At 51.0% G+C, this 115,343-nt stretch carries 103 protein-coding genes, 2 tRNA genes and 2 riboswitches (1 of these 107 running past the window's edge); of the genes, 64 read left to right on the plus strand and 41 right to left on the minus strand.

Annotated features, from left to right (window positions below):
- The 3 genes from L9G74_RS12965 (at position 1) to L9G74_RS12975 (ending at position 958) form a co-directional block, all read left to right on the plus strand.
- A tRNA-Asp gene (locus L9G74_RS12965) sits at positions 1-77 on the plus strand.
- Positions 78-244: 167 nt separating this feature from the next.
- The gene (locus tag L9G74_RS12970; protein WP_238896839.1) at positions 245-499 is read left to right on the plus strand and encodes a YkgJ family cysteine cluster protein; all 255 of its coding nucleotides are present in this window, start codon (positions 245-247) and stop codon (positions 497-499) included.
- A gap of 9 nt (positions 500-508) precedes the next feature.
- Positions 509-958: an Rrf2 family transcriptional regulator gene (locus L9G74_RS12975; protein WP_238896840.1), complete on the plus strand. Its 450-nt coding sequence runs from the start codon at positions 509-511 to the stop codon at positions 956-958.
- On the opposite strand, the gene L9G74_RS12980 is transcribed toward L9G74_RS12975, so the two are convergent.
- From L9G74_RS12980 to gpmM, 3 genes are all read right to left on the minus strand, one after another.
- On the minus strand, positions 955-1,716 hold the full coding sequence (locus L9G74_RS12980) for a divergent polysaccharide deacetylase family protein (protein WP_238896841.1): 762 nt from the start codon (positions 1,714-1,716) through the stop codon (positions 955-957). The genes L9G74_RS12975 and L9G74_RS12980 overlap by 4 nt on opposite strands.
- A gap of 129 nt (positions 1,717-1,845) precedes the next feature.
- A complete protein-coding gene (locus L9G74_RS12985; RefSeq protein ID WP_238896959.1) occupies positions 1,846-2,964 on the minus strand; it encodes a murein hydrolase activator EnvC family protein in 1,119 nt (372 codons plus the stop codon).
- Positions 2,965-2,992: 28 nt separating this feature from the next.
- Positions 2,993-4,525 carry a 2,3-bisphosphoglycerate-independent phosphoglycerate mutase gene (gene gpmM, locus L9G74_RS12990; RefSeq protein WP_238896842.1) on the minus strand — a complete coding sequence of 511 codons (1,533 nt, stop codon included), beginning with the start codon at positions 4,523-4,525 and terminating at the stop codon, positions 2,993-2,995.
- A gap of 223 nt (positions 4,526-4,748) precedes the next feature.
- Between gpmM and L9G74_RS12995 the strand changes: the two genes are divergently transcribed.
- The 3 genes from L9G74_RS12995 (at position 4,749) to gpsA (ending at position 6,800) form a co-directional block, all read left to right on the plus strand.
- The gene (locus L9G74_RS12995; protein ID WP_238896843.1) at positions 4,749-5,177 is read left to right on the plus strand and encodes a rhodanese-like domain-containing protein; all 429 of its coding nucleotides are present in this window, start codon (positions 4,749-4,751) and stop codon (positions 5,175-5,177) included.
- Between the two features lie 114 nt (positions 5,178-5,291).
- A complete protein-coding gene (gene secB / locus L9G74_RS13000; protein WP_238896844.1) occupies positions 5,292-5,774 on the plus strand; it encodes a protein-export chaperone SecB in 483 nt (160 codons plus the stop codon).
- A gap of 6 nt (positions 5,775-5,780) precedes the next feature.
- Positions 5,781-6,800 carry an NAD(P)H-dependent glycerol-3-phosphate dehydrogenase gene (gene gpsA, locus L9G74_RS13005; protein WP_238896845.1) on the plus strand — a complete coding sequence of 340 codons (1,020 nt, stop codon included), beginning with the start codon at positions 5,781-5,783 and terminating at the stop codon, positions 6,798-6,800.
- Positions 6,801-6,863: 63 nt separating this feature from the next.
- On the opposite strand, the gene L9G74_RS13010 is transcribed toward gpsA, so the two are convergent.
- From L9G74_RS13010 to L9G74_RS13025, 4 genes are all read right to left on the minus strand, one after another.
- A complete protein-coding gene (locus L9G74_RS13010; RefSeq protein WP_238896846.1) occupies positions 6,864-10,004 on the minus strand; it encodes an efflux RND transporter permease subunit in 3,141 nt (1,046 codons plus the stop codon).
- Positions 9,985-11,685 carry an efflux RND transporter periplasmic adaptor subunit gene (locus tag L9G74_RS13015; RefSeq protein WP_238896847.1) on the minus strand — a complete coding sequence of 567 codons (1,701 nt, stop codon included), beginning with the start codon at positions 11,683-11,685 and terminating at the stop codon, positions 9,985-9,987. Before L9G74_RS13015 ends, L9G74_RS13010 begins: the two co-directional genes overlap by 20 nt.
- A gap of 40 nt (positions 11,686-11,725) precedes the next feature.
- A complete protein-coding gene (locus tag L9G74_RS13020) occupies positions 11,726-12,112 on the minus strand; it encodes a heavy metal-binding domain-containing protein (RefSeq protein ID WP_238896848.1) in 387 nt (128 codons plus the stop codon).
- 114 nt (positions 12,113-12,226) lie between these two features.
- The gene (locus L9G74_RS13025; protein WP_238896849.1) at positions 12,227-12,649 is read right to left on the minus strand and encodes a hypothetical protein; all 423 of its coding nucleotides are present in this window, start codon (positions 12,647-12,649) and stop codon (positions 12,227-12,229) included.
- A gap of 488 nt (positions 12,650-13,137) precedes the next feature.
- Between L9G74_RS13025 and L9G74_RS13030 the strand changes: the two genes are divergently transcribed.
- On the plus strand, positions 13,138-13,701 hold the full coding sequence (locus L9G74_RS13030) for a NapC/NirT family cytochrome c (RefSeq protein ID WP_238896850.1): 564 nt from the start codon (positions 13,138-13,140) through the stop codon (positions 13,699-13,701).
- A 238-nt stretch (positions 13,702-13,939) separates the two neighbouring features.
- Here L9G74_RS13030 and L9G74_RS13035 read toward each other — a convergent pair whose 3' ends face one another.
- Entirely contained in the window at positions 13,940-16,090 is a 2,151-nt protein-coding gene (locus tag L9G74_RS13035; protein WP_238896851.1) for a TonB-dependent receptor, read from the minus strand.
- 291 nt (positions 16,091-16,381) lie between these two features.
- Here L9G74_RS13035 and L9G74_RS13040 point away from each other — a divergent pair, with 291 nt between their 5' ends.
- Positions 16,382-18,730, plus strand: a complete 2,349-nt coding sequence (locus tag L9G74_RS13040; RefSeq protein ID WP_238896852.1) for a Tex family protein — start codon at positions 16,382-16,384, stop codon at positions 18,728-18,730.
- Positions 18,731-18,830: 100 nt separating this feature from the next.
- On the opposite strand, the gene L9G74_RS13045 is transcribed toward L9G74_RS13040, so the two are convergent.
- Both L9G74_RS13045 and bioH read right to left on the minus strand, forming a co-directional pair.
- Entirely contained in the window at positions 18,831-19,346 is a 516-nt protein-coding gene (locus L9G74_RS13045; RefSeq protein ID WP_238896853.1) for a hypothetical protein, read from the minus strand.
- A 44-nt stretch (positions 19,347-19,390) separates the two neighbouring features.
- Complete coding sequence (gene bioH, locus L9G74_RS13050; RefSeq protein ID WP_238896854.1) at positions 19,391-20,164, minus strand: pimeloyl-ACP methyl ester esterase BioH; 774 nt, start codon at positions 20,162-20,164, stop codon at positions 19,391-19,393.
- A gap of 21 nt (positions 20,165-20,185) precedes the next feature.
- Between bioH and L9G74_RS13055 the strand changes: the two genes are divergently transcribed.
- Positions 20,186-20,920: a ComF family protein gene (locus L9G74_RS13055; RefSeq protein ID WP_238896855.1), complete on the plus strand. Its 735-nt coding sequence runs from the start codon at positions 20,186-20,188 to the stop codon at positions 20,918-20,920.
- Positions 20,921-21,050: 130 nt separating this feature from the next.
- Positions 21,051-21,629, plus strand: a complete 579-nt coding sequence (gene nfuA / locus L9G74_RS13060) for a Fe-S biogenesis protein NfuA (RefSeq protein ID WP_238896856.1) — start codon at positions 21,051-21,053, stop codon at positions 21,627-21,629.
- Positions 21,630-21,682: 53 nt separating this feature from the next.
- On the opposite strand, the gene L9G74_RS13065 is transcribed toward nfuA, so the two are convergent.
- Complete coding sequence (locus L9G74_RS13065; RefSeq protein WP_238896857.1) at positions 21,683-23,023, minus strand: MATE family efflux transporter; 1,341 nt, start codon at positions 23,021-23,023, stop codon at positions 21,683-21,685.
- 24 nt (positions 23,024-23,047) lie between these two features.
- Here L9G74_RS13065 and L9G74_RS13070 point away from each other — a divergent pair, with 24 nt between their 5' ends.
- The 4 genes from L9G74_RS13070 to L9G74_RS13085 all read left to right on the plus strand — a co-directional run bounded on the left by L9G74_RS13070 (position 23,048) and on the right by L9G74_RS13085 (position 27,423).
- Positions 23,048-24,097, plus strand: a complete 1,050-nt coding sequence (locus tag L9G74_RS13070) for a polysaccharide deacetylase family protein (RefSeq protein ID WP_238896960.1) — start codon at positions 23,048-23,050, stop codon at positions 24,095-24,097.
- 194 nt (positions 24,098-24,291) lie between these two features.
- Positions 24,292-25,029, plus strand: a complete 738-nt coding sequence (locus L9G74_RS13075) for a glycosyltransferase family 2 protein (RefSeq protein ID WP_238896858.1) — start codon at positions 24,292-24,294, stop codon at positions 25,027-25,029.
- A complete protein-coding gene (locus tag L9G74_RS13080; protein ID WP_238896859.1) occupies positions 25,001-25,705 on the plus strand; it encodes a TVP38/TMEM64 family protein in 705 nt (234 codons plus the stop codon). Before L9G74_RS13075 ends, L9G74_RS13080 begins: the two co-directional genes overlap by 29 nt.
- Positions 25,702-27,423 carry an ArnT family glycosyltransferase gene (locus tag L9G74_RS13085; RefSeq protein ID WP_238896860.1) on the plus strand — a complete coding sequence of 574 codons (1,722 nt, stop codon included), beginning with the start codon at positions 25,702-25,704 and terminating at the stop codon, positions 27,421-27,423. The genes L9G74_RS13080 and L9G74_RS13085 overlap by 4 nt, the downstream gene beginning before the upstream one ends.
- A 77-nt stretch (positions 27,424-27,500) precedes the next feature.
- On the opposite strand, the gene L9G74_RS13090 is transcribed toward L9G74_RS13085, so the two are convergent.
- Both L9G74_RS13090 and lexA read right to left on the minus strand, forming a co-directional pair.
- Positions 27,501-27,968, minus strand: a complete 468-nt coding sequence (locus tag L9G74_RS13090; RefSeq protein WP_238896861.1) for a cell division inhibitor SulA — start codon at positions 27,966-27,968, stop codon at positions 27,501-27,503.
- Complete coding sequence (lexA, locus tag L9G74_RS13095; protein WP_238896862.1) at positions 27,965-28,585, minus strand: transcriptional repressor LexA; 621 nt, start codon at positions 28,583-28,585, stop codon at positions 27,965-27,967. Before lexA ends, L9G74_RS13090 begins: the two co-directional genes overlap by 4 nt.
- 148 nt (positions 28,586-28,733) lie before the next feature.
- On the opposite strand from lexA, the gene plsB reads away from it, so the two are divergent.
- From plsB to L9G74_RS13110, 3 genes are all read left to right on the plus strand, one after another.
- Positions 28,734-31,160 carry a glycerol-3-phosphate 1-O-acyltransferase PlsB gene (plsB, locus tag L9G74_RS13100; protein WP_238896863.1) on the plus strand — a complete coding sequence of 809 codons (2,427 nt, stop codon included), beginning with the start codon at positions 28,734-28,736 and terminating at the stop codon, positions 31,158-31,160.
- Positions 31,160-32,407, plus strand: a complete 1,248-nt coding sequence (mtr, locus tag L9G74_RS13105) for a tryptophan permease (protein WP_238896864.1) — start codon at positions 31,160-31,162, stop codon at positions 32,405-32,407. The genes plsB and mtr overlap by 1 nt, the downstream gene beginning before the upstream one ends.
- A gap of 115 nt (positions 32,408-32,522) precedes the next feature.
- Positions 32,523-32,596 (plus strand) — tRNA-Gly (locus L9G74_RS13110).
- A 108-nt stretch (positions 32,597-32,704) separates the two neighbouring features.
- On the opposite strand, the gene L9G74_RS13115 is transcribed toward L9G74_RS13110, so the two are convergent.
- Positions 32,705-33,403 (minus strand): TorF family putative porin, encoded by a 699-nt coding sequence (locus L9G74_RS13115; protein WP_238896865.1) that lies wholly within the window; start codon positions 33,401-33,403, stop codon positions 32,705-32,707.
- A gap of 449 nt (positions 33,404-33,852) precedes the next feature.
- On the opposite strand from L9G74_RS13115, the gene L9G74_RS13120 reads away from it, so the two are divergent.
- The 4 genes from L9G74_RS13120 (at position 33,853) to L9G74_RS13135 (ending at position 39,943) form a co-directional block, all read left to right on the plus strand.
- A complete protein-coding gene (locus L9G74_RS13120; RefSeq protein WP_238896866.1) occupies positions 33,853-36,507 on the plus strand; it encodes a hypothetical protein in 2,655 nt (884 codons plus the stop codon).
- 182 nt (positions 36,508-36,689) lie between these two features.
- Positions 36,690-37,172: a transcription elongation factor GreB gene (gene greB, locus L9G74_RS13125; RefSeq protein WP_238896867.1), complete on the plus strand. Its 483-nt coding sequence runs from the start codon at positions 36,690-36,692 to the stop codon at positions 37,170-37,172.
- Between the two features lie 259 nt (positions 37,173-37,431).
- On the plus strand, positions 37,432-38,097 hold the full coding sequence (locus L9G74_RS13130) for a YqiJ family protein (RefSeq protein ID WP_275297424.1): 666 nt from the start codon (positions 37,432-37,434) through the stop codon (positions 38,095-38,097).
- Positions 38,098-38,107: 10 nt separating this feature from the next.
- On the plus strand, positions 38,108-39,943 hold the full coding sequence (locus tag L9G74_RS13135; protein ID WP_238896869.1) for a flotillin family protein: 1,836 nt from the start codon (positions 38,108-38,110) through the stop codon (positions 39,941-39,943).
- 62 nt (positions 39,944-40,005) lie between these two features.
- On the opposite strand, the gene L9G74_RS13140 is transcribed toward L9G74_RS13135, so the two are convergent.
- A complete protein-coding gene (locus L9G74_RS13140; protein ID WP_238896870.1) occupies positions 40,006-40,788 on the minus strand; it encodes a TOBE domain-containing protein in 783 nt (260 codons plus the stop codon).
- A gap of 155 nt (positions 40,789-40,943) precedes the next feature.
- Here L9G74_RS13140 and modA (L9G74_RS13145) point away from each other — a divergent pair, with 155 nt between their 5' ends.
- From modA (L9G74_RS13145) to envZ, 5 genes are all read left to right on the plus strand, one after another.
- Positions 40,944-41,711: a molybdate ABC transporter substrate-binding protein gene (modA, locus tag L9G74_RS13145; RefSeq protein WP_238896871.1), complete on the plus strand. Its 768-nt coding sequence runs from the start codon at positions 40,944-40,946 to the stop codon at positions 41,709-41,711.
- A 3-nt stretch (positions 41,712-41,714) separates the two neighbouring features.
- On the plus strand, positions 41,715-42,413 hold the full coding sequence (modB, locus tag L9G74_RS13150; RefSeq protein ID WP_238896872.1) for a molybdate ABC transporter permease subunit: 699 nt from the start codon (positions 41,715-41,717) through the stop codon (positions 42,411-42,413).
- On the plus strand, positions 42,407-43,492 hold the full coding sequence (gene modC, locus L9G74_RS13155) for a molybdenum ABC transporter ATP-binding protein ModC (RefSeq protein WP_238896873.1): 1,086 nt from the start codon (positions 42,407-42,409) through the stop codon (positions 43,490-43,492). Before modB (L9G74_RS13150) ends, modC begins: the two co-directional genes overlap by 7 nt.
- Positions 43,493-43,664: 172 nt before the next feature.
- Positions 43,665-44,390: an osmolarity response regulator transcription factor OmpR gene (gene ompR / locus L9G74_RS13160; RefSeq protein ID WP_238896874.1), complete on the plus strand. Its 726-nt coding sequence runs from the start codon at positions 43,665-43,667 to the stop codon at positions 44,388-44,390.
- Positions 44,387-45,706: a two-component system sensor histidine kinase EnvZ gene (envZ, locus tag L9G74_RS13165; RefSeq protein ID WP_238896875.1), complete on the plus strand. Its 1,320-nt coding sequence runs from the start codon at positions 44,387-44,389 to the stop codon at positions 45,704-45,706. Before ompR ends, envZ begins: the two co-directional genes overlap by 4 nt.
- 5 nt (positions 45,707-45,711) lie before the next feature.
- On the opposite strand, the gene L9G74_RS13170 is transcribed toward envZ, so the two are convergent.
- Both L9G74_RS13170 and L9G74_RS13175 read right to left on the minus strand, forming a co-directional pair.
- A complete protein-coding gene (locus L9G74_RS13170) occupies positions 45,712-46,185 on the minus strand; it encodes a peroxiredoxin (protein ID WP_238896876.1) in 474 nt (157 codons plus the stop codon).
- Positions 46,186-46,211: 26 nt separating this feature from the next.
- A complete protein-coding gene (locus tag L9G74_RS13175) occupies positions 46,212-46,745 on the minus strand; it encodes a DUF2937 family protein (RefSeq protein WP_238896877.1) in 534 nt (177 codons plus the stop codon).
- Between the two features lie 270 nt (positions 46,746-47,015).
- Between L9G74_RS13175 and L9G74_RS13180 the strand changes: the two genes are divergently transcribed.
- Positions 47,016-48,368, plus strand: a complete 1,353-nt coding sequence (locus L9G74_RS13180; protein ID WP_238896878.1) for an MATE family efflux transporter — start codon at positions 47,016-47,018, stop codon at positions 48,366-48,368.
- A gap of 103 nt (positions 48,369-48,471) precedes the next feature.
- Here the strand turns inward: L9G74_RS13180 and L9G74_RS13185 are convergent, their stop codons facing one another.
- Positions 48,472-48,873: a hypothetical protein gene (locus L9G74_RS13185; protein WP_238896879.1), complete on the minus strand. Its 402-nt coding sequence runs from the start codon at positions 48,871-48,873 to the stop codon at positions 48,472-48,474.
- Between the two features lie 802 nt (positions 48,874-49,675).
- Here L9G74_RS13185 and katG point away from each other — a divergent pair.
- A complete protein-coding gene (gene katG, locus L9G74_RS13190) occupies positions 49,676-51,850 on the plus strand; it encodes a catalase/peroxidase HPI (protein ID WP_238896880.1) in 2,175 nt (724 codons plus the stop codon).
- A gap of 88 nt (positions 51,851-51,938) precedes the next feature.
- On the opposite strand, the gene L9G74_RS13195 is transcribed toward katG, so the two are convergent.
- The gene (locus L9G74_RS13195) at positions 51,939-52,337 is read right to left on the minus strand and encodes a HipA domain-containing protein (protein WP_238896881.1); all 399 of its coding nucleotides are present in this window, start codon (positions 52,335-52,337) and stop codon (positions 51,939-51,941) included.
- Between the two features lie 20 nt (positions 52,338-52,357).
- On the minus strand, positions 52,358-53,263 hold the full coding sequence (locus tag L9G74_RS13200) for a LysR family transcriptional regulator (RefSeq protein WP_238896882.1): 906 nt from the start codon (positions 53,261-53,263) through the stop codon (positions 52,358-52,360).
- 133 nt (positions 53,264-53,396) lie between these two features.
- On the opposite strand from L9G74_RS13200, the gene L9G74_RS13205 reads away from it, so the two are divergent.
- The 8 genes from L9G74_RS13205 to L9G74_RS13240 all read left to right on the plus strand — a co-directional run bounded on the left by L9G74_RS13205 (position 53,397) and on the right by L9G74_RS13240 (position 63,685).
- Positions 53,397-53,987, plus strand: a complete 591-nt coding sequence (locus L9G74_RS13205) for an NAD(P)H-binding protein (protein WP_238896883.1) — start codon at positions 53,397-53,399, stop codon at positions 53,985-53,987.
- Positions 53,988-54,084: 97 nt separating this feature from the next.
- Positions 54,085-55,293, plus strand: a complete 1,209-nt coding sequence (locus L9G74_RS13210; protein WP_238896884.1) for an efflux RND transporter periplasmic adaptor subunit — start codon at positions 54,085-54,087, stop codon at positions 55,291-55,293.
- Positions 55,294-55,296: 3 nt separating this feature from the next.
- Positions 55,297-58,464 (plus strand): efflux RND transporter permease subunit, encoded by a 3,168-nt coding sequence (locus L9G74_RS13215; RefSeq protein WP_238896961.1) that lies wholly within the window; start codon positions 55,297-55,299, stop codon positions 58,462-58,464.
- Between the two features lie 450 nt (positions 58,465-58,914).
- The gene (locus L9G74_RS13220; protein WP_238896885.1) at positions 58,915-60,807 is read left to right on the plus strand and encodes a methyl-accepting chemotaxis protein; all 1,893 of its coding nucleotides are present in this window, start codon (positions 58,915-58,917) and stop codon (positions 60,805-60,807) included.
- A gap of 119 nt (positions 60,808-60,926) precedes the next feature.
- Entirely contained in the window at positions 60,927-61,766 is an 840-nt protein-coding gene (locus tag L9G74_RS13225) for an alpha/beta hydrolase (RefSeq protein ID WP_238896886.1), read from the plus strand.
- 57 nt (positions 61,767-61,823) lie between these two features.
- Positions 61,824-62,081: a hypothetical protein gene (locus tag L9G74_RS13230; protein WP_238896887.1), complete on the plus strand. Its 258-nt coding sequence runs from the start codon at positions 61,824-61,826 to the stop codon at positions 62,079-62,081.
- Between the two features lie 662 nt (positions 62,082-62,743).
- Positions 62,744-63,235 carry a hypothetical protein gene (locus L9G74_RS13235; RefSeq protein WP_238896888.1) on the plus strand — a complete coding sequence of 164 codons (492 nt, stop codon included), beginning with the start codon at positions 62,744-62,746 and terminating at the stop codon, positions 63,233-63,235.
- Positions 63,236-63,334: 99 nt separating this feature from the next.
- Positions 63,335-63,685, plus strand: a complete 351-nt coding sequence (locus tag L9G74_RS13240; RefSeq protein WP_238896889.1) for a hypothetical protein — start codon at positions 63,335-63,337, stop codon at positions 63,683-63,685.
- Positions 63,686-63,865: 180 nt separating this feature from the next.
- Here L9G74_RS13240 and L9G74_RS13245 read toward each other — a convergent pair whose 3' ends face one another.
- Positions 63,866-64,087, minus strand: a complete 222-nt coding sequence (locus L9G74_RS13245) for a hypothetical protein (RefSeq protein WP_238896890.1) — start codon at positions 64,085-64,087, stop codon at positions 63,866-63,868.
- 116 nt (positions 64,088-64,203) lie between these two features.
- Positions 64,204-64,968, minus strand: a complete 765-nt coding sequence (locus tag L9G74_RS13250) for a class I SAM-dependent methyltransferase (protein ID WP_438944569.1) — start codon at positions 64,966-64,968, stop codon at positions 64,204-64,206.
- A 127-nt stretch (positions 64,969-65,095) separates the two neighbouring features.
- On the opposite strand from L9G74_RS13250, the gene L9G74_RS13255 reads away from it, so the two are divergent.
- Complete coding sequence (locus L9G74_RS13255; RefSeq protein ID WP_238896891.1) at positions 65,096-65,938, plus strand: 23S rRNA (adenine(2030)-N(6))-methyltransferase RlmJ; 843 nt, start codon at positions 65,096-65,098, stop codon at positions 65,936-65,938.
- A gap of 16 nt (positions 65,939-65,954) precedes the next feature.
- Here the strand turns inward: L9G74_RS13255 and L9G74_RS13260 are convergent, their stop codons facing one another.
- The 3 genes from L9G74_RS13260 to L9G74_RS13270 form a co-directional block, all read right to left on the minus strand.
- Positions 65,955-66,566: a transglycosylase SLT domain-containing protein gene (locus tag L9G74_RS13260; RefSeq protein ID WP_438944573.1), complete on the minus strand. Its 612-nt coding sequence runs from the start codon at positions 66,564-66,566 to the stop codon at positions 65,955-65,957.
- Positions 66,567-67,079: 513 nt separating this feature from the next.
- Positions 67,080-70,202 carry an efflux RND transporter permease subunit gene (locus L9G74_RS13265; RefSeq protein ID WP_238896892.1) on the minus strand — a complete coding sequence of 1,041 codons (3,123 nt, stop codon included), beginning with the start codon at positions 70,200-70,202 and terminating at the stop codon, positions 67,080-67,082.
- Positions 70,203-70,219: 17 nt separating this feature from the next.
- Positions 70,220-71,359 (minus strand): efflux RND transporter periplasmic adaptor subunit, encoded by a 1,140-nt coding sequence (locus L9G74_RS13270; RefSeq protein WP_238896893.1) that lies wholly within the window; start codon positions 71,357-71,359, stop codon positions 70,220-70,222.
- A 366-nt stretch (positions 71,360-71,725) separates the two neighbouring features.
- Between L9G74_RS13270 and L9G74_RS13275 the strand changes: the two genes are divergently transcribed.
- Positions 71,726-72,739, plus strand: a complete 1,014-nt coding sequence (locus L9G74_RS13275; protein WP_238896894.1) for a LysR family transcriptional regulator — start codon at positions 71,726-71,728, stop codon at positions 72,737-72,739.
- Positions 72,740-72,879: 140 nt separating this feature from the next.
- Here L9G74_RS13275 and L9G74_RS13280 read toward each other — a convergent pair whose 3' ends face one another.
- The 3 genes from L9G74_RS13280 to L9G74_RS13290 all read right to left on the minus strand — a co-directional run bounded on the left by L9G74_RS13280 (position 72,880) and on the right by L9G74_RS13290 (position 75,548).
- On the minus strand, positions 72,880-73,353 hold the full coding sequence (locus L9G74_RS13280; RefSeq protein ID WP_238896895.1) for a GNAT family N-acetyltransferase: 474 nt from the start codon (positions 73,351-73,353) through the stop codon (positions 72,880-72,882).
- A gap of 74 nt (positions 73,354-73,427) precedes the next feature.
- Complete coding sequence (locus tag L9G74_RS13285) at positions 73,428-74,087, minus strand: 7-cyano-7-deazaguanine/7-aminomethyl-7-deazaguanine transporter (protein ID WP_238896896.1); 660 nt, start codon at positions 74,085-74,087, stop codon at positions 73,428-73,430.
- Between the two features lie 102 nt (positions 74,088-74,189).
- Positions 74,190-75,548, minus strand: a complete 1,359-nt coding sequence (locus tag L9G74_RS13290; protein ID WP_238896897.1) for an isochorismate synthase — start codon at positions 75,546-75,548, stop codon at positions 74,190-74,192.
- A 361-nt stretch (positions 75,549-75,909) separates the two neighbouring features.
- On the opposite strand from L9G74_RS13290, the gene L9G74_RS13295 reads away from it, so the two are divergent.
- The 9 genes from L9G74_RS13295 (at position 75,910) to L9G74_RS13335 (ending at position 83,931) form a co-directional block, all read left to right on the plus strand.
- Entirely contained in the window at positions 75,910-78,054 is a 2,145-nt protein-coding gene (locus tag L9G74_RS13295; RefSeq protein WP_238896898.1) for a TonB-dependent receptor, read from the plus strand.
- A gap of 2 nt (positions 78,055-78,056) precedes the next feature.
- Positions 78,057-79,403, plus strand: coding sequence for an ATP-binding cassette domain-containing protein (locus L9G74_RS13300; RefSeq protein WP_238896899.1), 1,347 nt, complete (start codon positions 78,057-78,059; stop codon positions 79,401-79,403).
- Positions 79,393-80,070: an energy-coupling factor transporter transmembrane component T gene (locus L9G74_RS13305; RefSeq protein ID WP_238896900.1), complete on the plus strand. Its 678-nt coding sequence runs from the start codon at positions 79,393-79,395 to the stop codon at positions 80,068-80,070. The genes L9G74_RS13300 and L9G74_RS13305 overlap by 11 nt, the downstream gene beginning before the upstream one ends.
- Positions 80,060-80,623: a core component of ECF transporter gene (locus L9G74_RS13310; protein WP_238896901.1), complete on the plus strand. Its 564-nt coding sequence runs from the start codon at positions 80,060-80,062 to the stop codon at positions 80,621-80,623. Before L9G74_RS13305 ends, L9G74_RS13310 begins: the two co-directional genes overlap by 11 nt.
- The gene (locus tag L9G74_RS13315; RefSeq protein ID WP_238896902.1) at positions 80,623-81,363 is read left to right on the plus strand and encodes a DNA-binding protein; all 741 of its coding nucleotides are present in this window, start codon (positions 80,623-80,625) and stop codon (positions 81,361-81,363) included. The genes L9G74_RS13310 and L9G74_RS13315 overlap by 1 nt, the downstream gene beginning before the upstream one ends.
- Positions 81,363-81,578: a hypothetical protein gene (locus tag L9G74_RS13320; RefSeq protein ID WP_238896903.1), complete on the plus strand. Its 216-nt coding sequence runs from the start codon at positions 81,363-81,365 to the stop codon at positions 81,576-81,578. The genes L9G74_RS13315 and L9G74_RS13320 overlap by 1 nt, the downstream gene beginning before the upstream one ends.
- Before the next feature lie 160 nt (positions 81,579-81,738).
- On the plus strand, positions 81,739-82,950 hold the full coding sequence (locus tag L9G74_RS13325; protein WP_238896904.1) for a cyclic di-GMP phosphodiesterase: 1,212 nt from the start codon (positions 81,739-81,741) through the stop codon (positions 82,948-82,950).
- Between the two features lie 63 nt (positions 82,951-83,013).
- Positions 83,014-83,646, plus strand: coding sequence for a paraquat-inducible protein A (locus tag L9G74_RS13330; protein ID WP_238896905.1), 633 nt, complete (start codon positions 83,014-83,016; stop codon positions 83,644-83,646).
- 141 nt (positions 83,647-83,787) lie between these two features.
- Positions 83,788-83,931 (plus strand): hypothetical protein, encoded by a 144-nt coding sequence (locus L9G74_RS13335; RefSeq protein ID WP_238896906.1) that lies wholly within the window; start codon positions 83,788-83,790, stop codon positions 83,929-83,931.
- Between the two features lie 19 nt (positions 83,932-83,950).
- Here the strand turns inward: L9G74_RS13335 and L9G74_RS13340 are convergent, their stop codons facing one another.
- Together L9G74_RS13340 and L9G74_RS13345 are read right to left on the minus strand one after the other, a co-directional pair.
- A complete protein-coding gene (locus L9G74_RS13340) occupies positions 83,951-84,895 on the minus strand; it encodes a YeiH family protein (RefSeq protein ID WP_238896907.1) in 945 nt (314 codons plus the stop codon).
- A gap of 150 nt (positions 84,896-85,045) precedes the next feature.
- Positions 85,046-85,561 carry an aldolase/citrate lyase/malate synthase family protein gene (locus L9G74_RS13345; protein ID WP_238896908.1) on the minus strand — a complete coding sequence of 172 codons (516 nt, stop codon included), beginning with the start codon at positions 85,559-85,561 and terminating at the stop codon, positions 85,046-85,048.
- 118 nt (positions 85,562-85,679) lie between these two features.
- On the opposite strand from L9G74_RS13345, the gene L9G74_RS13350 reads away from it, so the two are divergent.
- Positions 85,680-87,191, plus strand: coding sequence for a DUF3612 domain-containing protein (locus L9G74_RS13350; protein ID WP_238896909.1), 1,512 nt, complete (start codon positions 85,680-85,682; stop codon positions 87,189-87,191).
- 5 nt (positions 87,192-87,196) lie between these two features.
- Here the strand turns inward: L9G74_RS13350 and L9G74_RS13355 are convergent, their stop codons facing one another.
- On the minus strand, positions 87,197-89,113 hold the full coding sequence (locus L9G74_RS13355) for a methyl-accepting chemotaxis protein (protein WP_238896910.1): 1,917 nt from the start codon (positions 89,111-89,113) through the stop codon (positions 87,197-87,199).
- Between the two features lie 114 nt (positions 89,114-89,227).
- Positions 89,228-90,874 carry an electron transfer flavoprotein-ubiquinone oxidoreductase gene (locus L9G74_RS13360; protein ID WP_238896911.1) on the minus strand — a complete coding sequence of 549 codons (1,647 nt, stop codon included), beginning with the start codon at positions 90,872-90,874 and terminating at the stop codon, positions 89,228-89,230.
- 217 nt (positions 90,875-91,091) lie between these two features.
- Positions 91,092-91,227, plus strand: a riboswitch (molybdenum cofactor riboswitch).
- Between L9G74_RS13360 and moaA the strand changes: the two genes are divergently transcribed.
- From moaA to L9G74_RS13415, 11 genes are all read left to right on the plus strand, one after another.
- Positions 91,215-92,195, plus strand: coding sequence for a GTP 3',8-cyclase MoaA (moaA, locus tag L9G74_RS13365; RefSeq protein WP_238896912.1), 981 nt, complete (start codon positions 91,215-91,217; stop codon positions 92,193-92,195). It overlaps the preceding riboswitch by 13 nt.
- Positions 92,196-92,271: 76 nt before the next feature.
- Positions 92,272-92,748 carry a cyclic pyranopterin monophosphate synthase MoaC gene (gene moaC / locus L9G74_RS13370; RefSeq protein WP_238896913.1) on the plus strand — a complete coding sequence of 159 codons (477 nt, stop codon included), beginning with the start codon at positions 92,272-92,274 and terminating at the stop codon, positions 92,746-92,748.
- A 4-nt stretch (positions 92,749-92,752) separates the two neighbouring features.
- Entirely contained in the window at positions 92,753-93,001 is a 249-nt protein-coding gene (moaD, locus tag L9G74_RS13375; protein ID WP_238896914.1) for a molybdopterin synthase sulfur carrier subunit, read from the plus strand.
- Between the two features lie 2 nt (positions 93,002-93,003).
- The gene (gene moaE, locus L9G74_RS13380) at positions 93,004-93,471 is read left to right on the plus strand and encodes a molybdopterin synthase catalytic subunit MoaE (RefSeq protein ID WP_238896915.1); all 468 of its coding nucleotides are present in this window, start codon (positions 93,004-93,006) and stop codon (positions 93,469-93,471) included.
- Entirely contained in the window at positions 93,471-94,232 is a 762-nt protein-coding gene (gene modA / locus L9G74_RS13385; protein WP_238896916.1) for a molybdate ABC transporter substrate-binding protein, read from the plus strand. The genes moaE and modA (L9G74_RS13385) overlap by 1 nt, the downstream gene beginning before the upstream one ends.
- Positions 94,232-94,894, plus strand: a complete 663-nt coding sequence (modB, locus tag L9G74_RS13390; RefSeq protein WP_238896917.1) for a molybdate ABC transporter permease subunit — start codon at positions 94,232-94,234, stop codon at positions 94,892-94,894. Before modA (L9G74_RS13385) ends, modB (L9G74_RS13390) begins: the two co-directional genes overlap by 1 nt.
- Positions 94,891-96,012, plus strand: coding sequence for an ABC transporter ATP-binding protein (locus L9G74_RS13395; protein WP_238896918.1), 1,122 nt, complete (start codon positions 94,891-94,893; stop codon positions 96,010-96,012). The genes modB (L9G74_RS13390) and L9G74_RS13395 overlap by 4 nt, the downstream gene beginning before the upstream one ends.
- Positions 96,013-96,191: 179 nt before the next feature.
- Positions 96,192-96,710, plus strand: a complete 519-nt coding sequence (locus L9G74_RS13400) for a hypothetical protein (protein ID WP_238896919.1) — start codon at positions 96,192-96,194, stop codon at positions 96,708-96,710.
- 3 nt (positions 96,711-96,713) lie between these two features.
- Complete coding sequence (locus L9G74_RS13405) at positions 96,714-97,391, plus strand: response regulator transcription factor (protein ID WP_238896920.1); 678 nt, start codon at positions 96,714-96,716, stop codon at positions 97,389-97,391.
- A 49-nt stretch (positions 97,392-97,440) separates the two neighbouring features.
- Complete coding sequence (locus L9G74_RS13410; protein ID WP_238896963.1) at positions 97,441-98,703, plus strand: sensor histidine kinase; 1,263 nt, start codon at positions 97,441-97,443, stop codon at positions 98,701-98,703.
- Entirely contained in the window at positions 98,700-99,389 is a 690-nt protein-coding gene (locus L9G74_RS13415; protein ID WP_238896921.1) for a TIGR01621 family pseudouridine synthase, read from the plus strand. The genes L9G74_RS13410 and L9G74_RS13415 overlap by 4 nt, the downstream gene beginning before the upstream one ends.
- 90 nt (positions 99,390-99,479) lie before the next feature.
- Here the strand turns inward: L9G74_RS13415 and L9G74_RS13420 are convergent, their stop codons facing one another.
- Positions 99,480-100,397: an AraC family transcriptional regulator gene (locus L9G74_RS13420; protein WP_238896922.1), complete on the minus strand. Its 918-nt coding sequence runs from the start codon at positions 100,395-100,397 to the stop codon at positions 99,480-99,482.
- A 445-nt stretch (positions 100,398-100,842) separates the two neighbouring features.
- Between L9G74_RS13420 and L9G74_RS13425 the strand changes: the two genes are divergently transcribed.
- Both L9G74_RS13425 and L9G74_RS13430 read left to right on the plus strand, forming a co-directional pair.
- A complete protein-coding gene (locus L9G74_RS13425; RefSeq protein ID WP_238896923.1) occupies positions 100,843-101,484 on the plus strand; it encodes a carboxymuconolactone decarboxylase family protein in 642 nt (213 codons plus the stop codon).
- Positions 101,485-101,724: 240 nt separating this feature from the next.
- The gene (locus L9G74_RS13430) at positions 101,725-103,116 is read left to right on the plus strand and encodes an NAD-dependent succinate-semialdehyde dehydrogenase (protein WP_238896924.1); all 1,392 of its coding nucleotides are present in this window, start codon (positions 101,725-101,727) and stop codon (positions 103,114-103,116) included.
- 57 nt (positions 103,117-103,173) lie between these two features.
- On the opposite strand, the gene L9G74_RS13435 is transcribed toward L9G74_RS13430, so the two are convergent.
- From L9G74_RS13435 to ribB, 4 genes are all read right to left on the minus strand, one after another.
- Entirely contained in the window at positions 103,174-103,833 is a 660-nt protein-coding gene (locus tag L9G74_RS13435) for a Bax inhibitor-1 family protein (RefSeq protein WP_238896925.1), read from the minus strand.
- 167 nt (positions 103,834-104,000) lie between these two features.
- On the minus strand, positions 104,001-104,756 hold the full coding sequence (moeB, locus tag L9G74_RS13440; RefSeq protein ID WP_438944570.1) for a molybdopterin-synthase adenylyltransferase MoeB: 756 nt from the start codon (positions 104,754-104,756) through the stop codon (positions 104,001-104,003).
- A gap of 19 nt (positions 104,757-104,775) precedes the next feature.
- Entirely contained in the window at positions 104,776-106,020 is a 1,245-nt protein-coding gene (gene moeA / locus L9G74_RS13445) for a molybdopterin molybdotransferase MoeA (protein WP_238896926.1), read from the minus strand.
- A gap of 197 nt (positions 106,021-106,217) precedes the next feature.
- Positions 106,218-106,871: a 3,4-dihydroxy-2-butanone-4-phosphate synthase gene (gene ribB / locus L9G74_RS13450; protein ID WP_238896927.1), complete on the minus strand. Its 654-nt coding sequence runs from the start codon at positions 106,869-106,871 to the stop codon at positions 106,218-106,220.
- 114 nt (positions 106,872-106,985) lie between these two features.
- A riboswitch (FMN riboswitch) is annotated at positions 106,986-107,172 on the minus strand.
- 220 nt (positions 107,173-107,392) lie between these two features.
- On the opposite strand from ribB, the gene L9G74_RS13455 reads away from it, so the two are divergent.
- A complete protein-coding gene (locus L9G74_RS13455) occupies positions 107,393-109,543 on the plus strand; it encodes a S9 family peptidase (protein ID WP_438944571.1) in 2,151 nt (716 codons plus the stop codon).
- On the plus strand, positions 109,536-109,814 hold the full coding sequence (locus L9G74_RS13460) for a GIY-YIG nuclease family protein (protein ID WP_238896929.1): 279 nt from the start codon (positions 109,536-109,538) through the stop codon (positions 109,812-109,814). The genes L9G74_RS13455 and L9G74_RS13460 overlap by 8 nt, the downstream gene beginning before the upstream one ends.
- 297 nt (positions 109,815-110,111) lie before the next feature.
- Here the strand turns inward: L9G74_RS13460 and L9G74_RS23780 are convergent, their stop codons facing one another.
- From L9G74_RS23780 to L9G74_RS13475, 4 genes are all read right to left on the minus strand, one after another.
- Positions 110,112-110,855, minus strand: coding sequence for a tannase/feruloyl esterase family alpha/beta hydrolase (locus L9G74_RS23780; RefSeq protein WP_275297430.1), 744 nt, complete (start codon positions 110,853-110,855; stop codon positions 110,112-110,114).
- Positions 110,852-111,862: a tannase/feruloyl esterase family alpha/beta hydrolase gene (locus tag L9G74_RS23785; protein WP_275297431.1), complete on the minus strand. Its 1,011-nt coding sequence runs from the start codon at positions 111,860-111,862 to the stop codon at positions 110,852-110,854. Before L9G74_RS23785 ends, L9G74_RS23780 begins: the two co-directional genes overlap by 4 nt.
- Positions 111,863-111,968: 106 nt before the next feature.
- A complete protein-coding gene (locus tag L9G74_RS13470; RefSeq protein WP_238896930.1) occupies positions 111,969-113,210 on the minus strand; it encodes an OprD family outer membrane porin in 1,242 nt (413 codons plus the stop codon).
- 157 nt (positions 113,211-113,367) lie between these two features.
- Positions 113,368-114,867 carry an FAD-dependent oxidoreductase gene (locus tag L9G74_RS13475; protein ID WP_238896931.1) on the minus strand — a complete coding sequence of 500 codons (1,500 nt, stop codon included), beginning with the start codon at positions 114,865-114,867 and terminating at the stop codon, positions 113,368-113,370.
- A gap of 467 nt (positions 114,868-115,334) precedes the next feature.
- Between L9G74_RS13475 and L9G74_RS13480 the strand changes: the two genes are divergently transcribed.
- Positions 115,335-115,343, plus strand: partial view of a FadR/GntR family transcriptional regulator gene (locus L9G74_RS13480; RefSeq protein WP_238896932.1) — the start only. It continues 714 nt past the right edge of the window; only the first 9 of its 723 coding nucleotides appear in the window; its start codon is at positions 115,335-115,337; its stop codon lies beyond the right edge, outside the window.

Here is a 115,343-nt window from a genome sequence, read left to right on the forward strand (position 1 = left end):
GGAGCGGTAGTTCAGTTGGTTAGAATACCGGCCTGTCACGCCGGGGGTCGCGGGTTCGAGTCCCGTCCGCTCCGCCAACACATCAAGGCCTCGTCTTACGACGAGGCCTTTTTGTTTTTACGCTATTTATGCCGTTCTTCGGGTCACAACCACTTTCGCGCTAAGGTGTTATTATCGGTCTGTGATTTGAATATCAATCTATGCTGTTATATTCGTTATAATCTCCTATCTGAGGTAACTATTATTGAACTGCCGTGTTGGATGTGGCGCCTGTTGTGTTGCGCCGTCAATTACCAGTGCGATCCCTGGGATGCCCAACGGTAAGCCTGCTGGGGTGCGTTGTGTGCAGTTAGATGACAACAACCTCTGCCAACTATTTGGGCGACCTGATCGCCCTGACGTATGTCTGCAGTTTTCAGCAACCGAAGATGTGTGTGGACGTAGCAATGATGAAGCCTATCAACTCATTACGCTACTGGAGCAGCAAACATCGCTATAGGACAGGCAAATGCAACTGACACGGTACACAGATTTTGGTATTCGGACGCTGATGTATTTGGCGCTCGATCCTGCCCGTGAACGACTATTCCGTATCGCAGAGATCACGGAAGTATTCGATTTATCCCCCAACCATGTGTCTAAGATCGTGCATCACCTAGGTAAAACGGGGTATTTGAAGACGATCCGTGGTAAAGCTGGCGGGTTTCGTTTAGCGAAGGAGCCTGCAGCAATCAATATGGGGCGATTAGTCCGCGATCTAGAACACTCGTTAGAACCAGTTGATTGCAATAAGCCTTATTGCCGACTGGTGCCTGCTTGTCGTCTTAAAGAGGTGCTTGCTGATGCGGTATACGCCTATCTGCATGTGTTAGACAAATACACCTTAGCGGATGTCGTGGCTAACGGTAGTGACCTGCATGCATTGTTGCCAAGTCATGAGAGCGTTTGCTTGAGTTAGAGTTGCTCTTTGTCACTAAGGCTATTGGAACGCTCTTTGGCAAACTGTAGTGTGAGCAGTTCCGAGGCTTTCACTAATTCAACCCCTTGTCTTTGTAGTTCGGGTTTGAGACTGTGTTTGAGAAATTCGATGGTTTCAGGATAGGGATGGGCAATCAATACGGCTTGTCCCTGCTGTTTGGCGAGCGCCAACGCTGTGGCTAGCTGTTTACTCAATGCCCGTTGATCCACTCTGTTATCTAAAAATACTTGGCGTTTTAGCAACGGGACGTTGAAGCTGTTGGCTTCGCTACTGGCCTTAGAGAAACGCGTGGTGACGCTATCGACAAAGTAGAAGTTCTCACCCCTTAACACTTCCATTAACCATTGCATCGGCTGGTCGAGTTGTGTCAGCAAACTGCCCATATGGTTATTGCTGCCTTTGGCATAAGGCACGCTTTTAATGGCATCGGCTACGGCTTGCTTAAAGTGCGCTTCATCCATTTGATTATTGAGTCCACCTGGCCCCAAAGCTTTGCCATTCAGGGCTTGCATGGGTAAATGCACCATAATTTCATGGCCTTTAGCGTGCGCTTGTTCGGCCAGTTTACGGCCCAGTGGTGTATGGGGAAGTACAGACAAAGTAATGCCAGCAGGGAGGGACAGAGTATCCTCGTCGGTATGACGATAGCCGATATCATCGATGATAATAGCCAGTTGGCCAGCACTGCAATGCAAGCTGACGAGGGCTAATACAAACCCTAGTAAAAGTCGGCGCACTATTTTATAGATTAGGTCTTATTTAATATTGTTTTGGTAACCGCTATCGTTACGGCTTTATGTTGGCGGCGATCCTTCGCATTCATTTATACCAGTAAGCGCCCTAGTGCTGTCAAGCTGAGCCTGCTATTAACGACAGTATTTGGCGGGATTTTCAGCTTCACCTTTGTGGCGAATTTCAAAGTACAGCCCGGCTTGGTTCTGTCCGCCAGAGCGACCGACGAGGGCGATATCTTCCCCTGTTTTAACTGTGTCGCCCACTTCTTTAAGCAAGGCTTGTGAGTAGCCATATAAGCTCATAAAACCCTGACCGTGGTCGATAACCATCAGTAAACCAAAGCCCTTAAGCCAGTCGGCATAGATGACTTTACCCGAGGCGGGTGCCTTGACGGCTTGGCCTTCGGCGGCATCAATCACCACGCCTTTCCAGCGCACATTGCCAGAACGAGCGCTGCCAAAGCTGTTACGAATACTGCCCTTGGTGGGCCAATTGAGTTTGCCGCTGCTCTTGGCGAGGCCATCCATGGTCGGGTTCTCGGCAGCAGCTTTGAGCGCTTGTTCAATGACACGTTTGAGCGATGCTTCTTCAATCTGCAACTGTTCCAAACCGGAGGCTTTTTTATCAATAACTTGTTGTAGCTGCGCTAAGGTGTTTTGCCGTTGATTCTGTTCGGCTGAAAGCTGTTTGGATTGGGCCCGTTGGTCGATTGCCAGCGCATTCAAGCGCTCGTTTTCCTGTTTGGCTTGTTGCTGTACTTTGACCAGCTCGTCGTGGGTTTGCTTGAGCGTGTCGATGGCGCTAATACGCGCCTTGTTCAGATATTGATAATACGTCAGTAGCCGTTCGACGGTAGCGGGATCTTGCTGATTCAACAGCATTTTACTGTAATCGTGATTCCCCGCGAGGTAGGCGCTTTTGAGCTGTTTAGCCAACACTTGTTGTTGCGCCGCTTGTTGTTTGGTGAGGTCGGCTTCTTGGCTGTTGAGTTTCTTCATGGTGGCTTGCGAATCACTCAACTGGTTTTCAGTTTGGTTGAGTTTCTTCGCCGCGTCACCAATGGCGCGTTCATCACGTTTAAGTAGCTGCAGTAACTTATCGCGTTGTTGGCTGCTGCTGTGCAGATCTTGCTGTTCAGAGGCGATTTGTTGCCGAATAGCCTGTAACTCCGACTGACGTTTGTTCAGATCAGAGGCCTGAGCCAGCGGACTGGATAAAATAAGAAAGCCAGCAATGATGCTGGCTTTCATGTTAGCGTTAATAATCACGGATGCGTGGTTACTCTTTAACGTGAATGATAGCCTTGCCGGTCATTTCTGCCGGTACTTCCTGTCCTAACAAGGTCAGCATTGACGGGGCGATATCACTCAAGCGACCACCGTTATCGATATCGGCATTGCGGCCAACATAGATGAATGGCACCAGTTCGCTGGTGTGAGCGGTATGTGGCTGGCCTGTGGTTTCATCCACCATTTTTTCGGCGTTGCCATGGTCAGCGGTAATGATGCATTCGCCACCGACTTTATCCAATGCTGCAACCACACGGCCTAAGCAATGGTCAACCGCTTCGCAGGCTTTCACTGCGGCTTCAAAGCTGCCAGTGTGGCCTACCATATCCCCGTTAGGATAGTTACAGATGATGACATCATATTGAGATGATTCAATGGCTTCAACTAACTTATCAGTCAGTTCTGTTGAACTCATCTCAGGTTGCAAGTCATAAGTGGCCACTTTAGGCGAGTTGATCAGGATACGGTCCTCGCCTTCAAATGGGGTTTCAACACCGCCGTTGAAGAAGAAGGTCACGTGGGCGTATTTCTCAGTTTCAGAAATACGCAGCTGACGCATGCCCAATTTCTGCAGTGTTTCACCGAAGGTGTTCACTAACTCCTCTTTCGGGAAAGCGACTGGCGCTGCAATATCGGCGGCGTATTCGGTCAAGGTAACAAAGTTTACTTTTGCTGTTTTGTTACGAACAAAACCGTCAAAGTCAGCATTGATGAAAGCGCGAGTAATTTGGCGCGCACGGTCCGCACGGAAGTTCATGAAAATCAGTGAGTCACCATCGTGCAACTCTACTTGGTCACCAATGGTGGTCGCGGCGACAAACTCATCGTTTTCATCACGTGCATAAGCGGCTTCCAAGGCGGCTACAGCCGACGCAGCTTGGTATTTGCCTTTTCCTTCAGCGATCACTTCGTATGCTTGACTGACACGATCCCAACGGTTATCGCGGTCCATCGCATAGTAACGGCCTACCACGGAGGCAATTTTGCCAACGCCAAGGTCAGCAAACAGTTGGTCGAACTGCTCCAAGCTGCTTTTTGCACTGCGTGGCGGTGTGTCACGGCCATCCAGGAATGCATGCAGATAGATAGCTTTCGCGCCACGTTTAGCGGCCATTTGGCACATGGCGGCAATGTGGCTTTCATGGCTGTGTACGCCGCCGGCCGATAACAAGCCCATAATGTGCACGGCGCGATCATTCGCCACGGCGGTATCTACCGCGTTGACTAAGGCGGGATTATCAAAAAATTCGCCGTCATCAATCGCCTTGCCGATACGAGTCAGTTCTTGGTAAACGATGCGACCGGAACCGATATTGATATGGCCCACTTCAGAGTTACCCATCTGCCCGTCAGGCAAACCGACATCGAGCCCAGAGCCCGAAATTAAGTTATGAGCATATTTTTGCGTCAGACTATCGAGCACCGGAGTTTTCGCATGGAACACAGCGTTACTGCTGGTTTCTGTACGTGAACCCCATCCGTCGAGAATCAATAGTGCCAGAGGACCTTTAATTGTCTTCATAGTTGATACCTAGAGGTAATTGAAAAATTCTTAACTGATTGAATATTACTACAGCTTCACTGGCCGAAAAAAGCGGCAGCAAACCGATTGTGCTGATGGAATTCATCGTAATTTGCGGTTTGATCCCCTTTCAAAAGCCGCGCTTTAACTGCTGCAATCTGCTTGGGGGATGGGTATACTCAGCGCTTATCATTCTGGGGCAAGCTCAATACAGGCTGTAATAATGCAGGAATATATCGATTTTTTTCACGCTCACACCATGCTTTGCGTCGCGTGGGCTGCGTTACTCGTAGCGTTGATTGTTACGCTGTTTAAAATGGCGTTTTCAAAAGTAAAAACCATTAACACTCAAGAAGCTACCATGCTGATTAACAAACAAGAAGCAGTAGTGATCGACGTGCGTGGTAAAGATGAATTCCGTAAAGGTCATATTGTAAATGCGGTCAATATGCCGATGGCGGACATCAAAAATAGCCGCGCAAACCTTGAAAAGCACAAATCTAAACCCATCATACTGGTATGCAATGCAGGGATGACTTCATCGCAAGCGGCGCAGATTTTAGTAAAAGATGGCTTTGAACAGGTATACAGCCTTAAAGGCGGTATGGGGGAATGGCAGGCGGCCAATATGCCTGTTAGTCGCAGAAAGTAATTGCGACCATATGACTGTTCAGTTTAATTAGGGATGATGACCGGGACTCCGCGTAACAGATACCCTCAACAAAAATAGCCCTGCTGGGCATCAAACAAGAATAGGTAAAGCATTATGGCTGAAGCTACAAACAACGAACCTCAAGGCCCACAATTCAACATTCAACGCGTTTATGTCAAAGACGTGTCGTTTGAAACGCCAAACAGCCCTGCCATTTTTCAAAAGGAATGGACGCCAGAAGTTAAATTAGATCTCGACACTCGTAGCTCAAAACTGGGCGACGACGTTTACGAAGTGATCCTGTCGCTGACAGCTACTGCAACGCTGGGCGAAGAAACTGCGTTCCTGTGTGAAGTACAACAAGCAGGTATCTTCACTATCTCTGGTTTGACTGAGCCACAAATGGCCCACTCAATCGGTGCATATTGCCCGAACGTGCTGTTCCCATATGCACGTGAAACCATTGCTAGCTTGGTATCTCGTGGCACATTCCCACAACTGAACTTGGCACCAGTGAACTTTGATGCACTGTTTGCGCAATATGTTCAGTCTCGCCAAGCGGAAGCCGCGGCTGCCACTGAAAACGCAGAAGCTTAATTCGCAATGACCACAGAAGCCGAAATTACCGTACTAGGAGCTGGCTCCTACGGCACTGCGCTGGCCATTTCGTTGGCTAGCAATGGCCATCGCACTGTGCTTTGGGGACATCAGGCAGCACATGTTGCCAAGTTAGCCGCAGCGCGTTGCAATGAAGAGTTTTTACCGGGAATCGCATTCCCTGACGAACTCATTCTGGAAGCCGACTTAACTAAAGCGGTAGCGGCTTCTCGCAACTTGTTGATTGTGGTGCCTAGCCATGTGTTTGCTGATGTGCTGGCACAAGCTAAACCTTTGTTGCGTCCGGATGCTCGCATCGTGTGGGCCACCAAAGGGTTGGAACCACACACGGGGCGTTTGCTAAAAGACGTGGCGTGTGAGGTGATTGGCGATCAATACCCACTGGCAGTGTTGTCCGGTCCAACGTTTGCGAAAGAGTTAGCGGCAGGCTTGCCCACGGCAATTTCGGTAGCGGGCACTGACGAGGCTTTTACTGCCGATATCGCTGAGTTGTTGCATAGCCCGAAACGGTTGCGCGTATACGCCAACGATGATTTCATCGGTTTGCAACTGGGCGGTGCGGTGAAAAACGTTATCGCCATTGGCGCTGGCATGTCTGACGGCATCGGTTTTGGTGCTAATGCGCGTACGGCGCTGATCACTCGTGGCTTGGTCGAGTTGACCCGCTTAGGTGTGGCGCTGGGTGCTAAAGACGCTACCTTTATGGGCATGGCCGGTTTAGGTGACTTAGTGCTGACCTGTACCGATAACCAATCTCGCAATCGCCGTTTTGGTATGGCGTTGGGGCAAGGGCTTGATGTGGAAACGGCACAAACCCAGATTGGTCAAGTGGTTGAAGGTTACCGTAACACCAAAGAGGTGTTTACTTTGGCGAGTCGCTTAGGCGTGGAAATGCCGATTACTGAGCAGATCTACCAAGTGTTGTACCAAGGCAAATCTCCGTTAGATGCAGCAAAAGAGCTGCTGGCGCGTGAGAAAAAGTCAGAAACGGGCCGCAACGACTAAGCAGCCCCTATACGTCATAAAAAAGGATTCCCGCGGGAATCCTTTTTGCTTTATGCCTTATTTCTAATCCTCATGCGATTTTAGCTGACGACCATACAACAGTAGGTAGATCGCTGGCAGTACGAACAACGATAGGATAGGTGCGGTGATCATGCCGCCGACCATTGGTGCGGCAATCTTTTGCATCACCTCATTGCCTGAGCCTGCGCCCCACATGATCGGTAACAAACCGAAGAAGATGGTGGCTACGGTCATCGCTTTCGGACGAATACGCATTACTGCGCCTTCTATGAGCGCGGCTTTCAGGTCGCTCACCGCGTGGTACTGATCATTGTCTTGTCGATGTTTGATGGCATTGTTGAGATATACCAGCATCACTACGCCGAACTCCGCCGCTACCCCGGCGAGCGCAATCATCCCCACGGCGACGGCAGCGGAGAAGTTATAACCCAAGCCATACAGCACCCACGTACTGCCCACCAAGGCAAATGGTAGTGACAGCATAATAATGGCCGCTTGCTTGGCGGAGCCAAAGGTCATCATCAGCAGGATAAAGATAACCGCGAGCGCCATGGGTACCACTTGCTCCAACTTGGCGGTGACGCGCTGCATGTACTCGTATTGACCGGCAAAGCTGTAGCTATAGCGCGGCGGCAACTTCACATTAGCAGCCAAAATCGGCTTCACGGTATTGATGTATTCCCCGATAGAGGTGCCTTTGATATCCACAAACACCCAAGAGATTAACCGGCCGTTTTCGCTTTTCAGCATCGGCGCACCATCAGTGATGTCAATATCGGCCAGATTGCGCAGCGGCAGATAGTGACCAGACTTGGTAATCACGGGCAGATCTCGCAGCTTCTCGATGTTGTCTCGCAGCTCGCGTGGATAGCGTAGGTTGATAGGGTAACGCTCAGCACCTTGTACGGATTCGCCCACATCCATCCCACCGATGGCATAGCGCACCACATCTTGAATATCGCTCAGCGTCATGCCGTAGCGTGACGCCACATCTAACTTGGGCGTGATATCAATATAGCGGCCGCCGCCAACGCGTTCGGCATAAGCGGAGCGAGTATGCGGTTGCTGCATCAGCAGTGCTTCAATCTGTGCACCGATGCTTTGTAGCTCGTTGATATCTGAGCCAGTGATTTTGATGCCGACTGGGGTTTTAATGCCGGTCGATAACATGTCGATGCGGGTCTTGATCGGTTGCACCCAGGCGTTGGTCAAACCGGGGATTTTCACCGTTTGCTGCAGTTGGTCGATGATGTCATCCAGCTTGACCCCTTCGCGCCATTCCTCTTTAGGTTTGAGCATGATGGTGGTTTCCAGCATGGTCAGCGGTGCTGGGTCGGTGGCCGTATCGGCGCGGCCGACTTTACCAAACACGCGTTTTACCTCGGGCACGGTTTTAATCAATCGGTCGGTTTGCTGCAATAGCTGTGATGCCTTACCAGCACTGATGCCGGGCAGAGTGGTAGGCATGTACAGCAAGTCGCCTTCCTCCAAGTCGGGCATAAATTCACTGCCCATGCGAGTGGCTGGGTACCAAGCACTGATCAGCGTCACTATGGCTAATACTATGGTTAACTTTGGAAAACGCAGCACTAATGATAGCAGCGGCTTATAGCCCGCAATCAGCACACGACTCAACGGGTTACTGGTTTCTGATGGGATTTTGCCGCGAATAAACATGCCCATCAAAATCGGTACTAAGGTCACCGAGAGAATCGCCGCAGCGCCCATGGCAAAGGTTTTGGTGTAAGCCAGCGGCGTAAACAAGCGGCCTTCTTGATCTTCCAGCGCAAACACTGGCACAAAGCTGAGGGTGATGATCAACAGCGAGAAGAACAGCGCCGGGCCAACCTCTTTGGAAGACTCCGCCACAATCGCCCAGTGCTCGGTGGTGTTTGGTCGGCGCTGATGTTCATGCTGAAAATGCTCCAGATGTTTGTGCATGTTCTCGATCATCACAATGGCGCCATCCACCACTGCGCCAATGGCAATGGCGATACCGCCTAGACTCATGATATTGGCGTTAACCCCCATGTGATTCATCACGATAAACGCCATCATGATCGACATCGGCAGAGTGATTACCGCCACCAAGGTGGAGCGGGCGTGCATCAGAAACAGCAGGCAGACAATGCTGACAACCACCATCTCTTCAATCACTTTATGGACTAAGTTCTCGACCGAGTTTTCAATCAGCGTTGAGCGATCATAGGTTGGCACGACCTCTACGCCATCAGGCAAACCGACTTGTAGCTCTTGCAGTTTGGCTTTAACCGCTTCGATGGTGGCTAAGGCGTTTTCACCGTAACGCATCACGATAATGCCGCCAACGGTTTCACCTTCGCCGTTTAGCTCGGCGATACCACGGCGCGCCGCTGGGCCTTTGCGTACATCGGCAATGTCTTTGAGCAACAACGGCGTACCGGCAGGGCTGGCAACGCCCAATGGGATTTGTTGAAAATCCTCCAGTGTTTGGCGATAGCCTTTGGCGCGCACCATATATTCGGCTTCCGCCATTTCAACCACTGAGCCGCCAGCTTCGTTGTTGGCTTTGTTGATGGCGTTTCGAATCGTGGCAATATCTAGCTTGTAGAGCGCCATTTTGTCGGGATCGAGAATGATCTGGTAGGTTTGCTCCATACCGCCAACGGTGGCCACTTCCGATACGCCCGCAACGCTTTGCAGTTCCAGCTTCAGATACCAGTCTTGCAAGCTTTTCAGCTGCGACAGGTCGAGCTTGCCACTGTGGTCGACTAAGGAATATTCGTATACCCAGCCCACACCAGAAGCGTCAGGCCCGAGTGACGGTTGTACACCATCAGGCAGACGGCTGCCCACTTGGCTTAAATATTCCAATACCCGTGAACGTGCCCAGTAGATGTCGGTGCCATCTTCAAAAATCACATACACGTAAGAATCACCAAACATGGAAAATCCACGCACAGTTTTGGCGCCCGGTACAGCCAGCATGGCGGTCGATAGCGGATAGGTGATCTGCTCCTCTACCAATTTAGGTGCTTGGCCCGGATAGGCGGTTTTGATGATGACCTGTACATCCGATAGATCGGGTAGTGCATCCAGCGGCGTTTGTTTCAGTGCGTGAATACCGACAGCCATCACTATCACTGCCAGCACTAACACCATGACGCGCTGACGAATGGATGCCTCAATGATGGTCTTCAGCATTGTTGGCCTCCTGCGGTTGTTGGGCGGAAAGTCTTAACAAACTGCCCTTAAGGCTGGCTTCTGAATCCAGCAGGAATTGACCAGAGATCACCACGTCATCCCCTTCAGCAATCCCTGAAAGAATTTGCACTTGGCCACGACTCATCAGCCCCGTCGTCACCTTTTTGGCAACAAAACCTTGGTCACTGGTTTTGACGATTACGCGGTTTTCTTTGCCGGTTTGGATCAACGCTTCCTGCGGCACCACTAACGCATTTTTATTGGCGCCGCCGTAGATGGACACTTTGGCGAGCGTATTGGGGCGCAATCTGACACTTGGGTTATCTAGCACCACGCGTACGCGTAAACTGCGTGTGACCGGATCGAGTTCGGGGTAGATATAATCAATCTTGCCTTCAAGGCCTTTAATGCCCATGGCGGGAATATTAACCTCGGCTGTTTGGCCAACGTCTAGCCAGCTTTGCTCATTCTCAAACACATCGGCAATCACCCACACCTTGTGTAAGTCCACCATCGACAACACCTCGGTGGCCGGTTGCAGATACATGCCGTCGCGAATGTTTAACTCGGTCACATAGCCATCAGTTTCCGCATAAAATGGCATTCTAAACAGCGTTTTGCCGGTTTTTTCCAACCGTTGGATCTGTTCGCGGTTGATGCCTAATAACTCCAAGCGTGTTTGTGCTTTACGCAGCAACTCACTATTACGGTTGTTGTTGCCGTGTTGCTTTAAGCTCTCGGCGGCCAGCAGGTAGTCATCCTGCGCGTTCACCAACTCCGGCGAATACAGCTCGTATAGCAACTGGCCCTTTTTGATTTGGTCGCCGGCCGAAGTAACCGTAAGTTTTTCCACCCAGCCGCTCACCCGCGAGTGGATATGGGTGATTTGGCTCTCGTCATAATCGACTTCGCCAACGGTATCAACAAAGCGCCACATGGTTTGGTGTGTCGCTTTGGCGACTCTCAACGCTAACGCTTGTTGCATGCCCCCAGAGACATTGACCTGCACCTGATTCTGTTGGCCGCCCATTTCGACCTTTTCCAAAGTCATACCACAAATCGGGCAGGTGCCGGGCGCATCCATCACAATCTGCGGATGCATCGGGCAAACATATTTGATGGTGCCGCCAGCGTTAGTATCCGCTTTGGGAACTAATTTGGGGCTCGATTGCGCGTTGTTAGTGGCTACCGCAGCGTTGTTTGCCTGAGCGCTGGTATCAGTTGCCTGCTGCTGGCCCGCATGTTGCTGCTGCACTTGGCTAGCACCATCGTCTTTCTCTACCAAGAACATGCCGCAGATTGGGCAGCGTCCCGGTTCATGGGTGATGACCTCGGGATGCATCGGGCAGGTATAGGTTTTACCTTCATCCTGCGCCTTATTGGCGGACGCTTTATCCGCGGTTGACCCCGCCGCGACGGCAGCGCTTTGTTGCGGCGCAGCACTGTCATCATCTTTGACTAAAAACATACCGCAAATTGGGCAGCGACCGGGTTTGTCGCTGCGTTCTTGCGGATGCATGGGGCAATAGTATTCGCCGTGTACGTGGGACTTAACGGCATCGGCTACCGCGCTAGTCTGGTTTGGTGTGGCAGCCAATAACGGCGCTGCGGGTGGCAGCGCTACAGTTAATGCCATGGCAAATAGACATGTAATTTTATGCGTGTGTTGTTTACGACTCATGACCTCATTCCTTCTACTTCATTGTCACCAAAGTGCCTGATTACTGTTGGTGCATATGTGTCATATCGCCATGTTGCATCTGCTTCATGTCGTGAGCGTGGCCTTGCATATCACTGTGATCCATCTCTTTAGCAGGTACTAAGTTCATACCGCATTTCGGGCAGGTATCACCTTTGTGCCCCGTGACTTCTGGGTGCATTGGGCAGTGGTAAACCGCGGCGTCGGCTTTGACTAAATTCATGCCGCATTTAGGGCAGGTGTCACCTTTTTTGCCGGTCACCTCCGGGTGCATTGGGCAGTGATATACCTCAGTTGCATCGGCGTGTTGGTGTTGATGCTCAGCAGCTTGTTGCTCCGCAGCAGTTGTATTGAAAGCAAAAGCCATAGCGAGCAGCGCGGCCAACGCCAGTGATAGATAAGATTTCATGAATGTTCTCCAACGGGAATTGCTTTCAGCGCGTGAAATAAGCGCAGCAATACCCAAAAAGCTAAAAATAGAATTGAGTTACAGCAAATTTTGGGCACACGTGTGCCGTGGAGATCAGGCTATTGGTGGTTTGAAAGCTGGATTGGCAGCGATAGAAGAGAAATGAGGTGCAGGAGTCGCGACGATCCCTTCTGGCAATGGTTGACCAGCAGGGCTTTGTGCAGACATGAGGTAACCCGCAACCGAAACGACCAAGCACTGACAATGCCCTTTACACATCCCTTTGCTATTGCAGCAATGATGAGAAGGCGCGTCGGGAAGCACACTATTGGCCTGCTCGCCATCACAGCAAGCGGACATGTCGACTTCGTCACAGTGGGTAGCGGCGCTCATTGATTGATGATGTTGCATCATCATTGGGTCCATAGGTTGTGCATCGGCAGTGGCAATCATCAATTGGCCGTTCGATAGCAGCCCTTGCCCGACAAATGCGAGCAATAGCAATACGATCTTGAGGCGACGATTCATGCTAAACATATCAATGAACAATTCCTAATGGGTGTCTGCGTACTTACTTGGATGGGTCTGTAGCAAACCGCTGCCAAGCAAGCTTTTTATACATTAAATGAAATGGCGAGCAGATAGCAATCACTTAAAAATGATCGTATTCACAAAACGTATTAAACATGCAAACAACAGAATATGCGCATATATGTGATAGCGATGTTGAATATTTGTACTACGATTGCACAGAAGAAAATCACTTAAAATCAGTTATTACTTGTTCACGATCAATGAATGAAACCTAAAATTGTAGTCCATTAGCGGCAGTTAATTGTAGAAAAAAACTAATCTCGGCCGTCTGTTAGCGAGAATTGGTCTATTTTATAGCAGAGTTAGAGATAGGTCTCATTTTCGATTTTTAAGGCCCGATTCATGAACAAAAGTTGGTTTATAATCGAAACCCTTAAAAAGGGGTCCCTATTTCAGATAGTGATAATTAAAAAAGATTTTGGAGAAGAGTGATGAATTGGCGTGCACTATTCAAACCTAGCGCGAAGTTTTCTATCCTGTCTCTGCTGGTCATCGGTATTGTGATCGGCGTGATTGGTTATTTCGCAACCCAACAAACCTTGCATGCGACCAGCCAAGACGCGTTTTGTATGAGCTGTCACAGCAACCATTCTTTACAGAAAGAGTTGATGGAATCTGCTCACGGTAACAACCCACAAGGTATCACCGTTAGCTGTCAAGATTGTCACTTGCCACACAACCCAATCAAATATCTGATGAAGAAAATCATCGTGTCTAAAGATCTGTACGGTTACCTGACTATCGATGGCTTCAACACCCAAGAATGGTTGGATGAAAACCGTAAAGAACAAGCTGATAAAGCATTGGCCGAATTCCGCGCTAATGATTCTGAAAACTGTCAGCATTGCCATACTCGCATTTTCGAAAATCAGCCAGAAGGCATGAAGAAAATTGCTAAACGTATGCATGAAATGAACTTCAAAAAGCCTGAAGATCAACGTAAGACTTGTGTGGATTGCCACAAAGGTGTTGCGCACTTCTATCCAAAAGGCTAATCACATCGTTTGATGTAAAAAAACCGGTGCATTTGCGCCGGTTTTTTATTGCCCGTCACTCCGCCAGTGTCAGGTCGAATCCATCCACACCGATGTACCGCGGGGCGATGAATAAGGCCGCGATACCGCAGCCTTATTTAGGTGCTGTTCGTGGAGAATAACTACACGACACATCACCCGCCTTGCCTAAATCACGCTCTGCCCGCGGTAAAAAAACGCAGAGATAAACCACCTTTACTTAAAAGGGCAGGCTGAACCCTACGCTGAACGTGCGGCCCATGCCTTTAAAATAGCGGTTGTCGTTGGGTACGGTTTGCGCGTAGTAACCAAAGTAATCTCTATTCAACAGGTTCTGTATTCCCAGCGTTAAGTTACCTTGATATAGCGGCATGTTGAATGACGCATCAACCGTCACATAGCCATCAAATTCAGCATATTGGTCACCGCTTGCCGTCTCAAAATCACGACTCATAAAATAGTTGGCTTGAATGCGGCTGCTGATGTCAGTGCTGTATCTGTGCTCCCAAAACAGATTGAGGCGATTGGGCGCAATATTGGCACCGTCAAGGTCGGTATCGATATGACCATCCTCGTTTGAATCGTACTCACCTTGTTGTAATGCGAGGGTCATCCCGAGATCATCACTGTCGGTGAGATAGCCGGTCACGCTGGCCTCAATGCCTTCGATAACGCTTTTTTCGCGTTTAACGTTGTAGAAACCGTCAGCATTCATTGCCAGACGCGCACCGAGTTTCGCTTCGGAGCGATACAGCGCTATTTTGGCGCTGAGCAGCGTATGTTGATAATCCAAACCGAGTTCGTAATTGTCAGTGACAACTGGTTCCAGTGTCAGCGATGTTTCGATACTGGCCCCCGTATCAGGAAAACTAGCACCATCGCGCAGGATTCGCCCAATGTCAGCCATACCAAAGCCTTGGTTGTAACTGGTATAGAGCCGCAAAGATGGGGTGAAGTTATAACTCAGGCCAATATTGAACAGTGATTGTTTAAAGTCGGGTTTACCACCGGCGATCTGCTTATCACCTGAAGCCCATAACGTTTGGTAATCATCCACAATCAGCTTGGCATATTCGTAGCGCAGACCGCCCGAAATAGTCAGTTGTGTTAATGGTGAGAAACTCAACTGCGCGTACGGGGCGATATTGTCGTAGCGGGTTTCTGGTACCCAAGAGCGACCTGTTTGCACTAAATCTTGTTCAGTGGTGTCTCGGAATAGGTCGATACCGTAGGCGAGATCAACACCTGAGTCAGCGATATTATTGGCGATTAACGACGCTTTAAGGCCCCACTTGTTGGACTTATTTCGCGACTGATCATAGAAATAGTTTTCACCGTTGCTGCCGGTGTCGCAGGTGGTTACGCCCGCGGTGCTGTCAAACGCTGGGTCGTAAAAACTGGCAAAACACCCGCCACCATAAACGCCTTGGAAATTCTGATTAAACAGTTGCAGTTCCAGTTGTTGACCAGCGAGATTGTGGTGTTTGTAACTTAAACTGCTGGTGGTGACTTCATTGTTCGCCGCTTGCCATGGCTGTCGCTGTTTTACGGCCGACGTGGCGATATTGTTGGCAAAACTGCCTTTTACCGGCATCCAGTCGCCGTTATTGTCCATATTAAAATGATTCACCATTAACTCTAAGCGCGACTCGCCGAAGTTGTAACCAAACTTGAGGAAGAAGTCTTTACTCTGGCTGTCCATCGATTCGCCCTGAGTGGTGTCAACGCCGATAACATCATCATTAGCATCATAGTAGACACCGTTACTGTGATAACTGGCCGAGCCCAACATATCCACAGCGCCAATGGCGCCTGAAAACGCGTAGCTTGCACCAAAACTCAGGCTATCAGCGGCAAAGCTGGTGGGGGCCGAAACATCAAAACTGACGCGATTTTCGTTGTTACCGCCAGGCTGTTTAGTGATGTAGTTGATGATCCCGCCCTGTGCGCCTAAGCCGTGCATCGCGTTGGCGCCATGAATAATCTCAATCCGCTCAATCATCATCGGGTCAATGGTTTGGCCCGCACGTCCGCCGTTACGGAGGGGGTTTGACTGCGGTACACCATCGATCATGATCAGGGGCTGACGACCACGCAGTGTTTCACCCGTATTGGTCATCTTCTGTCGGCTGGGCGAGAAACTTGGTGCCAAATTGCCAATAATCGTCGACAGATCGCGGGTCGCGGCTAACTGTTGTTGCAGTTGTGCTTGATCAATGACAGTTACCGTATTGGGGATAGCACTTAGCGGCTTTTCCATGCGGCTTGATGTAATCACTAACGTTTCCATCTCTGCATCTTTGGCGATAGAAACTTGGCTAGAAAGACCAGACAGTACCGATAAAGCAACGAGCGAAGGGGCGAATTTCATTATCATTCCTATGGTTGACCATGGTGGTATTAAGACAATAATTGTTACGCTACTGGGTGTTACAAGTTATATGAAAATGCAAATTGTTTTCATTTGTACGGTTGGCGGCGAGTATAAGAATGGCGCGAAAAACTGTCCAGTGCTGATGTACATTTTTGTAAAACAGTATAGGAAGGTGTGTAATGAACGCGGACCTTGCGGTGTAATTCTGGCGTAGCCGTAAAACTTTTAACTTGCCTGTGGTATTGTTGGCGCAATTTTCGTTAATTCAAAAATCAGACGATTCGCACTATGCACAATATTGCTGAGATTATTGCTCAAGAGCTGCAAGTTCGTGAGCAGCAGGTGGCTGCCACCATCACCCTATTAGATGAAGGCGCAACCGTGCCTTTTATCGCTCGTTATCGTAAAGAAGTTACCGGCGGTCTAGATGACACGCAACTGCGTAACTTGTTCAGCCGTTTAGGTTATCTGCGTGAGTTGAATGAACGCCGTCAGGTGATCATCACCTCGATTGATGCGCAAGGTAAACTCACGCCGGAGTTGCAACGCGCTTTGAATGAGGCCGATACCAAGACCCGTCTTGAAGATCTGTACCTGCCTTACAAACCTAAACGCCGCACCAAAGGCCAAATCGCCATTGAAGCGGGCATTGAACCGCTGGCAGACAAACTGTTTGCTGCTGCGGGCGATGCCTCAGTTGAGCCAGAACTGGAAGCGAACGCATTTATCAATGCCGAAGCGGGTTTTAACGATGCCAAGGCCGTGCTGGATGGCGCACGTTATATCCTGATGGAACGCTTTGCTGAAGATGCAGAACTGCTTGCCAAAGTGCGCCGTTACATTGCCGACAATGCCGTACTTGAAAGCAAAATGGTGGCGGGCAAAGAGCAAGAAGGTGCTAAGTTCCGCGATTACTTTGAACATAGCGAGCCATTGGCCACCGTGCCATCTCATCGCGCTTTAGCCATGTTGCGTGGCCGCAATGAGGGCGTGTTGTCTCTCACCATCAATGCTGATCCAAACAGTGAAGGCACCGGCAGTTACTGCGAGCAGATCATTGCCAATCACCAAGGGCTGAATTTTGGGGGTAATGCGGTAGATAGCTGGTTGAGCACCGTAGTGACCGCGACTTGGCGTATCAAGATTGCCTTGCAGATGGAAACCGAATTTATCAGCCAGATGCGTGAGCTGGCCGAAGGCGAAGCGATCAAAGTATTCGCTCGCAATTTAGGTGATCTGTTGATGGCCGCGCCAGCAGGTGCGAAAGCGACCATGGGGCTTGACCCAGGCTTGCGTACTGGCGTGAAAGTCGCATTAGTGAACGACACCGGTAAGCTGGTGGCGCACACCACTATTTTCCCTCATGCGCCGCAAAATCAATGGGATAAATCAGTCCGTACTTTGGCGAACTTAGTCAAAATGCACAGCATTGAACTGATCGCCATTGGTAACGGCACCGCCTCGCGTGAAACTGACCGCTTGGCGGCAGACGTGATTGCCGAAGTCAAAGCCGACATGCCAAACGTCACCAAAGTGGTGGTGAGTGAAGCCGGGGCATCGGTTTACTCAGCTTCAGAGTTGGCCGCAAACGAGTTTCCTGATCTGGATGTATCGCTGCGTGGTGCGGTGTCTATCGCCCGTCGTCTGCAAGATCCGCTAGCTGAACTGGTAAAAATTGAGCCGAAATCGATTGGCGTGGGCCAATATCAGCACGATGTGAGCCAAAGCCAACTGTCGGCTTCGCTGGAAGCCGTGGTGGAAGATTGCGTGAACAGCGTTGGCGTGGATGTGAACATGGCGTCAGCGCCGTTGCTGAGCCAAGTGGCTGGCCTCAATCGCACCTTGGCGCAGAACATTGTTGATTTTCGTGACGAAAATGGCCGCTTCAACAGTCGTAAAGAGTTGCTGAAAGTGCCGCGCCTTGGACCGAAAGCGTTTGAACAATCAGCGGGCTTCTTGCGCATTCGCGATGGTAACAACGCGCTGGATGCCTCAGCGGTGCACCCGGAAGCCTACGCGCTGGTGGAACACATCGCTGCCGCCAAAGGCAGCCCAGTTGATGCCTTGATTGGTAACTCCACCGTGCTTAATGCCATTAACCCAAGCGAATTTACCACCGCAGAATTTGGCGTGCCGACCATTACCGACATCCTCAAAGAGCTGGATAAACCGGGCCGCGACCCACGTGGTGAATTTAAAACCGCCACCTTCAAAGAAGGCGTGGAAGAGATTAAAGATCTGCGCCCTGAGATGATTCTCGAAGGCGTGGTCACCAACGTGACTAACTTTGGTGCCTTCGTCGATATCGGCGTACATCAAGACGGCTTAGTGCATATCTCTTCACTGACCGATAAATTCGTCAGCGATCCCCACACTGTGGTGAAAGCCGGTGATGTGGTGAAAGTGAAGGTGATGGAGGTGGATGTTGAGCGCCGTCGTATCGGTCTTTCCATGCGCTTAGATGAAAAGCCAGCCGAGAAAGCGCCAAGTCGTAACGAGCGTCCAGCGGCCAAAACATCCGGCAAACCAGCGCATAAGCCTAACAATGGTAAGCCAGCAAAACGCCCTGACAACAAACAAGTGAATGCCGCTATGGGCAATGCCTTTGCCGAAGCGTTTGCGAAGTTGAAAAAATAAGTGTGATGAACTGAAGAAGCCGACCAAGTGTCGGCTTTTTTAATGGCATTAAATGTCTGACGAGCAACGAGCAAGCGGAATGTAAAATCAAGTCGGCCGGCTAGGCTGAGGCGTTAACTTCCGCATCGGCCAATGGCTGAGTTTGCGCTTGATAAAAATCGCCAATCCGCTGTGCAAACTCGCGATAAAAATGCTCGGGCTGCTGCGCTGCCTGCAAGGTTTTATCATGGTTGCTAGATTGTGGCTGATGAATAGAACTTGGCTCTTGGCTGACGCGATTGCGAATATCGCGTCGATCCAGCGCTGGCTTTGTTAATGCAAAACGCTGTAGCTGCGGGGCTTTTTGTTGCTGCTGACGCTGATCTTGCGCCCCTTGCTCTTGTTGCTGTTGGTTGGACTGCTGCCGCTCATGCACCGTATCGGCTAGGCGCGCTTGCTGCTGCGCCAATACGTTAGCGCGCTCGTTCTGTGAGTTAAGCGCGCGCTCTTCATGGTTCTGAGTAGGTTGTTGCGGTGGGATCACCGGCGGGCGTTGTAGGTTTTCTGCACGCGCCACATCGGTCGCGGGATTGCTCGTCGCGATCGGTACTTGTGGATAGTTAGAGATAACTTGCATGCAGAAATCCTCAGCTGTTGACTAAATTCTAGCCAATAACTAAGTTAAATCAATCCCCGTGCCGCGCTCCAGCGCTGTATTTCTGCAACAACGTCCTGTGGATGAGAAATAAACGGCGCATGAGACGCTTTGGCGAACACGCAGTCGGTGACATTGTCAGCGGTGGGCAGTTGCGCGATGACTCGCTGTGGCACTAAGCCATCGAGTTTGCCCCACAGTCGCAGCCACGGCTGTTGCAGTGCTGGTAAATGATCTCTAAGGTCGACATCACGCAGCATTGCCAGTCCGGCTGATAACGCGGTGGCGTCGGGTAACGGTTTTGCCAGCACTAATTCGCGCACTTGGCGAATATCATCACGGGCGCTGTCGCTGCCCATGGCTTGCAATGCCAGAAAACGCTCGATAGTTTTAGCTAAATCTTGCTGCAGTTGCTGCTCAAACTGTTGCAGCACTTTAGGCGGGATACCCGGCCACTCGGCATTTGCCAGAAAGCAGGGCGATGAGGCGACGGTGATTAATGCCGCCACGTTGCTGGGAAAGCGCTGCGCCAAGCTGGTGGCCAGCAATCCGCCCAGCGACCAACCGAGCACTATCGCTTGCTGTGGCAGCTGTTGCGCCAGTTGCTCAACCCAAGCATCAAAGCCGCCTGCCACCGGGGCGCTATCGCCAAAACCGGGCAGATCGACTTGGAAGCATTGAAACTGTGGCAGTTGCGCCACCAATGGGGTGAAAATACTGCTGTTCATACCCCAGCCATGCAACAACACCAAAGGTTGCCCGTGACCGGATGCTTGCATAAATAACGATGGTGAGTTCATTACAACGCTCAAGGATGAGTTATGGTTAGCCCGTTTTGGCAGCGATGCCGCGCTTTATTAGCGGCTAGTTTACCTAACCGCTGCTTATTGTGTCATCAGACCATTCCCGCGCCGCAACGCGGTATCTGTGCCAGTTGTCTCGGCAGTAGCATTTATCAAACTGATGTCTGCCTCGGCTGTGGTAAGCCGCTCACATTGGCGGCGGATTACTGCGGCAGTTGTTTGGCTCATCAGCCGATTAAGGTGATTGCGCCCAGCAGTTATCACAGCATGTTAGGGCCGCTGATCCCCGCCATTAAATATCAAGCGCAGTTCGCCGCACTACCGGCTCTCACCTCGGCGCTGGTGGTGCGTATTCAATATCTGCTAGGGGCAGGACTGTTGGAACTGCCGCAAGTGATCTTGCCAGTGCCACTGCATCCACAGCGTTTAGCGCATCGTGGTTATAATCAGGCGTGGTTGATTGCACAACGGTTAGCGCAGCAGTTGCAACTGCCGCTGGATGATCAGTTGCTGCTGCGTGTTAGCAATACGCCCGCGCAGGCGCAATTGAGTGGTAAACAGCGACGGCAGAACTTAGCGGGCGCCTTTGCACTAGCACGGCCATCGCCTTATCAACGCATAGCTTTGGTGGATGATGTGGTGACCACTGGCAGCACGGTGAACGAAATTGCCCGGCTGTTGCGCGCCTCGGCACCGAGTATTCAGGTGTGGTGTTTGGCGCGTGCGGAAGCTCCTAAATTAGCAACTCTTTGAGCTAGATTGCTTTTTAACTAACATATATACATTCGTTAGTAGATGGGGCTACAAAGCGGCGTTTATCAGGAGTATCATAGGAACAATTCTTACTAATTCACTCAGGTTTATCCTGATGGAGCAGGTTTTCATGATCAGTATTTCTGAAGCAGCTCAGGCTCACTTTGTTAAGCTGCTGGCTGACCAGCCAGAAGGCACTAATATCCGCGTATTTGTTATCAGCCCTGGAACGCCCCAAGCTGAATGCGGCGTTTCATACTGCCCACCTGACGCGGTAGAGGCTGATGACATCGAAATCGAATTCAATGGCTTTAACGCCATGGTGGACGAAAAGAGTGCACCATTTTTGGAAGAAGCCAGTATCGATTTGACCACTGACCAACTGGGTTCACAACTGACGCTGAAAGCACCAAACGCAAAAATGCGTAAAGTGGCTGACGATGCGCCACTGCGTGAACGAGTTGAGTACATGATCCAATCTGAAATCAACCCACAACTGGCGAGCCATGGCGGCCACATCATGTTGGTTGAACTGACGGCAGCGGGCGTTGCCGTACTGCAATTCGGTGGTGGTTGTAACGGTTGTTCCATGGTGGACGTGACGCTGAAAGATGGCATCGAAAAACAGATGCTGGAACGTTTCGCTGGTGAACTGACTGGCGTAGAAGACGTGACCGATCACCAACACGGTGAGCACTCATTCCAATAATCCGTTATTGGTAATAAACAAAGGCGCTGCGGCGCCTTTGTTGTTCTATCGTTTTACTCCTGCAAGAACTGCTGTCGCCGCAAGTAATAATAACCACCGAGTGTCGCGCTGCGCGCCAGCATAAAGCCCGATAGTGCCAGCCATAGCCCATGGTTTTGCCACGGCTGACTAACGTACCACAGCGGCACAAATACCACTAAGCTGGCAATCATCATGCTGTTGCGCATAGTGCGACCTTTGGCGGCGCCAATAAATACCCCATCAAAAAGATAACAGCCGAATGACAGCAGCGGCAGGGCGATCATCCACGGCAGCAGTGCGCTGGCGCTGGCAATCACTTTATCGATTGAGGTCAGTAAGCCAATCAGTTGCTCGCCCGCCAACCAAAACAGCAGCGAAAACAGCAGCGCCACGGCGGCAGACCAATAAAAGGCGAGGGTAACCGTGGCGTGTAGCTCATGATAGTTGTGCTCGCCCGCAGCACGGCCGACTTCGGCCTCGGCATAATAAGCGATGCCATCTAATGCGTAGGAAATTAGCAGCAGTAAGTTCAGCATTACCGCATTGGCGGCTACTGTGGTATCGCCCAAGCTGGCACCGGCAAAGGTAATAAAGGCAAAGGTCAGTTGTAAAAACAGGCTGCGGATAAAGATATCGCGGTTGAGCCGTAACAAGCGGCTGAAGTGGCTTAGGCGTAGTTTGGCCCATAGACCAGCCCAATCCACATGCCCCATGGCGGCCGCCGAGCGTTTCACCATCAACACGGCGATAGCGGTGCTGGCGATATCGGCCATCACGGATGCAGCGGCGGCACCTTTGACATTCCAGTCAAAGCCAGCCACAAACAATAGGTCGAGTGCGATGTTGAGGCTGTTGGCAATGATCAATTGCCACATGGCGGCCTTCGGTTGCTGTCGTCCCATCAACCAACCGAGTAGCACCATATTGAGCAGCGCAAACGGCGCGCCCCAAATGCGGATGGCGAAGTAATCGTGACCGTAGTTCATCACCTCGCTACTGGCATGGTTAAACTGCATCGCCAACTGCCAAATCGGCCATTGCAGCAACAAAAATAGCGCGCCGATGAGCACCGCTAAGCTGCTTGATTGCAGCAAAATCGCTAGCTGTTGCTCGCTATCACGGCGGCCCACACCTTGGGCGACCAGCGCGGTGGTCGACATGCGCAGGAATCCCATCAGCCATAACATCAATGTTATAATCGTGCTGCCGACGGCAACGCCGCCGAGATATGCCGCATGGCTTAGATGACCAATCACAGCAGTATCCACCAAGCCGAGTAATGGCACTGTAATGTTGGACAGGATCATTGGCAACGCCAGTGCCAGCAACTTTTGGTGGCGCGAGCGCTCAGTTAGCGTCGGACAAATATTCATTCGTTGTTGGAGATTCTTTTTATGGTGTTAAACAGAGTGTTATGGCTAGTTAGTTTGCTAATGGCGTCAATCGCAAGTGCACAAGCAGCGGTTATTCTACAGTATCACCATGTTTCCGAAACCTCTCCGGCGGTGACTAGCGTTTCGCCAGCACAGTTCAAACAGCAGATGCAGTATTTGCATGAGCAACAGTTCAATGTGGTGCCATTACAGCAAGTGATTGATGCCATCAAAAGCGGCGAGCAACTGCCAGCGAACACAGTGGCAATCACCTTTGATGATGGCTATCGCAGCATCGCCGACAATGCCGCACCGATCTTGCAGCAATATGGTTATCCATACACCTTGTTCGTAGCTATTGAGCCGATTGAAAAGGGCTTTGGTGAGATGATGGATTGGCAGCAACTGAAGCAACTGGCCGCTAACGGCGCCACCATTGCCAACCATTCTTGGGGGCACGAGCATTTGATCCGCCGTTTAGATAACGAGTCAGAGCAACAATGGTTGGCGCGGGTGCAGGATAATCTGCAACGTACCGAAGCGGCCATTTTGCAGCACACCGGCCAAAGTGTGAAAACCTTAGCGTATCCTTACGGTGAATATAATACCGCGCTGCAACAGCTGTTGCAGACGATGGGCTATGTGGCGCTCGGCCAACAAAGTGGTGCAGCAGGGACATACTCGGAACTGACGGCGATTCCGCGCTTTCCAGTAGCGGGGGCGTACGCCAATATGGCTAGCCTTAAGATCAAGCTGCGCTCATTGAACATGCCTGTGTTAAGCCAAACGCCTACTAATCCAGAATTGAGTGCAACACAAACCCAACCAGAGCTGCGCGTTAAGCTGGATATTCAAGATATTCGCACCAAAGAACTGATCTGCTATGTCCAAGGTGAGCAGCAACTGCCAACTTGGATTGACAGTCAAACCTTCATCATAAAGTCTAACACTCCCTTACCTGCTGGCCGCTCTCGCTACAATTGTACTGCACCAAGTAAGACTCAATCTGGCTATTACTGGTTTAGCCAAGCATGGGTTCGACCGAAAGCAGATGGCAGTTGGGTGGCTGAATAATTTTTTTTAACGTAAAAACAAATAACTGTACAGTTGTCATAAAATTCTGTTAACAATTGTGTAATATAAGATTTGTTGGGTGTGCGTCATTCCCAACAAATTTTTTATGTCTCTTAAGTTTTTGATAAGACTCCGGCACTAGCGTGTCGATTGGCTTTTTGCGGTAAGCAAACATGAATCTTTAGGAGCTAGAATTGATATCTGTAGTTATTCCCGCCAAAGATGAGGCAGGAAACATTGGTCCACTAATTACTGAGATTTTTCAAGCACTCAACACGTTGACACCTTTTGAAGTCATCGTTGTCGACGACGGCAGTAGCGATGGCACCGCCGCTGAAGTGGTCGATACCGCTAACGCGCTGGGATGCCAAGCTAAAGTGGTTATCCATAAGCAGAGTACTGGACAAAGTACCGCCGTGTGGACTGGCGTACGCCAAGCTGCTGGTGAGTGGGTTGTGACGTTAGATGCTGATGGTCAAAATGACCCAGCAGATATTCCCGCTATGCTCGATGTAGCAAAACACATTAACGCCACTGATTTCTGTGTTGCAGGCTACCGCAAACACCGTAAAGATACCGCCTGGAAACGCTTTCAATCGCGTATTGCCAATAACATCCGTAACGCCATGTTACATGATGGCGTGCCAGACACTGGCTGCGGTCTCAAGCTGTTTCCCCGTGAAACCTTTATCAAAATGCCATACTTCAACCATATGCATCGTTATATTCCCGCCTTAGTGAAACGTATGGGCGGCGAAGTGCATATCTCAGAGGTCAATCATCGTGACCGACAAATCGGCGTGTCTAAGTACACCGCATGGAACCGCGCTTGGGTGGGGATTGTCGATATCCTCGGGGTGATGTGGCTCATCCGTCGCGCGAAAATAGCGGAGATCAAACAAGTTGAAACTAGTCACCTTACTCAGCAATAAGCAGATGGGTAAGACGCTATTTACCATCATCATCTTTATGCTGCTGGCGTTAATGGTGGAAAGTGGCAGTTTTACCCATTTCACAGATAAGCAGTGGGTGGCCGCACTCATTAATCAAGATGGCATCAGCGGTGATGCGTTGATTTTTGGCTGTGCCGTACTATTTACAGCCGTGGGCGGCCCGCGGCAGTTAGTGGCGCTGGTCTATGGTTATACCTTAGGAAACGGCTACGGTACGGGGATGGCGTTATTGGCGGCGTTGACCGGCTGCGCGGTCAGTTTCTACGTGGCGCGTTTTACCGTGAAAGACCTGATTAAAAGGCATTTTGGCAACAAGCTGATGCGCTTTGAGGCTTTCATCTGCCACAAGACTTGGTTGAAGGTGATTGTGATTCGCTTTTTACCTGTGGGCAGTAATCTGGTGACCAACCTCTTGGCGGGTTCGACCCGCACGCCAGCTGGCGGCTTCTTCCTTGGTAGCGCGATTGGCTACGTGCCACAAACCTTCATTTTTGCTAGCGCTGGCGCCGGTATCGGTTTCTCTGACCATCTCACCTTGCTGCTAAGTTGTGTGTTGTTGCTGGCGTCCAGCATTATCGGCACATATCTCTATCGCTGCCGCGTACAACCCCAAGTGGCTAATCTCCTTGCCGAAGAAAAAGAGAGTCTTTCATGAGTTTGTTGAAGTCTTATTTTGACTCGGATGACTACCGCCGTACCTTTTGGGCACTGTTTATTCTCACTTTGTTGATCATGCTGCTGGGCATTGGTTTGCGGTCACCTTGGCCAGCGGACGAGCCGCGCTTTGTTGAGGTGGCGCGCGAGATGGTCAGCAGTGGTCAGTGGTTATTTCCTTCTCGCGGTGGCGAGTTTTATCCAGACAAGCCGCCAGTATTTATGTGGTCGATTGCACTGTGTTACTTGGTGATTGGCAATTTAAAGCTAGCGTTCCTCATCCCTAACGCACTGTGCGGTTTGCTCACTACCTTGTTGGTGTTTGACCTTGGCGCACGGCTATGGAATGTGCGCACTGGGCGTAATGCGGCGCTGTTGCTGCTGTTGGTGCCACAGTTTTTAATCCAAGCCAAAAATGCCCAAATTGATGCGATGGTGATGTGTTGGATCACTGTTGGCTGTTATGGCTTAATCCGCCACTTTTTTGTGGGCCCAAGTTGGCGTTGGTACTTTATTTCGTGGGCCTTTATGGGGCTGGGCATCATCACCAAAGGTGTCGGTTTCTTGCCGCTACTGATGTTAATCCCTATTGGCGTTTACAGTTGGCGTACTGGACTGTACTGCGACCGTTGGCACTGGCAGGCGGCTCTGGGGCCAGTAGTGATGTTGGCGGTCATCGGCTGTTGGTTGGTGCCGATGGTACTGACTGTGGTCAGCTCTGGCGATGCACAGCACCTTGCCTATATGAACAACATTTTGTTTAAGCAAACTGGGCAACGCTATGTGGCGTCTTGGCATCATATCAAGCCATGGTATTACTTCATCGTGTCGGTGATTCCGTGGTTGTGGTTGCCATTGCCTTTACTGGTGATCGCTTATTGGAACAAGCTGGTAGCTGCCGTCAAAGCTGATCCGCGCATCGCGATTTTGCTGTTGTGGGTGGCATTAGTGGTGTTGTTTTTCAGTATCAGCCCCGGTAAACGCAACGTGTATATTTTGCCGGCGTTGCCAATGGCGTGTTTAGCGATGGCTGCCGCCTTGCAACAGGCCAGCGTCTGTCGCTGGTTTGAGCGTTTAGTGAAAGGGCTATTGTGGTTGTTTGGCGTGGTTGTTTTGCTGCTGGCGATTGCTGCGTTGCGCGATTATCCGGCCTTGGTGAACAAGCTGGCCGACTATACCGACGACTTGTCGCACGTGGGCTATTTTCTGCTAACGTTAGCGCTCGGTTGGCTGCTGTTGCTAGCGTTGGCGCGTAAACAATTGGCGTTGCTGCAAGCGGGCATTATCACTCTGTTTGTGTGGGCTATCAGTAGTAGCTGGGGATATAGCTTGCTAGAGCATATGCGGACGCCCAAAGATGTGACCGAGCGTGTCGCGGCGACCATTGGTGAGCAAGGACAACTCGGGCTGATTGATTTTAAAGAACAATTTATTCTGTTCTCTACTGTGGATATCACCCACTTTAGTTACCTCGCGCCAGTTGCCGAGCAGGAACGTAACGCTTGGTATTGGCAACGGCAGGGCGCGCAGCGTTATCTGTTAGTGCCTGCCAGTGAACAGCTAGCATGTTTTGATCTCAGTAAAGGCCAAGACATGGGAGAGGCGCATCGAGAGCGTTGGTTGTTGTTGGCGGATGACGCTCGCCGCGCCGATTGCCCCAAACCGGAAGTCACTGAAGTGTTCTTCACGCCGAAACCGGGTGTGTGGATGACTGAATAACTGCGTGGCACAAGTTGCAGAACCAAAAAAGCCGTACAGCCTCTGACTCTGTACGGCTTTTTTGTTGCAAGCGGTACTTAATGTACGGCTTGCAACCAACAGCTGGCTTGCAGCTCGGTGGTGCTATGGGTTTCGAGCACGATGCCCAATGCGCGGGCGCTTTTAGCCACGAGCTGCAAGCGGCGTTTATCTTTGTTATCCAGTTGTTCGACCCAACTGACGACCGCGCTGGTGGTGCCGCTGGTTAGCGCGCGCTCGGTCGCCCACAGTGCTTCCACTTCATCGCGGGCATGCACTTGCAGTACGCGGTCCATTCTGACACCGGCATTGGCGAGAATAGTCTTATAACCAGCAAAACCAGGGTTGATTAACACAATCCATCGGCCTTGTTGGCTCAGTTGCGCCAACTGGCTGCTCAACTGTTGCAGTTCGCGGCGGCCATTACTGCTAGATGGCAGGTTAGAAACGCCTAACTCAGTCATGGCGTCACTCGCATCTTGCCATAAACCCGGGTGACGTGGTGCATTGCCCATTAACATGCTCATAGCCAGTCTCCGTTACGGATAATCCCTACCGCTAAACCTTCAATGGTCAGTGTTTGCTCACTGAGGTCAACCTTGATCGGTTGATACGCTTCGTTTTCGGCATGCAGATACACCACGTTGCCTTTACGTTCAAAGCGTTTCACTGTTACGTCATCTTCAACACGTGCGACCACCACTTGGCCGTTACGCGCATCTTGCATCTTGTGCACCGCCAGCAAGTCACCCTCTAAAATGCCGATGTTTTTCATACTGTCGCCACGGACTCGCAGCAAAAAATCAGCATTCGGGCGGAACATCATCGGGTCAACTTGGTAATACTGTTCAATATGTTCTTGTGCCAGAATCGGCTCACCGGCCGCCACTTGGCCGATCAGCGGCAGGCCTTGTTCTTCATCGACTAACTCTTCTTGCGGCAGACGAATCCCGCGTGAGGTGCCGGGCATAATTTCGATGCAGCCTTTTTTGGCGAGAGCTTTTAGATGTTCTTCGGCGGCATTGGCACTCTTAAAGCCGAGGCGACGGGCGATTTCAGCGCGAGTTGGTGGCATGCCTGTCTCGGCGATGTTGCGCTTAATCAGCTCAAGGATTTGTGCTTGTCTTGGTGTCAGAGGTCTCATGGTAAATCCTGTTTTTTTATACAGTATCTGTCAGTATATACAGTATTTTTGCTAGCGCAACTATTAACCATTTTTGAGCAGAATTAGTGAAGTAACGCGGGATTCTGGTATTCTACCGGGCTAACTACTGACGTTTATTTTTTGAGATATGTCGACACACACCTCCATTTGGACATCTTCGCTGCGCTGGCTGCAACGTAAATTGGTACACACCATTACGGTGCCGCAGGATCCTTTTGCTGATCTCAACCTTGATGGTGACCGCCCCGTGGTCTACGTGATGAAAATCGAATCATGGAGCGATAAGGCGGCGTTGGCCGATGTGACCGACAAGCTCGGTTTGCCTAGTCCGTATGAGCCGCTGACCATTGGCACCGAGCAATTGCCGCGTGTGATGTGTCTTGAGGCCGCTAAGCCTTTGTTTGGCAGTCGTAAACAAATGACTAACTACCTCAGCACGTTCACCAAATTACTCAACCTGCATCAGCAACAGCCCGAGTTGAATGTGCAGCTGGTGCCAGTGAGCCTATACTGGGGCCGCACTCCGGGTAAAGAAGATGACACCATGCGTGCCGCGGTGCTGGAGCGTGAAAGCCCAAGTTGGTTGCGCAAGTTTTTGATGATCCTGTTTTTGGGCCGTGACAACTTTGTTCAGTTTGCCAATGCGGTATCGGTGCGCCTAATGGCTGATCAGCATGGTACCGATGAAGCCATTGCCCACAAACTCGCGCGCGTGGCGCGGGTGCATTTTCGCCGTCAACGCAAGGTGATGACCGGCCCGGTGCTGCCAAATCGTCAATGGTTGTTTAGCGAATTGCTGCGCAGCGAAAACATTCGTCACGCCATTGCCGAAGAAGCTGAATCAAAGAAAATCAGCGTCGCAGAAGCACAAAAAACCGCCGAAAAATATCTTGATGAGATTGCGGCAGATTATTCCGACAGCTTGATTCGAGTGTCTGAGCGCATGCTCACGTGGTTATGGAACAAGCTTTATAGCGGTATCAATATCAAAGGCGCTGAGCAAATCCGTCAGTTGCACCACGATGGTCACGAAATCGTTTATGTGCCGTGTCACCGCAGCCACATGGATTATCTGCTGCTGTCGTACATTCTTTATTTCCACGGCATGGTGCCGCCGCATATTGCTGCCGGTATTAACTTGAACTTCTGGCCTGCGGGGCCGATGTTCCGCCGTGGCGGGGCGTTCTTTATTCGCCGCAGTTTCAACGGCAATAAGTTGTACACCGTGGTCTTTAAAGAGTATCTCGACCGGCTGTTTGCCAAAGGTTACTCGGTGGAATACTTCACCGAAGGTGGCCGTTCACGTACTGGTCGTTTGTTATCACCTAAAACCGGCATGTTAGCTATGACGGTGCATTCGGTGCTGCGTGGCATTGAGCGTCCGGTAACCTTAGTGCCAGTGTACTTAGGTTATGATCACGTGATGGAAGTGGCGACCTATCTAAAAGAGCTGCGCGGTAAAGAGAAGAAGAAAGAATCGGTATGGCAAGTGCTTGGCGCGGTGCGCAAGCTGGGTAACTTCGGCCAAGGTTATGTGAACTTTGGTGAGCCGATCAACTTGCAGCAGTTTTTGACCGAGAAACAAGCCGACTGGCGTGAACTGCAAGACCCAGATCTCGACCAAAAACCGGCGTGGCTGACTCCAGCGGTCAACAACCTTGCTACGCGCGTGATGACCCGCATCAACAACGCCGCCGCGGCTACCGCGGTTACGCTAACCAGCACCGTACTGCTGGCGACCGAGCAAAATGCGCTCGAGCGCCGTAAGCTGGAAAACCAAATTAATTTCTATCTCGACCTGCTCAAGCAAGTGCCGTACACCGATTTTGTCTCAGTGCCAGAAGGTGATGCCGCCGCCTTGTTGCAGCAAGGGTTAGATCTGAAAAAATTCTGTATTCAAAATGATGGCATTGGCGATATAGTGTCCATTGATGAAAATGTTGCGGTAACTATGACTTATTACCGAAACAACATCATTCACTTGTTTGCGATTCCATCTTTATTGGCATGTTGCTTAATTCGTTCTGAAAGCTGCAATCGCGAACAGATCACTCTGGTACTGCAACGTCTGTATCCGCTGCTGAAAGCAGAGTTGTTTATGGGCTTGCGTGATGTACAAAGCTTTGCCGATGATTTGCTGGCACGCTTTAGCGCCTTTGGCTACATCAGTGGGGATGCGGAGCATTGGCGCGTCACTGAAGAAGGCGAGCTGGCGTTGACCCTGCTGGCCGAAGTAATGAGCGAAACCTTGCAACGTTACGCTATTATCTTCAACTTGCTCGGCGCTAAGCCAGCCATTGAACGTGGCGACTTAGAGCTAGAAAGTCATCTGCTTGCCAGTCGTTTAGGCCGTTTGCACGGTATTACCGCACCAGAGTTTTACGACAAGAAGTTGTATTCCATGCTCAGCATTAAGTTGAAAGAGCTTGGATATCTCAACAATAACAACAATATGGACGAGATTTCTGCGGTGCGCGATTTGGTAAATCAGTTATTGACCCCCCAAGTGCGTGAAACCATCGTTGCCAGTGCGGAAATCCAACAGGAGAGTTGATGAAGCACAGCAACAGCCCGGATAAGCCGCGTTCGCTACTCGGCGGGGCAATGATCATTGCTGGTACCACGGTTGGTGCCGGCATGTTTTCCCTGCCAGTGACTGGTGCCGGTATGTGGTTTAGCTACGCCGCGCTGATGTTAGTTGGCGTGTGGTTTTGTATGTGGATGTCGGGTTTGCTGTTACTTGAAACCAACCTGCATTTTGAACCTGGCGCCAGCTTCGACACACTCACCCGCAAGACGCTCGGCCAATTTTGGCGGGTGCTCAACGGCGCCTCTATCGCCTTCGTGCTGTACATTCTCACCTATGCCTACATCAGTGGCGGCGGTTCGATTGTTAATCACGCAATCTCGTTCTCCGGTGTCGATCTGCCGCCGAGCGCTGCGGCGTTAACCTTTGCCGTGGTATTGGCCGTCATCGTGATGATCTCTACCAAGGCTGTCGACCGTTTTACCACCATTATGATTGGCGGCATGGTGATCTCCTTCGTGCTGGCTATCGGCAATCTATGGCTGGAAATCGATCCGGTGAAGTTGTGGCAACCTGATGGTGAGCAAGCGTTCTCGCCGTATTTGTGGGCGGCGATTCCCTTTGGTCTCACCAGCTTTGGCTTTCACGGCAACGTGCCATCGTTGGTCAAATATTACGGCCATCAACCCAAGCAGATTGTAAAAGCGATTAGCTTTGGCACCTTCTTCGCCTTAGTGATCTATTTAGGTTGGATGATGGCGACCATGGGCAACCTCGACCGCTCCGCATTTAGCGATATTATCAGTGCCGGTGGCAACATGGGCGTGCTGGTGGGGGCGCTGCAAAGCGTGGTCGCCAGCGACTTGATGAACAGCATGCTCACCCTGTTTGCTAACTTGGCGGTGGCCAGTTCCTTCCTCGGGGTGACGTTAGGCTTGTTCGATTATGTCGCCGACCTGTTTGGCTTTGACGACAGCCGCAGCGGCCGCATGAAAACCTCGTTAGTGACCTTTGTGCCGCCGACCATTATGGGGATTTTGTTCCCCAATGGCTTTTTAGTGGCTATCGGGTTTGCCGGTTTGGCCGCCACGATTTGGGCGGTGATTGTGCCCGCGTTGATGGCTTATCGCTCGCGTATTCTGTTTGCTGAGGCCAAAGGTTTTCGCGTACCGGGTGGCACGGCATTGATTGTGCTGGTGATTCTGTTCGGCGTGTTAACCGCGGTGTGCCATCTGTTATCGATGGCTAATATTCTGCCAGTTTATCAAGGTTGATGCAGCGGATTAAATCACCAGTAGTCAACATTAGCGTGACGTTAACTTAATGACCTGCTTGACAATTTTTTGCTTTGCAGTAATTTAAGCACTCGGCGTCACGCTGACTCCTCTTGCGGGTGTAGTTCAATGGTAGAACGGCAGCTTCCCAAGCTGCATACGAGGGTTCGATTCCCTTCACCCGCTCCATCCTATCGTCCTACTTCTATTGCTCTCGACCCACTTGGGTGTGTGCTTTCAGGACAAAAATCCCCACGCAGCAGAATCCCTTCAACAGCCCCTAGCGACTTTCGCCCATTAGAGGTCAAACGTTTTAGATATGCCGAATACTAAGCGGGTATCACCGGTGTGATCTAAGCTAGTGCCTTGTACTTCAGCCGACAGCTGGTAGCCATTCACCGCGTAATGGGCGCCAGCGCGCCAGTGGCTGTAGCCAGCGCGGTTTTCGCGGGACCACTTATCCATATCGAGGGATTTGGAGTAACCAATGCCTGCCAGTAATGACAAACGGTCGGTCAGCGGCGCAGTTTGCACAAATTTGACGTTGTAATAACGCGCTCCCGCACCGGCGTAGTCAGTGGTGTAGTAACCAATGACGGTGCTGTAGTAGTAAGTCATGGTGGCGTAGAATTCGGTGTAGTTGAATTCGTCACTGCCGTGGGTGCCGAAGTAAGAATATTGGGTCACACCCACATCGTAACTCAGTGCATCGGTCAGTTGCTTGAAGTAACCGGCGGTGATATCTGCTTCTACATTAACCCCATCAAAATCCACGCGGCTGGCATAAGCACTAGCGTGAAAACCACTATCTCCCATCCAACTTAGGTTGGCTTGCACCGCTGGATTTTTGTTGGTTTGGCTAATACCACTGCACAGATAGTCATTGTACGCACTTAGCGTTAGCGAGGTTTTTGCTTGGGCAAAACTGCCGGGGATGATAGTTACCAATACACAACAAATGAGCGCGAACAGAGAGCGCCAACCACGTACAGCCATGAACTTTGCTTCCTATTGATTAAGGATGTAAGAAAATATTTCAAAAAGTAATCAGAGGGCGTGCATGATAATGAACTGGCGAGAATTTGCGAGTGTTTACGGGCGTTACAGCCGTGTTTGTTAGTTTCATAACTGCTTGGCGACACTTAACTGCCTGTTACTCATGGTGAAAGCTGTTGCAAGAAAACGCTGGACGTTATCGTATCGATTCACCACAATTAGCTGATCAATAAGGGAATGGCCGTAGCTGTCTGCTACGGCCATTTTTTTATGGTGCTGCGATGACTGCCAAAATGATGTTGGCTGCATCGTGACTGACGTTAGCCGCCCACGGCGCTGTCAGTGATCTGCTCGCGGTGATGACCGCGGCCACAACGCGTTTCTATCGTCTCAAATGCCGTGCTATGTGCCGTGTTTGAGTGTTGTTAACCGATACCAACGAGTAAGCAATGGACCAGCTGTTAATTCAAGTTAATCTCGACGATAAAGTTTCTCTGCAACATGCCCTGACGGCATTCCAAGCCCAACTACAGGCGGCATATCAACAAGGTGAGCTTATCGGCAATGTCGGTGGTTTTATTCGCCACGACAATAAGCCATTTATCCGCACCGATTTGCGCGACCGTCGCCAATACGAGGCGATGCTGTTTATTAACAACAGCAAATTTGTGCCGGATCCACCTGAAGAACTTACAGAGGAAGATAAAGCCTACGTACTCGAAAACGGCGTGTTTCTGCGATTATCTCACATGGTGGTGTTTCAACAGGCGTTAACCCATGACGATTTGAAACCTTTGTTGGTGGAGATATGTGAACAGCTGGTGGCGTTCTGCATCCAAGTCAACACCTCTAACGAGCTGTTCTTTACCAGCGATATGTTGTTTGGCAACTACCTTTTGGTGTTACTTGCGGAAAAATATCCTGAGTATGCTTATCTGCTGGGGGAGTACTATCCACATGATGCCGACTTTGATCAGATTGCTTACCACGGCTGTGACCTCATCCTCTATCTGTTTGAAAAGTATGGCTATAGTGATTTGATGCTCGATGTGTTGGCCAGTTGCCGTTTTCGCTATCTGCTTGGCTGTATCACATCGAGTTATAACGAGGGTTACGAGCGAGTGCCGCGCTTGCTGTATTGCTTTTTACGCCAACCTGAGCGTTGGCAATATTATCAGCGGGCTGTGCTTGCTTCCTTCAAGCGGCGTCCAATGGCACTAGCAAATGATGCGTTGGCAGGGCATAAATATCATCCGCTTGGTTGGCTAGATAGTGATTTTGAGTATCTATGCGACCAGCGCATGGAGCCAGAAGAAGCGGGTTATGCGGAATGTTGTCAATGGCTCACTGAAACGCAAGCCGACGAACGCGAATTTGGCGATTTTATGCTGCATGGTCGAAGTATTGAGGCTATCAGCGAGGCACTGGAAGAGGCGATTTTTGCTGCCATCCAAGATGTGCCGTTGGTGCAGCTATATTACTACGATGCGCCCATTCTTAACGACACGCTTACGCTCGCTGATATTGTCAATAATCCGTTCTATCAGCCTTATGATCCTGATGATGACAATGAATATGAAACTAACCGCAGTTTCTTGCTTGAGTGTTTCGATAACGGCCAGAAAATTATTAACTACATTGAAGACAATCGCGATGCCGACGTTCTCGATGAGTTACAGCCCACGAATCTCAGACAATTAGCCTTTGAGCATCAGCACTTCATCTATAAACGTTTTGACTATTTTGGCTCAGGAGACATGCAGTTGTCGTCTGATTTGCGCCATGACATCAGCCTCGACGACATTGCTGAGCGCTTCTTAGTGGTCTATCAAAACCCTGATATTTACGATTTAGAAGATGAAGGCGAGTATGAAAATGATCAGAAGTGCCTGCGTCTGCTTGATGTGCTGGTACGACTGTTTGGCAAAAAAGAGCTTAACGCTGACGAATTAGCCATTATTGTTGACGACTTTGAACTGTGTACTATGCAGCAGGCAATAAGGCGTTTTTCGCTGGCGCAGTTCACCGCGGATGAAATTCGCGACATTTTATATGAACTGATTAATGAACCGCTGCAAAGCACCTTCGGTCTACGCAAATTGGACGAGATTTATCGTTTTTATCAAAAGGATAAAAGTCTGTTGCCGCAGATGCTGCCGACGATTATCGAACGCGCCTATTACGATACGCCAGCAGACATCCGTGGCGTAGTTCCTGCCCTTAATCAACAGGAGTTTGCCCGCGGTTCGCAGCTGCTGGCGGTTGCCTATATTTTGGCGCAAGAAGATGATGGTTTGTTTGCCAATAGCCAACTCGCACCGTTGTGGGATTTTTATTACCAAGAGCTTTATAAACGGTGCTACCACGAGATGGCGCTTGAGGCTGGCAAAGATGGTGAATCGCCGTTGCTTGATACTATTAAGCAATATGTGGCTGGCCAAGCCGCTGCAGCGGGTGGCTTGTTCGCCCGTTTTAAAGCGAAATCTGCACCAGCCAGCAGCGGTGTCTCCAAAGCAGATGCATTGGCTGCCGCACAGCAGCTATTGGTCTATGAGCGTGATGAAGATGATGACGGGCAAAGCCGTGACGAAATGCGTACTCATCTACTGGAGTCTGACGCCATGGGGATGGCACTTGCTTCAATGGTTTACGCCGCAAAAGTCGCTAAAGGACCACAGAAAAAACAGTTGCTTAGCTTATTTGAACTGCTGCTGACGCTATTCCCATCCAAAACCTTACTGCTGTGTTTTCAAGAGTTTTCGGCTGATGGCGAACACTTCGCCGCAGTGTCTGCGGCGGAAGTTGAAGCGTTTTGTGATTGGCTGGCAGAGCTCAAGATCGATGAGAAGTACCAATATCTCGCCCGTATCCAAGTGGTGCATCAAGTCAATGAGTATGAAGACGATTGGCAGGAATTTGACGACGACAACGGTCTACAAACCTTATATAGCCATTTGCTCAATCGCTACCGTAAGAAAGACGAGGTCAATGATGACCAGCCAGCGATGATGGCCAGACGTGAACAAAAAATCACTGAGGCACTGGTCGACGCTGTTACGTTGTTAAACCAGCAGCATCGCACCAAATTCCTCAGTTTTATTTAGAGGCCACTGAACTTTAACGTCTGATGTTTGTTCAGAATAAACGCATCAAGGTAGCCGGGCGGCGGTGATAACTGCCCGCTCGGCAATACCGTGGCGTATGCGTTGGAACGCCACGCAAATGGCAGTATATTACGCCATTATCCGTATTCGCCGCGTGCGGCACATTCGCGTTAGGAAGCAGCTTGAGAACAGATCTAATCACGCCCGAAGGTTACGACACCTTAGCCAAGGAACTCGATCATCTATGGCGCGAGTACCGACCCGAGATCACCAAAAAGGTGGCGTGGGCGGCGAGCTTAGGCGATAGATCAGAAAATGCAGATTACAAAGAAAACAAGCGCTTACTGCGACAAATTGACTCGCGGGTGCGTTTTCTTCGCAAACGGTTGGATGCACTCAAAGTGGTCGAATATTCGCCGGTGCAAGAGGGCAAAGTGTTCTTTGGTGCCTGGGTTGAAGTTGAGAGCGAACAGGGCGAAGTGAAAACCTTTCGTATTGTCGGCCCCGATGAGATCTATGGTCACAAACAATATGTGTCCATTGATGCACCGATGGCGCGGGCGTTGATCAAAAAAGAGGTCGACGACGAAGCCGTAGTGCGCACGCCGGACGGTGAAAAAGTCTGGTTTATTAATAAAATCAGCTATCAAACGCCACTGGCCTAATATCGTCACTCGTCTGCGTGGTCGTAGGCGAGTCTGTTCTCTTGCAGTAACACATGCCCCAGCGCCAGCAGCCTTGAACAACCAGCGCTTACCAATCCAGCCTGCGGTGACGACTTATTCGCCATTCCCTTGCATAACAATCTGCGACTTACGTCGCTAGAGTTGTTTTTCACTGTTTTCAGACATTTTTAATGTTTTAGTTGACTTTCTACGGTATTTCGATAATTTGACATATTATGTCGCATGGATGAGTGATGATATGTATAACTTTTTGCTAAGTGATCAGAATTTTGTATTCAGTTGTGCACTTTGCTTAATGTTGTTTCTCGCGCTGGTGGAAGGGGTTGGCGCGCTGATCGGTTTTTCACTGGGCAACCTGATTGACCAGTTACTGCCGGTTGACCTCGATTTAGATGCCGATGCCGAGATTTCGCTCGCTAACCCTGCCAACGGCATGACCGCGCTACTCGGTTGGGTGTGCTTCGCCAAGCTGCCCTTTCTGGTGTGGTTGATAGTGGCACTAACCAGTTTCAGCCTAAGTGGCTATTTGTTAAACGCCACTGCACAAAACTTATGGGGCAGTTGGCTGCCTGTGTATCTCAGCTTGCCGTTAGCCATAGTGGCGATGGTGCTGCTCACGCGCCTTATTGGTCAGCCGTTAGCGCGGCTTATCCCTAAAAATGAATCATCAGCTATCAGTAATCGCACCTTTGTCGGAAAATCGGCACGGATTACTGTTGGCAACGCGCGCCGCGATCTGCCTGCTGAAGCGGTGTTAGTCGACGACTATGGTCAAAAGCATTACATCTTAGTAGCGCCAGAAGACGATAGTGTCATCCCCGCAGGTACTGAAGTTGCCTTACTCGAAAAAACCAAGCGTCACTTTATTGTGAAAGCACTCAACTCCCACTCATCATTAAGTTAAAAGAGGATGTATGAACGAATTTGTTCAATCAGGTGGCACGGATAACCTGAGCTTGATGTTAATTGTTGCTGGCGCGGTCGTAATAGCGCTGTTGGCTATCGGCTTGATTTTCGCCAAGTTGTATAAACGCGCCACCAAAGAAACCGCGTTTGTGCGTACCGGTTTGGGCGGTGAAAAAGTGGTAAAAGATGGCGGTGCCGTAGTGTTGCCAGTGCTGCATGAAGTGATGCCGGTCAATATGACCACGTTGCGTATCGAAGTTGTGCGTGATCTGAAATCAGCATTGATCACCAAAGACCGCATGCGCGTTGACGTGCGCGCCGAGTTTTATCTGCGGGTGGCACCAACGACGGAAGGCATCTCCATGGCCGCGCAAACCTTAGGTTATCGCACCATGGACTCTGACCAAGTGAAAGAGTTGATGGAAGGTAAGTTCGTTGACGTATTGCGTGCAGTGGCGGCCGAAATGACCATGACTGAAATGCATGAGCAGCGGGCCGACTTTGTCCAGCGGGTACAAAACAACGTCGCTACCGACTTGGAGAAAAACGGGCTGGAGCTGGAATCTGTCTCGCTCACCGGTTTTGACCAAACGAATCTTGAATACTTTGATGCCAACAATGCGTTTGACGCGGAAGGCCGCGCCCGTTTGACCCGCATCATTCAAGAAAAACGCAAAGAAACCAACGATATTGAGCAGCAAACCCGCATCCAGATTGAAACCCGCAATTTGGAAGCTGACAAACAATCGCTGGACATCAGTAAGGCGAAGGAACAAGCCTCGCTTGAGCAACAACGGGATTTGGAATTTTCCCGTGCTGAACAGAAAACACTGATCGCTCAACAAGCGGCGGAAAAAGCGCGTGAGTCGGAAGTGGCCGAAATCAACAAGGAACGCGCTATTCAACAAGCACGTATTGAAAAAGAGCAGGTGATTGAGCAGCGTGAAATCGAACGTAAAAAGGCGATTGAAGCGTCGAAAATCGATCAAGAGCAAACCATTCGTGAGAAACAGATTGAGCAGCAACGTGCGGTCGAAGTGGCCGAACAGGTCAAGCAAGTAGCCGTGGCGCTTAAATCGAAAGAGGAATCCGTTGCTCGTGCCGATGCCGCCAGCGAAGAACGCAAAAAAGTTGAAGCGGAAGAAGCGGTTATCACCGCGCGCCAACTGGCTGAAGCCAACCGTAAGAAACAGATTGAAGTGCTGGAAGCCAGCCAAGAAGCTGAACGTGAAGCGGTAGCGGTAAAAGTGGCGGCCGAAGCGGAAAACACCGCCTCCAAAGCGCGCGCCGAAGCGCTAGTGACTGAAGCGGAAGCCAGTGCCCAAGCCGAACGTATTCGCGCCGAAGCCAAAGCGCGCAGCTACGAGGTGGAAGCGGAAGGTAAGCGCATGCTTAACGAAGCCGACAACGTGCTGAGTTTAGAACAGATTGAACTGCAAAAAGCGATTCAAATCCTTAAAGTGCTGCCAGAGATCATCGCTCAAACGGTCAAGCCTTTGGAGCAGATCGACAGCATCAAGATTTTGCAGGGTTATAACGGCTTAGGTAGCAGTACCAGTGCGGCTGACGGCGTAAGCGCCGAAGGCAGTTTGTCTGAGCAGATCACCAATGCTGCACTGAAGTATCGCGCCAATGCACCGATGGTCGATGCAATGTTGTCTGAGTTGGGCTTAGTCAAGCAGGGCGAAGGCTTAGAGCAGCTACTGGGTGGCAGCGCCGCCATTACCCAACAAGCGCTGCAGCACACTAGCAAGAAAACCAATGGTGCGGCTGTGGCACAGCACGCTGAGCGAGCCGCGGATATGGTCGTCGCCGAAAAACCTAACGGCGAACTGCAACAATAAGCTAAGTGTTATCAACAAAAACACCGCCAACTTGGCGGTGTTTTTTATCGCGAGCAGCAAGCTTATTTCATGCTGGCGATAATGGCGTTGGACGGCGTAAAGCTGGCATAGCAGTAATCGCCTTCTGCCAAATTAAAGCCCTCAATGGTGGGATTGTTCACCGAGGCATACACCATATCCGAGCCGCCGATATCCAACGCGATTTCCGAGCGTTGCTCACCAGTGGTCAAACTGACCACGACACCACGCAGATAGTTGTTACCGTCTGCTTCGCTGTGCAAGCGAATCGATACCGACGGTGCTTTGAACAACAACAGCACTTTTTTGCCAACCACTAAGCCCAATTTAGCGGTGCTGGTGTGGGTAATTGAGGCCACCACTTCTTGGCCGCCCTGTAAGCGCAGTTTGAGGTTATCGCTGAGGCTGTCACCCTGTAGTTCGGTCACTTCTGCGAGCAGTTGATTGCGGGCGCTGGTTTCTAATGAGAAATGCGCCATCAGCTCTTGCAAACTGCCCATGGGCACTGCGGCATCGACCAAGGCGGTGAGCGCCATATCCTGCATCTGATCCATCAAGCTATAAAGCTGTAGCAGCCGCTCACCAAATGGCGTCAGCTTAGCGCCACCGCCACCTTTGCCACCCTTCTCGCTATGCACCACGGCTTGTCCAGCACAGGTGTTCATGTCGCTAATGGCGTCCCATGCGGCTTTGTAGCTAATGCCTGCATCACGTGCGCCTTGGCTAATGGAGCCAGAGCGTTGCAAGTGTTGTAGCAAACTGATGCGGCGTGGGTTGGCAAACAGCTTTTGCCCATCGTTGAGTGTGAGAAGCGCTTTTAGATCCATACAGGTGATAGTCCATTCATTGCTTGGGTAATATTGTCCTAGATCTAGTCAATAAAGGCTACCGCTGATCATAAAACTGCAATCGGCTTCTTGTTCATCGTTGTGTAGTTTAGTATATATCGCTTGGTTATCTACACTCACAAGGATCGACAGGAATGAAAGTTGGAATAAAACTGCTGTTGGGCACCATGATTGCCGCTTCGCTCTCTTTTGCCGCTATGGCAAAAGAACAAGTGACCGTGTTTGCCGCTGCATCATTAACGAATGCGTTGACCGATATCGGTCAAGAGTTTGATAAAACACACGATACTAATACCCGCTTCTCGTTTGCTTCTTCATCTACCTTAGCGCGTCAAATCGAGCAGGGTGCGCCAGCGGAAGTCTTCATTTCTGCTAACCAGAAATGGATGGATTATCTGGTAGAGAAAAAAGCGGTAGATAGCGCTAGCCGCTTTACGCTGCTGCATAACGCGCTGGTGATGATTGCGCCGAAAAGCCGTGGTTTGAAAGACGTTACCATTAACGACAAACTGAATATTCCACAATTGATAGGCGATAGCCGTATGGCGGTGGGCGATCCTGACCACGTACCTGCTGGCCGTTACGCTAAAGAAGCGTTGGAAAATCTCGGTTTGTGGAGTGCTAGCGAACCGTTGCTGGCTCGTGCTAACAACGTACGAGCGGCGTTGGCATTGGTGGAACGTGGCGAAGCTACGGTTGGTATTGTGTACGCTACCGATGCACTAGTGTCTGCCGACGTTGAAACTGTCGCAGTATTCCCTGAAACCAGCCACAAACCCATCGCTTATCCAGCAGCCCTGATTGCTGAAAAACCAACAGCTGGCAGCAAAGCGTTTTATGACTATCTGACCACTGATACCGCCAAAGCTATCTTCGTTAAATACGGTTTCAAGGTGCAGTAATCTATGTCCCTGCTAACCGAGTATGAAGTTGTCGCGTTGACCTTAAGCCTCAAAGTGGCGTTGACGGCGGTGTGTGCCAGTTTACCGTTCGGGATTTTAGTGGCGTGGGTATTAGCCCGCTGTAATTTTCCCGGTAAATCCTTGCTGGATGGCATCATCCATCTGCCATTGGTGTTACCGCCAGTTGTCGTGGGGTATTTGTTGTTGGTCAGCATGGGTCGTAGCGGTTGGCTGGGGGCTTGGCTGTATAAATATCTTGGTATCAGCTTTAGTTTCAGTTGGCGCGGTGCCGCGCTGGCGGCTGCGGTGGTGGCATTCCCGTTAATGGTGCGCGCCATTCGCCAAGCGTTTGAGGCGGTGGATACCCGCCTCGAACTGGCGGCGCGAACCTTGGGCGCTGGCCGACTTAAAGTGTTTTTTACTATCAGTTTGCCGCTCACCGCACCGGGGATTGTCTCCGGTATGGTGTTAGCGTTCGCCCGTTGTTTAGGTGAGTTTGGTTCCACCATCACCTTTGTGTCGAACATTCCCGGCGAAACCCGCACTATCCCGTTAGCGATGTATTCCTTTATTGAAACCCCAGGCGCCGAAGCGCAAGCGGCACGCTTGTGTGTGATTGCGATTGTGATTTCACTGGTTTCACTGGTGGCATCGCAATGGTTGGGCCGACGCGTGCAGTTGAGGGCAAGTGGTCAATGTTAACTATCGATGTAACCAAGCAGTTAGGTGACACGTTACTGCAAGTCAATGCTGAATTACCGACTTACGGTGTCAGCGCGATTTTTGGTCGTTCCGGCGCGGGCAAGACCTCGCTGGTCAATATTTTGGGCGGCTTAGCCACGCCTGATACCGGCCGCGTGCAGCTGGGTGACAGAGTGTTGTTTGATGCCTGTCGTCGCATCAATCTACGGCCAGAGCAGCGTGGCACCGGCTTTGTCTTTCAAGATGCGCGCTTGTTTCCGCATTACAGCGTCAGTGGCAACCTCAACTATGGTCGCCCGCGTCACCCAACCCAAGGCAACTTTGACACTGTGGTCGAACTGCTGGGGTTGGAAAAACTGTTGAAACGTTATCCAGCGGGTTTATCCGGTGGCGAGAAACAGCGGGTGGCGATTGGTCGCGCCTTGCTGACCGAACCCGAGCTACTGCTGATGGATGAGCCGCTGGCCTCGCTCGACTTACCGCGTAAAAAAGAGTTACTGCCTTACCTGCAACGCCTCGCCGATGAACTGAAACTACCGATTGTGTACGTCAGCCACAGTTTGGATGAGATTTTGCAACTGGCTGATCACATGCTGGTGATCGACAACGGCAGCATGGTGCTCAACGGCCCATTAGAAAGCGTATGGGACAGCCCGCTACTACGACCGTGGCAATCGGCGCAGGAGCAAAGTTCGCTGCTGTCGGCCAAGGTGGTCAACACATTGCCAGCCTATGAAATGAGCCAACTGGCGGTGGCCGATGGCGCTGCTATTTGGGTCAACCAACTGTTGCCGTTGGAAGGGCAGTTCCGCGTGCGGGTGCACAGCAATCAGGTGTCAGTCTGTCGTGAACGTCCTGAGGCCACCAGTATCCGCAACGTGTTACCGGTGAAATTGGCTGCCATTGATGCCACTGACAGCTCGCAGCACGTCAGCCTGAAATTGCAATTGGGCAACAAGGTAGTGTGGGCCAACATTACCCGCTGGGCGCTCGATGAGTTGCAACTGCAACTGGGCGAGCAGGTTTTTGCCCAAATCAAAGGGGTTAGCCTCAGCGCCGCTGATCTTGCTTCTGTGTGATCCACAAGGCGTTATTGGTGTCATTTAGTCGCTTTTAAATTGCTGTTACAAAGTCCGGGGTAGTTTTTTGTGTTGTTAACCGCTAAATTTGCGATTAACAACAAAAAGTTGCCTCGAATGATGTAACAATAATCGGCTATATTTGGTCGAAATCGCCTTGAAGGACATTTCCATGGGACAAGAAACCTCAAAAATTCTGGTAGTTGATGATGACATGCGACTGCGGGCGTTGCTGGAGCGTTACCTGATGGAACAGGGTTTTCAAGTGCGCGCGGCCGCCAACGCCGAGCAGATGGACCGCTTGCTTGAACGGGAAAACTTCCACCTGTTAGTGCTGGATTTGATGTTGCCGGGTGAAGATGGTTTGTCTATCTGTCGCCGTCTGCGCCAGCAAGGCAGCTCACTGCCGATTGTAATGTTGACCGCCAAAGGTGACGAAGTTGACCGTATCATCGGCTTAGAACTCGGCGCCGACGATTACCTGCCAAAACCATTTAACCCGCGTGAACTGCTGGCTCGTATCAAGGCGGTGATGCGTCGCCAAGCGCAAGAGATCCCCGGTGCACCATCACAGCAAGAAGAGCTGGTGGAGTTTGGCGAATTCAGCCTTAACTTAGCCACTCGCGAAATGTATCACCACGATGAATCTATCGCGCTCACCAGCGGTGAATTTGCCGTATTAAAAGTGTTGGTGACTCATCCGCGTGAACCACTGTCGCGTGATAAGTTGATGAACTTGGCCCGTGGCCGTGATTACTCAGCACTGGAGCGCTCGATTGACGTGCAAGTATCGCGCTTGCGTCGCTTGATCGAAAAAGACCCAGCCAACCCGCGTTATATTCAAACTGTGTGGGGCTTGGGTTACGTGTTTGTGCCAGACGGTGCCACCCGTAAATGAAACGTCGCTGGTGGCAATATCTGCTGCCCCGTAGTGCCTTTAGCCAAACGGTTACCTTGATTGCCTGCTTATTGCTGATCAATCAATTGGTGTCCTACCTCACCGTTACCATCTATTTTATTAAGCCGAGCTATCAGCAGATTAACCAGCTGATAGCGCGGCAGATCAACCTACTGTTTGCCGATGGCGTCGACATCGGCCGCGAACATCTCACCTTAGTCGATGCATTGAACGCCAAAGTGCACGGCGGAGAAATGCAGATCTTCAACCAAAAACAGGCGCGTGAAGCGGGCATTGATGACACCACCTATTACGGCTTTTTGTCATCGCAGATGTCTGACTATCTTGGCGGCGCTGCCGAAGTGCGCATCTCGCAACATCATGGTTTGCAGATTTGGATTAAACCACCGCAAGCGCCATCGGTGTGGATCCAAGTGCCGTTGGATGGGTGGAATGAAGAGGCATTATCGCCGCTTAACCTGTATTTGATCGTGATCGGTGCGCTCAGTGTCGCCGGTGGTTGGTGGTTTGCCAGACAGCAAAACCGGCCGCTGCGGCGCTTACGTCATGCCGCGTTGGGCGTGTCACGCGGCGAATATCCTGAGCCGCTGCCGTTGGCGGGGTCGTCGGAAATTATGGAGGTAACCAATACCTTCAACCAGATGGCCGCCAGTATGAAGCAGTTAGAGCAAGACCGGGCGCTACTGATGGCGGGGATCTCGCACGATTTGCGTACGCCGCTGACACGCATCCGTTTGGCGTCGGAGATGATGAGCGAGCAAGATGCTTATCTGCGTGATGGCATCGTCAACGATATCGAAGATATGGACGCCATCATCAACCAGTTCATCGCTTATATTCGTAACGACCGTCAGCAAGACCGCAGCGCCGTGGATATCAACGCGCTGATCCATGATGTTGCCCAAGCAGAAAATCGCACCGATATTGCGCTGCAACTCGGTGATTGCGGTCAAGTGAATGCCAGCGCTGTGGCAATCAAACGGGTGTTAAGCAATTTGGTCGAAAATGCGCGCCGTTATGGCAATGGTTGGATTCAGATCAGCAGCGGCAGTGATGATGAAGGCGGCTATTTTATAGTGGAAGACAACGGCCCTGGCATTCCGCCTGAGCAAGTTGAACAATTATTTCAACCCTTTACGCAGGGGGATAGTGCCCGTGGCAGTATGGGCTCTGGTTTAGGTCTGGCTATTATTCGCCGTATTGTTGCGCGTCATCATGGTCGAGTAGAACTCAGCAACAGACCGCAGGGCGGCCTGTGTGCCAAGGTGTGGCTGCCGCGCTGGCAGCAAGCCTAATAGGATTACAGCTTGCCCAACATGGTTTTGGCGTCGCTCACTTCAAACGCTTTGGGCGCATCCAGATTAAATTCACGCACTACACCATCTTCAATCAGCATGGAATAACGGCGCGAACGTGGCCCACCAAAACTGCCGGTGTCCAGATCTAAGCCCAAGGCTTTGGTAAAGGCGGCGTTGCCATCGCCCAACATCAGCAGTTCTGCGGCATTTTGTTGCTCGCCCCAAGCTTTCATCACAAACGCATCGTTCACCGCAACGCACACAATCAAATCGACGCCTTTCGCTTTAATCTCATCCGCCAGTGCGACAAAACCGGGCAGGTGCGCGTTAGAACAGGTGGGGGTAAAGGCACCAGGCACGGCAAACAACACCACTTTTTTCTGAGCGAATAATTCGCGGACTTGGTGTTCTACTAAGCCGTCAGCAGTGAGTTCACTGAGTACGGCATCGGGAATACGTTGACCTACAGCAATCATAAATACGCTCCGCGTTGTGTGTAAGATTAGACAGATGTTGGCCGCCGACGTAGACGCCCTATTCCATTGATAATGCACCAGAAACAGGCGCTCAACAAGGACTCAATCAATAGGGCAATCAGCAGCCCGGACAATAAACCAAAGATAATCGCTTCAGGCTTTAACAGTAACTGATAACTGTAGTGTTGCCACACTTCTTGGCGAATATCGGCGATAGGGTCGAGCACGATTTGTTGATAAGGTTGCCACACATGGCCGTTGAACCGTGCCAGTGCATGGGCGAGTTGTTCATGACGCACGGCCAACTGTTGCAAATTCACCCCGCCCGCGCTGAACACCGGATCATTGCTGTTGGCGTAATGGGCGATAAGTTGTTGCAAGTCGCCATTGAAATAGCGGTCAGCATCCCGTTGGAAACCAGCCAACTGTTGTTGCGCTTCAGCCAGATGGGCTTGCAAGCTCTTATGGTATTGATCGACAAAGCCGGGCACTTGTATGCCAGCCAACACCCCGGCACAAAACAGCACTAAGCGTAGATAATCCCGCAATAACTTCAGCATGACCGCACTCCTATCGGCTCACCTGACCATATTGGCGATAACTTGGTCAACGCCGTTAGTGTGACATAGATGCTGAATAATGTTCGAGTGGAGAATGTGTTTCGTTCAGCTACTGACAGCAACAACTTAGCATTAGCTGAATTGAGGGGTTATTTTGCTGGTTAAGCAGGTTATCATGTACGGCTAATTAGCTGTTTGCGGCGATGGCGGTGTTAAGCAACGACTGCCCGGCGCATCTTGTGTTTCTCTGCTGCTGTATTCTGGATTGATATGTCACATCTCCTCAACGCTGAGCTTTCTATGGCAAAGCGCTTGTTCAATATGACTTGGCCAATGGTGTTTGGCGTACTATCGCTGATGAGTTTTCAGTTGGTTGACAGTGCTTTTATCGGCCAACTAGGTGTGTTGCCGCTGGCGGTACAAGGGTTCACCATGCCGATGCAGATGGTGATCATCGGTTTGCAAGTGGGCTTAGGCATTGCCACTACGTCGGTAATTTCTAAAGCGATTGGCGCAGGCAAAGAGCGTTACGCCAAACAGCTGGGCGGCTTAGTTATCACCATCGGCAGCCTTGGGGTGATTGCGATTTGTGTGGTGATTTATCTGCTGCGTTACCCGATTTTAGCCTTGCTCAGTGCGCCAGAAACTACCCATGCGCTGATCGATAGTTATTGGATTTACTGGTTGGTGAGTTCGTGGATTGGCGCGGTGCTGTATTTCCTGTTCAGCATCTGTCGCGCTAACGGTAACACCATGTTGCCCGGGGTGATGATGATGCTCACCAGCCTGTTTAACTTGGCGCTCGATCCGCTATTTATTTTCACGCTCGATATGGGCATCAACGGTGCTGCCATTGCCACCTGTATCGCCTTCGGTCTTGGTGTGCTGCTGGTGATCCCTAAAGTTTATCGCCAACATTGGATGCACTTTGATTGGTCAGATATCAACGTTGGCCGCAGTTTGGCCGATATCGGTCATATTATGGGGCCAGCGATGTTAAGTCAGCTGATCCCGCCGCTGTCCTCCATGTTCGCCACCAAATTGCTGGCAACCTTTGGCACTGCTGCCGTTGCCGCATGGGCGCTGGGTTCCCGTTTTGAATTTTTCTCTATTGTGGTGGTGTTGGCACTAACCATGTCGGTGCCGCCGATGGTGGGGCGCATGCTGGGCGCCGCTGATACCCAAGGTATTCGCCAACTGGTGAGTATTGCCGTGAAATTTATCTTTGTGTTGCAACTGGTGATTGCTGCGATTGCCTATGCGCTGGCGGGGCCATTGGCGCGGTTGATGACTAGCGATCAGCAGGTGGACCATATTCTCTATCAACATCTCACCATTGTGCCGGTGAGTTTGGGGTTGCTGGGTATCTGCATGTTGATGGTGTCGGTATCCAACGCCTTGGGTAAATCTTATCGCGCGCTGCTGATTTCGGCGCTGCGGCTGTTTGTGTTTTTCCTGCCGTGCTTGTGGTTGGGCGCCAAACTCAACGGCCTAACCGGTTTGTTTATCGGTGCACTGTGCGGCAACGTACTCGCGGGCGTGGTGGCTTATCTATCATATTGCCGCACGATGGAACGTATTGAGCAGCAATTAGCGCAATCTCAGGGGAGCGCTAGCGCTTGAAGATGAGTGAACACTGATTGTGTGGGCGGTGTAACGGCGAGATGCGTTGCAGGTGCTCGATGAGTACTGACTTAAGTGCGGTACTCATCGGCACTCGCTTTCATCAGATATCAAACTCTTTCTGAATCGACTGGCTTAAATAAACCACCCACTTGTTATAGTTGCGGTGGATGGTGTGATCTTCCGCGTCGTAATCAAGGTTGTCAGATTTAACGTACTGGATTGAATAGCTTTTGCTATCAAACGGGATCCTCACCTCGGCTTGGTGGCGGTTGCGTACCAAAATCGACGCTTTAATCACGCCTTCAGACACCAGTTCTGGCTTCCAGCCACGATCTTTACAGCCGCGCACAATCGCGTTACGGACCTCTTCAAACGTCAGTACTGTGCCATCAATTTTGGTCGGTACCGCAACATTGTTGAGATCTTCGATGGGAGTGGCTGCCATCGCTAAACCAGAAGTCAGCAACAACACACCAGCTATCATCCGCTTAAATAATTTCATCGTCATTCCTTGGCGAAAATAAAATGGGTGAACACTTTGGTGAATTTCCTCAATAAGGTCAATATCGTTGCATGTGGCTAACTTAGCGCGTGCTGACGCAGCGACCTGTTAACGCGACCTCATCATCAGTCACGCATTATACTTGCTCAGGGGAGCGTGCTCTGTGGTGACTGTCATCAAGGTGAACGAATTCCTTTCGTATCCTTTATTTAATCTGCCAATTTTGGCTTATGCGGTCTGGGTAAGGTCTAATAAAGTTAGCGTACCGTATACTAGGGGCTGTTTATCTTTGCAGGTTGTTTTTGCAGCAGACAGAGCGTGATTTAGGCAAGGCAGGTGATGTGCCGTGTAGTTATTCTCCACCAACAGCACCTAACGCTGAATAAATTGCGCTCTGTCGCTGCCAGAAGGGTTCATTTAAACGCATCCTGAACTTTGTTGCCCCCAGCTTGCTTAGTTTACTAAGCGTCGCAGGCTGCGCCTCGTTCATAACGCGTTCAGTTTGAACAAAAATTAAACGACAAAGATCAACAGCCCCTAGGGGCGTTGTAGTTCACAGTGTTCGCTAACAGCGGCTCCTTTTGGTAACGCATAGGAGCAAGCTGTCGCTGTGCTACTTGTATTAGGAAAGTGCAAACGAGTCGTTGCAACATTCTAAATGTGTGAGTAATAGCCGTGCCAACGCCATGCTGGTGTATGTCGAGTTGGCTAAATTGAGCATACATGGGACTTATGCGCACCTTCCCTCGATATCTATGGGTGTTCAAACATTTATAGGGCGATCAGCCTAAGAGGAGACAATATGGTAAATCAAGGTGATAAATCATCGGGACTTTGTCCGGTGATGCACGGAGGCATGACCTCTGCTGAAAAGTCGGTGATGGATTGGTGGCCAAAAGCACTTAATTTGGACATTCTGCATCAGCACGACAGCAAAACTAATCCCTACGGCGCTGACTACAGTTACCGCGAAGCATTGCAGTCGCTAGACGTCGCCGCGCTGAAACACGATCTCAAAGCCTTAATGACCGAAAGCCAAGAGTGGTGGCCCGCTGACTGGGGACACTACGGCGGTTTGATGATCCGCATGGCGTGGCACTCCGCAGGCAGTTACCGTATTGCCGATGGCCGTGGCGGAGCCGCTACCGGTAACCAACGTTTTGCGCCACTCAACTCTTGGCCCGACAATGCCAACTTAGATAAAGCCCGCCGCTTGCTGTGGCCGATCAAAAAGAAATACGGTAACAAGCTCAGCTGGGCAGATTTAATCATTCTTGCGGGCAATATGGCCTATGAATCTATGGGGTTAAAAACCTTTGGTTTTGCTTTTGGCCGTGAAGATATTTGGCACCCAGAAAAAGACACCTATTGGGGCTCTGAAAAAGAGTGGCTAGCCCCCAGCGGCAGTGAAGGCAGCCGCTACTCCGGCGAGCGTGATCTCGAAAATCCGCTAGCAGCAGTAATGATGGGGCTGATTTATGTCAACCCAGAAGGGGTTGATGGCAAGCCAGATCCGCTTAAAACCGTACAAGACATGCGCGTTACCTTTGCCCGTATGGCGATGAACGACGAAGAAACCGTCGCGTTAACTGCCGGTGGTCACACAGTCGGCAAAACCCACGGCAATGGCGATGCGGCAGAGCTAGGCCCCGATCCGGAAGGCGCTGATCTTGAAGAGCAAGGCTTAGGCTGGAACAACCATAAGTCGCGCGGCATTGGCCGCAATACCGTCACCAGTGGCCTAGAGGGCGCTTGGACAACCCATCCAACTCAGTGGGATAACGGCTTCTTTAAAATGCTGTTGGAACATGAATGGGAATCCAGAAAAAGTCCCGCTGGTGCGTTCCAATGGGAACCTATCGATATTGCCGAACAAGACAAACCGGTTGACGTGGAAGATGGCGCTATTCGCCACAACCCGATGATGACCGATGCCGATATGGCGCTCAAAGTTGACCCTGAATATCGCAAGATTGCCGAGCGCTTTTATCACGATCAAGCGTACTTTGAACAAGTATTTGCGCGCGCGTGGTTTAAACTTACCCATCGTGATTTGGGGCCAAAAGCGCGTTACTTTGGCCCTGATGTGCCCGCAGAAGATTTAATTTGGCAAGACCCTGTGCCGCAAGGTCGCAGCGATTACGACATCGCCGCCGTTAAAGCGAAGATTGCTGCCAGCGGTCTCAGTGTCGCCGACATGGTTGCCACCGCATGGGACAGCGCACGCACCTTCCGTGGCTCCGATGCGCGTGGTGGTGCTAACGGCGCCCGTATTCGCTTAGCGCCGCAAAAAGATTGGCAAGGTAATGAACCACAACGGCTGAGCAAGGTGCTCAACGTGTTGGAAAAAATCGCCGCCGATGCAGGCATCAGCGTTGCCGATACCATAGTGCTCGCCGGTAATGTAGGCGTTGAAACCGCCGCCAAAGCCGCAGGTTTTGCCGTGGAAGTGCCATTCGCACCGGGGCGTGGTGATGCCACCGCTGCGCAAACTGATATCGAGTCTTTTGAGGTGCTAGAACCGCTGGCGGATGGTTTCCGCAACTATCAGCAACAACACTTTGTGGTGCAACCTGAAGAGATGTTGCTCGATAGAGCACAACTGATGGGGCTAACTGCGCCAGAAATGACCGTGCTTATTGGCGGTATGCGGGTATTGGGCAGTAACTATGGCGGCAGCGCTCACGGTGTATTTACCGATCGTGTTGGCGCACTGACCAATGACTTTTTCGTCAATCTGACCGATATGTCCTATAGCTGGAAACCAACCGGCCGCAACAGCTATGACATCTGCGAGCGCAAAACCGGCGCCGTGAAGTGGACCGCCACCCGGGTCGACTTAGTGTTTGGTTCCAACTCCATCTTGCGTGCCTACGCAGAAGTTTACGCGCAGGACGACAACCAAGAGAAGTTTGTCAAAGACTTCATCGCCGCGTGGACCAAAGTGATGAACGCCGACCGTTTTGATCTAAATTAATCGCCCAGCGAAGCCACTTCGATTGTCAAAGTCGAAGTGGCTTTTTAGTTTGAAGCGCAGTAATGGCTGTGTTGTTAGCCCTACCGTATCAACGCGCTAAAGAATATGGATTGAGGAATTGTCTGCGCCACCATAAGTTTTTATCAACTTGACTCACGTTTGCTTCATCACAAACTCGCTGCCAATTTTTCTCTATCACATCTATCTGATGGTCAAATATATCTGTCGCATTCTGAGGCGTAAGTAAAAATGTGCTGGCTGCTTTCATGCACACCGCAAGCTGACTAAAGCGATTATCACCATGAATGAGCATCGCTTGGGTCGCTTCACCACCGCTACGTCCCTGAGGACAGATATCATATGCGGGAGTCAGCGATAATTGATGCCCATCCCAGAATGCCGCATGATTTCTTGCGTGTTCGTAACACATTAATGATTTATATGTGCCGTATACGATACATTTGATGGAGCGCAACAACTTTGACATGCGCCAACGCAGTTAAAGCGCTAGCTACAACGGCCTTCTTTACAACGCATCTCTTCCAAAAACAGTGAAAATGCTTGTGAGCGGTGATGGCGACTTGGGTAATACAGGTAAAACCCGGGGAAGGGCGCGCACCAATCTTCCAGCACTCGTACTAGGCTGCCGTTCTCAAGCTCTGCTTGCACCGCTTCTTCCATGGTGTAAAACAGCCCCATGCTATCAACCGCTGCGCGGACCCCAGCTGTTGACGTATTGAGAATTAAGCTGTTGTTGGGACGAATGCTGATCTTCTCGCCGTCGCGTTCAAACTCCCATGGCAACAGGCCGCCGACGGTGGGCAAACGCCAGTTAATGCAGCGATGCTGCATCAGTTCTTTCGGGTGGCGTGGTATGCCATGTTGGGCAAAATAGCTGGGGGAACCGACCACGGCGATGCGTAGCTCAGGGCTGATCGGCATGGCAATCATATCTTTGGCGAGCATTTCGCCCAGCCGTACGCCAGCATCGTAACGTTCACCGACAATATCCACCAAACGGTTGTCGGCATTCAGCTCCAAGGTCACATCTGGGTATTTTTCAACAAAGCGTTTTACGCCCGGCCACATCACATGCTCGATAGCAAATTCTGGGGTGGTGATACGGATCAGCCCGCGTGGGCAATCGCGCAGTTCGTTGATGTCTTGCAGCTCTTGGGTCACGTCTTCAAACAGTGGCGCCAGTTTGACAAACAAGCGCTCTCCCGCGTGGGTGGTTGCCACGCTGCGGGTGGTGCGCGACAGCAGCCGAATGCCCATACGTTGCTCTAGATTACGCACGGTTTGGCTGAGTGCTGATTGCGACACGTTCAGCTTGGCGGCGGCTTTGGTAAAACTGCCTTCCTGCGCTACGCACACGAATGCGTACAGATCGTTGAAGTTTTCTTGGCTCATGATTAATTAGCAATGCTTATAGGTTCAAGAAGATTATCCCATCTAATCAAAAAATCAGAAGTGAGTAAACTGTGTTCATCGATTAATCCCCTCAAGTTTGTTCTATAGGGTCGAACCTGCGAGACAGCAAATTATGCGCAACATTTTAATTCTTGGTGCCGCAGGACAGATTGCCCGCCAAGCGATTCATCTCTTTTTAGAAGAGATTGGCGTCAAGCTCACGTTAGTGCTGCGCAACGCCAAACGGTACAGTTTTTTTGCCAACAATCCGCGCATCAAACTGGTTGAGGCGGATGTGCGCGACATTGGGGTATTGCAGCAGTTGATGCACAACCAAGAGGTGGTGTATGCCAATTTGTCCGGTGATATGGCGGGCCATGCCCACAATGTGGTGGCGGCAATGCAAGCTAATGAGCTGCGGCGACTGATCTTTATCACCTCAATGGGCGTGTATGACGAAGTGCCGGGCGACCCGCTGGGCAGCATTTTACAGCCGTATCGCGAGGCCACGCAGATCATCGAAGCCTCCGCGCTGGATTACACTATTTTGCGCCCCGCTTGGCTCAATGACCGTGATGACATCAATTATGGCATCACCCAAAAAGGCGAAACCTTTATTCATCCAGAGGCCACGGTGTCACGCCGCAGTGTCGCCGATTTGGTGGTCAAAGCCGCACTTAACCACAGCCATATTGGCGCTAGCCTCGGCGTACATCGGCGCTAGCCGCTGAACTAACACTCACTTACTCACGCATTAATGTCACTGCTGTTCATCAACAGCAGCGGGAATTTTTTGTCTTCATCTCAGGAGAAACAAACAGATGAACGTGACAACTTTTGTCAAACGCCATCGCTTATTGGCGCTAGCCACCGCAGGGGTACTGGGTTCTGGCATGGTCGCCATGTTGCCCGGTGAGCCCGCGCAGGCAGAAACCCAAACACTCGCCGTGGCGGTGCCCGTGACGGCGGTGCAAGTACACCAACAACACTTTATGCCGTGGCATGAATACTCCGGCAGCGTTGAAGCGATTGACCAAGTCAATGTGCGCGCTCGGGTCGCTGGCATGCTGCAAAGTGTGCACTTTGAAGAGGGCGCTTATGTCGAAAAGGGCCAACTGTTGCTGACCATCGACCCTGCTCCATTCCAAGCTGAGCAGCAAAAAGCGGAAGCGACCGTAGCTGCGGCTGCGGCACAAAGTGCGCAAGCGCATCTTGAGTACCAACGTGCTAAACGCTTGTGGGAGCAAAAGCTGATTGCTGAAAACGATATGGAGCAACTGCAAAACACCGCCAATGCGGCCAAGGCCAATCTACAAGCGGCCAAAGCAGATTTGGCATTGGCACGGTTAAACCTGTCGTATACCCAAGTCACTGCGCCCGTTGCTGGCCGCATTGGCAAACTTGCGTTTACGCCCGGCAATTTGATTGCTGCGGGTAATAGCGCAGACCCCATCACCAGCATTGTTTCTATGTCACCGATTTACGTCAATTTTGATGTGGAAAGTGCCATCGCCACTGGCGTGTTAGCGCAACTCGGCAACGGCCGCGAGCAGTTAGCGCGGCTTGATCAAGTGCCAGTGAAGGCGCAAAGCAATGGCGGTGCGATTACCGAGCAGGGCAAGCTAAAACTGGTTAACAACATGGTGGATGCGGGCAGCGGTACGCTCAATATGCGCGCGGTGTTCGACAACACCGACGGTCAGTTACTGCCGGGGCAGTTTGTGCGGGTCAGTCTCGGCCAAGCACAGCCAAGCGAAGGCGTATTGCTGACTGAAACAGCCATTGGCACCGACCAAGATAAAAAATATGTGCTGGTGGTGGATCAGCAAAACCAAGTGGAATATCGCAGTGTCACCCTCGGCAGTATCGTGGCGGGCAAACGGGTGATCAGCACTGGCCTCAATGAGGGTGAGCGCGTGATTGTTAGCGGCCTGCAACGGGTGCGTCCCGGCAGTAAGGTCACGGTGACGATTGCTGATGATAACGCCACGGCGATGGCCGCCACGACTATGGCAAATAAGGGCGCGTAATTGATGAATATCTCCCGCTTTTTTATCGATCGCCCGATTTTTGCGGGTGTGCTGTCGGTAATGATTTTTCTGGCTGGCTTGGTATCGCTACCGCTACTGCCAATCTCTGAGTATCCCGAGGTGGTGCCGCCGACCATCGTGGTGAAAGCCAGTTACCCTGGGGCGAACCCGAAAGTGATTGCCGAAACCGTGGCGGCGCCGCTGGAAGAGCAGATTAACGGCGTCGAAGGCATGTTGTACATGAACAGCCAAGCCACCACCGACGGTGCGATGACGCTGAACGTGATTTTTGCCTTGGGCACCGATCCCGATAAAGCGCAGCAACTGGTACAAAACCGCGTGGCGCAAGCCGAAGCACGCTTGCCGGAACAAGTGCAGCGCTTAGGTGTTTCCACCACCAAAGCCTCGCCAGATCTGACCATGGTGGTGCACCTGCAATCACCGAACGAACGCTACGGCATGGATTACCTGCGTAACTACGCGCTGTTGCATCTGCGTGACAATTTGGCCCGCATCAAAGGCGTGGGCGATGTGGCGATTTTTGGTGGCGGCGAGTACGCCATGCGGGTGTGGCTCGACCCAGACAAACTGGCGCAGCAACATATCGCTGCCAGCGATGTGGTGGCCGCGATTAACGCGCAAAATATTCAAGCCGCGGCCGGTACTGTGGGTGCCAGCCCAAGTTTGCAAGGCGTGCAGTTACAGCTGTCCGTCAACGCCAAGGGGCGTTTGTCGACGCCTGAAGAGTTTGGCGAAATCATCGTGCAAACCTCAAGCAGCGGGGCGGTCACCCGTTTGAAAGACTTAGCGCGTATCGAGCTGGGCGCGGCGGATTATTCGCTGCGGTCACTGCTGAACAACAAACCTGCGGTGGGGATTGGGATTAACCAAGCGCCGGGTTCCAACGCGCTGGAGATCTCTGAGCAAGTGCGCGCGGTGATGGCACAAGCCGAAAAACAGATGCCAGAAGGTGTCGGTTATCGCATCGCGTATGATCCAACTCAGTTTGTGCGAGCGTCGATTAAGTCGGTGATCAGCACCTTGCTGGAAGCGATTCTGCTGGTGGTGTTAGTGGTAGTGTTGTTCCTGCAAACATGGCGCGCGTCGATCATTCCCTTGCTGGCGGTGCCTGTTTCGATTGTCGGTACTTTTGCGGTACTCAATCTGATGGGCTTGTCGATCAACGCGTTGAGCTTGTTCGGCCTGGTGTTAGCCATCGGTATTGTGGTGGATGATGCCATCGTGGTGGTGGAGAACGTCGAGCGCAATATCGAAGCCGGTTTGTCAGCACGTGAAGCCACCTACAAAGCGATGCGCGAAGTGTCAGGCCCGATTATCGCCATTGCCTTGGTGCTGGTGGCCGTGTTTGTGCCGTTGGCATTTTTCAGCGGTTTGACAGGGCAGTTCTATCGCCAGTTTGCGGTGACAATTGCTATTTCAACGGTGATCTCGGCGTTTAACTCGTTGACCTTATCGCCAGCGTTAGCGGCAATTTTACTGCGCGGCCACGATGCGCCGAAAGACGGCTTAACCCGTTTGATGGACAAACTGTTTGGTCGTTTCTTCAAACTGTTTAACCGCGTATTCCACCGTGGTAGCGAGCGTTATCAAGGTGGCGTTAACCACGTGTTGTCGCACAAAGGTTTGATGTTGGTCTTGTTTGTTGGGTTAGGTGCCGTCACTGGTGGCTTGCTGAAAACCGTGCCGACTGGCTATGTGCCCGCGCAGGACAAACAATATCTGGTGGGGTTTGCTCAGTTGCCCGATGGCGCCACGTTAGACCGTACCGAAGCGGTGATCCGTCGCATGGGTGAACTGGCGGCCAAGAATCCGAACGTGCAAGATACCTTGGCGTTTCCCGGCTTGTCGATCAGTGGTTTCACCAACAGCCCGAACTCCGGCATTGTGTTTGTGGTGCTCAAACCGTTTGATCAGCGCCAACATGCCGACCAGTCCGGTGCAGCGGTGGCGGCGCAGTTGAACCAAGCCTTTGGCGGTATTCAGGAGGCGTTTATCGCCATGTTTCCACCGCCACCCGTGCAAGGCTTAGGCACTACCGGCGGCTTTAAATTGCAGTTGGAAGACCGCGCCTCACTTGGCTTTGATGCCATGGATAAAGCGGTTAATGACTTTGTTGCCAAAGCGGCGCAAGCGCCTGAACTACAAGGCGTATACAGCAACTGGAAGCTCAACGTACCGCAGCTGTTTGCCGACATCGACCGTACCAAAGCGCAGCAGTTGGGTGTACCACTGACCGATATTTTTAACACCTTGTCGATCTATCTTGGCTCCGTTTATGTTAACGATTTCAATGCGTTTGGCCGAACTTATACCGTGCGAGTGCAAGCCGATGCGCAGTATCGCGCCCATGCGGAAGATATTGGCAAACTGAAAGTGCGCAATATCAACGGCGACATGGTGCCACTGGCGTCCGTCATGAAGGTGGATAACAGCTATGGCCCTGAGCGAGTGATGCGTTACAACGGCTTTTTGACCGCCGACATCAACGGCACACCGGCGCCGGGCTACTCCTCCGGCCAAGCCCAAGCCGCGATTGAACGTGTCGCCGCCGAAACTTTGCCGCCGGGTATGGAGTTCGAATGGACAGAACTGACCTATCAGCAGATTTTGGCGGGTAACTCAGCGGTATGGTTGTTCCCGTTGACCATTCTGTTGGTGTTCCTAGTGCTGGCCGCGCAGTACGAAAGTTTGACCTTGCCATTGGCGATTGTATTGATTGTGCCGATGAGTGTGCTGGCGGCGATGGTGGGCATCTGGCTCACTGACGGTGACAACAACATCTTTACTCAAATCGGTTTGATGGTGCTGGTGGGGCTGTCGGCCAAGAACGCCATTCTGATTGTCGAGTTTGCCCGCGAATTAGAGTTCAGTGGCAAGACGCCTGTTCAAGCCGCCATTGAAGCTTGTAAGTTGCGGTTACGGCCGATTTTGATGACCTCGATTGCCTTCATCATGGGGGTAGTACCGCTGGTGTTGTCATCGGGTGCCGGTGCTGAAATGCGTCAAGCCATGGGCATCGCGGTATTTAGCGGCATGATTGGTGTGACCTGCTTTGGCTTGTTCCTCACCCCGGTGTTCTACGTGGTACTGCGCAAGCTGAGCGGCAATAAACCGCTGCATTTTCACGGTGAAAAACCGCCACTCGCTTAATCACATGGTGTCACGCTACAGCCCACAGTAATGCGGGCTGTAGCTTCACTTTTCATCGCTTGGGATTATCCGTTCATAACGGTCACAGGAGGGATTTTCACGCCAAAAAACAGCGAATGTCATCGACCCATTATTTACCCCCAAAATGCTTCCCGACATTGCCAAATAATGGTTCGATGCACTCTCGATAGCGATGCGCCCACAATGACCAGCGCCGCAAACTTGTTCCCGCCACGGTAAATCACCGCTGAAAAATAACGCTAAATTGCCCTTAAGTTTGTCTTTACAAAGGCGATAAATAAGACAATGGTCTGCTGAGTTGTACATGCGCCTTCGCGCCATGAAAACTCTTCTATACTGTTCGATATCCTCCCTTAAATTACCAAATCTATTGGTAGCATCCAGTTGAGCACGAACCTGATTAGGTGTCTCTCGCTAGGAGTTTCAACCATGAAAACAACGCTAAAAACACGCCTACTCGCCTCCAGTATGTTGATGGTGTTACTGACGGTAGTGGCGTTGGTTGTGATGTCTTCCTACTTTATTCGTTCTAACGCTATGAGTTCGACCGAGCGCGAGGTGCAATCGTTAATTGATACCTTTGCCACTGGCATGGGTAACTGGGTAAACGACCGACAAAACACGGTGAAATCGCTCGGCAATACCATTGAAAACCATCCCGGCCAAGATGTGACACCGTTTCTGATGGAGGCTTACCAAGCATTAGGTTTTGGCTTGAGCTATTACGGCGATGAACAGGGCAATATGTTCCGCCAAGACCCATCATTGTACGTCGCAGGTTATGACCCACGGGTACGCGATTGGTACAAAGGGGCGAAAGCGAGCGGTAAATTGTTTGTCAGTGCGCCATACATCAGCGCGACCACCAAAACGCAGGTTATTACTATTGCGCAACCGGTGCAAAAGGACGGTCAACTCATCGGTGTTGCTGCCAGTAACGTGGAGATCGGCGTGTTGACTGACTCGGTACGCCGTCTGTCATTGCCCGGTGATGGCTACGGTATTTTGCTGCAACGTAACGGCGTGATTGTGAGCCATCCCAAAGCGGAGCTGAACAACAAACCCATCACCGATTTTGGCAGCCAATTTACTGATAGCTGGCTGCGGCAACGTGCTAGCTCCAACAAGTTAGATCAATTTGATTTTAATGGCTCGACCAAACTGTTTTATGTGGCCGATATTCCTAACACCGACTGGTCGTTAATTTTCGTCATCGATAAAGCCAGCATTATGGCAGAAGCCACCAAACTGGCGTGGCTGATGATCGCCATGGGTGCTGGTTTTCTGGTGTTGTTCGCTTTGATCTTGATGGCCGTGTTTAAAATGCAGTTTAAAGATCTTGAGCGTGTATCCGCCGCGCTGAATGAGATTTCACAAGGGGCAGGGGATCTCACCGTGAGCATCAAAACCCAAAACGCCCATGACGAAATTGGTGTGTTAGCCCATGGCTTCAACCTGTTTGTGGCGCATCTGCACGGCATGATTAGCCGCATGGGTGACATCGCCACTCAATTGGGAGCGCAATCGACGGATGCCCGTGGCTCCGCCGAGCAAAACCAACAACACATCACCATTCAGCAAGATGAAATCACCATGGTCGCTACCGCCGTAACAGAAATGGCTAGCGCCACCGAGGAGATTGCCAGCAACGCCGAACTCACGGCACAAACCTCGCAAGATGCGGTGAAACTGGCGGAAAGCGGTCAACAGCAGGTGATGAAGAGTCAAACTTCCATTCGCAATCTGGCGGATGAAGTATCCAATGCTGGTCATATCATCAGTGAGCTGAATCAGCACTCGCAGAAGATCAACGGCATTTTGCTGACCATTAGCGGCATTTCGGAACAGACCAACTTGCTGGCGTTGAATGCCGCCATTGAGGCTGCCCGTGCCGGTGAGCAAGGTCGCGGTTTTGCCGTGGTAGCGGATGAAGTGCGGGTGTTATCGCAACGTACCCATGCCTCTACGCAAGAGATCCAAGCGATGATTGAAACCTTGCAACGCACCGCCTCTAAAGCGGTGGCATCGATGGAAAACAGCCATCGCATGGCCGAAATGAGCGTGGGCGACGTGGAAACCGCCAGCAACAGTTTGCAGCAGATCAACAGCGCCATTAACCAGATTTCCGACATGGCGAGCCAGATTGCCACCGCCGCAGAGGAACAAACCTCGGTCACCAGCGAGATCAACCGCAACACCGAAGCGATTCGCGAAGTGTCGTTAGGCTTGTCTGATGGGGCCATAGAGTCCACCCACAAAGCGCATCAACTGTCGGAGTTGGCCCACGCGCTGCAAAGCGAAGTCGGCCGCTTCAAGCTCTAATCAATCAAACGCCTTCAAGCAGGTTAACCGCAGGCATAAGCGTGATAGAGTGGCACTTTGGTCACTTCGCGCTGATGCCTAAATAGCCGTAACGCGATGACTTGCTTGAGGGAACACGATTGAACGCTAGCAAACTATTTTATGCCGCTATCATCATGCTACTTGGTCACTGCTGGGCGGCTTCGGCACTGGCGCAAGATGTCAGCGCTGCGCCGCTAACCATCGGTGAAAGTGTGCAGTTCACATCGAGCGTGCTGAATGAATCGCGCCAACTCAATATCTATCTGCCCCAGAGTTATTCCCACAATCCCACGCAAAGCTACCCAGTGATTTACCTGCTTGATGGTTCAATGGATGAAGACTTTTTACATATCGCTGGATTGAGCCAATTTGCCGCGTATCCTTGGATCGGCATGTTGCCCGAATCCATCGTGGTGGGCATCGCCAATGTTGACCGAAAGCGCGACTTTACCGCCGCGCCCAATAATCCGCAGGATCAACGTGATTTTCCTACTGCGGGCGGTTCGGCCAAATTTATACAAATGCTGGCGGAAGAAATTCAGCCCTTGATCAAACAGCGTTACCGCAGCAACGGCCAGCGTACCCTGATTGGGCAATCGCTCGGTGGCTTGGTCGCCACTGAAATACTGTTCAAGCGGCCTGAACTGTTTGATAACTACATCGTCATCAGTCCCAGCTTATGGTGGAACCAAGGTGCGTTGCTCAATGCGCCATTACCGACGTTTAAACAACCGGTGGCGGTATTTGTTGGTGTGGGCAAAGAGGGCGCGGAGATGGAAAATCTTGCCAAGCAGCTGTTTGAAAAACTTGATAAACAGGCGTCACCACAGCTGCAAGTGAGCTTTCAGTATTTCCCTCAACTTGACCACGGCGATGCGTTGCATCTGGCCGTTTATGCCGCCTTTGAACAGCTGTTTTCAGTGCCAGCGGTGCATTAAGCGGTTGATCTGTCGCGCTGTATGACGCCATAAGTTGGGCTTGAACTAGGAAATAACATGACAATGGCTTTACCGAGCGGTTGGCTCGAACTGACCGACAACGAAGCTCCCATCATCCGCTGTTATCAAAAAACCTATGCTGATGGTTTAGCGGTGTTGCTCACCATTGCGCAGCGCAATGATGGTTATGAATTATGGTCGTCAGCGGAGAGCCGCTGTGCTGGCCCGGCGGAAAACTGCGATTCGCAGCATCATCATCTGGAGGCGGCCATCGCCGCCGCGTTAGCTGAAATGACGGCGTGGGATAATAATTGATGTCGCTGAAACCATAAGCTGACATAATTTTTGGTTAAGCCCATTTACGAGCCGCTTCACGTAAGACAATTACAAATTCAATATATCTTCTGCCGAAGTCGCTGGTGCTAGGAATTGTTTGCCCCAAAACGAGCTAACTCGTTGTCTGTGGCGCAGTCAAACACAGACTTTCTCGCCTATAAATTTTCATCCATTTCACTCAAATCTTGCTATTTCGAGCGATGCCTAAAAACTGGACGGGCATACAGTCATATTGAAATCATGGCGATTTTTATCCCAACTTCGTGCGCGTTTTTACTGGTTCAACAAGATAAATGCGTATGCGCACTAATAAAATGTTTTATTTATTACAATAGGTTAGCAATGTAGTGCTGTGTTATTGTTACAGGTTATTTTGATATCAGAAATCCGTCTAGCGAAGTTTAATTTTTCGGGCTCGCTTGAAGCGAGCTTGCACGCAGCCACCGCCAGCCAGCTTCAAGTAAGGAGCAAACATTCTCAATGTTGGCGGAATACGGCGAGTTCAGAGACAAGGAAGCCAAATAGCCTATCATTATGCGCACCTTCTAGGTAATCTGTTACTCACAAAACCAGCCACGGCAACGGACACGGAAAACCGCGCCGTTGCGTTAAGAGCGTTAGGCATCTGTTCTAGGATAGAAATGTTTCAGAAGTTTTTAGTTGTGTCTCAAGTCCTTTTGGCCGTCATTTATTCGTCGGCGGGGTTCAGTAAACTGTTTCATTGGTTCCCCAATATTATTGGGCCGGTCTGGTTAATTGACGAATTGGCTAAATACAATTTAGGCTTGTTTGGTTATTTTATTGCCCTATCACAGCTTGTTGTCGGGTTTTTGTTGTTTTTCCCTAAACTTCGCTTAATTGCTTCAATTCTTCTTTTACCTATACATCTGTGTATTACCGTTGTGCCTATTTCGCTTGGTTGGCAAGGTACTCCTATCGTCAATGTAATTTTACTCGCTATGCTTTTAGCGCTTTTATTCGACGACAGGAAAAAACTATTTTTATTACTGCGTAGCAATAATTCCTTCCATGCAAAAAACATCAAGGTTGTTTATTGGGCTAGTTTCGTTTTATTCTGGCTCGTAACATTTTTTATTAAGTATGGCAACTTCGTCGCTAACAATTCGCTGTAGTCGTTCCCTCCAGTCACTGGGACAAAAATATGGGGCCGCTGCGCGATTATAGCCCCATATCTTTACCCCTAAGCGGGGAGTTAAGTTTCCAAGGAAGTTATGAGCCAGAATATAGAAATCATAGATCTAGGTTTTTCGGTTGCTGATGCCGAAGAAATCAAGTTCAAATTTGATGGTGCTGACCTTGTATTGGAATTCAATGATTGGCAAGAAAACCACATCACTATCAAGTGCGAGAACACGTTGGGTTTTAAATTTCAAAATGCAGAATACGAGCTTTCTGAATCAGAGCTCTTTGATTCTTGTCACATCGTACAGGACTCTGAGTGGGTGAAAGAGCATCTGAAACAAGGTGAAGCCTGGGAAGGTGAAAATTGGCTTCACTATAAATTAAACTTTAATGCGGCTGGAGTGGTCGAGGTTCTATGTTCCAAACTAGCCAAAACTTAACAAGGCCAGGTACAATCGCCCATTCGGGGCTGGACCTCAGCACTGCATGCTGTGGCTGCGTTAGCTCATAGCAATTTTTATCCGAAACTAACTCGTTAGAGTTAACGCTTTAACTCGAAAATGTCCAAAAGTTTGTTACCTTTCCCAACCGGTAGTGCATTAAGCCACTCTTGCAATTTGTCATCGGACTTCAGTGTTTTTACGAGCCAAATCAAAACCATGTTTAATGCCAGATAGCACTTCTGCTTCGTATGATTTGTCTGTGCCAACCAATTCTGCCAGCGCGATACCGAGTTCATTGGCGAGATCGCAAAGTTCGAGGTCGTTGCTTGGTAAGGTTTGCACCGATGTGCGTAAAGTTTTGAGCAGTTCATCGATGTTGACTGTCGGTCTTGAACTCATAGTTCTATCCTTAGACATATAAAAACACCTCACCTTAGTGCGGTTTCCCTGTGCTGCTAAATAGCGGTGATGATTTTAGTTAATCATATGATTTGTAATAAAAATATCTATTTTAACTAAGCTTTCATGGCATTTCTGACGTACACATCAAAGCGATTTTTCTTGGTTTCAATTACGGTTGATGGCTTAACGCCGGCGAGATCTTCGGCGTAGTCGGGGCGTTTGACTACCACCCGTTTGCTGGCAATTTGCAGTGCTGGAGCGAGCAGGGCATCGGCGTCATCATCACTGCCCACTAAGGTTTGGAATACGCGCATCTCTTTTTTCACCAGCGCCGACTTTTCTCGGTGCGGGTACATCGGGTCGAGATAGACCACATCGACACTATCGGCCATCTCGTCAGCGAGCAGTTCAATATGATGGCTAGGCAGCAGATGCATACGTTGCTGCATCCAGTCACCGATTTCGGCGTCTTGGTAAGCGCGATTGAGACCATCATCTAACAGTGCGGCGACGACGGGATGGCGTTCGACTAATGACACAGTGCAGCCGAGGCTTGCCAGCACAAAGGCATCACGGCCGAGGCCTGCGGTGCCGTCGAGTACCGTCGGCGTCACGCCTTGTTTTAAGCCGGCGGCTTTGGCAATGGCTTGGCCGCGTCCACCACCAAATTTGCGCCGATGTGCCACTGCGCCTTCAACAAAATCGACACAGATACCGCCGAGCTTTGGCTCATCACGTTTAAATAACGTCAGTTGCTGCTGCACCAGTTTGAGTTCAAATAGCGCGTCGTTGGTGTGCACTAACTGCCAGCGAGCGGCAATGGTGCTGAGGGCGCTATTATCAGCATCAAAATAGATATCAAACGGCGTGCGGCTCACAGGCGAGTTCCTTATCGATGAATTGGGCGCATTATGCCAAAACTGGGCGGTGGCTGATAGCGTTGCTCGGATGCAATTTTGGCCACAGCTCTCTATAATGCCGCCATCTTCGTTGATGGAATTGATTATGCTCAGCTATCGCCACGGTTTTCATGCCGGAAACTACGCCGACGTGCTTAAACACGCTGTGTTGCTGCAAACTTTGCAGTTGATGTACAAAAAAGATAAACCCTTGGTGTATATCGACACGCACGCGGGCGCGGGTGGTTATAGCCTTGAGGATGAATTCTCGCAGAAGACCGGCGAATATCTCGATGGGGTGGCGCGCTTGTGGCAAGCCACCGATCTGCCAGAAAGCCTACAGATGTATCTCGACAACGTGCGTCACTTTAACGGCAACGATGACGAGTTAGTGCAGTATCCCGGCTCGCCAGCAATGGTGGATATGAACCTGCGCGAGCAAGATCGCATGGTGTTGCATGAGCTGCATTCAACCGAGCAAGAGATGTTGGCCGATTATTTCTTTGGCGATAAGCAAGTGCAAATAGTTAACGGTGATGGTTTGAAAGGCTTATTGGCCGCAGTGCCGCCGTTAGAACGCCGTGGTGTGGTGTTGATTGACCCGAGCTATGAAATCAAAAGCGATTACGACACCGTTGCCGACACCATCATTAAAGCGCATCGCAAGTTTGCTACTGGCGTGTATCTGCTGTGGTATCCAGTGGTGGACCGCGACCGTACCGAAGGCATGCTGCAACAACTGAAAGACAGCGGCATTCGTCGTCAGTTGCGCATTGAGCAATCGGTACGTGCCGATTCGAACGAATTTGGGATGACGGGCGCGGGAATGTGGGTGATCAATCCGCCGTGGCAGTTAGATACTCATGCTGAAGCCATGCTGCAATATCTTAAGCCGTTGTTGGGTGATGCCGACGGTAGCGTGACGCTGACGTGGGAAGTGGGCGAATAACTTTTCCTGCTCACTGTCAAAGCTGGCGATAACGCTGCAACAAGATCTGCACCCGTTCGACATAGCTTTTGGTTTCGGGGTAGTTGGGAATCGCGCCCAACTGCTCCACTAGCGTTGGCCCGGCGTTGTAGGCGGCGCAGGCTAGCGCGATATCGCCGTTAAAGCGCTCAAGCAGTTGTGCCAGATAGCGGCTACCGCCGTTGATATTCTCCCGCGCGTTATAACGGTTAGCCACGCCGACTTCTTTTGCCGTTTCCGGCATCAATTGCATCAAGCCTACTGCGCCAGAGCGTGACAATGCCCCCGAGTTAAATGCGGATTCGGCATGGATCACCGCCCGAATTAATGCCGGATCGAGTTGATAACGTGCCGCCGCTTTGCTGATCTCCGTTTGGTACTTGGCGGTGAACAAGGGCGTGCGTTGCCAGTTGATCTTGGAGTCTGGATTACAGGCGTAACAATCAAACAATAACCGTTCATAAGGGCGATCTTTAGGTTTTTTATCACTAAAAACCACCACTCCGTTAGCATTTGTGTAACGAAATACCTGTTCTTGGCTATTTTTTGCAGTTGTGCCAGCGACGGTGGCACTTGTTAGTAGCAGCGTGCTAATTGCTAATGATTTAATAAAATTGTTATTTATTAATATGTTGCAGCAGGTTTTTGCCGCTGTGATAACAGTGCTGATGTGATGGTAATGCATAGGTGATAAATTATGCACCCACCCAGTAAACAGGTGCCGTAAGGCCCATTTATTGCCGCAGTGATTTGTCATTTTATCGCCTTTCATTAAACATCGAGCTGGGGCTGCTTATTTAACCTAACACGTCGAGGGGATACCCCTGCGCTTTGTGATTGATATTGATGAAGTAAGTTTAATCCTTCGGCCAAAAAATATTCAGCAAGTATTCAGATAGGCTGGGCTAAAGTGAACACGTACATGGTACACAGCGATTAGTTCATAAAAGCTTGCCTTTAGACCCTCCCCGGGTCTTTTTTTTTGCCTTAAATTCAGCGTCATAATCATCGCGCCGTCAGCGCTAATACTCATGCTACGGCGAGTTAAAGATAGAAGTATTTACCCAAAATAAAAAGCCCAAACAGATGTTTGGGCTTTTCGGGTTAATCCGTGGTGGCGGGCTTAGTCAGCCTTTGGCTTTTCAGATTCGCCTTTCTTCATGAACAAACGTTCTACCACTACGAAGAAGATTGGGATGAAGAAGATACCTAAGAAGGTCGAACTCATCATACCGCCGAGTACACCAGTACCGATAGCGTGTTGGCTACCTGAACCCGCGCCTGAGCTGATGGTCAACGGTACCACACCCAAACCGAAGGCCAGTGAGGTCATCAGAATTGGACGGATACGAACGCGGACCGCATGCAAGGTGGCTTCGATAAGTCCAGCACCTTTCTCAAAGTACTCTTTGGCGAATTCCACAATCAGAATGGCGTTCTTGGTTGCCAGACCGACCGTGGTCAACAAACCTACTTGGAAGAATACGTCGTTCGACAAACCACGACCATTCATCGCCAACAAGGCCCCGATAATACCCAGTGGCACCACCAGAATTACCGCAAACGGTACTGACCAGCTTTCATACAAGGCCGCCAGCAGCAGGAATACCACTAACAGAGACAATGCATACAAGCCTGGTGCTTGGTTGCCTGACAGACGTTCTTCATACGAGATACCGTTCCAAGACAGAGCAAAACCCGGTGGCAGTTGGTGTGCCAGCTTTTCCATCTCGGCCATCGCATCACCGGTACTGTAACCGGGAGCTGAAGCACCTTGAATGTTAACCGCAGAAATACCGTTAAAACGTTCTAGACGTGGAGAACCGTATTCCCAGTCACCGGTGGCAAACGCAGAGAACGGTACCATGGTGCCAGCGTTGTTACGCACGTACCATTTATCCAGATCATCTGGTTGCATACGGAACTGCGCATCACCTTGGACATATACACGTTTTACACGACCACGGTCGATAAAGTCGTTCACGTATGAACTACCCCAAGCGGTGGCCAGTGTTTGGTTCACTGCACTGATTTGTACGCCGAATGCCATCAGTTTTTCATGGTCGATATCCAACTTGTACATTGGCATATCTTCCTGACCGTTCGGACGCACGCCCATCAGGATCGGGCTTTGCGATGCCATACCTAACAGTTGGTTACGTGCGTTCATCAGCTCTTCGTGGCCTTTACCGGTCAGATCTTGCAGATACACGTCAAAACCGTTAGCAGTACCCAGCTCAATAATCGCTGGCGGCACAATGGCGAACACCATCGCATCTTTAAATTGCGAGAAGGCACCCATCATACGGCCAGCAACCGCTTGTACGCTGTCTTTGGCGTCGGTACGTTCAGACCAGTCTTTCATGTTCACGAACGCCATACCCATGTTCTGACCACGACCAGCAAAACTGAAGCCCGCTACGGTAAATACTGAGTTAACGCCATCTTCTTTTTGATACAGGTCAGAGACTTTCTTCAGTACTTTTTCGGTGCTTTCTTGAGTGGCGTTTGGTGGCAAGGTTGCCAACGTCATCAACATCCCTTGGTCTTCATCAGGCAAGAACGCCGTTGGCATGCGAGTGAACATCCACGCCACAACTGCCACGAAACCAAGATAGATCAACATCATACGGAAGCTGCGTTTCAGGAACTTAGCCACGGTACTTTCGTAACCGTTGGTGAAACGTTCAAAGCTACGGTTAAACCAACCGAAGAAGCCTGTTTGGCCATGGCTTTCGCCTTTCTTCAGCGGTTTCAGCATGGTGGCACATAATGCTGGCGTCAGCACAATCGCCACAATCACTGACAGCGCCATGGCTGACACGATGGTGATGGAGAACTGACGGTAAATAACCCCGGTAGAGCCCGACATAAACGCCATTGGTACGAATACCGCCGATAGCGTTGCACCAATACCGACCAGTGCGCCGGTGATCTGGCTCATCGATTTTTTGGTCGCTTCTTTCGGGCTGAGGCCCTCTTCTGCCATCACACGTTCGACGTTTTCTACCACCACAATCGCGTCGTCCACCAACAAACCGATGGCGAGCACCATGGCGAACATGGTCAAGGTGTTAATTGAGTAACCGGCAAATGACAGAATCGCGAAGGTGCCTAACAGCACCACTGGCACCGCAATCGTTGGGATCAAGGTAGCGCGGAAGTTCTGCAAGAACAGGTACATGATCACAAACACCAGTACAATCGCTTCTAACAGCGTATGTACTACCCCTTCAATGGATTTCTCAACGAATGGGGTGGTGTCATATGGATAGACTACTTTCAAACCCTGTGGAAAGTTAGGACGCAGCTCATCTAACTTAGCCCGCACCGCTTTGGCGGTATCCAGCGCGTTAGCACCAGTTGCCAAACGGATTGCCAAACCACTGGCGGGTTGACCGTTATACAGTGAGGTGACGCTGTAACTCTCTGCTCCCAACTCAACACGGGCAACGTCGCTTAAATAAACGTTAGCGCCTGCGCCGTTAGATTTAAGAATAATCTGACGGAACTGTTCTGGCGTTTGCAACCGGCTTTGTGCGGTGATGGTTGCGTTCAACTCTTGGCCGGGCACCGCTGGCGCGCCACCAAATTGACCAGACGCGACTTGCGCGTTTTGCGATTGGATCGCCGCGGTAACGTCAGCGGTGGTCAGGTTGTACTTGGTTAACTTGAGAGGGTCTAGCCATATACGCATCGCATATTGGGCACCGAACAGCTGGGTTTCACCCACACCTGATACACGGCTCATTGGGTCTTGTACGGTAGAACCAATAAAGTCGGCGATATCTGACTTATTCATTGAGCCATCTTCAGAGATGAAACCCAATACCATCAGAAAGCCTGAGGTGGATTTGTTAACGTTAACCCCTTGTGACTGTACTTCCTGCGGCAGCAAGGTCATTGCCGCTTGCAGTTTGTTCTGTACTTGTACTTGGGCGATATCCGGATCGGCTTCGGCGTTAAAGGTCACAGTCACCTGTGCGTTACCAAAGCTGTCACTGCTTGATGTGATGTAACGCATGTGGTCAAGACCGGTCATACGCTGTTCAATCACCTGCGTTACCGAATCTTCAACGGTTTTCGCTGAAGCACCAGGGTAGGTGGCTGACACCACAACCGTTGGTGGTGCAATTTGCGGATATTGTGCGACAGGGAGCGACCTAATCGCTAGGACCCCCATCAGCATTATCAGAATTGCGATCACCCATGCAAAGATGGGGCGATCGATAAAAAAGCGTGCCATAGAATTAGCCCCGTTTACTACTCTGCTGAAACGACGTTAGGTGCTACAGGTGCGCCCGGACGGATGCGTTGTAGTCCTTCAATCACTACGCGGTCACCTTCTTTCAGGCCGCTGGTAATACGCCATTTGTTGTTGATGACTTCCGCAGTGGTTACTGGACGTGCTTCGATTTGGTTTTGCTCGTTAACTGCCATCACAATTGCTTGGCCTTTGTTGTTACGAGTAACCACCTTTTGCGGCACCATAATCGCCTTAGGATCTACCCCAGCATTGATGATGGCGCGAACGTACATTCCCGGCAGCAAGACGTGGTCTGGGTTAGGGAACTCAGCGCGCATCGTTACTGAACCTGTGTTTGGATCAACACTGACTTCAGCAAATTTCAGCGTACCGTTTTGATCATAGATGGTGCCGTCTTCCAGCATCAGCTTCACGGTAGTGTCTTCAGTGGCTTTTAACTGACCAGCTTTCAGGCTCGCTTGCAAACGCAACATCTGAGCGCTTGATTGCACGATATCTACTTTGATTGGATCAAGCTGCTGAATGGTAGCTAACGCGGTGGTTTGATTCGCGGTAACCAAGGCGCCAGGCGTCACGGTTGAAATACCAACGCGGCCAGCAATCGGCGCTTTAACTTCGGTATATTCTAAGTTGATTTTGGCGGTGTTCAACGCAGCCTCTGCCACACTGACGGCGGCTTGCGCTTCTTTATACGCGGCTTCAGCAGTGTCGAAATCATCTTTACTGATGAAGTTAGTTTTGGTCAGCTCACCATAACGTTTATACGTTGCTTTTGCTGATACTAGGCTCGCCTTGGCGCGCTCTAAATCCGCTTGGGCACTCAATACGCTGGCTTTAAAGGTAGCTGGGTCAATTTGATAGAGAGATTGACCTTGTTTAACTTCAGTGCCTTCAACAAACCCTTGTTTGATGATGATGCCGGAGACTTGCGGGCGAACTTCAGCCTCTAAATAGGCTTTGCTGCGTCCAGGCAGTTGGGTGGTCAGAACCTGCGAAGATGATTGAACTTCAATGACATCAACAGCTGTGGCCTGAGCTTGGCCTTGTTGCCCCTGCGCTTGTTGGGCTTCTCCGCCACAAGCGGACAACCACAATGCCATGCTTACAGCTGAGGCAACTTTGACAATATGCCGCATGAAAACTCCTATTGCTATGCTTATCCCTGCTAAGTGTGCGAACAACTTGTTAAGGGGATATTAATTCAGTTCAAAGGGTGAGTATTTCGTAACCTATCAGCCATTATCGACGGCTTTCACCCAAAGGGGAAAACCTAAATAGTAAAATTTCTTTAAAGACATTGATTAATACAAGGACTTCACCAGCGAACTGGATAAATTCCTCGACTATCAAACAGCTTTAACAGCTTTTCTTCTAGAGTTTTACGCCGATATTTTACCCATGTCTGGTAGTTTTTTATGGCAGAAAGCGATAGTGTACTACTGTTACTTAAAATTTGTTAGATATAGAAAATATCACTCACTGTTGCATAGGTGAAACAATCAATGGACCTCAATCGAGTTCAGATTTTTGCTCAAGTGGTAGAGCAAGGCAGTTTTACTGGCGCTGCGAAGGCGTTAGGGCTCACCAAAACCACGGTTAGTCGCAAAGTTGCAGAGCTGGAAAAACAAACAGGTGTGCAGTTGCTATTTCGTACCACTCGTGCACTGCGACTGACCGAAGCTGGCTCGGTGTACTACAACAAGATAACTAAGATCCTGCAAGACTTAGAAAATGCTGAGGTACAGTTAAGTGCCAGCCAGCAGCGCATCAAAGGTAAGATGAAAGTGGTTTGCCCGTTTGAGATGGGGCAGTTGTTTATGGGACCGGTGTTTGCCTCTTTTCTCGAGTCATTTCCTGACATCAGTATTGATACCGAACTCACCAGCCGTAATGTCGATATTATTGAAGAAGGCATTGATGTGTTATTCCACGTCGGCATGGTGGAAGACTCGCGCGTGCAGACCTTGAAACTGTTTAATACCAGCACCACGCTGATGGCTAGCCCGGCCTACATTGAGCGTTTTGGCGTGCCGAAAACACCAGATGATTTAATCAACCATCGTTACATTGATTGCCAGTTTAGTCGCCATCGTGGTGGTGAAGATGGCGTGGTAGGCATCTTTGATGGGCAGCAATGGCGCAAAATTGAGCCTAACGTGCCGTTTCGAGTCAACAATATTACCTTAGCGCGTGAAGTGGCGATTGCCGGATTAGGTATCGCGGCGTTGCCAGAGATGATTGCTGAGGAAGCGTTAATCAGTGGTGATTTAGTGCCGCTGTTGGAAGATTTTCCGATGGAACACAATGTGCTGACATTGTCTTACCCGAAACGGGCTTATATGCCACGTAAATATATGGTGTTTATTGATTATATTTATCAAACACTGTTTCGGACTAAGTCAGAAGAGTTGCTGGAAAAACCAGACTTTGTGGAGCTATTAGAGGAAGACAGTGTGGCTTCCTCCTCTGCGTGTTTTGAGTGTGTCAAAACCTTAGATAGAGTGAGGAGCCGTTAACCTTGCGCTGTGGACAGCGACAGAACGCAATTATTCGACGTTAGGTGCTGTTGGTGGAGAATCACTACACGGCACAGCACCTGTTTTGCCTAAATCACGCTCTGCCAGCGGCAACAACAACCAGCAAAGGTCAACAGTCCTTAGTAAACATCATCCGTTAGCTGTTTTTGCAGCGATAGGCGATATTGACTAACGTCGTCGGCAACCTGCGTAAAGTCAATTACCTGATAACTGTTTTTAATCAATAAGTTGAGCATGGCTTTGAAGCGATTTCGGGTTTTAATCTGAATCGCTTTATAGCCCTGTTCCGCCGCCCATTGTTCCTGCGCGCTCAGCATTTTTTGCGCTAATCCAATTCCCCTAAAATCGGGTAGCACACCGCCCAGCCAGCTATAAAAACGCTGCTCATCGAGTGAATAACCGAGTTTAAAACCGACCAGTTCACCTTCTACAAAGCACAACATCAACAACGCATCTCTGCCGTACAAACGCTGTTTGAACTCGGCAATCGAACGCTCTTGGTCGAACTCTGGTAACTCGGTCATCAACTCGATCACCTGCGCCAGTCGAGCTGGCGTTATATCGGTAATGATTTGAAATTGAGTGTTATACATCGTGTTTTCCCCAAATGCCGACCAAAGGGGTCAGCAAAACGGGGCGAGTATAACAGGGGCGTAATGCTAGAACATTAACAGATGGCCGAAGTAGTGCGCTGGCGCAAGATGAGTTCTTGCAGCACTTTTAACAGTACGCCGTAGGCTGGCAAGAATAGGCACAAGCTGATCAATAACTTAAAGCTGTAATCCACCGCCGCAATTTCAGGCCAGTTGGCGGCCATAAAACTGTCTTGTGATTGATAAAAAGCCACGCCGAAAAACACTAGCGTATCGATCAAGTTGCCAATCACGGTCGATGCCGTTGGTGCCACCCACCAAGCGCAGTGTTCGCGAATAGCGGAGAACACACGAATATCCATCAGTTGCCCGAACAGATAAGCGGTAAAGCTTGCCAGTGCGATACGCATTACGAAGTTGTTGGGTTCGCTCAGCGCCGCTAGGCCTTGGAAACTACCATCGTGGAAGACCACGCCAATGACATAGGAGATCACCAGTGCTGGCAGCATCGCCATGAAGATGATGCGTCTAGCAGGCTGTTGACCAAAGATGCGCACGGTGAGATCGGTAGCGAGGTAAACAAATGGAAAACTGAATGCGCCCCATGTGGTATGGAAACCAAACAGTTGGAATGGCAGTTGTACCAAGTAGTTACTGGCACTGATAATCAGAATGTGGAAGCTAATTAATAGCAGTAGGGCACGTTTAATCTGTGCCGCAGTTAACATCAACATATTGTGACCTTTTTAATTACTGAAGCGGGGTGAGGGAACCCGCGAGTGCGTCGCTAAAAGCGGACGCACATTATAGAGAAGTTAATTAAGGATACAAGCCGCTTAGAAATCCACCAAGATTGACATGATGGTAGCGAGTTTATTTTCCAGTTCCTGCCATTCAGACGCTGGATCTGATCCCGCCAGAATGCCCGCACCGGCGAATAGATTAATGGTACCCGGCTCAATCAAGGCGCTGCGGATTGCCACCGAAAACTCACTGACATGACGGCTCAGATAACCGCAGGCACCGGCATACCAACCACGGGTATATCCTTCATGCTCACGAATGAAATCCATGGCGTTAGCTTTAGGTAAACCGCCGACGGCTGGAGTGGGATGCATCGCTTGCAGCAGTTGAAAGTCGCTGGTGTTGCTCTTTAACTTGGCGGCAATCACTCGATGCAGATGCTGAATATGGTTGAGCTTGAAGATCTTCAATGGTGCTTGGCCATCAACAGCATCACTCAGAGGTGCCAACTCCCGCATGATGTGGGTACGCACAAACTGGTTTTCGACGCTGTTTTTGGCGTCATCGAGTAGCTGCTGCGCGAGTTGCTCGTCTTCCGCTGGCGTTAAACCACGCACGGTAGTGCCAGCCAACGCCTCAGTTTTTAGCTGGTGGTCATTACGTTGATACAACCGCTCTGGCGAGCAAGAGATAAAACAACGTTCCGGTGAAAACTGAAACCCAAACTGAAAGCTGTTGCGATTACGGCCCTGCCAAGTGGCTAGTACGGTCCATGGATTGGGAGTTTCGGCCACTTTCAGTTGGCTATGGCGTGACAACACCACTTTGGGGGTGTCGGCATTAAACACCGGGTCGGTGACCGCTTCTACGAGCTGTTGCCAACGGCCTTGACTGGGTGTGTCTATGCGGGCTAACACTTCGGTTTTACGCGGTGGTGTTAATGGTTGCGCTGGGCACAGTTGATCCAGTGCGCTACAAGCGCGGTCAATCTCCTGTGTCAGCGAGTTTTGTTCTAAACGCAGATTGAGCAATAGCTCGTAGCCCTGCTGTTGACGGCGCAGTTCAATGCGCGGCAGCACAAAGCGTACGCGGCCAAAATCGGGCCATGAGGCTTCACGGCGATCAAAGGCAATACCGCCATAGTAACGAATGCCCGCTTCAGTGAGACAACCGAGCTGCTGTTGATAGACGCTGGCTAACTGTTCGTCACTAATCTCTTGTTCAAAAAAGAATTGGTGGCAACTACCGATGGCGGCGGTTTCTTCGTCACTGTCTCTACCGTGCCAATAGATCTTCGGAAATTGCTGCTGCGACGCCAACCACGCCATTAACGGCCGTGATGTCACACTTTCTTTTAATTGGATCACTGGAGCATGCGCATCGGGTAATGCTAGCTCTGCCAGCCGTTGTTTCAGTGACGCGACGGCTTGAGAAAGAGATGTTACAGACAAAAGACGCTCCGAAAAGGCGAAACAGCAACCTGAACAGGTGAAGTGTTGTTGGCGGATAGATTGTTTAACACAAACTAAAGTTAGCCGCGCAGAGTGTCAAGCAGTCCGCTATCAAGGTGTGACGCTGGCCGTGATCTGTCGCCAACTCAGTGAGGACAAAATGTGAGCTAAGTGGACATTATTTCATTATCTTGTGCGCAGTTGCGACATTATGACGCATTCGCCGTTGTTCTTTTACTCCCTCTGTTCCGATTATTAGACCCTGATGGCTTTTTGTTGCGCCTTGTCTTTATGCTTGGCAGCATTCACTACAAAATTAGTAGCATATCCGTTCAACGATAACTAAAAGGCATCAACAATAATGTCAAAATTTCCAACGAAGTTGTCCCTGTTGGCACTCGCTGTGGGGTGTGTATGTCAGGCCAATGCGGACGAGATTAGTCGTGATCGTCTGCTAAACGTTAACGAAGTGATAGTGGTGCATGGCGACCGTCAAAGTGCGGTCAGTGAAGCGACCACACACTGGAGCATCAACGCTGAGCAAATCAGCGACATGGGGGCTGCCAGCCTAGAAGAGGTGCTACGCACTGTGCCGGGAGTGTACGTGCGCTATGGTGGTCAAGGCACTCCGCGAGTGGATATTCGCGGTTTTAAAACACGCCATGTGACCTTATTAATCAACGGCGTACCGGCCAATAGCGCCGACGATGGCCAGTTTGACCCAAGCGTGATCCCTGCCAGCCAAATCGCGTCGGTCGAAGTGTCGGTTGGCCCAACATCCGTATTGTATGGCCCCGGCGGTGCTGGCGGTGTTATCAACATCATTACCAAACAAGGCCAAAGCGCGCCTACGTTTGCGGGCAAAGTTGAAGGTGCAGAAAACGACACCTACAACATGGATATGAGTGTGGCGGGCAGTGGCGACAACTGGCAAGGCTTTGTCGGTGGTAGCTACCGCAGCACCGATGGTTTCCCGATGTCATCAGATTACCAAGCAACCGAATATCAAGGTGATGACGACCGGGTTAACGCCGATAACACCATGCGTAATCTCTATGCGCAAGGCAGTTACTGGCTCAATGATGATACCCAGTTGATTGCTAACGCCACCTATCGCAGTGGCGAGTGGGGCAATCCGCCGCGTGATGGTTCTGGTTCAGGCGCTATCCGCTATGAACGTGTCGATGATTACCGCAACAGCGCAGTACAAGTCGGTCTGGCGCATAAATTCAATCAAATTCTGACCCTGCGTGGTTTTGTGTACCACAACCAAACTGACAAGTTGGAGCAATCTTTTACCGATGCCGACATTGATACTCTGTCGGCGTTGCAAGATGGTAGTTCGAAAGTGCAGGGCGCTAATCTACAGCTGATTGCTGACTTTGCCGATAAAGGCACTTGGACCACGTCGGCGATTGCGGAAAAACAGTCATGGGATGCTGACTATAGCGAATTTGCGGTAGCTGGCAGCGGCACCGGCAACGGCTCTGGCGGCGGTAATGGCTCAGGCGGCGGTAACGGCTCAGGCGGCGGTAACGGTTCTGGTGGCGGTAACGGCTCAGGCGGTGGTAACGGTTCTGGTGGCGGTAACGGCTCAGGCGGTGGCAATGGGTCTGGCGGCGGCAACGGCTCTGGTGGTGCAACCTCAGACACCTTCAGCTCGGTCAATGATTCAGCATGGCAATACACACTGGCGACTGAGTATCAACATCAGTTGAGCAACGGCATGGGTTACACCGTGGGCGCGGCCTACCACGACTTGGATGCTGATCATCGTTCTGATCACGATTACTCGGCAATGGCATCGAGCTATTGGCAAGTGCAAGAGGGCACCAAACTGACTTTAAGTGCCGCCCGTAAAATACGTTTCCCTTCTATGTCAGATCTTTATGATTTGTCTTCTGGCAACCTGGCGCTGGAAACGGAAGAATCGCGCCATATCGAGCTGGGGTTAGCGCAGAACTTCGGTAGCAACACACTGCTTGAAATTCATGCGTTTAACACTCACACCGATAATTTCATCTCTAAAGATGACAACGGCATCAGCCAAAACATGGGCGATTATCGTTTCCGTGGCATCGACACTGCGCTGAGCAATCACAGCATCGATAAGCTGAATCTGAGTCTGGCTTATAGCTACTTAGAGACTAAAAATGAAACTCAAGGGAATGCGGCGACAGATGGCGTGAATTATGCACCTCGTCACCAGATTCATTTTGAAGCAGGTTACCAATTACCTACAGATACTAAGTTGCACCTGAGTGTGCAGCGTGTGATTGACCAAGTGTACTTCCGCAACCAACGAGTCAATGGCGTGCGGGTACCGGTGGCTAATTCACTCGATGCCTTCACAGTGGTGGATATGAAAGTGAGTCAGGCGTTCATGAATGACCAATTCGAAGTGTATCTGCGGGCCAATAACCTGTTGGACGAAAACTACTACCAAAGTGACTCACTGCCACGCGCTGGCCGTGAAGTCTTCTTAGGGGTTAACTGGCAGATCTAACTATGCGATTAATTGAACTTGATGGGGTGAGTTTTAACTTTGGCAGTCGCCAACCGTGGGTATTTCGCGATATCACCTTTCGGCTCGATTCTGGCAGTTGCCACTGCATCACTGGCCCCACCGGTTCTGGCAAGTCAACGCTATTGCAGTTGCTGGCGGGGTTGCAGGAACGCCCGTTTGAGGGCGGCGTGTTTCGACGCCAAGGCATGCTGGCAGGCTTGGTGATGCAAGACCCGCAAGTTCAATTGCTGCGCCAAACGGTGGGTGCCGAAGTCGCCTTTGCGCTGGAAAATCTGGCGTTAACCAGTGAGCAGATGGTGCCGATGGTACAGCGCGCCTTGCGTCGCGTTGGGCTGTTTGTCAGTTTAGATTGTCCGATTAACATTCTGTCGCTCGGGCAAAAATATCGGCTGATGATGGCGGCCCAGTTGGTATGCAATCCACAAGTGTTATTGTTGGATGAGCCGTGGGCGCAGCTAGATAACCTCGGCGTACAAGAACTCACTATGGTGATCCGCGGTTTAGTGGCTGAGGGCATTGCGGTGGTGATGTGTGAGCACAATCCGGCGGCGTTTGAAGAGGTGGTTGATCATTACTGGCAACTCTCTGATGGCGTGTTGATGTCGGGCATTTACCGCACTGAGAAACGTATTCCGCTGCAAGCGCAAGCGCATTCCGATGATGTCATCATCGAGGCGGAGCCGTTTGAATATCGTTTTCATGGTGATGCACCGCTGTTTGCCTGTGAACAGCCATTGCAAGTGTGCGCGGGTGAGCTAGTCACTATCTACGGCAACAATGGCACGGGCAAAAGCAGCCTGATGAAGGCCATTGCCGGTATGCAGGGCAATATCGCGCCACTGCCGTTAAAAGTGTTTGGTGAGCGTCCCAAAGTGGGCCATTACGGCCAAAGACTTGGGTTGCTGATGCAGCGGCCCAATCGGCAACTGTTTGAAAATACCGTGCTGGATGAAGTGGCGTTCAGTTTGCGCCGCTTTGGCTTGCCGCAGGAACAGGCGCAAGCTCTTCTGGAAGAGCTGGGGCTGGGTGAGCTAGCCGAGCAATCGCCGCACAAGTTATCCTATGGGCAGCAGCATCTGGTGGCGTTAGCTTCGCTGGTCTGTTATCAACCACAATTATTATTACTGGATGACCCGCTCGCGGGGCTGGACAGTGAATATTTTGATCGTTTTTGCATGATGATCAACCGTCTACGGCAGCAGGGCACAGCGGTGTTGCTGTCGAGTCATCGGCCATTGCCGCACACGCCAGTATCGCAGCAGTGGCAGATTGCTGATGGTTTATTGCTGCCGTCCACTTGTACACAGGATGCCGCTTATGCCTATTAGTCACTCTTCGTTGTTATCGTCTACGCCGGCAAGTATTCGTAGCTTATGGTTAAGTGCGTTGGCGATGCTGTTGGCTTTGGCATTGTCATCGGCGGCCTTTTTTGCCCCAACGCATTTTTTACCCTGGTTGGCGGGGATTGAGTTAGTGCTGCTGGTGCATGGCATGCTCAACCAAGGCAAGATCAGCGGCTTGGTGCGTTATATCGTGTTGCAGTTGCTATTCACTATCGTGCTTTATTTAGCCATTCATGGCGGCAATAAAGTCAGTGAAGGTGTGTTGGCGGTGGCGCGTATTTTATTGGCGATTGTTCCCGGCTGGTGGTTGACCAATACGGTCAGCACCGAGGCCATTGGTGCGATCCTTGGCAAAATGATGCCAAACAAATGGGCGTTTGTGGTGGTTGCCTCGATCAACTTACTGCCGTACATGGCCAACGAAGTGCGCGAGATCTATCAACTGCAACGATTACGTGGTGCCCGTATTGCACCCAAACAACTGCTCAATCCACGCAACTGGGGTGAGTTCAGTTACTGCGTTATTTTCCCGTTACTTATCCAACTGCTGAAGCTGGCACGACAGACTGCCGTAGCCGCTAAAGCTCGACATTTCGGCTATCACGCCAAACGAACCCTGTGGCCTTCGCAACGGAGCGAGCATGACAACTAATCACAGTCGAGGATTTAAACTGCAGGATGCATTGTTTATCGGTTTTTGTGCCACGCTGTTAGTGGCGCTGAAAAGCATGTTGCGGTTAAAGCTCGGCTTGGCGGGTCATTCGATGTTGCTGATGAGCTTTTTCTATCTGACCTGTTATTGCACCGTTGGCCGCATTGGTGCCATTACCGCCTGTGGCGTAATGGCCGGTGCGGTGGCTGCTATTCTCGGGATTGGTAACGGCGGTCCACTGATATTTATGAAGTTTTTTGCGCCTGCATTAGCGATGGAGATCGTGCTGGTGTTGGTGCAGCGTTTTACCAATCTGCGCTGGCGCTTAGTTATTGTGGCGCTAGCAGGCACGCTCGCGTGGGCGGCCAAAGGTTTAATCGAAGATCTGCTGGTGGGCATGTCATGGCAAGTGGCCTTAGCGCGTTTTAGCTGGAAGGTATTGCAGGGTGGCATCTTTGCCGTGGTCGGGGCGTTATTGGTATTGCCGGTGGTTCGTCGTCTTAAAGCGCATGACTTAGTGCATAGCGAGAGCAAATTAGATCAGGAGTTATGATGACCGATTGGTTGATCGCTATTGATGACACCGATGATATCGGCACCAAAGGCACCGGCGAAATTGCCAGTGAAATCGGTGAGTTGCTGCAAGCCGCCGATAGCGCTGGGCGCGTTAGTTTTGTCACCCGTCATCAGTTATATGTGCATGAGAGCATTCCGTACACCTCGCATAACAGCGCTATGTGTTTCTCCTATTCAGGCTCGCTTTCTTTGGCGCAAATTCGCCAGATGGCTATTGCACACTTGCAGCAAGAGTGCGCTCCTGCGGCGGACCCTGGCCTCGCTGTGGTGGATTTAGCTCTGCTTACCGACCGCGCCGCGTTGCAGCAGTTTGGCGTGCAAGCTAAGCAGCAAGTGTTAACTAAAGCGCAGGCTTATCAATTGGCCGAGCAACTGCACGTGTCATTGAGCGAACACGGTGGCACCGGCCAAGGTGTGATTGGCGCGCTGGCGGGTTTAGGGTTGCGCCTTGGTGGTAATGATGGCCGCGTGAAAGGTCAGTTTCAGTTAGGCCAAGCGGATGCTGAACCTCAAGCTTACAGCGTGGCCGAAGTGTTGCAACAAACTGGGCTGGATGGGGTGTTAACCGACCAAGGCGAGTGGCTCGCCGATGACGCCACGCTGTGGCTCGCGGGTAAAGTTAAAGCCGTGTTCACCCAAGGACGTTTTGCTTTGTTGGTCAGTGCTGGTGCATCAGGTTGGCAAAATGCCAGCAAGCAACAGCTAAAGGATTATTGATGATTCAACAGATTGCGGCGTTTGTACTGCGCGGCGAGCAATGGGTGTTTCGCGCTGGCCGTGATGATTTTTCTGCCGCCAGAGCACAAGCCGCTAGCTGCGAATTGTTTGCCGAAGACGACGAAGATGAACAGATAGATGACGAGCTATGTAGCTGTTATAACTGTGCTTATCGCCGTTGGTTGGCCGATAGCTTCCACTGCACCAAACGCTAACTTCGCCAACGCTCAGCGGGAAATTTGATGTCGGCATGGGCAAAATTCCGGTTTAGCTTATAAAATTAGGCTTCTTATGATGATGTCTCTGGGGCAGCGTTAACTGCCCGAGCGTACGTTTTCAACACGCGTAATATGGAACATTGCTTGGAGTTGTTACATGTCGGAAGCCTTGCAGATCGCTGATCTGATCAAAGTGCCTGTTGCCAATCTTGAAGTTGGCATGTTTGTCGCCGCCATTGAAACCAATGGTCGGCTAGCGGTGGCGCATGCCGGCAAGTTGTCACGCAAGAGTGCGATAAGCACCCTCAAGGAGAAAGGCATTCAATATGTGTGGGTGGATGCTGGACGTTCAGATCTCCCTCTACCCGCGCCCAATGTGGCCTCAAACAGCACAACCACTCCGCCGCCACATCCCGCCGCCACTGTCTCAGCGAAAGCGGTCAACCGTAAACAAGCCCAAGAAGATGCCAAAGAGCTACTGACGGAAGCAAAGGGATTGATCCGCAAAGTGTTGTCGGAAACCTTTGAAGGTAAAGCGATTGAAGTTGAGCCGTTTGAAGCCTTGGCAGAGAACATGATTGAATCAGTGATGGGGCATGCCGATGCGCTAAAGTGTGTCAGCGCTTTGCGGTCTAAAGATGCGTACTTGCTGGAGCATTCGGTCAACGTGGCGGTGTTACTGGTGACCTTTGGTCGTTATCTCAACTTTGAGAAACACATGCTCAAGTTGCTGGCCGTGGGTGGCATTTTGCACGATATTGGCAAAATCAAAGTGGATGATGCCGTGCTCAACAAACCGGGCAAGCTAACGCCGGAAGAGTTTGAGCACATGAAGTTGCATCAAGTCTATGCCATGCCGATCATGGCTGAGGCGAGGGGCATCGCCCAAGTCAGTAAAGATGTGTGTTTGATGCACCATGAAAAACTGGATGGTAACGGTTACCCGCGTGGCCTCAAGGGCGATGAGATCCCGCTGCATGGTCGTATGAGCTGTATCGTCGATATCTACGATGCGTTAACCGCGACCCGTTGCTACAAAGAGGCGATGAGCCCGGCGGCGGCGTTTAAAATTTTGCTGAGTTTGACGCCGTTCCATCTGGATGAAAGTTTGGTGTATGAGTTTATTCGCTGTATCGGCGTGTATCCGGTCGGCTCCTTGGTAGAACTGTCAGATGGCCGCGTCGGCATCGTGTGGGAAACGCAAGGGCGTGACGTACTGCACCCGATTGTTAAGTGTTTCTACAACAACAAACTGAAACAACTCACGGCAGTTGAACTGGTCGATGTGAAAAGCTCAGCGCTCAACATTGAACGCGGCATCTCCCCAAGTAGTATGGATGTCGACCCTAGCCCCTTCTATTCGTCTTAACAGCCGATATACTGTCGAAGGCCTGCCATTTTGCGGGTCTTCGGTGTTTTTGAAGGAGCTGACATGCTGCAGTGGAAATCTATGGTGCTGTTACTACTGGCACTTGCCCTGTTAATCCCTGGGGTCACACAACCCATTCTTTCTCTCAGTGGCACTGTCGAAAAAGCCAAGCTATCGGCCGCAGGCATCGACATGTTAGCCACCCGCGTGGCTAGCGATTCCGATGAAGATCGTCGCCAAGCACGCAATATGATCCACATGGTTGCCGGAATGTTGGGGCTTAATGATCTCCAAGGTGAGGTGGCAGTGTTTGATAAAACCCGCAGCATTTGGGGCACGGTGACTGAGCTGTATCGCAGCGGCAACCATTTGGTGGCGCTGCTGGTGGTGACCTTCTCGGTGATTGTGCCGGTCATCAAAATTCTATTAACACTCAGTGCCATGCTGGTGCGGCCGATGTTAGCGGCCAAGTTGCATTGGTGCTCTGGCGCATTATCTAAATGGTCGATGGCGGATGTGTTTGTGGTGGCGTTGATTATTAGTTTTATGGCGGGCGATGCCTCGGCCGGTATGGGCGATCTGGTAAGCACTCATGCACAGTTGGGCAGCGGCTTTTGGTTTTTTGTCGGCTACTGTTTACTGTCGTTGTTGGGACACAGCTTGAGTCATCGACCTCAGCCAGCAGTTACTGCGTAAACACGCGCCATATTAATAGCTAAAAGCAATAAAAATGGAATTTATAAAGCCTTTGGTTATTAAATATGGCGTTTCAATATTGGCTCGCTGGCAGTGAACTCGCAATAATTGTGATGGATATCACTTGAAGGCGAGGCTTACATGAAGCTGCTAGCACTGTTTTTAGCGGTCATGGTGTTGTTAGTGGCAAGCTACTGCTCAGCCACCGTGCAAGCAATACTGTACTTGCTTACTTTTATTGGCTTGTGGTGGTTATTCGCCAAGCCAGAAAACTCGTCGAAATAATCACTCCTCCTTGCCACAGCTAACTCCGGGTTAGCAGCACCACACTCAACGAACCACACGCAATAGCAATCCACAGCAGTGTCGCACTCACCAATGGTCGCGTACCGTGAGAGCGCAACTTGCTGATGGTGATGCCACAGCCCACCAAAAACAAACACACAATCAACAAACGTTTCCCGGCGATAAATAGGCCGTCGTACAGCAATTGCCCCTGCGGCAGCAGGCTACTGATGGCAATCGCCAAGCAGTAATAGACGATAAATGCTGGCACCTTGAGCTTGCGTTCGCCACCAAACCACATGGCACTCAACGCTGCGACCGGCACAATCCACAGCGCGCGCGCCAGCTTGATGGTGGTGGCGGTTTTGAGCGCTTCTTCACCGTAGGCTGACGCCGCGCCGACCACTGACGAGGTGTCGTGAATCGCAATGGCGCTCCATACACCAAATTGCTGCTGACTCAAATCCAGCATGTGGCCGATCAGCGGGAAGATAAACAGCGCGATAGAGTTGAGTACAAATACACAAGCGAGTGCCAGTGCCGTTTGGTCGTTCTTGGCATTAATGGCTGGGGCCACGGCAGCAATGGCGCTGCCGCCACAGATAGCGGTACCACAAGCGATTAAGTGGCCAGTGTTACGTTCCAACTTAAACAGCTTAGCTAACAAGGTCCCAATGACAATGGTGGCGATGATCGAGCCAAGTATGAGCGGCAAATTATTCAGAGTCACTTGCTGCGCTTGGCTAAACGGAATGCCAAAGCCCAAGCAGATAATCGACAGCGACAGCAGTTTTTTGGTGACGGCGCCCAGTTGCCAATCCTGCGGCATGCCAACAACATTAGCCAGCATAAACCCTAAAATCAGTGCAGTAGGCGAATTGATTGCTGGCAGAAAACAGATGAGTGCTAGGGTTAAAAACAGCGCTTTGCGATAACGCGGTTGCAGCGTGGCACTGGATAACATCAATCATTGTCCTTTTACTGGCCGCCATTGGCGAAGTCACCGCAGTATAAAAAATCGCAGACAATGAGAAAAATCAAATTAACTTTATACAGTGATTAAATAAAATTGAATCATGCCAACTGGGCACACGAGCATGGTGCTGCGGACACATTAAGCAAAGGCATACTGGCGACCATTACTGGCAGTAAAGTTTTGCTCCATTGCCGCCAGCAACGGAGCGTCATGTAACAGGCTTAGCCAATGGCGTTGTTGCTGCGGCAGATGGCCGTTCTCTAAACACACATCTTGCAAGTTAGCGGCATCATTGGCACCAATATCTCCTTGTACATCAAAACACAGCGCCAAATGGCAACCGCTTTCATGCTTCAACAACAGGCTTTGCGGTTGTTCGCGTTGACCACCTAACGCCACAAATTGGCTTGGTTGACGCAGGCCACTGAGTACACCATCTTTATGGCAGGCCAGCAGATGCTGGTAATACACCAGATAGCTGGCAACATCTTGATGCGACCCTTGGCTGAGTGGAAATAACTCGTCCATCAGCTGCTTGGCATGGTGCAACTTATCGGCGATGTGGCGTTGCCGTAGCGATTCAGTTGCTAGCACCGCAGCAGCAATGCGTGGATGGTGGGTTTTTAGCTCTGTTAGCGGTAATGACATGCTCATGCTGCTCTCCTGTTGGCTCGATGGCTGGTTAAGACTCTCCTTAATTGGATATTTTGTAGCCTATCTAAAAGTTAACTATAATTTCACAATAAAAATTCTACATTGTGAATTTTACAGAATGCGTACAGAAATCAGCCTGACCCGCAAGTCTCATTTTCTCGGCACCAAGATCCGTAACCTACGGAAACGTAACCATTTAACCATGGAAGACCTGTCGGCGCGTTGTGTGCGAGTCGATCCTGAGAGCGCACCATCGGTGTCGTATCTATCGATGATTGAACGCGGCAAGCGCACCCCCAGCGTGGAGATGCTGCGGGTGATTGCGACCGTATTTCAGAAAGATCTCGACTGGTTTTTGGATGACACGCCCGGCGATGATGCGATTGTGCCGCAAAAGGGCAAACGTGGTGGTTTAAGCGGCATGCCATTGGAGCCGGGCTTTCTGTTTTCTGGCGATATTTTACAAATTGCCATTCCGGAGATGTTGTCGCAAACCGGCACCAGCGGGCGCCAATTTGCCCAGCTGTTGATTCGCGCCTATCAGGAATATCACCAAAACCACTTTCCCGATCTGGAGCGAGCAGCAGAAGAGGTGGGACAGAAACAGCTGGCGCTCAGCGTGGAGGAGATGCTGGCGTTGGCTAAGGCGCATGGCTTGCAGATCCGTTGGTTTAACGAAGCGCCAAAAACCGTGGTGGATGCTCATGGCATCAGCGGTCAGCGAGTGGTGACCTCCTATCTTGATGGCCCCGGGCAGTTGGCGTTGAACGAGATCCTCAAAACCAGCCCTACCCGCATGAAGTACGACTTGGCGGTGCACATCGGCCACTGCGTGCTGCATAACAGCGAGGGTTTTAACAACGTGCTCAGCATCGGCTCGGCCAGTGCGGCGGATGCAGTGTTAATGCCGTCTACTTCGGTGAATGCGCAAGATATTTTGCAGGCATGGCGCGAGTTTGAGGCGAGCTTTTTTGCCGGTGCGTTACTGTGCCCGAAAGTGCCATTTCGGCAGTTGCTCGACCGCCACGGCTATGAGGTGAGTGTGCATCAGCGGGCGCAGGTATCACCGTCGGTGGCGATGCGGCGCATGACCGTGGTGTCACCTTATCCCCATTGGCACTATTTTGATGCTTACGCCCCAGGCAAGCTCAAAGCGGTGTATCGCGGTAATGGTATTCCGCTGCCGTGGGGCAATATGCGCACCGTGGCCGACCCATGTCAGCATTGGTCGGTGTTTCGCATGTTGACGGAGCCGCAATCCGGCAGCGCTGCGCAAATTTCGCTACTCGATACCGCGCAGCAGACGCGTATTTATTGTTGTGAGTCGGTCAGCGTGCAGGATTTGGCTGGCAATCAGCGAGTGTTGTGTGCGGGTATCGATTTGAACCCAGCAATTGAAGCCCAAGGCGAAGATGCGGCCGAGTTAGCGGCGGCATTAAAGCAGGTGTGTGTGGCGAACGGCGGCGAGGTGGATATTCCGCTCAACATCAAACGTAAGCTGCACACCATCGCGCGGATTTTAAATATTCACTGGTTGGAGCGCGGATTACAGCAGCAGGCGCGTTTGATATGCGCGCGCGGCGGCGTATGTCCGCGGTCACCCAGCTGTTACGCTGAGTGCCGCGAATAAGCTGATTAGATACGGAATTGACCAACAAGCTGAGTCAGTGACGCTGCCAGTTTATTCAGCTGCTCACTGGCTTCGGCTCCTTCGGCCGCGCGGGTTTCGCTGCGGGCGGTAACATCGCTGATATCCGTCAGGTGGTGATTGATTTCATTGACCACACTGGACTGCTCTTCGGTAGCCGCAGCCACCTGAATATTCATCTCAGTGATCACTGAAATACGCGCAATAATCTGTTCCAACGCGGCGGCGGCTTCATCGGCCGCTTGCACCCCTTGCTTTGAGCGTTGCTGGCTACGCTGCATGGCATTGACGGCATTACCCGCTTCGGCTTGCAGTTTATCGATCATCTGTTGTACTTCATCGGTGGAGTTGGCGGTACGCGCTGCCAGATTACGCACTTCATCGGCCACCACCGAGAATCCGCGGCCTGCTTCACCAGCGCGGGCGGCTTCAATGGCGGCATTAAGTGCCAGCAAGTTGGTTTGATCTGAGATACTGCGGATCACATCCAAAATCGAACCGATGGCATCGGTATTTTGCGATAGATTGGCGATGATGGCTGCCATATCGCTGATGTCGTTTGAGAGTTCGCTAATGGTCGCCTTGGCGCGAGATACCACTACTTGGCCGTTAGCCGCATCACTGTCCGCCTCTTTGGCGGCATCAGCCGCTTGGGCGGCGTTGGCGGCAATCTCATTGACGGTGGCCCCCATTTGGTTGACCGCCGTAGCAACGGTCATGGCGTGGCCGTGCTGGGTTTGGCTGTCTTGCGCGGTTTGACGTGAATGGGTGGCGGCTTCTTGTGCCGACTCTGTCAGGTTATTACTGGTACTCGCCACCGCTTGCATCGATTGCTGGATCTTATCGACAAAGCGGTTAAAACCTCTGGCTAAACGACTCAGTTCATCGGCTCCGTCTTCCGGCAAACGCTTACGCAAGTCACCATCGCCTTGGCCCAGTTCTTCAAACATTTTGGCCGCCGCACTGATAGGACGGCTGATAGAGCCACCGCCAAGCACCGCCAAAATGATAAAACTGGCGCAGATCACTAAGGTCCACACTAAGATCTGCCAAGTGGCGCGATCTAACTCAGCAAACACTTCGCTCTGTGGTACTTCGGCCACCAGATACCAACCCAGATCTGGCATATAACTGCTGGCGAGCAACAGTTTGCCTTTGGGGCTATCTACGGTGGTCAATGCCATCTGTTGTTTTTGCATCAACTGTTGCAAATCGGCATTGCCATACAGCTGTTGTAACTTCGCTTTGCCGGCGAGGGCCTTGTTGCGGTGGATTTCCACAGTGCCGGTACCGTCGACCAGATAGACTTGTCCAGTGGTTTCAATTTTGAAGCTGCTGATCAACTCCGCCATATCATTCAAGCTCTTCGCTAAGCCCACTAACGCGCGGCCGTTCACTTGCTGATAGTTGATAAACAGCTGAACAACACCGGTTTCTGGCGTGGTGTACAGTTTCAGCATGGTGGCTTGGCCGCTATCGCGGTAGGCAAAAAACCACGAATCTTGTTCGCGATTCAGTACGCGTAATAGCCCTTGCTGAGTGTAGTACGCCGCCGATTGACGGTCAGCATAGGATGCTTGGCTCAACGAATACTGGTCGTATAGCGCCTGTAGCTTTTTCTCCAACAGCGGTTCTTCTGCGTCAGGCAAACCACGTTGCAACCAGTCGTTGAGCAGAGGATCTTCGCCCAGCTGTTTTGCTGCGTCGGCCAAGCCACCGATCTGACGTTCGATACGGTAACGAATTTGCAGTAACAGGTTAGGCAACTCGGCGCCGAGCATACGTTGACTGATAACTTCGCGGGCGCTGTTTTGCCCTAAGATCCCCACCACGAGGCTGGGAATCAAGACCGCGAGAATGATGGTGAAGATAAATTTTTGTTTTATTGAGAGCTTATTCAGCATAGTTAACATCAACTTCTTGTGTGACTCAGGCGGTACGCCTATTAAATTGCGGGCAAAATTATCCATGCGCATTGCCCCGAGTGCAATGCGTTGCATCATGCTAAATGGTAAATGTTACATGCCGGAGTAATTGGGCCCGCTACCGCCTTCAGGCGTTATCCAGCGAATATTCTGCGCTGGGTCTTTGATATCGCAGGTTTTACAGTGGATGCAGTTTTGCGCATTTATCACGAATTTACTGTTATCGGCCGTGGTGACGATTTCATAAACCCCTGCGGGGCAATAACGTTGTGCGGGCTCATCAAACAGCGGCAAATTGCTGCTGATGGGGATTTGTTGATCACGCAGCAATAGGTGACAAGGCTGGTTTTCCTCGTGGGAGATGTTGCACAGATAAATCGACGATAAGCGATCAAAGGTGAGCTTGCCGTCGGGCGCAGGATAGTCAATTTTGGCAAAGTCTGCAGCTTTGCCTAAGCTGCGATAATCGGCGCGATCATCGCGTAATGTCAGCGGGAAATTACCGCCAAACCAGTTTTGTTCAATGTAGTTGAACATGCCGCCAAGCACGGTGCCAAAGCGATGCAGCGCCGGGCCAAAGTTGCGGGCGCTGTGTAGCTCATCGTGCAGCCAGCTTTGCTCCATGCGGGTGGCAAAACAGTCCAGATCTTTACCCGCTTCAACGCCTTTGATAAAGGCTTCGGCCAGCGTTTCGGCGGCCAGCATGCCACTCTTCATCGCAGTGTGAATGCCTTTGATCTTGGCAAAATTGAGCGTGCCCGCATCGCAACCAATCAACAAGCCACCGGGAAAGCTCATTTTCGGCAGCGAGTTAAAGCCACCTTTACTGATCGCGCGGGCACCATAAGCGATGCGTTCACCGCCTTGCAGGAGACCGGCCAGCAGCGGATGGGTTTTGTAGCGTTGAAATTCGTCGAACGGGCTGAGGTGTGGATTACGGTAGTTAAGGTCAACAATCAGTCCTACCGCTACTAATTGGTTATCCATATGATAAACAAAGCCACCGCCAGCGGCTTCTGTGAGTGGCCAGCCGCCAGTGTGAATCACTTTACCCGCTTGGTGCTGCTCGGCTGGGATGCGCCATACCTCTTTAAAACCGATGCCGTAATGTTGCGGGCTCTTACCGTTATCCAGATGGTAGTGTTTGATCAACTGTTTACCGAGATGACCACGGCAGCCCTCGGCGAGAATGGTGTATTTAGCGCGCAGTTCCATACCCGCAACAAAGGTATCTTTCTTGGTGCCGTTTTTATCGCGGCCCATGTCACCGATCAACACGCCAGTGACGGTGTTCAGCTGTTCATCGATCAGCAACTCTTTGGCGGCAAAGCCCGGATAGATCTCGGCACCTAACGCCTCGGCTTGCTGGGCTAACCAACGGCATAAGTTGCCCGCACTGACCATATAGTTGCCGTCGTTGTTCATCGACTTAGGCACCAATTTATGGGGAATAGTTTTGGCGGAATCGGCGCTAAGCCAATGAAACTCATCGTGAGTGACGGCGCTGTCCAGTGGGACGTCCATGTTTTTCCAGTCGCTAAACAGTTCGTCTAACGCACTGGTTTCCAGCAAGGCACCAGAAAGAATATGGCTACCGACGTCGGCGCCTTTTTCAACCACACAAACGGAAAGGGGCTGCTCTGTATCGTTAGCAATTTGCATTAAACGACAAGCGGCGGCTAAGCCTGCCGGGCCAGCGCCAACGATCACCACATCGAAATCCATTGATTCGCGTTCCATTTTTCTACCTTTGTCGGGGTTAATGTGGGCGATGTAATTATAGTCTTCGCGCCGCTAACATTAACTGCAGTGGGTGGCTACGCACATTTTTACGACGACAGTGCATGGTGAAGCAAGATCTTGATAATAGTCACAGAATGCACTTTAAGATGTAAATAGTGAAGATAAAACAATCTGCTTAGGGGTTTTGTTGCGCTGGCTTTACACCTATAATACAGGCCTGACGGTTCTCCGAGCTATGGTCCCTACGTCATTGAAGATACGGGGTGATAGCCGTGGCAATAACGCCACCGGGGTGAGGGAAGAAATGACCTCACCTCCCGTGTTTGGAAAGGTGATCATGTCCCAACTGCAAGACATTTTTGGTCGCAGGTTTCATTATCTGCGCATGTCGGTTACCGACGTATGTAATTTCAAATGTGGTTACTGTTTGCCGGATGGTTATCGTCCGAACGGTAAGCACTCATTTCTGACGCTCAGTGAAATCGAGCAACTCGTTGGCGCATTTGCCCAAGTTGGCACGCAAAAAATCCGTATTACTGGCGGCGAACCTACGCTGCGTAAAGATTTTACTGACATCATCCGTGCGGTAGCCGCTAACGAACAAGTAAAAACCATTGCTACCACCACTAACGGTTATCGCCTCGAGCAACATGCACAAGAGTGGTATGAAGCCGGTTTGCGTCGCATCAACGTCTCTGTTGATAGTTTGGACCCTCGCATGTTTTACCAGATCACTGGTGAAAACAAATTTGACTCAGTGATGCGTGGGATTGATGCCGCGTTAGAAGCGGGTTTCGAGCGTGTAAAGATCAACGCGGTGTTGCTGAAAGATCTGAACGACAAAGACCTGCCGCGCTTCCTGCACTGGATCAAATCTACCCCGATCGATTTGCGCTTTATTGAGCTGATGCAAACGGGGCTCGGCGCAGAGTATTTTAACGCGCATCATCTGGCGGGTGCCGATATTCAAGCCCGATTGTTGGCCGAGGGCTGGCAGTTGGATCAATCCGATGTTGATGATGGCCCGGCGCGTAACTTTAGCCATGCGGATTATCAAGGCCGCATCGGTTTGATCATGCCGTATTCACCTAATTTCTGCTCGACTTGCAACCGTTTACGCGTTTCTGCTACAGGCAAACTGCACTTGTGCTTGTTTACCGAACAAGGTTTAGATTTACGCGATTTGTTGCAATCTCCAGAGCAGCGCCCTGAGTTGGTAGAGCGTCTGCACGCCCAATTGCGCCTGAAGAAAGAAACCCATTTCTTGCATCAAGGCTTTACTGGCGTGACCCAGCATCTGGCATCTATTGGCGGTTAAGTGCTGGCGTGTAACACGCCAGCCGTTTGCGTTATTCTCTTTTTTAATCACTTTTGATGTGACATAGGTTAACGATATGTCTGACAGTTTTACCCATATCAATGCTGATGGTAATGCGCACATGGTGGATGTGACTGAAAAGTCTGTCACCGAACGTGAAGCGCGCGCCGAAGCCTTTATCGAAATGGCTCCGGCCACATTGGAAATGATCATCAGCGGCAGCCACCACAAAGGCGACGTCTTTGCCACCGCACGTATTGCCGGCATCATGGCTGCTAAAAATACCTCGGCGTTGATCCCGTTGTGCCATCCGCTGATGCTGACCAAAGTGGAAGTGGATTTAGAAGCACAACCAGAACACAACCGCGTGCGCATCACCAGTTTGTGCAAACTGAGTGGTAAAACCGGGGTGGAGATGGAAGCGCTGACTGCGGCGTCAGTCGCGGCATTGACCATCTACGATATGTGTAAAGCGGTGCAAAAAGATATGCACATTACTGGCGTGCGTTTGTTGGAAAAACGCGGCGGTAAATCTGGTCACTTTAAGGTATAACCCAATGATTAACGTCTTATTTTTTGCACAAGTACGCGAACTGTTAGGTACTGCCTCCATTCAAGTGGCTGCGGATAATATTGCGACAGCGGCAGAGCTGCGTGCCCATCTGGCGGGCCAAAATGATAAATGGGCGCAAGTGCTGGATTCCGACAAACTGCTGGTGGCGATCAATCAAACCATGAGCCAGTGGCAGGCGGCGGTGAGCGATGGCGATGAAGTGGCCTTTTTCCCACCGGTAACCGGAGGCTAACCATGCAAGCCGATCGCATCATTGTTCAGAGTGAAGATTTCCACGTACCGGCCGAGTATCAGCAGATTGCTGGCGATAATGGCGACGGCGCGGTGGTCACTTTTGTCGGTAAAGTGCGCGATTTCAACGACGGCAGTGCGGTGACTGACCTGACGTTGGAACATTATCCGGGCATGACCGAAGCGGTATTGCATAAGATTGTTGCCGAAGCGCGTGAACGTTGGCCGTTGAATTTTGTCACCATTATTCATCGCGTTGGCACCATGCATCTGGGTGAGCAGATTGTGTTTATCGGCGTTAGCAGCGCCCATCGCAAGGCGGCATTTGCCGCCTGTGAATTTTTGATCGATTTTCTCAAAACCAAAGCGCCATTCTGGAAATTAGAAGCGAGCCCTGATGGTGCGCATTGGGTCGAAGCGCGTGATTCAGACGAGCAAGCGGCGCAAGCATGGAATAACGGAGACAGTTGATGCGTCACTGGCTATGGTTGTTAAGCGTACTGTTTTGTAGTGCAACCATGGCGGCTCCCGCGCCTAAAGTGGCTGCGGCGGCTAACATCAAGTTTGCCATGGAGCAGATTGTTAGCCAGTACCACGCCGACACTGGGCGGCAAGTACAAGTGTCGTATGGCTCATCGGGTAATTTTGTCACCCAACTGAGCCACGGCGCACCGTTTGAACTGTTTCTCTCGGCCGATGAAAAATATGTCGCGGCACTGGTCGATAAAGGGGTAACGCTCGATGCTGGCCATATCTATGCCTACGGCAAGCTGGCATTGGCCGTACCAAATAACTCGCCCATTCAGTTAGATAGCCAACTCAACTCCCTCAAACAACTGCTCGCCGATAACCAAATTAACCGTTTTGCTATTGCCAATCCTGAGCATGCGCCTTATGGCGAACGTGCTCGTGAACTGCTGCAACATCTTGGGTTGTGGCAGGCGCTGCAAGGCAAACTGGTTTACGGCGAAAACGTGTCACAAGCGGCGCAGTTTGCCCTTAGTGGTTCCACTGATGGTGGCATCGTGGCGTTATCGCTGGCGGTTGCACCGCAGTTTCGGCAACGCAGCCGCTATATTGTTATCGAACATGATTACACACCGTTGGCACAGCGGATGGTGTTAATGAAGTCTGCCTCTGTTGAAGCCAAACAGTTCTATCAGTACCTGCAATCGCCCAAGGCGCAAGCAGTGTTTACTGAGTTTGGTTTTGGTTTGCCGGATAGTCGTTAATGGATTGGCAGGCGCTGTGGCTTTCGGGCAAGCTGGCGTTAGTCAGCGTATTGATTTTATTACCATTAGCATTATGGCTGGGGCGCACATTGGCCTACCGGCAGTGGTTCGGCAAAGCCTGGTTGGAAGCGCTGATCATGGTGCCACTGGTGTTACCGCCGACCGTGGTGGGTTATTACTTGCTGGTGGGGTTGGGGCGCGACAGTTGGCTCGGCGCACTGTTAGCGCAGTACCTTGATATCCAGTTAGTGTTTCATTTTTCTGGCTTAGTTATTGCCTCCATTCTGATCAATATTCCTTTTGCGGTGCAACCGATTCAACGGGCGTTTGAAGCTATTCCGGCCGAGATCCGCGATGCGGCAGCTTGCTGTGGCATGAGTCGTTGGCGCATCTTCTGGCGTGTAGAGTTGCCGTTGGCTTGGCCCGGCATCCTCACTGCCATTGTGCTCAGTTTCTCCCATGTGCTGGGCGAATTTGGCGTGGTGTTAATGATGGGCGGCGCCATTGAAGGCGAAACCAAAACGTTATCAATTGCTATCTACGATAAAGTGCAGGCGTTTGATTATGACGGCGCAGGCATGATGTCGTTGTTATTGGTGCTGTTTGCCATGGTGACTTTAGCCATCACCTCGGCCATGTCACGTCGAGTGGTGCGCCAATGAGTACCGCCGTAACAACACCAACCGGCGCGCTGCAAGTGCGTATCAATCAACAGCGCGATATTGTGCTGCAGGCCGAGTTTCAGTGCCCTGCGGGCGAACTATTAGCTGTGGTGGGACCATCGGGCGGAGGCAAAACCACGCTGCTGCGGATGATTGCTGGCTTAGCCAAACCGCAGCAAGGTGATATTCGTTGCGGTGAGCAAATCTGGTGTAACGAGCAGTTATGCTTAACGCCGCAGCAACGACATCTGGGATATGTGCCGCAGCATTTTGGCTTGTTCCCTCATCTCAATGCTGAAGCCAACGTGATGGCTGGGCTTGATCATCTGCCCGCGGCACAGCGCCGCCAGCAGGCGCAAGATTGGCTACGGCGGGTGAATCTTGAAGGTTTCCCCGACCGCTTACCGCATCAGCTCTCTGGTGGGCAGAAACAACGGGTCGCCCTCGCGCGGGCTTTAGCACGTAACCCGCAAGTGCTATTGCTGGACGAGCCGTTTTCAGCGGTGGATCGTGGCACCCGCGAGCGTCTGTATATCGAGTTGGCGCAGCTGAAACGTCAGTTGAACATTCCGGTCATTATGGTGACGCACGATATTAACGAGGCGATACTGTTGGCCGACAAAGTCGCGTTGATCAGCCAAGGCAAACTGCTGCAGCAAGGACCGCCGCTGGCGGTGATGGCCCAACCCAACGACGAGCTGGTGGCACGGCATATGGGGCTGCGCAATATCTTCAGTGCTGAGGTGGTGGCGTTGGAGAATCAGCAGCAACTGGCATGGTTACAGTTTGGTGAGCAGCGCATTGCCTGTGCCAACGCTGGTCAGTTGCAGTTGGGCATGACGGTGCGCTGGGTGATCCCCAATCAAGGCGTGCGCTTTAGTTCCATCAGCCAAGGACGCTTGCCACGTAGTTTCAATAAATTGTCGGTGACAATTACCTCGATGTTGGTCATGGGCGATTTAGTACGAGTGGCCTGTTCACTGGCGGGCGTATCAGAGCAACTACAAGCAGAGGTGACCGTTAACCTCGCCGACAAACTCGGTTTCCATGAAGGTATGGTGACCGATGTTGCCCTCAAATCAGAGCTGATCCATCTATTTGATAACGCTGAGTTATAGCTGATACTCCGCCACTGCATTAGATGATCAAAACTTAATCTAGCTTCCATGCTGCTTTAAAGTGGACTTGGTTATACTGCCGTTAAATAAGTAAATCGCGCGATAGCGTCAACGCTTAATAACAGTGGTATTAGCCGTTGTCAGGTTGCTGTCGTGCGCCAGTATTCGGTGGAGGCTGCATGAGGTTGATTATCGTGGCGCTGAGTTTGATATCTGCAGCGGCACAGGCGACTCCATCCTATTGGCAAGGGCTAAACAATGGTGAGTTGCTGGCGCCACGGCGGATGATCGCTCAGGTCGAGCAGCAGTTTCCCGGTGTCGTAACACAGTTCAGCATCAGCACTCAGCAGCAACAAGTGCAATATGATATCCAACTGATTGAACCAATCACTAAGACCTGCCATCTACTGTTATTAAATGCCCATGATGGCGCACTGCTGCAACAGCAAGATCAACGGTTGGATAGCCAAGACGAGCTGCTGCGCGTGGTGCAGCACCTACAGCAACAACAGTTGCAATTTAGTCAGCTGCTCAACCAAGCTTTGGCACACAAACAGGGCAAACTGGTGTCCGCTAAGCTGGACCGCGGCTTAGGCATCAGCTATATCGAACTCAAACTGTTAAACGCCGACGGTAGCGAGCGTTTAGCTTATGATATTGACCATCGGCGGCAATTGCCGCTGTTGAAATGGGATTGATGGATGAAAATCTTACTCGTAGAAGACGACAGCACCACCCTAGATTATATCGCCAAGGGCTTTGTGGAGCAGGGCTATGGCATCGAGACCGCCAGTGATGGTCAAAACGGCTTAGTGTTAGCCACCAGTGGTAGTTTCGATCTGATTATCTTAGACCGCATGCTGCCACAACTGGATGGGCTAAAACTGTTGGCGGCGCTGCGGGCGACCGGCAACCAAACCCCGGTGCTGATTTTGTCGGCGCTGAGCCATGTGGATGAGCGCGTCAAAGGCCTGCGTGCCGGCGGCGATGATTACATGACCAAGCCGTTTGCGTTCTCAGAGCTGCTGGTTCGCGCAGAAAAATTGATGCAACGTGGCGGCGGTGCACCGGCCAAAACCGATATGCAAGTGGGCCCGCTGAGCATGGAGCTGCTAACGCGCTCGGTGACACTCGATGGGCAAGAACTGCTGCTGCAACCGAAAGAATTCCTGCTGCTGAAATACTTGATGGAACACGCCAACCAAGTGGTCAGCCGTACGCTGCTGTTTGAAGCGGTATGGGACTATCATTTTGATCCACGTACTAACGTTATCGACGTACATATTGCTAAACTGCGGCGTAAGTTTGAAGAGTTAGGCCATGGTGATCTGATTGAGACCGTCCGAGGAGCAGGCTATCGTCTCCGCAAAGGCAATTAAGCCGCACCAAAGCAGCGTGTGGCGCATTGCCATTATCTTTTCGCTGCTGGTGACCTTAATCATTGGCAGCTTGTTGTATGTGGTGTATCGCCAGTTGGTGGCCGAGCAGAAATTGCAGGTGGAACAACACTTGATTTCGGAAGCGCAGCGCTATCAACAACTGGCCTTCACCGTGGATCGCCGCGCTTTTGCGGCGCAGATCCGCACTGCTGACTCCCGCACTGCGCTGATTGCGTGGCAAGCGGGGCTGGAGCTGCTTGGCTCTCTCAGCATCATGCCAGAAGATATGCCGGTACTGCCCGAAACCAAAGATTTCCCCATTTTAGTGGGCAGCAGCGAGAAAATTCACATCCTCACCGGCGGCATTGTTATCACCCGTTACGGCCCAGTGTTGATTGCTACCCGCACCGACCAACTGGCGGCGCTGATCACTAAGTTTGTTAACGTGGCGCTCACCGCCATGGCGTTGACCATTCTGCTCACCTTTGCTTTGGGTTATCTGTTTTCCAAAGGGTTGCTGCGGCGCTTACTGCATTACAACCGTTTGAGTGAGCGGATTGAGCAAGGCTACTACAACACTCGTCTGCCGGTGAGTAAGCGCAATGATGAATTTGATATGCTGGCGGCGCAGTTTAACCGAGTGCTCGACTCGCTCGAACATAACCTGCACGCGGTACGTGGCGTGACCGATAATATCGCTCACGACATGCGCACGCCGTTGTCGCATCTGCGGATTGGTGTTGAGCAACTGCCGTATTATCCGCCGGAACAACTGCCGGAGCGCTGCGGTGAGCTGACCGATGAGTTAGATCATTGCCTTGCTACCTTTAACGCCATGCTGGCGCTGACCCGTATTGAAGAAGGCCAGCAAGACTTAGAGCTAACGCCGGTGCGGCTACAAGAGTTATGTGATGATCTGTTGGAAATGGCTGAAGCGTTGGCGGAAGAGCAACAGCAGCAACTGACGTTAACCACCGATCAGGATTGTGTGATTTCTGGTGATAAACACCTGTTATTCCAAGCATTGTTTAACTTGGTCGATAATGCCATTAAGTATGCTGGCCAAGGCGCGCACATCAGTATTCGCCAGCACTACAACGTTATCACCATTGCCGATAATGGCCCGGGCATACCAGAAGAGGCACGGGAGCGAGTGTTTGAGCGCTTAGTGCGGCTCGACCCGAGCCGTCATGAACAAGGTAATGGCCTTGGGCTTTCGATGGTAAAAGCGATATTATCGCGCCACCATGCCACGATTGAATTAGGCGATAACCAGCCAGGTTTGCTGGTCACGCTCACCTTTAAACCATGAGTTCAACTAACTACCGCATCATTGCTGACGAGCCCGATTTCATCGTGGTCGACAAAGCCCCCGGCGTGCATTTTCATAGCCAAGATGGCACCGCTGGCCTAGTGGCGCAGCTAGAGCACGACCTCGACACCAAGCTGTACTCAGTGCATCGCCTCGATACCATGACCTCTGGGCTATTGCTGCTGGCACGTAGCTCCGCCGCGGCGGCGCAATTTACCGAACTATTTACCCAGCACCAAGTGCAAAAGTTTTATCTGGCGTTAGCCCAAGGCAAACCGAAGAAGAAACAAGGTTGGGTGGTCGGTGACATGGCAAAATCGCGCCGTGGCATGTACAAATTACTGCGCAGCACTGACAACCCCGCTATTACGCAATTTTTCAGTCAATCGGTGGCCGACGGCTTACGCTTATATCTGCTCAAGCCATTGAGCGGCAAAACCCATCAATTGCGGGTGGCGTTAGCCAGCTTGGCGGTGCCGATTTTAGGTGATCCACTGTATGGCGCCGCGGACGACGCCGAGCGTGGTTATCTGCATGCTTACGGGCTGCAATTTGATTGGCAAGGGCAAGCATACCGCTACTTGTGCGCACCAACCGTCGGTGAGCAGTTTGTTAGTCCCGCCGTCACGCAGCAACTGGCCGATTGGGGTGAACCGTGGCAACTGCCTTGGCCGAGCAAAAAGTGATACTCGGCACTCGATGGCTTTGGAATGGAGCAGTGACGCTAATTTTATCGTGCTTTTTTTCGAGCCTTGCGTCCGCTACGATGACCGGCGCTAAACTGGGCTGGCTTCACGCAGTTTCTTGATATCGGTCAGTGGTGGTGCGCCAAATAAGCGGCTGTACTCTCGGCTAAACTGCGATGGGCTTTCATAACCCACTTGAAAGCTGGTGCTCATGGCATCCAAGTTTTCGGTCAGCATCAAACGGCGCGCTTCACTGAGGCGTAATTTTTTTTGAAACTGCAACGGCGTCATTGAGGTGATGGCACGAAAATGGGTATAAAACGCCGATTTGCTCATGCCTGACTCGGTTGCTAATTCCCCCACATTCAGTGGTCGCGCGAAATGCTGCTTTAGCCAGTTAATCGCGCGAGCAATCTGCTGGCTATGACTTTCTGACGTCACTATCTGGCTTATCCTTGGCCCCTGATCACTGCTCAGTAATCGAAAGAAGATTTCCTGCTTAATCAGCGGTGCTAATACTTTGATATTGCTGGGTTCATCTAACAACTTCACCAAGCGAATAAACGCATCCATTAATGTTGGCGACAGTTGGCTCACCGACAGGCCGGTGTGCGTTTGTTTGTTGTTTAGGTAACTAAACTCACCGGTGGTGATGAGTTGAGAGATTTCGGCCAGATCTAAATCAAGCGACAGGCTTAAATAAGGCCGTTGCTCGCTAGCTTCAACGATGTTGGCAATCACCGGCAGTTCGATAGACGACACTAAAAAATGTGTTGGGTCATAGTGATACCGTTGATCGCCGAGCACAATTTGCTTACTGCCTTGGGCGATTAAGCAGATGCTGGCACTGTGGCTACAACTGATCGGCGGTGTCGAGTAGCTCCACTGATATAGCCGCAAGCCGCTGATATCGGTGTTGACCGTCTGTTTGTCGATACTGTGTTTCGCAATCAGCTGAGCCAATACCTCAGCGTGACAGGTCAAATTGATGTCGTTGTTTAGTGCCATAGCGTTACTCATAGACGTTTGCGGCTGTTTGCTTGTTGCACTTTACCGGAGGGTAAGATTATTAAGCAATGAATCAGCGGTGTTTCATCCTGTTTAATTTATGTTGCTGTAAGGTGATTTTTAGGATGTTTTGCGGGTGAATAAAATTTAATTGTTAAAAAACAGAATATTAGTACATATTGAACGCAATAAAACGCGCGCTGCTCTGGTGTTGTACCGACGCTAGCGCAATATATTAAGTTTTGGAAAATTAGGCAATGATTTGCCATAAATAGGCTAACGTCATCACTATCGACGCGCTACAGTGATACCGTACTCGCTGCAACTGACGTGGCGGCAACTACCCGCCGGAACGCTGTAACAGGATATGTTCAAGATGACGAAATGGTTTAACGCACTCATATGGTTATGTATGGCAGTGTTTAGCGTATCGGAGGCGCATGCCATGAAATCTGATTTTGATGCAAGACAGCAGGCGATCATTCCAATTGCTGCGCACACCGCCGCCGGTGAAATTGACCAACTTACGACTAGCTTGAATGCTGGGCTAGATGCGGGTCTCACCGTTAACGAAATTAAAGAAATACTGGTGCAAATGTATGCCTACGCCGGTTTCCCCCGCAGCTTAAACGGGCTGAGCACTTTCATGAACGTGCTGCAACAGCGTAAAAGCCATGGCATTAATGATGTCGAAGGCGCAGCAGGTCAATCGATCCCCGTTGGTAAATCTAGCCTTGCAATCGGCTCTGCCAACCAAACCAAACTGATTGGCCGCGAGGTAAAAGGCCCGTTATTTGATTTTGCACCCGCGGCAGATGAATACCTCAAAGCGCACCTGTTTGGCGACATCTTTGAACGTGGCGTGCTGTCATGGCAAGACCGAGAAGTCGCGACCATAGCGGCGTTGGCCAATATTAACGGTGTCGAAAGCCAGTTGGCTGCGCACTACGCCATCAGCATGAATAACGGCATTACTCCAGCCCAGCTCAAAACTTTTGTCCAATTGCTGAACAAGGCGTGTGGTGATGAAGTAGCAGCAAATGCTGAACAAGTGCTTGAACAAGTACTGGCGGCAGCCAAAAAGTAAAAGTTAATAACAGTTTGAAATTTATCGGCAGCTTGGGCAGTCGCTCAACTGCCGATATCTCATCGAGCCAAGCGGGCCAGCTTAGGCTGGTGCTGTCCTTGGCCCATTCGTGTGCGATAACGCGCGGTAAAGAATGGTCACTGCGGTATCGCAAATTTGATATTTCGACGTGTTAGCGAGGTATGGATGCACCTAGCAAAACACAATGCTTCGCTACACTCGAAACAAGGAGGTCTGTTTATGAGTTATGCAACAGTAAATCCCTACACTGGCGAGCAAGTTAAATCGTTCCCGAATGCCACTGACGCAGAAGTAGAGCAGGCGATCACTGCCGCTCATCAAGCGTTTCTTTCTTGGCGTACCACCAGCTTTGCCAAACGTGCTGAAATTCTGCAAAACGCCGCCAATATTTTGCGTGGCAACAAACGCCAATATGCTGAAATCCTTACCCTCGAAATGGGCAAAGTGATTGCAGAGGCGGAAGCCGAAGTCGAACTGTCGGCGCAGATCCTCGAATACTACGTGAAAAATGCCGCCGCGTTGTTGGCACCAGAAAAACTGCCAGTGGCCGATCCGGCTGAAGGCCGTGCCACCTTAGTGCATGAACCACTTGGGGTGATTTTGGCGATTGAGCCATGGAACTTCCCGTACTACCAAATTGCCCGTATTTTGGCACCACAGCTCTCTGCTGGTAATACGCTGCTGCTGAAACACGCTTCCAACGTACCGCAAGCCGCCGCCGCTTTTGAAAGCCTGATGCGTGATGCGGGGCTACCGCACGGTGGTTTCCAAAACTTATACGCTACCCGTTCACAGATTGAGATGATCATCAATGACCGCCGTGTACACGGTGTGGCTTTGACTGGCTCTGAAGGTGCTGGTGCAGTCGTGGCTGCACAAGCGGGTAAAGCGATGAAGAAATCGACCCTCGAACTCGGTGGCGCCGATGCCTTTGTGGTGTTGGAAGATGCCGATATGGCAAAAACCGTGAAATGGGCGGTGTTTGGCCGTCACTGGAACGGCGGTCAAGTATGTGTGTCCTCTAAACGCATGATCATTGTTGATAAGGTTTACGACCAATTCTTGCAGCAATACACCGAAGGTGTTGCAGGCTTGAAAGCAGGCGACCCAATGGACCCAAGCACCACGCTGGCACCGTTGTCGTCACAAGGTGCGGCTGATGAAGTGAAGCAGAAAATCAAAGAAGCAGTGGAACATGGCGCCACTGCGACCGAAGTCGGGCCAAAAGTGCCAAGCAAAGGCGCGTTTGTACAGCCAACGATTTTGACCAACGTGACCCCAGATAACCCAGCGTACTATTGGGAATTCTTCGGCCCAGTATCGATGATCCTGCGCGCCAAAGATGAAGCGGACGCGATTGCTATCGCTAACGACTCTCCATTTGGTTTGGGCGGCTCAGTGTTTACCAAAGATGAACAACGTGGTGAACGTGTTGCACACCAAATCTCTACCGGTATGGTGTTTGTGAACCACCCAACCATGGTGAAAGCCGATCTGCCATTTGGCGGTATTCGTAACTCAGGTTACGGCCGCGAATTGTTAGGCTTGGGTTTGAAAGAGTTTGTGAACCACAAACTGGTGGATGTGGTCGATATCGACGCGCCATTCTAGGCTGATACATAGCAAAAAGGCTCCTGCGGGAGCCTTTTTAATGCCTATGCGATGCGCTTAACGGCGACTGCCAAGAATACGCAAAATCCGCAAGAACAGGTTGATGATGTCCATGTACAATGCTGCGGCGCTGTCGATAGCGTTATCGACGGTTTTTGGGATCATATTCGCGCGGCCCCAGTCGTAACCGATGTAGCCACAGAAGATCACCGCCACTGCCCAATCAATAATGCTGTGGTGTACTTTGAAGATAAACAGCTCCACCAGTTCAACCACAATCACAACGAGCAGAGCGATAAACAAGGCGCGACCAATACCAGCAAAAAACGCGGGGAACAGCGTGCCGAGGATCATCATGCCTAAGGTCACTAAGGTGGTAATGCGCATCGCTTCGACCACTAGCATCGGGTCGTAGCCGCTGACCACGACGTTGATCACCAAACCAAATGGGATCACCACCAAGTTGTAGCCGATAAAGCTGATCACCGGATTATCGGATTTGCTGAACATGGCAATACCGAGGAAACAGCAAACAAAATAGCCACCAAAAAATACCAGTGGATGCAGTGACAAAATACTTTCAGGGTCGATGGTTTGTACCATCACATAGTTGATCGCAAAGCCCCACAGCAGGGTCAGGCCGATGATCAAGTTATACAGCTGGCTACCGATCTGCTTATCGGTTGTCTCGCGGCGGTCAAATACCGTGTTTTCCATTGAGGTCGTTTCCTTTTTATTAAACCAACATTAAACCGCGCGCATGATGGCGATTTTTAACGCAAAAGTCCATCAAGCTTACATTTTTCGCGGGCGAAGTAGTGCACAAATGTGGCCTAAAACAAAGGCCGCAATAGCGGCCTTGGCAACAATCCTCGAATGAGTGCTTACGCACCGCAGACAGAACAGTGCGGCTGCTTGGGCAGTTTCATTTCACGAAACTCCATGGTCATGGCATCCACCATCAACAGACGGCCAAACAAGGGCTTGCCCATGCCGCTGAGCACTTTAATGGCCTCTGTGGCTTCCAAACAGCCCATCATACCCACCACCGGTGCGAGAATGCCCGCCTCAACACAGCTGAGTTGCTGCTCGCCAAACAGGCTAGCAAAGCATTGATAACACGGCTGTTCCGCGTGGTAGTTAAATACGGTGAGCAAGCCTTCCATACGAATGGCAGCGGCGGAGACCAGCGGCACCTTGTGGTTAAAGCAGGCTTGGTTGAGTTGATTGCGTACCATCATATTATCGGTGCAATCCACCACAATACTGTGGTTGGCAACCAGCGCATCAATCTCTGGGTCATCCAGCACCGCATTGATGGTCTCGATGCTCAGGTGCGGATTGTGTGCTAACAGGCTCGCTTTGGCGGAATTCACTTTGGCTTGGCCGACGTTAGCATCGGTGTGCAATACCTGCCGTTGCAAGTTGGAGACATCGACGGTGTCAAAGTCCACCAACGTGAGATGACCAATGCCAGCCACCGTGAGATACAACGCGGCCGAGCAACCTAAACCACCGGCACCAATCATCAATACCCGTGCTTGTTTCAGACGCTCTTGGCCGTCAATGTCCATCCCTTTTAACGAGATCTGTCGGCTATAACGCATGAGTTCACTGTCGGATAGGATTTCCTCTACCACTGCTATTTCCTCTTAGCGGTTAGCACAGCACTGAATTGAACGGTTCCACGGTCACCAAGGTGTCCGCCGCGACGCTACCTTGCATCTGCTCCAACACGATAAAACAGTTGGCGGAATGCATTGAACTCATTTGTGATGAATCCTGTGAGCCAGTGGTGCATACCGTTAACGCGCCATCGGCGTTGCGGCTCAAAATGCCGCGTTGATACTCGACCCGCCCCGGCTTTTTGCTGATCGGGCTGGTCAAGGTGGCTTGCAGTTGTAGCGGTGTGACCGGCTGCATCCCTTGCAGTTTGTGCAGCAGTGGCAGCACCAGCTTGTAGAAGGTCACCATGGTCGATACTGGGTTGCCGGGTAGACCGCAGAATACCGCTTTGCCGATATGCCCCATGGCGAATGGTTTGCCCGGTTTCATCGCCAGCTTCCAGAAGGTGATTTCGCCTTCTTCATCGAGCACTTGTTTGGTGAAGTCAGCTTCACCCACCGATACACCGCCTGAGGTCAGCACCATGTCAGCTACCGATGCCGCTTCGCGGAAGGCATGACGAATCGATTCGCGATCATCTTTGATCACACCAAGGTCAAGCCACTCCACGCCGAGGCGTTCCAGCAAGCCTTTAATGGCATAACGGTTGGAGTCGTAGATTTGTCCCGGTTGCAGCTCGCTGCCCAAGGGCCGCAGCTCGTCACCGGTGCTGAAAAATGCCACTTTAACGCGCCGATACACGCGCACTGATGCAAGGCCGATAGTGGCGATTACACCCATTTCGGCGGCGCGGATGAGGCTGCCGCGAGTCAGTACTTTCTGACCAATGGCCAATTCGCCAGCACGCAGACGGACGTTTTCGCCACGTTTTTTACATGGTTCCAGCGTGATGTTGTCGCCATCGGCTTGCGCTTGTTCCTGCATTTGCACTGTGTCGTAACCCGCTGGCACTTCGGCACCGGTCATAATGCGTACGCAAGTGCCAGGCTCGAACTTACCAGTAAACGGATGACCAGCAAACGAGCGGCCGATCAGCTTTAATGTGCCGGTTTGTGGCAGGTCGTCAAAACGGTAGGCATAGCCATCCATGCCGGAGTTATCAAACGGTGGCATTTCGATACCACTGCTGAGATCCTCGGCCAACACGCGCCCTAACGCATCAGTTAACGCAACGGCTTCGGTCGCTTCTAACGTAGTGATTTGCTGCAGCAGTTTGGGAAGGGCGTCATCGGGATGCAATAACGTCGGTTTAGCACAAGGGTCTTGGGATACAGACATCGACAACCTCGAGATTCTTGGATAAAGAGTTGCCGGCTATTATGCCACGCTGAACATCGGCCGCCTAATAGCAGACAGATTTTGTTGTCTTAGAGAGTGTAGGCTGAAATGACGCCACCACGGTGAGCGGATGTGGTAGCGTCATTGTTTATTAAGAGTTACCTATTAGAGCATCTATAGGTAACGCTCAATTTTAATTAAACAGCGGCGGCGAGCAGTGATTCGCGGTAAGCGACGATATCTTCAATGCTCAGCACTGGCATGTTATGGCGTTGACCAAATTCGATGATGCCGGGCAGACGTGCCATGGTGCCATCTTCGTTAGTCACCTCACACAACACGCCGGCTGGTTTGAGGCCAGCTAATTTCATCAAATCCACGGTGGCTTCCGTATGGCCACGGCGGCTAAAGACGCCGTTTGCTTGAGCGCGCAGTGGAAACACATGACCAGGGCGGGCCAAATCTTCCGGTTTGGCATCATCGGCAATGGCAGTTTTGATGGTGGTGACGCGGTCTGCGGCAGAGACACCGGTGGTGACGCCGTGTTTGGCTTCGATGGTCACAGTAAACGGTGTACCAAACTGGCTCGAGTTGTCGGTCACCATGGCTGGCAATTGCAGTGCATCAGCGGTTTCATTGGTGAGACACAAGCAGACAATGCCACTACCTTCACGAATAAGTAGCGCCATTTGTTGGCTGGTGAGGCTTTCGGCGGCGAAGATCATATCGCCTTCGTTTTCACGGTCTTCATCATCGACCACCAGTACACCATTGCCGTCACGCAGCGCGGCGAGGGCGGTTTCAACTCGTTCGAGTGGTGTACCAAAAGGCGTAAGCAGAGACTGATTCATGGTAAAAATCCTTATAAAAAACATGGGTTTTACAGAATCAGGGCAAAAAAGAGATGGCACAGTGCCGCAGCCATAGGCTGTGACACATTGGTTTTAACAGATGCAAAGCCAATGTCATATTCTCTCCCATCCGGACTGAGCCATACATAATGGCAACACCGTCGGCTCTGGAATAATCAACTGTGGTTGATGGCACCAGATCTGCTGTCCTCGGCTAGGCCGAGCGCTCGCGGGCTTTCGTTAACTCATACAACAACGATTTACCGCCGGTGGGGAATTACACCCCGCCCTGAGAATAATGGCTGATAATTCAGCGCGAGCCAAAGGATGCACCTTAACCAGATAAATAACAACACTTTGAATCACAATTATCGGCTGTAATAGCGGCGGCTTATCACTATACTGACAAGCAGCCTGTTGTCTGAATCCAGTGGCTTAAGATGGTGCAAAAATTCGCCGTAACGGCGCTGTGTTTTGCCCGCTTTGATGTGAAATTACGTTAGCTCAGTGGAATGGAACTCATGCTCAGACAACGCAATACCCTAACATTATTATTGGTCACTGTGTGGTGGCTATGTGGATGCACAACCAAGATGGAAGCAGCAAAACCTTTGACACCACCGATTGCGGCAAAAATCCCGCAGCAGTTGACCCTACACGGTGTGACTCGCACCGATAATTACTATTGGCTGCGCGACGACAGCCGCACCGACGCCAAGATGCTCGATTATCTGCGGCAAGAAAACGCCTACACCGCGCAGCAGTTGCAGCCATTTAATGGCCTCAAACAAAAGCTGTTTGACGAGATGACCGCGCGGCTCAACCCGACCGAAAGCTCTACGCCGTATAAATGGCATCAACACTGGTATTCACGCCGTTATGAAGCGGGCAAAGAGTACCCGCTGTTGGAACGTTCCACCACGCTAAACGGCACACCACAATTGCTGCTGGACACCAATCAACGCGCGGCGGGCACGGAGTTTTACTCACTCGGCATGTTTGATGTTAGCCCCAACGAGCAACTGTTAGCCTTTGCCGAAGATACCTTGAGTCGCCGCATCTTCACGCTGTATATCAAAGACTTGAGCACTGGCGAGCTGCTCAGCGATGTGTTGCACAATGTGGATGAAGCTGGGTTGGCGTGGAGCAAAGACAGCCGTTATCTGTTCTACATCGCGAAAGATCCACAAACCTTATTAGGCTATCAAGTCTTCCGCCATAAACTCGGTACCCCGCAAGCTGACGATCAGCTGGTGTATGAAGAGCAAGACGATAGCTACTACATCAGTTTGGGCACTAGCCTCGATGAATCGCGCATTGTGCTGTATTGCGAAAGCACCACCACCAGTGAAGTCTCGGTATTGGACAGCAGCGCGCCGCTGGGGCAGTTTCATGTGGTCACCGGCCGTGAAGAAGGGGTGGAATACCACATCGCCAAGCGTGGCAATGACTATTTCATCCTTACCAACTGGCAGGCGGAAAACTTTCGTTTAATGAAAGTCGCCATTGCCAATGCGGCGGATAAATCCGCCTGGCGGGAAGTGATTGCCCACAACCCGAATGTGTTGTTGGAAGATGTGCTAGTGCTGGATAACTATCTGGTACTGCAAACTCGTGAAAACGGCCTGAGCAACATCGTGGTCTATGCCGATGCCAACCCGAATAATGGTTACCGCTTGGCGTTTGATGATCCAGCCTATGTGGTTAGCCTTGGGGTGAACTTGAATCAACACGCGCGTGAAGTGCAGGTGGTTTACTCCAGCCCCACCACGCCGCAATCGAGCTATGTGTACGATCTCGACCAACTCGGCCAGCGCACGTTGCTGAAACAACGCCAAGTCAAAGGCGGCTTTGATCGGCAGTTATACCAAAGCGAACGGCTGCGTATCAGTGCCCGTGATGGCGCGTTAGTACCGGTCACGCTGGTCTATCGCAAAGACAAGTTCCGTCGTGATGGGACTAATCCGCTGTATATCTACGGCTATGGCTCTTACGGCATTGTGGTTGACCCAATGTTTGATGATGCGGTGATCAGTTTGCTTGACCGCGGAGTGGTGTATGCCATCGCCCATGTGCGTGGCAGTGAAACCTTGGGGCGCAGTTGGTACGAGAACGGCAAACTGCTGCACAAGCAAAATACCTTCAACGACTTTGAAGATGTCACCCGTGGTTTATTGGCCGAGAAATATGGCGCCGCAGGCAAGGTGGTGGCTGCTGGTGGCAGTGCTGGTGGCTTGTTGATGGGCGCGGTGGCTAACCAAGCGCCCGAGTTGTATCTGGCGATGGCCGCGCATGTGCCGTTTGTCGATATTGTCACCACCATGCTGGATGAGTCGATTCCGTTGACCACCAACGAATATGACGAGTGGGGCAACCCGAATCAAAAAGCATATTTTGATTACATGCTGAGCTACTCACCCTACGACAACGTGCAGCGCCAAGCGTATCCCAACTTATTGGTCACCAGCGGGCTGCATGATTCACAAGTGCAGTATTTTGAGCCTGCCAAGTGGGTGGCTAAGCTGCGTGATTACAAAACCGATGATCACTTGCTGCTATTGAACATGGATATGGAAGCAGGTCATGGTGGCAAGAGCGGCCGTTATCGCCGTTACGAAGACACCGCGTTGGAATATGCCTTCTTTTTAAAGCTGTTGGGTATTAATGACTGAGGTAACACAATGGCACCTGTATATGATCCGCTGCCACGGCGGTGAGTTATATACCGGTGTCACCACTGATGTGGCGCGCCGCTTTAAGGAACATCAAGCGGGTGGCGCGAAAGCTGCAAAATATCTGCGTGGCCGCGGCCCATTGCAACTGGCGTATTCGGAGCTGATTGGCGATAAACGTACCGCACATCAGCGTGAATGGCAGGTGAAGCAACTGACACGGGCGCAAAAATTACAGTTAATTGCCAAAAAGGCGCAGGGTTCAAATTGAACCCTGCGGTCGGGAAGCCTTGCAGCGGCGGAATATGTATCCCACCGCTGCAAGTCGACCAAGAGCAAAGCAGGAAATAGGCCAACAATTAACGATATGATTTATATCGTTATTTACTTTTTATGTGGTGATGCCGTGGTCACACTCACAAGAAAATGGGCATTTTCACCACTGGCTAAATTGCTTGATTGGGTGTGCCCATCACTGCTTGCTCTAAAAAACAGCGCCAAACTGACGCTGACAAAACGGCAGCCTTTGCAGGCTGCCGAAATCACCTAAGTAGCGGGACGCAACCGTTTACTCGGGCGCTTTACAACTAAAGCTGGCGGCATCTTCGACACTGCCGCTACCGTTGTAAGTCGCTTGTTGTGGGTAAGGACACAACGGACGAGTACGTTGTTTTGACCAATCCGCTGGCAATTCAGCATTATTGGCACGTACTGATGCATTAATGGCCTCTGGTGCTGTGCCGTCTTCCACCCAATCCACCAGTTTAGTTAACATGTCAAAGTTGTCGGTTGATGGACCGAAACCACAGTGGTTCATGTTTGGCACTAAGTACAAACGGGCAAATTTTTCAGCGTCATTGCTGTTGGCATCTTGCAGCGCTTTGTACCAATTAATGGTGTCTTGCACAGAGAACACCGCATCTGAGGTGCCGTGTACCACCATCATTTTTGCACCGCGCTCACGAATGGCTGAGTAGTCAGTTTCATCCGGCGGCACCATCACGCTCCAGCCTGATTCGGTGAACTCATTATTGGTGGCATAGATTTTTTGCACATCTTTATCGAGATCGTACTGTTCGATGTAGTGGTACAGCGCCACGTCTGAGTTGAAATCAAAATCTGCCGCAGGAGTGGAGAACACATAACCTACTGCCGCTGGGTCACGCATTAATGCGGTGAAATATTCCCATTGGAAATAGTCATCGGTGCCCATACCACCATCGTAAGGGAAGTTAGCATACAGCGCTTCGCCTAAGCTGTTGTGCGCGCCGCCCATGATGTTGTTAATCACCGTTTTTTGCGCTTGGGTCAAACAAGTGCCATCACGTTCGCCAGTACAGGTGGGTCGCGATCTAAGTTGAATACCTCTTGGCATTGTTCTAAGGCGTTGATCATGCCATCAGCCGCGCCGTCTAAGGCGTCACACTGTTGCAGCACTTTACGAGAGATCAGCGCAAACTCTTGCTGGGTCACCGCTTGTTGTAAGCTGCCCAAAATGTCGTTTTGATCGACGTTCACTAAGGTGGAGTACTGCTGAATGCCATACATTTGGTCGATAGCGGCTTTGGGTAGATGGAACCCCGGGTTACCCACTAAGTAGCCATCGTACATATCGGCAAAACGGTTAGCGGCCACCATGGTGTGACGACCACCGTTAGAGCAACCAGCAAAGTAAGAGCGATCCGGCGCTTTACCATAAGCGGTGGCAATCAGTTGTTTTGCCATCGGGGTCAGCACAGCAACGTCGTTGTAGCCATAGTTTTTACGTGCTTGTGGATCAAGCCCGAAGCCCGCGCCGTATTGAATAGTGTCGTGGCCTGAGTCGCCGCTGATCACGGCAAAGCCTTTTTGCAAGCCGCTAGTAAAGAAGAAGCGACCCAAGGCAGGTAACACAATACCGTCTAAACCACCGTTAGCTTGGTAGAGGAAGCGACCATTCCATGCAAATGGCAGCCGCATTTCGAAACCGATGCGATAAGTCACATCGCCATCTACGCCTTTACCGCTGCGCTCGTTCATATAACCGCTAATCACGCAGTGGGCGGGTTCATCAAAATTAACATCGCCAGAAGGTTGTACCCCGGCGGCGACGGTGGTGGCACTGGTGATCACCGTGTCATCGAAACTAAATTGGTTGGCTAAGTCTTCACACATGCTGAGTGATGCGGGGGTGGCTTCACCGAGTACCGGCAGTTGGCTGGCGCTGTCTGCAGGTAAGGTAGTTGTTGCGGGTTCATGGTGGCTGTGTCCATTACAGCCCCACATGGCCAAGCATAAAGGTGCGATGGTCAGTGGTAATAGCAAATGATGGTTTTTCATGTACGACTCACTTTCTAAGGCCGTCAATGGTCTCAGACTGCATAAAATCAGATAAAAGGTGGTAAAAAAAACGCCGCTCGGGAGCGGTGAGCGGCGTTTGGTGGGATTACATACCCAGTTTGAAGTTGTAGTAGACGAAGAAGCGTAGGTCGTCGATATCTTCACCACCATCCACATCAACGATGGCGTAACGTACGCGAGTGCTCAGACCTTTCATCACAGGGTCTAATTTGTAGGTGACGGAGAAGTCAGTTTCGGTGAAGTCATTGCCCATGCCAGTTGGCACGTCATAATCGCCATAGAATACATAAGCGCTCAGGCCGTTCACGCCCACTTTGCCAAAGTCATAGTTCAGACGGGCGGCGTAAACATCTTCTTGACCACGAGTACATTGATAAACTTGTTGGATCACCACTTTTTCATCGCCCCATGGCGCGAGCAGTGCTTGATCGCCAGTTTCGGCATAGAACAATGTCAGATCAGCACCAGCGTATTTCACGCCAAGGTGAGTACCCCATTGATAGGTGTCCAGTTCATTGATGGTTTCAGCACCAATAGAATCTTGTTTCAAATAAGAAGGAGTGACATAAAATTCAGCGCCACCGACAGGTACTGACAGATTGAATTTAACGTACACTTCGTTAAATACGTCCTGCATGCGGTAGTCCCACAGATCAGCGGTCAGTTTGACGCCTGAATTACCTGTTGGCACGTTATAGGTGGCACCTAAGGCCCAAACGGGTTTGTCGGCGACATCCACTTGGATGCCTTCGCGGGCATATTCGGCAGCAACCGCTTGGTTAACGGATACAAAATCTTCGTCGCTCCAACCCATGCTGTCAGTGATATACAAACCAGTCAGTTTCAGGTTGTCGATACTGTTGTTCACGACAGACACACCACGGAAAGTCCGCGGAATGGCGCGAATGTCGTGTGGATTCATCATTGGGGTACGCAGTTCTTGTGCGCCCACTTTGATGTCGGTGTTAAACCAGTTACCTTCAACGAAGTACTCTTGCATACGGTTAACGCTAGAGTGTTTACCATCTTCGCGGGCTAGCATGCCGTATACATCGCGATCTTCATTAACAAACATACGGTTAGCTGATGCAAAGCTACCACCGAACTTGATACCGTTCAGCTCTGCCGTACGGTATTTGAAGATGCCACCAAAAGTGCTGTCATGGCGAGTATTGGTGTTACCGTCGAAAGTTCGAGTGAAGTCGAACATACGGAACTGACCATCCAAGGTGCCGTTGGTAAACATGTTGTCGATAGTGGTAGTTTCAGCCATGGCTGGAACGGATAGCGCAGCTAGCAGAGCTAGTGTGAGATATTTTTTGTTCATAGTGTAACTTCCGGTGAAAAGGCTCCAACCCAGCTCGGAGCCTTAAAATTTTTGTTACGTTTCAAGTACCTAAAACCCCCGACCCAGTTCGGGGGCTTTAGGCGATGGCTCAAGCGCTGACCCAGTTCAGTGCCTCAACCATTGTTGGCAACTACGCTTATTTTTTAACGTAGTTAGCTACCGCAGATTCGGCGGCGATACGGCCGGAGTTCACTGCGAAGCCTAAAGTGCCACCACCTAACATCAGGTCGTAGCTGTCGCCGTACATACCGCCAGCGTCGTTACCGGTCACAAACAGGCCGTCAATAGGCTCGCCAGTGGCTTTGCTGATCGCTTGGGTGTGTTCGTTGATTTTTACGCCGCCCAACGTGCCCAGCGCACGAGGTTGCAGACGTGTGGCGTAGTAAGGGGCCTTAGCTACGGCACGTAAATAAACCGCTTTTTTGTAATATTCAGGATCTTCGTGCGCTGCCGCCATCTGGTTGTTTTTGTCCACAGAGGCTTGCAGCACTTTGGGGTCCATACCCAGTTTTTTCGCCAGTTCAGCAATGGTGTTGGCTTTCACTACGTCGCCTTTAGCAATCGCTTTATCCAACTCTTCTGGCAGTTTGGTTAACTTAGTCCCAGCGATAACCCACTCACCCAAAGGCATATGAATCCCTTTGTCGATGAACATGTTTTTGGTGGTTTCGTCATAGATAGAGAAGGCTTTGCCGCCCAGGCGTTCCAGCGCGTTACCGGCATATGGCCACAGCACTACGGAAGATTCGTCGGTGTAACGGATACCTTTTGGATCAACCCAGAAATAAGGTTGTACCGCAGCAGCAATCATCTGGTTGTTAGGTGCATAACCCGGTAGACCTGGACGATAAGATTGCATCACACCGATGCCTTCTTCGGCTGCGCCCGCTTTCCAAGCCATTTGGATACCGTCGCCGTCTTTACCGATCTGACCGATAAAGGCCATGTCTGGATATGGAGAGTATTTTTCCATCATCTCTTTGTTGTTGGCGTAGCCACCGGTAGAGATGATCACCGCTTTGGCATGGACGATGACTTCTTCACCGTCTTTGGTTTTGCCTTTCACACCAACCACTTTGCCGTTTTCCACGATCAGTTCGTGACCAGCAGTTTTCAGCAGCAACTTGCCGCCCATTTTGTCGAACTGTTCGGTAAAGGTTTTGATCATCGCTTTAGAGTGACCATTGATAACGTGCCATGTCAGCACGCCACCTGGGCCCCCTGGACCGATGTATTCAAACGTGACACCGAGATCTTTTAACCAGTCGATAGTGGATGCGGATTTATTTACGAAGGCTGAAACCAATGGCGCGTTAGCTTTCCAGTGGCTGTAGTCCATGATGGTTTTGAAGGCTTCTTCTTTCGTTACGATGATGCCTTGGCGGTGTTGCAAACTACTTTCGCAAGCGAAGATCCCTTCAGCAAAGTTACCGGTGCCACCGTTTTTGGCTTGTTTTTCCAAGGTGACGACTTTTGCGCCAAGCTGTGCGGCTTGCACGCTAGCTGCCATACCAGAAGCACCAGCACCAACCACCACCACATCTGTGTCCATGTTGATGGTTGCCCAAGCTGGCAAGCTGAACATTGTGGCTGCCGTGAGCGCTAGCGCGGTTTTGACAAATGTTCTTGTTTTCATTGTTGCTACCTCTTTGAGGGGTTTATAAGACGTTATGGGGTAAATAAATCTATGCCGCCGCAGGTTGTGCTTGATAGCTACCGCGCCACTCCGCTGTATTAACTGCCAATGTGAGTCCCAGCATTGGCAACAGCTCAGGAGTAAGCGCCAAGAAACGGGCGATACTTTCCGTCAAAAATTAGCTTTGGTAACTAATCGGCATACATCAAACGTATGACATATGAGAATTGCGGTAAATTCTTTGTGTATGAATCTGAACAGACAGTCACAAAAAACTTGAAATGTGAAAAATGGATCACTTTCAATAAAACATTTATTAGTAAATCATTGTTTTTATGATTTTTTTTTGAGTTTTAAAAATGTGAGTTAAGTTAATGAACACAATGATATTGTGACATCCATAACTACATATTTCGGCGTAACAGGTGATATACTCGGGGCCAATTTTCTGTAGTTGAGATGCCTCCGTGGAACAC

Source organism: Shewanella electrica, from assembly GCF_022321485.1.
GTDB lineage: Bacteria > Pseudomonadota > Gammaproteobacteria > Enterobacterales > Shewanellaceae > Shewanella > Shewanella electrica.

Coding starts and splice junctions, on each gene's coding strand:
- L9G74_RS12975 (WP_238896840.1), top strand. CDS start 509: ATGCAACTGACACGGTACACAGATTTTGGTATTCGGACGCTGATGTAT.
- L9G74_RS12985 (WP_238896959.1), bottom strand. CDS start 2,964: ATGAAAGCCAGCATCATTGCTGGCTTTCTTATTTTATCCAGTCCGCTG.
- gpmM (WP_238896842.1), bottom strand. CDS start 4,525: ATGAAGACAATTAAAGGTCCTCTGGCACTATTGATTCTCGACGGATGG.
- L9G74_RS12995 (WP_238896843.1), top strand. CDS start 4,749: ATGCAGGAATATATCGATTTTTTTCACGCTCACACCATGCTTTGCGTC.
- secB (WP_238896844.1), top strand. CDS start 5,292: ATGGCTGAAGCTACAAACAACGAACCTCAAGGCCCACAATTCAACATT.
- gpsA (WP_238896845.1), top strand. CDS start 5,781: ATGACCACAGAAGCCGAAATTACCGTACTAGGAGCTGGCTCCTACGGC.
- L9G74_RS13010 (WP_238896846.1), bottom strand. CDS start 10,004: ATGCTGAAGACCATCATTGAGGCATCCATTCGTCAGCGCGTCATGGTG.
- L9G74_RS13015 (WP_238896847.1), bottom strand. CDS start 11,685: ATGAGTCGTAAACAACACACGCATAAAATTACATGTCTATTTGCCATG.
- L9G74_RS13020 (WP_238896848.1), bottom strand. CDS start 12,112: ATGAAATCTTATCTATCACTGGCGTTGGCCGCGCTGCTCGCTATGGCT.
- L9G74_RS13025 (WP_238896849.1), bottom strand. CDS start 12,649: ATGTTTAGCATGAATCGTCGCCTCAAGATCGTATTGCTATTGCTCGCA.
- L9G74_RS13030 (WP_238896850.1), top strand. CDS start 13,138: ATGAATTGGCGTGCACTATTCAAACCTAGCGCGAAGTTTTCTATCCTG.
- L9G74_RS13035 (WP_238896851.1), bottom strand. CDS start 16,090: ATGAAATTCGCCCCTTCGCTCGTTGCTTTATCGGTACTGTCTGGTCTT.
- L9G74_RS13040 (WP_238896852.1), top strand. CDS start 16,382: ATGCACAATATTGCTGAGATTATTGCTCAAGAGCTGCAAGTTCGTGAG.
- L9G74_RS13045 (WP_238896853.1), bottom strand. CDS start 19,346: ATGCAAGTTATCTCTAACTATCCACAAGTACCGATCGCGACGAGCAAT.
- bioH (WP_238896854.1), bottom strand. CDS start 20,164: ATGAACTCACCATCGTTATTTATGCAAGCATCCGGTCACGGGCAACCT.
- L9G74_RS13055 (WP_238896855.1), top strand. CDS start 20,186: ATGGTTAGCCCGTTTTGGCAGCGATGCCGCGCTTTATTAGCGGCTAGT.
- nfuA (WP_238896856.1), top strand. CDS start 21,051: ATGATCAGTATTTCTGAAGCAGCTCAGGCTCACTTTGTTAAGCTGCTG.
- L9G74_RS13065 (WP_238896857.1), bottom strand. CDS start 23,023: ATGAATATTTGTCCGACGCTAACTGAGCGCTCGCGCCACCAAAAGTTG.
- L9G74_RS13085 (WP_238896860.1), top strand. CDS start 25,702: ATGAGTTTGTTGAAGTCTTATTTTGACTCGGATGACTACCGCCGTACC.
- L9G74_RS13090 (WP_238896861.1), bottom strand. CDS start 27,968: ATGAGCATGTTAATGGGCAATGCACCACGTCACCCGGGTTTATGGCAA.
- lexA (WP_238896862.1), bottom strand. CDS start 28,585: ATGAGACCTCTGACACCAAGACAAGCACAAATCCTTGAGCTGATTAAG.
- plsB (WP_238896863.1), top strand. CDS start 28,734: ATGTCGACACACACCTCCATTTGGACATCTTCGCTGCGCTGGCTGCAA.
- mtr (WP_238896864.1), top strand. CDS start 31,160: ATGAAGCACAGCAACAGCCCGGATAAGCCGCGTTCGCTACTCGGCGGG.
- L9G74_RS13115 (WP_238896865.1), bottom strand. CDS start 33,403: ATGGCTGTACGTGGTTGGCGCTCTCTGTTCGCGCTCATTTGTTGTGTA.
- L9G74_RS13120 (WP_238896866.1), top strand. CDS start 33,853: ATGGACCAGCTGTTAATTCAAGTTAATCTCGACGATAAAGTTTCTCTG.
- L9G74_RS13130 (WP_275297424.1), top strand. CDS start 37,432: ATGTATAACTTTTTGCTAAGTGATCAGAATTTTGTATTCAGTTGTGCA.
- L9G74_RS13135 (WP_238896869.1), top strand. CDS start 38,108: ATGAACGAATTTGTTCAATCAGGTGGCACGGATAACCTGAGCTTGATG.
- L9G74_RS13140 (WP_238896870.1), bottom strand. CDS start 40,788: ATGGATCTAAAAGCGCTTCTCACACTCAACGATGGGCAAAAGCTGTTT.
- modA (WP_238896871.1), top strand. CDS start 40,944: ATGAAAGTTGGAATAAAACTGCTGTTGGGCACCATGATTGCCGCTTCG.
- modB (WP_238896872.1), top strand. CDS start 41,715: ATGTCCCTGCTAACCGAGTATGAAGTTGTCGCGTTGACCTTAAGCCTC.
- modC (WP_238896873.1), top strand. CDS start 42,407: ATGTTAACTATCGATGTAACCAAGCAGTTAGGTGACACGTTACTGCAA.
- ompR (WP_238896874.1), top strand. CDS start 43,665: ATGGGACAAGAAACCTCAAAAATTCTGGTAGTTGATGATGACATGCGA.
- envZ (WP_238896875.1), top strand. CDS start 44,387: ATGAAACGTCGCTGGTGGCAATATCTGCTGCCCCGTAGTGCCTTTAGC.
- L9G74_RS13170 (WP_238896876.1), bottom strand. CDS start 46,185: ATGATTGCTGTAGGTCAACGTATTCCCGATGCCGTACTCAGTGAACTC.
- L9G74_RS13175 (WP_238896877.1), bottom strand. CDS start 46,745: ATGCTGAAGTTATTGCGGGATTATCTACGCTTAGTGCTGTTTTGTGCC.
- L9G74_RS13180 (WP_238896878.1), top strand. CDS start 47,016: ATGTCACATCTCCTCAACGCTGAGCTTTCTATGGCAAAGCGCTTGTTC.
- L9G74_RS13185 (WP_238896879.1), bottom strand. CDS start 48,873: ATGAAATTATTTAAGCGGATGATAGCTGGTGTGTTGTTGCTGACTTCT.
- katG (WP_238896880.1), top strand. CDS start 49,676: ATGGTAAATCAAGGTGATAAATCATCGGGACTTTGTCCGGTGATGCAC.
- L9G74_RS13195 (WP_238896881.1), bottom strand. CDS start 52,337: ATGTCAAAGTTGTTGCGCTCCATCAAATGTATCGTATACGGCACATAT.
- L9G74_RS13200 (WP_238896882.1), bottom strand. CDS start 53,263: ATGAGCCAAGAAAACTTCAACGATCTGTACGCATTCGTGTGCGTAGCG.
- L9G74_RS13205 (WP_238896883.1), top strand. CDS start 53,397: ATGCGCAACATTTTAATTCTTGGTGCCGCAGGACAGATTGCCCGCCAA.
- L9G74_RS13210 (WP_238896884.1), top strand. CDS start 54,085: ATGAACGTGACAACTTTTGTCAAACGCCATCGCTTATTGGCGCTAGCC.
- L9G74_RS13215 (WP_238896961.1), top strand. CDS start 55,297: ATGAATATCTCCCGCTTTTTTATCGATCGCCCGATTTTTGCGGGTGTG.
- L9G74_RS13220 (WP_238896885.1), top strand. CDS start 58,915: ATGAAAACAACGCTAAAAACACGCCTACTCGCCTCCAGTATGTTGATG.
- L9G74_RS13230 (WP_238896887.1), top strand. CDS start 61,824: ATGACAATGGCTTTACCGAGCGGTTGGCTCGAACTGACCGACAACGAA.
- L9G74_RS13235 (WP_238896888.1), top strand. CDS start 62,744: ATGTTTCAGAAGTTTTTAGTTGTGTCTCAAGTCCTTTTGGCCGTCATT.
- L9G74_RS13240 (WP_238896889.1), top strand. CDS start 63,335: ATGAGCCAGAATATAGAAATCATAGATCTAGGTTTTTCGGTTGCTGAT.
- L9G74_RS13245 (WP_238896890.1), bottom strand. CDS start 64,087: ATGAGTTCAAGACCGACAGTCAACATCGATGAACTGCTCAAAACTTTA.
- L9G74_RS13255 (WP_238896891.1), top strand. CDS start 65,096: ATGCTCAGCTATCGCCACGGTTTTCATGCCGGAAACTACGCCGACGTG.
- L9G74_RS13265 (WP_238896892.1), bottom strand. CDS start 70,202: ATGGCACGCTTTTTTATCGATCGCCCCATCTTTGCATGGGTGATCGCA.
- L9G74_RS13270 (WP_238896893.1), bottom strand. CDS start 71,359: ATGCGGCATATTGTCAAAGTTGCCTCAGCTGTAAGCATGGCATTGTGG.
- L9G74_RS13275 (WP_238896894.1), top strand. CDS start 71,726: ATGGACCTCAATCGAGTTCAGATTTTTGCTCAAGTGGTAGAGCAAGGC.
- L9G74_RS13280 (WP_238896895.1), bottom strand. CDS start 73,353: ATGTATAACACTCAATTTCAAATCATTACCGATATAACGCCAGCTCGA.
- L9G74_RS13285 (WP_238896896.1), bottom strand. CDS start 74,087: ATGTTGATGTTAACTGCGGCACAGATTAAACGTGCCCTACTGCTATTA.
- L9G74_RS13295 (WP_238896898.1), top strand. CDS start 75,910: ATGTCAAAATTTCCAACGAAGTTGTCCCTGTTGGCACTCGCTGTGGGG.
- L9G74_RS13300 (WP_238896899.1), top strand. CDS start 78,057: ATGCGATTAATTGAACTTGATGGGGTGAGTTTTAACTTTGGCAGTCGC.
- L9G74_RS13305 (WP_238896900.1), top strand. CDS start 79,393: ATGCCTATTAGTCACTCTTCGTTGTTATCGTCTACGCCGGCAAGTATT.
- L9G74_RS13310 (WP_238896901.1), top strand. CDS start 80,060: ATGACAACTAATCACAGTCGAGGATTTAAACTGCAGGATGCATTGTTT.
- L9G74_RS13315 (WP_238896902.1), top strand. CDS start 80,623: ATGACCGATTGGTTGATCGCTATTGATGACACCGATGATATCGGCACC.
- L9G74_RS13320 (WP_238896903.1), top strand. CDS start 81,363: ATGATTCAACAGATTGCGGCGTTTGTACTGCGCGGCGAGCAATGGGTG.
- L9G74_RS13325 (WP_238896904.1), top strand. CDS start 81,739: ATGTCGGAAGCCTTGCAGATCGCTGATCTGATCAAAGTGCCTGTTGCC.
- L9G74_RS13330 (WP_238896905.1), top strand. CDS start 83,014: ATGCTGCAGTGGAAATCTATGGTGCTGTTACTACTGGCACTTGCCCTG.
- L9G74_RS13335 (WP_238896906.1), top strand. CDS start 83,788: ATGAAGCTGCTAGCACTGTTTTTAGCGGTCATGGTGTTGTTAGTGGCA.
- L9G74_RS13340 (WP_238896907.1), bottom strand. CDS start 84,895: ATGTTATCCAGTGCCACGCTGCAACCGCGTTATCGCAAAGCGCTGTTT.
- L9G74_RS13345 (WP_238896908.1), bottom strand. CDS start 85,561: ATGAGCATGTCATTACCGCTAACAGAGCTAAAAACCCACCATCCACGC.
- L9G74_RS13350 (WP_238896909.1), top strand. CDS start 85,680: ATGCGTACAGAAATCAGCCTGACCCGCAAGTCTCATTTTCTCGGCACC.
- L9G74_RS13355 (WP_238896910.1), bottom strand. CDS start 89,113: ATGCTGAATAAGCTCTCAATAAAACAAAAATTTATCTTCACCATCATT.
- L9G74_RS13360 (WP_238896911.1), bottom strand. CDS start 90,874: ATGGAACGCGAATCAATGGATTTCGATGTGGTGATCGTTGGCGCTGGC.
- moaA (WP_238896912.1), top strand. CDS start 91,215: ATGTCCCAACTGCAAGACATTTTTGGTCGCAGGTTTCATTATCTGCGC.
- moaC (WP_238896913.1), top strand. CDS start 92,272: ATGTCTGACAGTTTTACCCATATCAATGCTGATGGTAATGCGCACATG.
- moaD (WP_238896914.1), top strand. CDS start 92,753: ATGATTAACGTCTTATTTTTTGCACAAGTACGCGAACTGTTAGGTACT.
- moaE (WP_238896915.1), top strand. CDS start 93,004: ATGCAAGCCGATCGCATCATTGTTCAGAGTGAAGATTTCCACGTACCG.
- modA (WP_238896916.1), top strand. CDS start 93,471: ATGCGTCACTGGCTATGGTTGTTAAGCGTACTGTTTTGTAGTGCAACC.
- modB (WP_238896917.1), top strand. CDS start 94,232: ATGGATTGGCAGGCGCTGTGGCTTTCGGGCAAGCTGGCGTTAGTCAGC.
- L9G74_RS13395 (WP_238896918.1), top strand. CDS start 94,891: ATGAGTACCGCCGTAACAACACCAACCGGCGCGCTGCAAGTGCGTATC.
- L9G74_RS13400 (WP_238896919.1), top strand. CDS start 96,192: ATGAGGTTGATTATCGTGGCGCTGAGTTTGATATCTGCAGCGGCACAG.
- L9G74_RS13405 (WP_238896920.1), top strand. CDS start 96,714: ATGAAAATCTTACTCGTAGAAGACGACAGCACCACCCTAGATTATATC.
- L9G74_RS13415 (WP_238896921.1), top strand. CDS start 98,700: ATGAGTTCAACTAACTACCGCATCATTGCTGACGAGCCCGATTTCATC.
- L9G74_RS13420 (WP_238896922.1), bottom strand. CDS start 100,397: ATGGCACTAAACAACGACATCAATTTGACCTGTCACGCTGAGGTATTG.
- L9G74_RS13425 (WP_238896923.1), top strand. CDS start 100,843: ATGAAATCTGATTTTGATGCAAGACAGCAGGCGATCATTCCAATTGCT.
- L9G74_RS13430 (WP_238896924.1), top strand. CDS start 101,725: ATGAGTTATGCAACAGTAAATCCCTACACTGGCGAGCAAGTTAAATCG.
- L9G74_RS13435 (WP_238896925.1), bottom strand. CDS start 103,833: ATGGAAAACACGGTATTTGACCGCCGCGAGACAACCGATAAGCAGATC.
- moeA (WP_238896926.1), bottom strand. CDS start 106,020: ATGTCTGTATCCCAAGACCCTTGTGCTAAACCGACGTTATTGCATCCC.
- ribB (WP_238896927.1), bottom strand. CDS start 106,871: ATGAATCAGTCTCTGCTTACGCCTTTTGGTACACCACTCGAACGAGTT.
- L9G74_RS13455 (WP_438944571.1), top strand. CDS start 107,393: ATGCTCAGACAACGCAATACCCTAACATTATTATTGGTCACTGTGTGG.
- L9G74_RS13460 (WP_238896929.1), top strand. CDS start 109,536: ATGACTGAGGTAACACAATGGCACCTGTATATGATCCGCTGCCACGGC.
- L9G74_RS23785 (WP_275297431.1), bottom strand. CDS start 111,862: ATGAAAAACCATCATTTGCTATTACCACTGACCATCGCACCTTTATGC.
- L9G74_RS13470 (WP_238896930.1), bottom strand. CDS start 113,210: ATGAACAAAAAATATCTCACACTAGCTCTGCTAGCTGCGCTATCCGTT.
- L9G74_RS13475 (WP_238896931.1), bottom strand. CDS start 114,867: ATGAAAACAAGAACATTTGTCAAAACCGCGCTAGCGCTCACGGCAGCC.